The following is a 115,343-nucleotide window of genomic DNA, read 5'->3' on the forward strand; positions in this document are numbered from 1 at the left end:
GCTAAAAAAGCATTAACTAAACGAGGGCGAACATTATCAATCGCTATATTATCGCTGAACTGACGCATTTGGGTCATTTCCATCCCTGCGTAACCGCATGGATTGATTCGATGGAAAGGCGAAAGATCCATATCGATATTCAGGGCCAGCCCGTGAAATGAACAGCCTTTGCGGATGCGTAAACCCAGTGAGCAAATTTTCATCTCGCCCACGTAGACGCCCGGCGCATCGGCACGTGGATGGGCTTCAATATCGAATTCCGCCAGCGTATTGACCACCGTCTCCTCAAGCAGTGTGACCAGCTCCCGCACGCCCAGCTTTCTGCGCTTCAGGTTGAGTAACACATACATCACCTGCTGGCCCGGGCCGTGGTAGGTGACCTGACCGCCGCGGTCGCTCTGGATCACTGGAATGTCACCCGGCATCAGCAGATGCTCGGCTTTACCTGCCTGGCCCTGAGTGAAGACGGGCGGATGTTCAACCAACCAGATTTCATCCGGGGTGTTTTCATCGCGGGTATCAGTGAATTCGTGCATAGCAATGGAGACTGGTTCATAGGGCTGTAGCCCCAGATGGCGGACAAGAATTTTATCCTGATGCAAAACAACATCTCCGAAAACGAGAGGAAAAGTGTAGCGGGGAGTATATCACAGGGGGAAAACGGGTTACCCGGCAAACCGGGTAACCGAGAGGATTAGAGCACCATACGTACGATTTCGATGTTACCGAGCTCTTCGTACAGGGTTTCCACTTGCTCAATGTGCGTCGCGGTGATGGTGATTGAAACCGAGTGGTAGTTACCTTTGCTGCTCGGTTTGACCGACGGAGAATAGTCACCCGGCGCATGGCGCTGTACCACTTCCACCACCTGATCAACCAACTCAGGTTTCGCCAGACCCATTACTTTGTAAGTAAAAGGGGTAGGGAATTCAAGCAGTTCGTTAAGTTTGGTTTTCATGTCAGCTCCGGTATTGCATCAAAAAAAGAATAACTCCCACGCGGGTGGGAGTTATCAGGTTACATAGTATATGGGGACGGAAATCACACTTTCAAGTGTTCAGATTTCAACCAAACCAGTGGTGGAACATCAATTTAATGTAATCAATGATTTTGCCAAAGAAATTGCCTTCCGGAATTTCTTCCAGCACCACCAGCGGACGCTGATCGATGGTTTTGCCATCAAGCTGGAAATTGATGGTGCCGACAACCTGATTTTTCTGCAACGGTGCATGCAGCTCGCTGGAAGTCAGCACATAGCTGGCTTTCAGGTCTTTCATACGGCCACGGGGAATGGTGAGATAAAGATCTTTATCCACACCTAAAGAGGCGCGATCGTTGCTGCCAAACCAGACGGGCTCGGAAGCAAACTCTTTACCGGCTTTCAGTGGGTTCACGGTTTCGAAGAAACGGAAGCCCCAGGTCAGCAGTTTTTTACTCTCGGTTTCGCGACCTTTATAAGTACGACCGCCCATTACGGCAGAGATCAGGCGCATCTGACCTTCGGTGGCGGAAGCAACCAGGTTATAGCCGGCTTTATCGGTATGGCCGGTTTTGATGCCGTCTACCTTCAGGCTGTTATCCCACAGCAGGCCGTTACGGTTCATCTGGCGGATGCCGTTAAAGGTGAACTCTTTCTCTTTGTAGATAGAGTATTCGTTCGGCACATCACGAATCAGCGCCTGACCAATCAGCGCCATATCCCGTGCGGAGCTGTACTGCCCCTCTGCATCCAGGCCGTGTACCGTCTGGAAATGGCTGTTCTTCAGGCCCAGCGCGTTCACATAGCTGTTCATCAGACCGACGAAGGCATCCTGGCTACCGGCAGCAAAATCGGCCATCGCCACGCAGGCGTCATTACCGGATTGCAGGTTAATGCCACGAATCAGCTGGGATACCGGAACCTGCATGCCTGGTTTCAGGAACATCAGAGACGAGCCTTTAAAGACCGGGTTGCCCGTCGCCCAGGCATCGTTACCGATGGTGACCAGATCCGTCTCTTTAAATTTACCCGCTTTCATCGCCTGGCCGATGACATAGCTGGTCATCATTTTGGTCAGGCTGGCCGGATCACGGCGCGCGTCAGCGTTCTGTTCCGCCAGCACTTTGCCGGAGTTGTAGTCGATCAGGATATAAGATTCCGCGTCAATCTGCGGAACGCCAGGGATCATGGTCTTGATGTTAAGGTCATCGGCGTAAGCGGCAGACAGTGTGGCTGCGCAAAGTGCCGTGGTGAGCGCCATGCGCTGCACAAAACGAGCGGAGAAAGTGGTCTTCATGGTCAGAACAACGACGTCCGTGATGAAATTAAAAAAAGTGCCTTACTATAGCAAAAGCTATACAGGCAGGCATCCGACTTTCAGCGTGAGAGTGTTAACCACTCTGACAAAAACTGACAATTCGGACACCGCCGATTAATCATTTTGCAACAGCGATAAAGGACTGCAGTTGCGCTTCATTTTGTAAACGTTGTTGCAGCGCTGCGGCTTCACTTTTGCTGGCAAACGGACCTAACTGGATACGCCAGACGGCGCCATTTTGTTCCAGACGACCCGGTACACCAAACTTCTGGCTGAGCCCCTGCTGATACTGCTGGGCGCGAGCCTGATCGCTGACTGCACCAACCTGTACGACAAAGTTACCCGCAGCAGCAGGGGAGGCGGCAACGGCACCCTGGGTAGCGCCTGGCGCCGTGACCGGTGCTGTGTTTTGCGGCGCTGCAACCGGCTGCGGTGCTGGCGGCTCGCTACCTTCCAGCACGCCAGAAGCCAGCGTGGTTGGCGCACCGAGGAAGCCACTGCTGCTGACTGGCGCGCCCATGCTGTCTTCACTTTTCAGCGTATCGTTGCTGATAGCACGTACATCACCCTGGGGAACCGCAGGCTCAGCCGGGGAGGAGACGCTACCCATTCCGCCGCTTAAATCGGGGCGAGCAGGCAGAGCGTAGGTCTGTTTAGCGACCGTAGTGCAGGCCATACCCGGACCTGAAAGCGAACCGTCCTGCGCCACGATGATAGGATCGATGCGCACTTTGGTATTGTTTGAGGTGTTCAGTCGGTCTGCCGCCGCGCGGGAGAGCGAAATAACGCGATCATTACCGTACGGGCCGCGATCGTTAATGCGCACCACAATCATCCGGCCATTGGCCAGGTTAGTGATACGGGCATAGCTCGGGATCGGCAGCGTTGGATGGGCGGCAGTAAGCTGCATAGGGTCGAACGCTTCGCCAGAAGCCGTCAGGTTACTGCCGGGCTCGGCATCATAAATCGCAGCCAGGCCAGCCTGACTGAAGCGCGAAGCATCCTGCACAATTTTATAGCTTTTGCCGTCACGCTCGTAATCCTGATTGGCGGTAGCGCTCAGTGGTTCAAAGCGTGGATCGGCACCACTAATCTCAACAATCGGACCATTACAGACCGCTGGCTGCGCGGGTGCGACGGTCGCTTGCTGCTGACCATCGTCACTTGTACAGGCTGCCAGTAAACTTACTGCGATGCAGATCCCAGGCCACTGCTTGCGCATTGCGCTCCCCTTATACGCTCTTCGACAACATTTTTCTGTGGGTATGGATCGACATGACGATACCAAACCCGGCCATCAGCACGATCAGTGCCGACCCTCCGTAACTTACCAGCGGCAGCGGTACGCCAACCACCGGCAGAATACCGCTCACCATACCAATATTTACGAAAACATAAACGAATAAAATCAACATCAAGCCACCGGCCATTACACGACCAAAGGTGGTTTGCGCCCGCGCCGCAATCCACAGCCCACGCATGATAAGCAGCAGATAAAGCGCCAGCAGGATTAAGATGCCAACCAGCCCCAGCTCTTCTGCCAGTACCGCAAAGATAAAGTCGGTATGACGTTCAGGTAAGAACTCCAGCTGCGACTGGGTACCATGGAGCCAACCCTTTCCGCGCAGGCCACCGGAACCAATAGCAATCTTCGACTGTATAATATGATAGCCCGCCCCCAGTGGATCGCTCTCTGGATCCAGCAGCATCATGACGCGTTGACGTTGATAGTCGTGCATCAGGAAGAACCACAGGATGGGAATAAAGGCTGCCACCAGCACCACCGCGATGCCAATCAGACGCCAGCTCAGGCCGGAAAGGAACAGGACAAACAGACCGGAAAGGGCGATAAGAATCGAGGTTCCCAGGTCAGGCTGTGCCGCCACCAGCAGGGTAGGCAGGAAGATCAGCACCAGTGCGATAGCCGTATTCTTCAGTGAGGGGGGGCAGACGTCGCGGTTGATAAAGCGCGCCACCATCAGCGGCACCGCAATTTTTGCAATCTCTGAGGGCTGAAAACGCACTATCCCCAGATCAAGCCAACGCTGTGCACCCTTGGAAATGGCGCCAAACGCATCGACAGCGACCAGCAGAATGATACAAAAAATATAGAGATAGGGGGCCCAGCCTTCATAGACACGAGGCGGGATCTGCGCCATCACCACCATCACCACCAGGCCCATGGTAATCTGGCCGATCTTGCGCTCCGTCATACCCAGGTCCTGGCCGCTGGCGCTCCAGATAACCAGCGCGCTATAAACCAGCAGCGCCAGCAAAATCAGCAGCATGGCCGGATCGATATGGATTTTGTCCCACAGCGATTTTTTATTCGGATTATCCGTCACGATTATTGGTCCTCCGCGGCGGCGGTAGCCGGGTTTTCATTTGGCAATTCGGTGTTGTTATCACCCAGCATGATGTGATCGAGGATCTGGCGCATGATGGTACCAACCGCCGGGCCGGCGCCGCCGTTTTCCAGAATAATCGAGACGGCAACCTGCGGGTTGTCATAAGGGGCGAAGCCGATCATCAGTTTGTGGTCACGCAGACGTTCGGCAATTTTATGCGCGTTATAGGTTTCGTTAGCCTTCAGGCCGAAGACCTGCGCAGTACCGGATTTCGCCGCAATTTTATAAGGTGCGCCCGCAAAGTATTTATGCGCCGTACCGTTCGCACGGTTCGCAACGCCAAACATCCCGTCTTTGGCAATTTCCCAATAACCGGAATGAATATCGCCCACCGGCGGCTCGTGCGGCTGAATCCAGGGGACTTTCTTGCCATTTTCAACGGTGCTCATCAGCAGGTGCGGCACTTTTACCACCCCGTCGTTAATCAGCGTCATCAGCGCTTTGTTCATCTGGATCGGCGTAGCGGTCCAGTACCCCTGACCGATGCCTACCGGGATGGTATCGCCCTGATACCAGGGTTTTTTGAAGCGTTTTAGCTTCCATTCGCGGGTTGGCATGTTACCGGAGCGTTCTTCCGAAAGATCGATACCGGTGTAGTGGCCATAGCCAAATTTCCCCATCCACTCGGACAGCCGATCGATACCCATGTCGTAAGCGACCTGATAGAAGAAGGTATCGGCAGACTCTTCAAGCGATTTGGTGACATTCAGATGACCGTGACCCCATTTTTTCCAGTCACGGTACCGCTTTTCAGAACCTGGCAGCTGCCACCAGCCGGGGTCAAAGAGGCTGGTGTTGCGGGTGATCACCCCAGAACTGAGGGCAGAAACGGCCACATATGGCTTCACGGTGGACGCCGGCGGGTAGACGCCCTGGGTGGCGCGGTTAATTAGCGGGGTGTTCGGGTCGTTCAGCAGGCCGGAGTAATCCTTGCTGGAGATCCCATCCACAAAGAGGTTCGGATCATAGCTTGGCGTTGAGACCAGCGACAGAATGCTGCCGGTACGCGGGTCGGTAACAATCACCGCCGCACGGCTGCCAGCCAGCAGGGTTTCGATATATTGCTGCAGCTTCAGATCGAGGGTGAGGTAGATATCATGCCCTGCCTGCGGCGGCACCTCTTTTAACTGGCGGATGACGCGGCCACGGTTGTTAACTTCAACCTCTTCATAGCCCGTCTGGCCATGCAACACGTCTTCATAGTAACGCTCAATCCCCAGCTTGCCGATATCATGGGTCGCCGCGTAGTTAGCGAGTTTGCCATCTTTATCCAGGCGTTCGACGTCTTTATCGTTGATTTTAGAGACGTAGCCAATAACGTGGGTCAGGGCCGAGCCATAAGGGTAGAAGCGGCGTTTATAGCCTTTCACCTCAACGCCCGGGAAGCGGTACTGGTTAACAGCAAAGCGGGCGACCTGGACTTCGGTCAGGTTCGTTTTCACCGGAATGGAGGTAAAGCGGTGCGAGCGTGAGCGCTCTTTTTTAAAGGTCGCGATATCCTCGTCATTCAGGTCCACCACGCTGCGCAGGGCTTCCAGCGTCTGCTGAACATTATCGACCTTCTCAGGCATCATTTCGATTTGGTAGATCGTGCGGTTCAGCGCCAGCGGCGTGCCGTTACGATCGTAGATAATGCCGCGACTCGGCGCGATGGGAACCAGTTTGATACGGTTTTCGTTAGAACGCGTCTGGTAGTCGGTAAAACGGACGACCTGCAGATTATAGAGGTTGGCAATTAGCACGCCAGTAAGCAGCAAAATCCCCAAAAAGGCGACCAACGCCCGACGCACAAACAGCGCGGACTCAGCCGAATAGTCGCGAAAAGAATTCTGTAGTTTCATCCGCTGCTTAATTTATCCAGAACGTAATCATTACTCACGGTGATAAGGATGGTTGGTTGTGATACTCCACGCGCGGTAGAGGCTCTCGGCAACCAGCACCCGCACCAGAGGGTGGGGAAGTGTCAGCGCGGAGAGAGACCAACTCTGTTCTGCTGCCGCTTTGCAGGCAGGGGATAACCCCTCCGGGCCGCCAATCAACAGGCTGACGTCGCGACCATCCTGCTTCCAGCGTTCGAGCTCGTGCGCCAGTTGGGGCGTATCCCAGGGTTTCCCCGGAATATCGAGAGTGACGATGCGGTTTTTACCTGCTGCAGCCAGCATCATCTCACCCTCTTTATCCAGAATGCGTTTGATATCCGCGTTTTTGCCACGCTTACCCGCCGGAATTTCGACCAGTTCAAACGGCATATCCTTAGGAAAACGGCGCAGATATTCAGTGAAACCGGTTTGTACCCAGTCGGGCATTTTGGTGCCAACGGCGACCAGCTGCAGCTTCACGCATTAACCCCAGAGCTTTTCCAGCTCATACAGGCGACGACTCTCTTCCTGCATGACGTGGACAATAACATCGCCTAAGTCAACAACGACCCAGTCAGCGGTCGCTTCGCCTTCCACGCCCAGCGGTAACATACCTGCCGCGCGAGACGCCTGAACCACATGGTCAGCAATAGACGCGACATGGCGCGTGGAGGTACCGGTGCAGATGATCATGCAGTCGGTGATGCTTGATTTGCCCTGAACGTCAATGGCAATGATGTCCTGACCTTTCAGGTCATCAATTTTGTCGATAACAAAATCCTGGAGTGCTTTACCCTGCAAGTGTTCCCCCTGGGGTGAGTGAGATTGAGCAACATTAAATTCGTAGCCAGACAGTATACCTGAACTGACGGCGGCGTCGGGACAATTGTCACCGGACGGGCGTTTGGAGGCGGGTATCATCCCACCCCCGGTCAGAGATTGCATCGCCATTTTTGTAAAACAGTTTTTGTAAAAGCATGCCTGGCATCGCCTGGCTGCGGAGGATATCAGCCTGGATGGGGCTGTCAATGGCGAGAGCGTGAATGGACGGCTTTTTCAGCCTTTCAGCGCGTCGTTGTCGGTTTTCTGGTACAGACCCTGCTGCTGAATGTAACGAAGTACCGCTTCGGGTAACATTTCTGCGCAGGATTGACCGTTCTGCAGGCGCTGACGAATCTGGGTGGCAGAGATATCAAACCACGGCGTTTCAGCCAGATAGATTTTACCGGCAGGCAAGGTATGCAGGTCGTCAACGTGGGGCGTAAGGTGCGCTTCCAGCCACTGCTGGTGCACCTCTTCTTTCATCGTTAAAGGATAGCCCGGGCGACGGCAGACAATAAGATGGCTGTTATTGAGGATGGTGTCGTACTGATACCAGGAGGGAAAGCTGAGTAACGAATCCTGCCCAATAATAAAGGCCAGCGGTGCGTCCGGGCCTTGCTCTTCTCGCCATGCCTGCAAGGTTTGCGCAGTCCAGGAGGGGGTATCCCGACGGAGCTCGCGCTCATCGAGGCGAAAAAGGGGTTTATCAGCAATCGCCAGCTCAAGCATAGTTTTACGCTGTTCGCTGGTCGCCTCCGGCTGAGGGCGATGAGGGGGCACATTATTGGGCATGATGATAACCCGCTGCAGCCCAATCAGGTTTGCCAGTACCTCTACCGGCTTCAGGTGCCCATAGTGAACTGGGTCGAAAGTGCCGCCATACAGCGCCTGTAGCGTTTTCATATCAGCCTTCGATAAAAACATCAGCCAGTGCTTTATGGCACAGCAATAACGACAAGCTCTCCAGCTCTGACCATATCGACTGGCCGTAATCCTGTTTCAGCGTGAGTTCAGCGCGGGTCAACAGTTGCACGGCCTGGCGCAATTGCTCCGGGCTGAGGCGGTTCAGCGCCTCGGTGGTCATCCCCCGGCGGTTTTGCCAGACGCGGTGCTTATCGAACAGCGCGCGCAGCGGCGTGTGGGCTGACTGACGTTTCAGATTAACCAGCAGCAAGAGTTCGCGCTGCAGGGTTCTGAGTAGGATCACCGGCTCGCTGCCCTCAAGACGCAGCTGCTGCAAAATGTGCAGGGCACGTTTGCTTTTGGCGGCCAGCAGGGCATCTACCCAGTGAAACGGGGTAAAGTGAGCGGCATCGTTCACCGCCTGCTCCACGCGGGGCAGGGTCAGTTTGCCATCCGGCCAGAGCAGAGAAAGACGCTCCAGCGCCTGGGCGAGGGCCAGCAAATTCCCTTCGTAACAGTAACAGAGCAGCTGGTTGGCGGCATCGTCGAGCTGAAGGTTGTTCTGCCGGGCGCGGGCGGCCACCCATTTGGGTAGCTGCGCCTGTTCCGGTGTCTGGCAGGTGACCAGCACGGACTGGTTTGCTAACGCGGCGATCCAGGCGGCATTTTCTTGTGCTTTAGTGAGCTTATTGCCTCGCACTATCAGCAGCAGATCGCTGTGCAGCAGGCTTACCAACGTAGCGAGTTGCTCGTTGATGGCGGCGTTAGGGCCGTTTTCGGGTAGCTGGATCGACAACGTCTGTCGCGTGGCGAACAGGCTCATCGCCTGGCAAAGCGAAAAAATCTCCTGCCAGTCGGTGCTGTTATCCAGCGTAAAGCTGTGGTGTTCGTCAAAACCCTGGGTCGCGGCTATCTGACGCACCGCGTCATGGCTCTCTTGTAACAGCAGCGGATCGTTTCCGAGTAACAGATACGCCGCGCGCAGCCCCTCTTTGAGCTGCGCGCGGAGTTGCTCAGGGTACAACCTGATCATCAGTTACCCAGCGTCGTGGAGACGCGAGGCGTGGTCGTAACGGGCGTCGCTTCTGCCGTCTCTTTTTTATCCGCAGCCTGGATACTCGGCAGCTTACGGATCAACTGTTCAGCCGCTTTGTCGTACATTTCGTTGACGATAATGGTGCGTTCAGCATCTTTTGCCAGCGCTGCCTGCGGGTTATCGAAGAACGAACGGTACACTTTAGTACTGATCGGATAGATATCATGGCCCGGAATCAGTACTGCTGCGCTCACCTGCATGACCATCTGGTATTCCGCGGTACGACCATCCTGGAAGATGGAAGCGGTATCCTGGCTCAGGGATGAGCGCAAGACACGGAACGATGGCACATCCTGACGCAGAGAACCTTTTTCGATCAGTTCAACGCCGTTAAGGCGCAATTGGTTACGGATGGCACGGCTAAGCGGGCCATTCGGATCCCCGGAATCGAAGATCATGGTTTTCATCTGATCCGGCACCGCGGTGGTATTACGCAGGTGCCAGCCACAGCCAGCGGTGACAAGCACCGCCAGAGATAACAGTAATGTTGCCAGTTGTCGCACGCTTCCTCCTGCGCTTAGCCAACGACCAGATTCAGCAGTTTACCGGGTACGTAGATCACTTTACGTACGGTAACGCCGTCAAGGTACTTCGCCACCAGAGGCTCCTGAGCTGCACGTTCACGTACCTGCTCTTCAGAAGCATCCACTGCCACGGTAATTTTGCCACGCACTTTGCCGTTAACCTGCACCACCACCAGCGTGGTGTTTTCAACCATGGCTGCCTCGTCGGCAACTGGCCACGGCGCGTTGTCGATATCGCCTTCGCCGTTGAGCTCTTTCCACAGGGTAAAGCTGGCGTGCGGGGTGAACGGGTTCAGCATACGAACAACAGCCAGCAGCGCTTCGCGCATGACGGCACGATCCTGCTCGCCCTCCTGCGGGGCTTTCGCCAGTTTGTTCATCAGTTCCATAATAGCCGCAATTGCGGTATTGAAGGTCTGACGGCGACCAATATCGTCCGTAACTTTGGCAATCGTTTTATGCACATCACGGCGCAGTGCCTGCTGATCTTCAGTCAGAGCGTCAACCTTAAGATCCGCGACATCGCCCTGTGCAAGGTGTTCATAAACCAGTTTCCAGACGCGTTTCAGGAAGCGGTTAGCCCCTTCAACGCCTGATTCCTGCCACTCCAGCGTCATATCTGCCGGTGAAGCAAACATCATAAACAGACGCACGGTATCCGCGCCGTAACGCTCAACCATCACCTGCGGGTCGATGCCGTTGTTTTTCGACTTGGACATCTTGCTCATGCCGGTATAAACCAGTTCATGACCTGCGGCGTCTTTCGCCTTAACAATACGGCCTTTCTCGTCGCGCTCAACAATCGCATCTACCGGGGAAACCCAGTTACGCTCGCCGTTCGCGCCCACGTAGTAGAAGGCATCTGCCAGCACCATACCCTGACACAGCAGCTGTTTGGCTGGCTCGTCAGAGTTAACCAGGCCTGCGTCACGCATTAATTTGTGGAAGAAGCGGAAATAGAGCAGGTGCATGATGGCGTGTTCGATACCACCAATGTAGATATCGACCGGCAGCCAGTAGTTTGCTGCTTCGGAATCCAGCATGCCTTCCTGATACTGCGGGCAGGTATAGCGTGCGTAGTACCAGGAGGACTCCATAAAGGTGTCGAAGGTGTCAGTTTCACGCAGCGCAGGCTGACCGTTCACGGTGGTTTTTGCCCACTCCGGATCGGCTTTGATTGGGCTGGTGATACCGTCCATGACGACGTCTTCCGGCAGGATCACCGGCAACTGGTCTTCTGGCGTTGGCATTACGGTGCCATCTTCCAGCGTCACCATAGGGATTGGCGCACCCCAGTAACGCTGACGGGAAACGCCCCAGTCGCGCAGACGGTAGTTCACTTTACGCTCGCCAACGCCCATGGCAGCCAGCTTGTCGGCGATAGCGTTAAAGCCCTCTTCGAAGCTCAGACCGCTGAATTCGCCGGAGTTGAACAGGGTGCCTTTTTCGGTCAGCGCCTGTTCGGACAGGTCAGGCTCAGCGCCATCTGCCGCCAGGATAACCGGCTTGATGGTCAGGCCGTATTTCTTAGCAAACTCGTAATCGCGCTGATCGTGGCCAGGAACCGCCATCACGGCGCCGGTGCCGTACTCCATCAGTACGAAGTTAGCTGCCCAGACCGGCACGGCTTCGCCCGTCAGCGGGTGGATAGCGTTGAAACCGGTCGCAACACCTTTTTTCTCCATGGTCGCCATGTCGGCTTCGGCCACTTTGGTGTTACGGCATTCATCAATGAAGGCAGCCAGCTCTGGATTGTTTTCGGCGGCTTTCTGCGCCAGCGGGTGCCCTGCGGCTACGGCCAGGTAGGTCGCACCCATAAAGGTGTCCGGACGCGTGGTGTAAACGGTCAGGGTCTGATCGTAGTTTTCTACGTTAAAGGTGATTTCCACCCCTTCAGAACGACCGATCCAGTTACGCTGCATGGTCTTCACGGTATCTGGCCAATGATCCAGATTATCCAGATCGTTCAGCAGCTCGTCAGCGTAAGCGGTAATTTTAATAAACCACTGCGGGATCTCTTTACGCTCAACTTTAGTGTCGCAGCGCCAGCAGCAGCCATCGATAACCTGTTCGTTCGCCAGTACGGTCTGGTCGTTCGGGCACCAGTTAACGGCAGAGGTCTTTTTATAGACCAGCCCTTTTTTGTAGAGCTCGGTGAAGAACTTCTGCTCCCAACGGTAATATTCCGGGGTACAGGTGGCCAGCTCGCGGCTCCAGTCATAGCCAAAGCCCAGCATTTTAAGCTGGTTTTTCATGTAAGCGATGTTGTCATAGGTCCACGGCGCAGGGGCCGTGTTGTTTTTCACCGCCGCCCCTTCAGCCGGCAGACCGAACGCATCCCAACCAATTGGCTGCAGCACGTTTTTGCCCAACATGCGTTGGTAGCGGGCGATCACATCACCGATGGTGTAGTTACGCACGTGGCCCATGTGTAGTCGACCAGAAGGATAGGGAAGCATCGACAGGCAGTAATACTTCTCTTTGCTCTCGTCTTCGGTGACTTCAAAGGTGCGCTTCTCGTCCCAGTGTTGCTGGACGTGGGATTCTATCTCTTCCGGGCGGTATTGCTCTTGCATGGCAGCCAGTGGTCCTGTGTTCAATACAGCTACAAATGTAGCCAATGTAAGTGGTATTCCAGATCCGCATAGCATAGCCCAAACGCCCGCGTCAAAACAGCCTTTAGCATAAAAGCGGCGGACATGAATTTACGCTATCTGTGGCAGAACTGACAAAGCGCTGAATAAATAAGGTCTATTATTAGAGACAGTTACTCACCCAGGAGGCAAAAAGATGAACAAGGTTGCTCAATTTTACCGTGAACTGGTCGCCACGTTGACTGAACGTCTGCGTAACGGCGAGCGCGATATCGATGCGTTGGTAGAGCAGGCGCGTCTGAGGGTAATCCAGACGGGGGAGTTAACGCGGACAGAGGTTGAAGAGCTGACCCGGGCTGTGCGCCGCGATTTAGAAGAGTTTGCCCGTAGCTATGAAGAGAGCCAGGGCGAGGTGGCAGACAGCGTATTTATGCGGGTAATTAAAGAGAGTCTCTGGCAAGAGCTGGCGGATATCACCGATAAAACGCAGCTCGAATGGCGCGAGGTGTTTCAGGATCTCAACCATCATGGGGTCTATCACAGCGGCGAAGTGGTAGGGCTGGGGAATCTGGTTTGCGAAAACTGCCACTACCATCTGGCGGTTTATACCCCGGATGTGTTGCCGGTCTGCCCGAAATGCGGTCACGATCAGTTCCAGCGCCGCCCCTTCGAGCCGTAACCGTTTTGTGAACGAGTGAGAGGGGACGTGACGTTCCCTCAGCCCTGAGTCGGCGCGCTGAATCTGCGGAATGAGAGCGATGTCTCGGGGGTGTCCCACACCAGAATGAGCTGCAGCACAGGAGAATCTGAAGGCTGCGGTGGAATATCGATCAACGACGTAATATATCCCCTGGCAATAAGCGCATTCTGTAGCGTGCGTGAAAAGAGCCGTACCCCTTCAACCCCAAGACATTTATTGACGGCCTGCTGAATAATCCCGCCCAAGAGCGTATACGCCAGCTGTGGGTTATCCGTATCAAATGTTACGTGAGTAATTTTTCTGCACGTGGTCTCGTGGGGAAAAAGGATCCGGTTCGGGCGTCGCTGAGGAGGCGCTGGGGCATATTTAGGCCTGTCCCAGCTGAAAGTCTGCTTTCGGTTATGACTTTGTCCGTGGAGATCCGGGATGCTGTTGGCAACGCTGGCGTGAGCAAATTGACAACCAAATAAGAGAAACAGCAGGCCGGTGAACAGGCCATTGAAAATCATTGTCATGAAGCGACATCCATTTTGATTCATTCACTGAGGTATAACGACGATCGTCACATCGCAAGATCCCTTCTCGCGAGGTTATAGCTTTGTCGTAATGGTGAAACAAAGCAAATAATGTCTGATTTAAGAAGCGCTAATTATGTCGGGGACGAATCAGGGCCGGATTGACTAACCCGGCCGCGCAGGGTTATTGCTGATAAAAAGCCAGTCGTTCTGCCAGCAGATCGACAAACGCCTGACGATCAATATCCAGCATCACTTCAGTATTCGGCGCGTTGCCACTGAGGAAGTAGTAATCGACCACGGTCATGCCTTGCGTATATTTGCCCTGCGTCTCAACGCCGACCCAACGTGTTACGGTAGTGAAGATCTCCGGCTTCAACAGCCAGGCGATGGTACAAGGGTCGTGCAACGGCGCTCCGTTAAAGCCCCATTTCTCGGTTTTATGATATTCCATAAAGAAGTCGAGAAGCGCGGCGACCGTGGTGGCGACGGGGTTGCCAATGCTGCGAAAACGTTCGATATCAGCGGCCATAATTTGCGCCCGATGAGTAACATCAAGGCCGGCCATCACCACCGGAATTCCGGACTGGAAGACAATTTCGGCCGCTTCAGGATCGACGAAAATGTTGAATTCCGCGCTGGGCGTCCAGTTGCCGAGCGTCATCGCGCCGCCCATGATCACGATTTTCGCGATCCTGTCATGCAATTCAGGGTGGCTGTTAAGCAGCAGCGCCACGTTAGTCTGCGGGCCTGTGGCAACCAGGGGGACGGGCTCGCTGCTTTCACGTAGCACCTTCGCCATCAGCTCAACCGCGGTGCAACTTTGTGGCGCAAAGCTGGGTTCCGGCAGCGCCGGGCCATCCAGTCCACTTTCGCCATGGACGTTGTCGGCAATAATCAACTCACGCATCAGCGGTTTTTGCGCGCCGCCGGCAACCGGAATATCGGTGCGCTGTAGCAGGGTGAGCATCCGCAAGACATTGCGCAGCGTTTTATCCGGGGTCTGGTTTCCGGCGGAAGAGGTCACCGCTTTGACATCCAGTTCGGGGGAGGCGAGGGCAAGAACAAGCGCTATCGCGTCATCATGACCCGGATCGCAGTCGAGGATTATTGGCTGTGCCATAGGACTCTCCATTTCTCAGTGTAGTTTTGTGACAAGGCTAACGCTTACGCCATGAGCAGACGAGAACAAGAGAGTAAAAGCGTGAGGAGGTGCGCAATCCTGCGATTGCGCACCCTGGGTTTAGTGCAGAATTTTGGCGAGGAAGTCTTTCGCGCGGTCAGACTGTGGATTAGCAAAGAACTCTTCTTTGGCGGAGTCTTCGACGATCTTCCCTTCATCCATAAAGATGACGCGGTTAGCCACCTTGCGGGCAAAGCCCATTTCGTGGGTAACCACCATCATGGTCATGCCTTCGTTGGCCAGCTCAACCATTACGTCCAGCACCTCGTTGATCATCTCAGGGTCGAGCGCGGAGGTCGGTTCATCAAACAGCATAGCGACCGGATCCATGCACAGGGCGCGAGCAATGGCGACGCGCTGCTGCTGGCCGCCGGAAAGCTGCGCCGGGAATTTATCAGCATGCGCCGAAAGCCCAACGCGCTCCAGCAGCTTCAACCCTTTGTCACGAGCTGCCGCTTTATCGCGCTTGAGAACTTTCACCTGCGCCAGGGTCAGGTTCTCAATGATCGACAGGTGAGGGAACAGCTCAAAGTGCTGGAACACCATGCCCACCTTCGAACGCAGCTTCGCCAGATCGGTTTTCTTGCTATTTACCACGGTACCATTGACCGTGATCTCACCCTGCTGCACGGGTTCAAGGCCGTTCACCGTTTTGATAAGGGTGGATTTACCGGAACCCGATGGACCACAAACCACCACCACTTCGCCTTTCTTCACTTCCGTAGAGCAGTCGGTCAGCACCTGAAAGTGCCCATACCATTTAGAAACATTTTTCAGGGAAATCATTACACTGTCCTTTTCTTCAGCCAGCTGACCAACAGCGACGCGCTTAAACTAATGACAAAATAGACCGCACCTGCAAACAGGATCATCTCGACCTGCGTACCGTCACGCTCACCAATCGTGGAGGCGGTACGGAAGAAGTCCGCCAGACTGAGTACATACACCAGCGAGGTATCCTGGAAGAGAACGATACCCTGTGTGAGCAGCAACGGAACCATGGCGCGAAATGCCTGCGGCAGAATGATCAGCTTCATCGACTGCCAGTGGGTCATCCCTAACGCCAATGCCGCACTGGACTGCCCGCGTGAAATACTCTGGATCCCGGCGCGGATAATCTCGGAGTAGTAGGCCGCTTCAAACATCGAGAAGGCCACCATCGCCGAGATCAGGCGAATATCGGACTTCGGCGACAGCCCCAGAACATCCTGCAAGAATCCAGGAACGATCAGATAAAACCACAGCAGCACCATCACCAGCGGAATGGAGCGGAACACGTTTACGTATGCGGTCGCGAACCAGGCGACTGGCTTAAAGCTCGACAGACGCATGACTGCCAGCAGGGTGCCCCAGATAATCCCGACGATCACCGCCGTGATGGTAATCTTCAGGGTAATGACCAGACCGTCCAGCAGGTAGGGCATGGAGGGAACAATAGAACTCCAGTCAAACTCGTACATTATTTGCCCCCCAGGTTGCCCGGCAGGCGTACTTTACGTTCGACCAGGTTCATCACCAGCATGATGATGGCGTTAATCAGCACATAGGCCAGCGTAATCGCGGTGAAGGATTCCCAGGCGTGCGCGGAGTAATCCAGCAGTTTCCCGGCCTGTGCCGCCATATCCACCAGACCAATGGTTGAGGCGATGGCCGAGTTTTTCACCAGGTTCATCATCTCCGAGGTCATCGGTGGAACAATCACCCGATAGGCATTCGGCAGCAGTACGTAGCGGTACGCTTGCGGCAACGTTAGCCCCATCGCCAGCGCGGCGTTTTTCTGCCCACGGGGCAGCGACTGAATGGCGGCGCGTACCTGCTCGCACACGCGCGCAGCGGTAAACAGCCCCAGACAGAGCATCGAGGAGACAAAGAACTGAATGTTAGGATCCAGTTCCGCCTTGAACCACATGCCGATATCTTCCGGCAGCAGTTCTGGCACCACCAGGTACCAGGTAAAGAACTGAACGATTAATGGGACATTTCGGAACAGCTCCACGTAGAGCGTGCCGATTGATGAGAGAAAGCGATTCGGTACGGTGCGTAAAATACCGAACAGGGAGCCAACGAAGAAAGCGATGATCCAGGCCGTAATCGACAACGCGACGGTAACCTGAAAGCCGCTCCACAGCCAGCCAAGATAGGTGGTGTTGCCGAACGGGGCTTGTTGCAGAAAAATGCCCCAGTTCCAGTCTATTGACATAATAAACTCCAGAAAAAAAAGGGTAGCAGCGCTACCCTCGAAGATTGGTGAGAAGCTCATTTTTCGCGCTGAGTGGGGAACGACCACTCAACGTATAGTCTGTCCATGCTTCCCGACAATCGAGAGGGCAGGAGATCCCGCCCCTGTTGTTCTAATTAGTTAAGAGCCTTGTCGTTTGGTGATTTGAACAGTGCTTTCATGTCGTCAGACAGTTCAAAGTTCATATTCAGATTTTTTGGTGGGATAGGGTTCTTGAACCACTTATCGAACCATTTTTCCGCTTCGCCGGACGTCTGCACCTGAGCGATGGTGTCATCGATCAGTTTCTTAAAGTCCGCGTCATCTTTGCGCAGCATACAGCCGTAGGCCTCTTTCGACTGCGCCGTGCCGACGATTTCCCAGTTGTCTGGTTTCTTCGCCTTCGCACGTTCGCCCGCCAGCAGGGCATCATCCATCATGAACGCCACCGCGCGGCCGCTCTCCAGCGTACGGAAAGAGTCGCCATGGTCTTTGGCGCTGATGATACGCATATCCATTTTTTTCTCGTCGTTCAGCTTGTGCAGCAGAACTTCGGACGTGGTACCGGACGTCACGACAACCGCTTTCCCTTTCAGGTCAGCGAAGTCTTTGATCTCACCGCCTTTTTTGGTCAGCAGGCGTGTACCTACGACAAAAATAGTGTCAGAGAAGGCGGCTTGTTTCTGGCGCTCCAGGTTGTTGGTGGTGGACCCACACTCAAAGTCGAAAGTCCCGTTCTGCAGCAGCGGAATACGGTTCTGGGAGGTGATTGGAATCAGCTTCACCGCCAGGTCAGGCTTGTTCAGCTTCTTCTTCACCGCTTCAACGATGGCGTTGGAATAGTCCTGTGAGTAACCCACGACTTTTTGCGTGTTGTCGTAGTATGAGAACGGGACAGAGGATTCACGGTGGCCGACCACGATGACGCCGTTTTTGGCAATCTTGTCGAGCGTGCTGCCCGCTGCCGGCGCAGCGTCTTCAGCGTGCACCACGCCTGCGGACATTCCCATCACCAGCATTGCTGTGGCCAGTTTACGTAATTGCATACCCAACTCCTTTCTTATCAGCGCCAGAGACGCATTGATACCCATTGTGATGTTGTTATATCTCGCGCTATGCGAGTGCAGTGTTATGCAAGCTTGTTAACATTTAGTCTGGCTTAATGTAAAGATTTTGCTGCGTTATTGTTTATTTTTGCGAAGCGCGCCGCACCATTCAGAGGCAAAAATCCCTCCTTGCACCGTTTCGGTGCTACCGCTGAACTACGGTGGTGCGACCAGGTTGTACATCAAGCCAGATTGCGTTTGCTTGAATAAACAAAGCAATAGCCGTGCCAGAATTGGCAGGTTTACGGTCAGAGAGATAAATAGCGAAGACTAGGGGAGAAAGGGGGGCGGAAACAGCCTCTCTCCCCGGTGAGGAGAGAGGCCTTCAGGCTTACTTACGACGCTGACGCAAGCTCATCAGCACCGCACCAAAGCCAAACAGAGCGGTGATAATCCATACTGGCCAGTTGCCGGTACGCGCATATGGCGTCAAGCCCGTCGTTGGCGTAACGCTGGCGGTCAGCACCTGGCGGGTAAACTGCGGGATCATCGCCTGAATCTCGCCCTGCGGGCCAATAACAGCGGTGATGCCATTGTTGGTGCTACGCAGAAGCGGGCGGGCCAGTTCCAGCGAGCGCATGCGCGCCATCTGGAAGTGCTGCCACGGGCCGATAGACTTACCGAACCACGCATCGTTTGAGATAGTCAGCAGATAATCCGTATTTGCACGGAAATTATCCCGCACCTGTTCACCCAGGATGATTTCGTAGCAGATGGCAGGCGTCAGCAACATGCCGTGCGCATTCAGCTGAGGCTGCACGTACGGGCCACGGCTGAATGATGACATCGGCAGATCGAAGAACGGTGCCAGCGGCCGCAAAATTGACTCCAGCGGCACGAACTCACCAAACGGCACCAGATGGTTCTTGTTGTAGCGGTTGGCCGATTCGTAGTTGTAGGCGTTATCTTTGCCCAGCGTGATGATGGTGTTATAGGTGTCGTAGCGGTTCTGTTTATTCAGTCGCGCATCGACGATACCGGTGATAAGGGTGCTGTTATGCTCGCGCATCAGGTCATCGACCCGGCGCAGGAACTGCTGCTGATTAATCTCCAGATCGGGGATGGCAGATTCCGGCCAGATGATCAGCTGCGATTTGCCCATCTCTGGCTCAGAGGCCTCGAGATAGATTTTGAGGGTATTAAGCAGCTGGTTTTCATCCCATTTCAGTGCCTGGGGAATATCACCCTGCACCATAGAGACCTGCATGGTGCGCTCGGGTTCCGGGGTGAACCACTGAATAAAACGTAGCGGGAAGGGGAGCGCGAATAGCACCACGGCGGCAACCAGCGGGCGCCAGTTGCGCTGCACCATCGCCAGCACCAGCAGGCCGCTTACTACCATCAGCAGGAAGTTGATGGCCTCAACGCCCATCACCGGTGCCAGCCCCTTTAACGGGCCGTCAATCTGGCTATAGCCAAACTGCAGCCATGGGAAGCCCGTCAGCACCCAGCCGCGTAAGAACTCGGTCAGTTGCCAGACGACCGGTGCCGCAATCGCCACGCGCCAAACGTTGGTCTTTGGCCACAGGCGCGCCAGCACCCCGGCAAACAGCCCGGTATAGAGCGACAAATACGCGGCCAGCAGCACAACCAGGAAAACGTTGACCGGGCCAGGCATGCCGCCAAAGGTGGCGATACTGACATATACCCAGTTTATACCGGTGCCAAATAGCCCCATGCCCCAGGCGTAGCCAATGGCTGCGGCCTGTACCGGACGTCGGTTCAGGGTAAGCCCCTGTAGCCCCATCAAAGAGAGCAGGGCCGCGGGCCAGATGTCATAAGGAGAAAAAGCCAGCGTTCCGCTGGCTCCGAGAATTAGCGCCAGCAGCAGACGTACGCGCTGGCGTTCAAGCAATGGGGCAAATGCCATTTAAATCATTCTTCCATTGTGGGTTGCGGAGCATCGTCCGGCATTCTGACATGAACCTGAATAATACGACGACTGTCGGCCATGGCGACCTTAAACTGGTAACCGTCTATTTCAACCGTCTCACCGCGAGCCGGGAGATGGCCAAACGCCTGCATCACCAGACCGCCGATGGTATCCACCTCTTCATCACTGAAACGCGTGCCGAAGGTATCGTTAAAGTCTTCGATTGGCGCCAGCGCGCGGACGGTCCAGGTGTGGCGGCTCAGCTGACGGAAATCGATATCCTCTTCTTCGTCATATTCGTCTTCGATTTCGCCGACGATAAGCTCCAGAATATCTTCAATGGTCACCAGGCCAGACACGCCGCCAAATTCATCGATAACAATCGCCATGTGGTAACGCTGAGAGCGGAACTCTTTCAGCATGCGGTCAACCCGCTTACTCTCCGGAACAACCACCGCCTGACGTAACACTTTATCCATGCTAAAGGCTTCGGCATCGCTGCGCATAAATGGCAGCAGATCTTTCGCCATCAAAATCCCTTCGATGTGATCTTTGTCCTCGCTGATGACCGGGAAGCGCGAGTGTGCCGATTCGATGATCACATCGAGGCACTCGTCCAGAGGCTGGTTGCGTTTCAGGGTAATCATCTGCGAGCGGGGGATCATAATATCGCGAACGCGCTGGTCGGCGATGTCCATTACCCCTTCGAGCATTTCGCGCGTATCTTCGTCGATAAGGTCGTTCTGCCCGGAATCACGGATCAGCTCCAGAAGTTCATCACGGTTTTTGGGTTCGCCGTGGAACAGCTGGCTCAGAATAAGGGAGAAAAATCCCTTTTTGCTGTTTGTCGTGTCGCTACTGTGTGAATTGTCGTCGCTCATGGCGTTTGTTAAGGGTTCTCTTGTTAGTTAAATAATAACCGCCGCGCTATCTCCTTACGCGGCGGCATGATAGTCAGCCTGAGACCGACTACTCTTTCTCGGCAATGTACGGATCCTCATAGCCCAGAGCAAGCATTATCTCTGTCTCGAGGGACTCCATCTCTTCCGCTTCCTCATCTTCAATATGATCGTACCCCAGCAGATGCAGGCTGCCGTGCACTACCATATGTGCCCAGTGGGCCTCGAGCGGCTTCTGCTGCTCTTGTGCTTCCTGCTCAACCACCTGACGGCAGATGATCAGATCGCCCAGCAGCGGCATTTCAATACCCGGAGGGGCTTCGAAGGGGAAAGAGAGCACGTTAGTCGGCTTATCTTTCCCGCGGTAGGTCAGGTTAAGCTCATGGCTTTCTGCTTCATCCACCAGGCGAATCGTCACTTCTGATTCTTCCTGAAACTGAGGGACAACGGCATCCAGCCATTTCTGAAATTGTGCCTCTTCTGGCATGCCGGAATTATCTTCACAGGCCAGCTGTAAATCGAGGATCACCTGACTCATTTATGTTCTTGCTCCTGCGCTTCGCGCTTACGTTCTGCGGCCAGTTCGGCCTTGCGCTTCTGATCGGCCTCTTCCCAGGCCTCATAAGCGTTAACGATGCGGGCAACCACCGGGTGGCGCACCACATCTTCACTGTGGAAGAAGTTAAAACTGATTTCATCGACTTCTGCCAGCACTTCGATGGCGTGGCGCAGGCCAGATTTAGTGCTGCGCGGCAGGTCAATCTGCGTGATGTCCCCTGTGATGACGGCTTTCGAGTTAAAGCCGATACGCGTCAGGAACATCTTCATCTGTTCGATGGTGGTGTTCTGGCTTTCATCAAGAATGATAAACGCATCGTTCAGCGTGCGGCCGCGCATATAGGCCAGCGGGGCAACTTCAATCACGTTACGTTCAATCAGCTTCTCGACCTTTTCAAAGCCGAGCATCTCGAACAGAGCATCGTAAAGAGGACGCAGATAGGGGTCGACCTTCTGGCTTAAATCGCCCGGCAGGAAGCCCAGTTTTTCACCGGCTTCCACAGCAGGACGGGTAAGCAGAATACGGCGGATCTCCTGACGTTCCAGGGCATCTACCGCAGCAGCCACCGCCAGATAGGTTTTACCCGTACCTGCCGGGCCGACGCCGAAGGTGATGTCATGATCAAGGATGTTCGCGATGTACTGTGCCTGGTTAGGCGTACGCGGCTTAATCACACCCCGCTTGGTCTTGATATGGATAGCTTTGCCATAGTCCGGCACGCTTTCGGCGCTCTGTTCCAGCACGCGGGCTTCTTTAATGGCCAGATGAATCTGTTCGGGTTCGATATCCTGCGTTTGACCGCGCATCGGCGCGGTGTCGACATAAAGCGTGTGCAGAATATCCGCAGCGGCATTAACGCAAAGTGTGCGGCCGGTGAGTTTGAAGTGATTATCGCGACGATTGATCTCGATACCCAGACGTCGCTCCAGTTGTTTGATGTTGTCATCAAACGGCCCACAGAGGCTCAGCAGGCGAGCGTTGTCTGCAGGCTCAAGGGTAATTTCACGCGTATCTATATTCAAACCGTTCCTCTTGATGTCTCGCATCCCCGAAAAAGGGGGCTTTGATGGAATTATTTACGCCACAGAATAAAGGCGCAAGCATTGCGAAGGATATTGGGGGCGGAAGCAGGAAATACAAGGCCTGCCAGAATTGGCAGGCCTGTTGAGGTCAGGGCTGATAAACACCTACGCCCAGGTCGTTCTCTTTACGGGTACGTGCCATTACGGACTCAGGCGTTTGCGCTACGCGCAGACCCATCTCATCTTCAGTCCGTACCACTTTGCCGCGCAGGGAGTTCGTCAGCACTTCCTGAATTTCGATATCCACGAACTTGCCGATCATATCTGGCGTACCTTCGAAGTTCACCACGCGGTTGTTCTCGGTACGACCGGACAGCTGCATGATGCTCTTACGTGAAGTACCTTCAACCAGTACGCGCTGAACGGTGCCGATCATACGACGGCTCCAGGCGTTGGCCTGCTGGTTAATACGCTCTTGCAGAATATAAAGACGCTGCTTCTTCACCTCTTCTGGCACGTCGTCCACCATGTCGGCGGCTGGCGTACCCGGACGGGCAGAGAAGATGAAGCTATAACTCACGTCGAAATTCACATCGCCGATCACCTTCATCGTCCGTTCAAAGTCTTCATTGGTTTCGCCAGGGAAACCGACGATAAAGTCAGAACTGATTTGAATGTCCGGGCGCGCTTCACGCAGTTTGCGGATAATCGCTTTATACTCCAGCGCGGTGTGGGTACGGCCCATCAGATTCAGTACGCGGTCAGAACCACATTGAATCGGCAGGTGCAGGAAGCTCACCAGCTCAGGCGTATCGCGATAGACATCAATGATGTCATCGGTGAATTCAATCGGATGGCTGGTGGTAAAGCGGATACGGTCGATACCGTCAATGGCCGCCACCAGACGCAGCAGTTCAGCAAAGCTGCCGGTGCTGCCGTCAAAATTCTCGCCGCGCCAGGCGTTCACGTTCTGGCCGAGCAGGTTCACTTCACGTACGCCCTGGGCCGCCAGTTGGGCGATCTCATACAGGATGTCATCGCACGGACGGCTCACTTCTTCGCCGCGGGTATAAGGCACCACGCAGTAGGTACAATATTTATTGCAGCCTTCCATAATGGAGACAAAGGCTGTCGGGCCATCTGCGCGCGGTTCCGGCAGACGGTCAAATTTTTCGATTTCCGGGAAGCTGACATCGACGACCGGGCTACGATCGCCGCGAACCTTATTGATCATCTCCGGCAGGCGGTGCAGGGTCTGAGGGCCAAAGACGATATCCACGTAGGGGGCTCGCTGGCGAATCAATTTCCCTTCCTGCGACGCAACGCAGCCGCCCACGCCGATAATCAGCTCCGGATTTTTTCGTTTCAGAAGCTTCCAGCGACCTAAGAGGTGAAAGACTTTTTCCTGCGCTTTTTCACGAATTGAACAGGTATTCAGCAGCAGCACATCGGCTTCTTTCGCATTTTCAGTCAGCTGGTATCCGTGGGTAGCATCCAGCAGATCGGCCATCTTTGATGAATCGTACTCGTTCATCTGACAGCCCCAGGTTTTTATATGGAGTTTTTTAGTCATCGACATGCTCATGCTCAGGATTGCAGGGCGCGTATTGTAATGCTTTGGTCCGGTTGTGACCAGTATGAAGGTTGTCGGCCTCATGGGGAAAAAAATCCGGTAAACTTAAGGGATTCTCCAATAAGGACAAATGACCATGACTATCCAACAAGCCGGAGTCGCCGTCGTCGGCGGCGGTATGGTCGGCGGGGCGCTGGCGCTGGGGCTGGCGCAACAAGGGTTCGACGTTACCGTAATTGAACAGGCTGCGCCGCCTGCATATGACCCCGCCGGGAAGCCGGACGTGCGTATCTCTGCGATTAGCGCCGCCTCGGTGGATCTGCTGCGCGGGCTGGGTGTATGGGAGGCGGTGCTGGCCATGCGCGCTCATCCCTGGCATCGCCTTGAAACATGGGAGTGGGAAACTGCCCGCGTCCAGTTTGATGCTGCAGAGCTTAAGCTGCCCCTGCTGGGCTATATGGTTGAAAATACGGTTCTACAGCAGGCGCTCTGGCAGGCGCTGGAAGCGCATCCCGGCGTGAGCCTGCGGGTGCCGGCGTCGATTAAGGCTCTCCATCGCCATAACGATCATCATGTGCTGGCGTTGAGCGAAGGTGATGAGCTGGCGGTAAAACTGGTGATTGGCGCGGACGGGGCGAATTCCAGGGTCCGGGAGATGGCCGGAATTGGCATTCATGCGTGGGCGTATCCGCAATCCTGCATGCTGATTACAGTGCAATGCGAGAGCGAACCGGGTGATTGCACCTGGCAACACTTTACGCCGACGGGGCCCCATGCTTTCCTGCCGTTGTTCGACAACTGGGCCTCGCTGGTGTGGTACGACACGCCCGCACGCATTCGCCAGCTGCAAGGGATGACGATGGAACAGCTGGGGCGTGAAATTGCGCACCATTTCCCGCAGCGCCTCGGCAAGGTCACACCAGTGGCAGCGGGTGCCTTCCCGCTGGCCCGGCGTCATGCGCTGGACTATGCGCGCGAAGGATTGGCGTTGGTGGGCGATGCGGCGCATACCATCCATCCGCTGGCGGGGCAGGGCGTGAACCTGGGATATCGTGACGTTGAAGCCTTACTGGACGTAGTGGGTAATGCGCGCGCTCACGGCGAAGCCTGGGCGAGCGAGCAGGTATTGAAGCGTTACCAGATGCGACGGATGGCAGATAACTTCATCATGCAGTCAGGGATGGATCTCTTTTATGCCGGGTTCAGTAACGACCTGGGGCCGGTGCGGATCCTGCGCAATATTGGTTTGATGGCGGCGGAACGCGCCGGTGGCCTGAAACGTCAGGCCCTGAAATATGCGTTAGGTCTGTAAGCATTACACTGACGATTCCCTCACCCCTGTGGGTGGGGGCTCAGACCGCGCTGAAGACAAAAACAAAAAAGCCCGCAGAGCGGGCTTATTTGTTTTTAAATGGCTGGGGTGCAGGGATTCGAACCCCGGAATGCTGGTATCAGAAACCAGTGCCTTACCGCTTGGCGACACCCCAATTGCGTTAAACAAACTGCTTAACGACTTTTTAAAATGGCTGGGGTACGAGGATTCGAACCTCGGAATGCTGGTATCAGAAACCAGAGCCTTACCGCTTGGCGATACCCCAACAATTTTTTCTAGTCTACCGAATAAATCGACAGATGACTAATTTGGTGGCTACGACGGGATTCGAACCTGTGACCCCATCATTATGAGTGATGTGCTCTAACCAACTGAGCTACGTAGCCAGTACTGCAATCTTCGATGGCTGGGGTACCTGGATTCGAACCAGGGAATGCCGGTATCAAAAACCGGTGCCTTACCGCTTGGCGATACCCCAATACCGCGGAGAACCGCAAATCGAAGAAATATGGCTGGGGTACCTGGATTCGAACCAGGGAATGCCGGTATCAAAAACCGGTGCCTTACCGCTTGGCGATACCCCATCCGTGCAACGCTTACCTGGGAATGGTGCGGGAGGCGAGACTTGAACTCGCACACCTTGCGGCGCCAGAACCTAAATCTGGTGCGTCTACCAATTTCGCCACTCCCGCAAAAAAGATGGTGGCTACGACGGGATTCGAACCTGTGACCCCATCATTATGAGTGATGTGCTCTAACCAACTGAGCTACGTAGCCATCTTTTTTTCGCGTTACCTTATCGGCGTTGCGGGGCGCATTATGCGTATAGACCCTTGCAGCGTCAACACCTTTTTCAACGAAAATGGCCGGAATGTGACTGTTTGGTTAGGTTGCGAACAGCGTGGCCGAATATTCGGCAATTATTGGTTATTAATCGATTTTACAGCCTTTAATTCAGAATAAAAAAAAGGCCCCAGAGGGCCTTTTTCGATCGTGCAGATCGGTCGCTCAGATTATTGATAAGCAGACTGGTGAACGCCTACCGCACGCCCTGACGGATCGTTCATGGATTTGAACGATTCATCCCATTCAATGGCTTTCGCAGAGGAACACGCCACGGATGGACCACCCGGTACACACTCTGCGGCGCTTGGCACAGGGAAGAGCTCTTCAAAGATTTCACGATACAGATACGCCTCTTTCGAGCCTGGCGTGTTGTACGGGAAACGGAAGCTGGCGGTCTCCAGTTGTTGATCGGAAATCTGTTTTGCCGCCACCTCTTTCAGGGTGTCGATCCAGCTGTAACCTACGCCATCAGAGAACTGCTCTTTCTGACGCCATGCCACGCTCGCCGGCAGATAGGATTCAAAACATTCACGCAGGATATGTTTTTCCATTTTGCCGTTGCCGCACATCTTGTCCTGCGGGTTGATGCGCATTGCCACATCGAGGAACTTTTTATCAAGGAACGGCACGCGCGCTTCCACGCCCCAGGCCGACATCGCTTTGTTGGCTCGCGCGCAGTCAAACATGTGCAGCGCCTGAAGTTTACGCACGGTCTCTTCGTGCAACTCTTTGGCGTTTGGCGCTTTATGGAAGTAAAGGTAACCACCAAAGACTTCGTCAGAACCCTCGCCAGAGAGCACCATTTTGATGCCCATCGCTTTGATCTTACGTGACATCAAGTACATCGGCGTGGAGGCGCGGATGGTGGTCACATCGTAGGTTTCAATGTGGTAGATCACATCGCGGATCGCATCCAGACCTTCCTGCACGGTGAAATGAATTTCATGGTGTACGGTGCCAAGATGGTTTGCCACTTCCTGGGCGGCTTTCAGATCCGGCGCCCCTTCCAGACCCACGGCGAAGGAGTGCAGCTGCGGCCACCAGGCCTCTGAACGTTCCTGATCTTCTACACGACGCGCGGCAAATTTCTTGGTGATTGCAGAGATCACCGAGGAGTCCAGCCCGCCGGAGAGCAGTACGCCATAGGGCACGTCTGACATCAGATGGCTTTTTACGGACTCTTCCAGCGCCTGACGCAGCTCGGCTTTGTCGGTAACGTTGTCTTTAACGGCGTCGTAATCAAACCAGTCGCGTTGGTAGTACGGGCGGATCTCACCGTCCTGGCTCCACAGGTAGCTGCCCGCCGGGAACTCTTTAATGGTGCGGCAAACTGGTACCAGGGCTTTCATTTCAGAGGCGACATAGAAGTTGCCGTGCTCATCGTGCCCCATGTACAGCGGGATAATACCGAGGTGGTCACGGCCAATCAGGTACGCATCTTTTTCGCTGTCGTACAGGGCAAAGGCAAACATCCCCTGCAGGTCGTCGAGGAATTCAGGTCCTTTCTCCTGATACAGCGCCAGAATGACTTCGCAGTCAGAGCCGGTCTGGAAGGTGTAACGGTCGCTGTACTCAGCACGCAGCGCCTGATGGTTGTAGATTTCACCGTTAACGGCCAGCGCGTGGGTTTTTTTCTCGTTATACAGCGGCTGGGCGCCCGCGTTGACGTCGACAATCGACAGACGTTCATGGGCCAGGATGGCCTTGTCGCTGGCATAGACACCGGACCAGTCCGGGCCGCGATGGCGCATCAGACGAGAGAGTTCCAGTGCTTTTTTACGCAGCTCGCCCGCGTCAGTTTTGATATCCAGTACGCCAAAAATTGAACACATAACCTTCTCCGTTAACCTGTTGCAGTGTGATGTTGCTTGCTTATGAAAATGCCGCAAAAGGTGAGAGGCGGCAAGGGTTTTGCCGGTTAAAACGAAAATAACGCAATGGGCATTGCTGAATGTTGAAAAATGCGTATGTCTTAACCTTATTCTTTGATGAATTGTTAGTGAAGAGGGGTTTTTATTAGATGTGATAACTTTTTGCTGGCAATAAAATGAAAAAACCACGTCGCAGGACGTGGTTTCAGCTTACAGAACATCGATTTCGGCGACCGAGGGGTAAATCCAGCTCGGGCGGAACGGCATGGAGTCAATATCGTCGAGGGTCGAAACGCCTGAGAGAACAAGGATGGTCTCCAGCCCCGCCTGGAAGCCGGCGAGAATATCGGTACGCAGGTTATCGCCCACAATCACCGTATCTTCAGAATGGGCCTGCATCTTGTTGAGCGCCGCACGAATAATCCAGGGGCTGGGTTTGCCCACATAGAATGGCGTGCGGCCCGAAATTTTCTCAATGCCCGCGCAGAGTGCGCCGCAAGCCGGGTAGAAACCGCGACCGTGGGTATCGGGATTGGTGGCGATGAAGCGAGCGCCGTTTGCCACGAAATAAGCGGCCTTGTGCATCATCTCCCAGTTATAGGAGCGGGTTTCACCCACGATGACAAAATCCGGATTCACATCAGTAATAGTGAAGCCGGCTTTATAGAGTTCATGAATTAGCGCACCTTCGCCCACCACATAGGCTTTCTTACCCTCCTGACGCTTCAGGAAATCGGCGGTGGCCATGGCAGAAGTATAAAACACGCTCTCTGGCACATCTACGCCGGCGGTGGCAAAACGGTTCGCCAGATCTTGCCCGGTCTGCGAAGGAAAATTGGTCAGCAGTACCAGCGGCATCCCTTTTTCCATGATGGCGTTAAGAAATTCCGCTGCGCCCGGCACGGCAACGTTGTCGTGCATCAGCACGCCGTCGATATCACAAATTACATTCTTAATGGTCATGGACTGTCCGACATCTGAAAAAGAAGGCGTCACTATAAAACCCCGTTAGCTTTCCAGCAAACGTTGCAGCAGGATCCCGTTAAGCATGGCGCGTTTCACCAGCGCAAAGGCACCAATGGCAGAGCGGTGATCCAGCGTCGAGCGCACTACCGGCAGGTTCTGGCGAAATGCTTTTAACGCCTGGGTATTAATGCAGCCTTCAACGGCCGGTAACAGCACCTTTTCGGCTTCAGTGATCTCACCGGCAATCACTACTTTCTGCGGGTTGAACAAGTTAATAGCAATGGCGATGGTCTTACCCAGGTGGCGTCCAACCTGCTCAATCACTTCACAGGCCAGCGCATCGCCTTTGTTGGCGGCTTTGCAGATCGCGCCAATTTTACACTCTTCCAGGGTCAGGCGGCTCTGGTAGCCCTGCTCGAGTAGGTGGCGCACCCGCTGTTCAATAGCGGCATTGGCGGCGATGGTTTCCAGGCAGCCAAAGTTGCCGCAGTGACAGCGCTCGCCCAGCGGCTCTACCTGAATATGGCCAATTTCGCCCACGTTGCCATTACGGCCGATAAAAATGCGGCCATTCGAGATGATCCCGGCGCCCGTTCCACGGTGAACACGCACCAGTATTGAGTCTTCACAATCCTGACTCGCACCAAAGTAGTGCTCAGCCAGCGCCAGGCTGCGAATATCGTGGCCGACAAAGCAGGTGACGTTAAAACGTTTTTCCAGCGCCTTAACCAGTCCCCAGTTTTCAACCTGAATATGAGGCATGTAGCGAATCACGCCGCTTTCCGGGTCGACAAGGCCGGGCAGAATCACGGAGATGGCAATCAGTTCGCGAATTTTACGCTGGTGGGTCTCAATAAAGAGGGCGATGGTATTCAGCAGGGCGTGTTCCAGCGTCTCCTGAGTCCGTTCTGGTAGGGGGTAGTGCTCTTCGGCAACGGCTTTACTGCTCATGTCATACAGGGTCAGCGTAGTGTCGTGGCGACCCAGACGCACCCCGATGGCATGGAAATGACGGGTTTCGGTAATGATCGAGATGGCGCGACGGCCTCCGGTGGAGGCCTGCTGATCCACTTCTTTGATCAGGCCGCGCTCAATCAACTGGCGGGTAATTTTCGTGACGCTGGCGGGGGCAAGCTGGCTCTGTTCCGCGATCTGAATTCGGGAGATGGGCCCATGCTGGTCAATCAGGCGGTAAACCGCCGCACTGTTCAGCTGTTTTACGAGATCAACATTACCAATTTGAGCTTGTCCGCCTGATGTCATACTTTTACTTACTCAGTGACGACCTCGTTACCGTTAACGATGGTCTTGATGATTTTAAAATCGTGCGTGAATGCGGTCAGGTTTGCCACCATGCCTGGCGCAATGCTGCCCAGCCTGGTCGCGACACCCATCGCGCGCGCCGGGTAGAGCGTTGCCATACGCAGGACTTCATCCAGCGCAATACCACAGTGTTCAACCAGATTGCGGACACCTTCGATCATCGTCAGCGCAGAGCCGCTGAGGGTGCCGTTCTCATCCACGCACAGTCCATTCCGGTAGTATATTGTTTTACCAGCAAAAATGAACTGCTCAATATTTGCACCTGCGGGCGCGGTCGCATCTGTAACCAGACAGAGCTTGTCGCCTTTGATGCGTTTGGCATTGCGGATATTGGCATAATCTACGTGCAGACCATCCGCGATGATGCCGCAATAAACGTCTGGCTCATCGAAAATCGCACCAACCAGCCCTGGTTCACGCCCGGTAATATAGGGCATTGCGTTATAGAGATGCGTCGCAAAAGTAATGCCCGCGCGGAAACCGATTTTGGCTTCTTTGAGGGTAGCGTTGGAGTGGCCCGCAGAGACCACGATACCCGCGGCAGACAATTTGCTGATGACCTCAGGCCCGGCCATTTCAGGTGCCAGGGTCACTTTAGTAATCACGTCGGCGTTAGCGCACAGGTAATCCACCAGTTCGCTATCCGGTTTACGTACGTAGTCCGGGTTATGGGTGCCTTTTTTAACGATATTGAGCCACGGCCCTTCAAGATGCAGACCCAGAGCCTGATTTGGGTGTTGGCTCAGGTAGTCGCGCATGACCGCAATACCCTGTTTCATCAGCTCATCGCTGGTGGTAATCAGCGTCGGTAAATAGCTGGTGCAGCCGGATTTCTCATTCGCTTTCTGCATGATCTCCAGCGTTTCCACCGTGACCGCTTCAGCCGTGTCGTTAAACTGCACGCCGCCGCAGCCGTTAAGCTGCACGTCGATAAAACCGGGGGAGATGATGGCACCATTCAGCGCGCGTTGCTCGATGTCCGCCGGCAGTTCGCTCAGCGGGCAGATACGTTCAATCAGGCCATTTGCGACAACAATCGCATGGTCATCCAGAATTTCATGGCCGGTATAAATCCGACCGTGGGTTAAAGCGTACATAACGACCCCCGGTATTAAAAAAACTGCCCGCCCCAAATGAAAGAGGCGGGGCTATATTACAGACCTTTGATGTTTTCTGCTTCTAACTCGTTGAAGTATTTCAGCGTTTTGACTTTCAGTTCCATCGTAGATGGCTCATCACACACCACAACGGCCTTCGGATGCAGCTGCAGACAGCTGATGGTCCACATATGGTTAACGTTGCCTTCAACGGCCGCCTGCAGCGCCTGCGCTTTCACGTTGCCCAGCACCAGAATCATTACCTCTTCTGCGTCCAGCAGCGTACCCACGCCAACGGTCAGGGCGTATTTTGGTACCTGATTTACGTCGCCGTCAAAGAAACGGGAGTTTGCCACGCGGGTGTCATGGGTCAGGGTTTTAATACGGGTGCGTGAGGCCAGGGAAGAGGCGGGCTCGTTAAACGCGATATGGCCATCGTTGCCCACGCCACCCATAAACAGGTGAATTTTACCGTAAGCACGGATTTTTTCTTCGTATTGGCGGCACTCTGCGTCAATATCAGGCGCGTTACCATCCAGCAGGTTGATGTTTTCAGCCGGGATATCAACGTGGTCAAAGAAATTACGGTGCATAAAGCTATGGTAGCTTTCCGGATGCTCCTTCGGCAGGCCAACGTATTCATCCATGTTGAAGGTCACCACATGCTTGAAGCTGACCTGGCCCGCTTTGTGCATCTCAACCAGAGCTTTATACGCAGTAAGAGGCGTGCCTCCGGTCGGCAGACCGAGTACGAAAGGACGATCGGCGGTAGGTTTGAACGCGTTGATACGGTTTACGATGTGGCGTGCAGCCCATTTACCGACCTGTTCTGCTGTAGCCAGGGGGATCAGTCTCATTATTCACCTCTGAGTTTGAAAATAAAAAGTTGGCGGATTGAGCGCCTGGGCACGATCTAAGCCTAACCTGGTTCTTGCCGTGAGGGGTCAATTCGTCTTGATTTTTTGAATCATAAAATAAGTTTTCGCTGTTTGCCAGTGCAGGGAGGAGTAATTAACGATATTTGGTGACAAAAATCACAAAAAGTACGCGTTTAATTTGCGATACGAATTAATTTTTCACACACTCAATCAGCCAGTGAATCATCAACTGTATTTATAAGTTAGTGACACAATAAAAACACAGCTGAGAACGCGCCTTAACGGGGTCTCATAGGGGGAAGAAAGTGAGTATTCTAGGTTATTTACAAAAGGTTGGCCGTGCCTTAATGGTACCGGTCGCCACGCTGCCGGCCGCAGCGATATTAATGGGTGTCGGTTACTGGATTGACCCGGTGGGTTGGGGTGGAGACAGCGCGGTAGCGGCGTTCTTCATTAAATCCGGTTCTGCCATTATCGATAATATGTCCGTTCTGTTCGCCATCGGCGTGGCGTACGGCATGTCCAAAGATAAAGACGGTGCTGCGGCACTAACCGGTTTTGTGGGCTTCCTGGTGCTGACCACGCTCTGCTCGCCTGCTGCGGTTGCAATGATTCAGAAAATCCCGGCGGAACAGGTTCCGGCGGCGTTCGGTAAGATCAGCAACCAGTTCGTGGGTATTCTGGTGGGTATCATCTCTGCTGAGCTGTACAACCGCTTCAGCGGTGTTGAGCTGCCGAAAGCGCTCTCCTTCTTCAGCGGCCGTCGTCTGGTACCGATCCTGACCTCCTTCGTGATGATCGTGGTTGCCTTCATCATGATGTACATCTGGCCGGTGATCTTCGATGGCCTGGTGAACTTTGGTGAACATATCCAGAAGCTGGGTTCCGTCGGTGCGGGCGTCTATGCGTTCTTCAACCGTCTGCTGATCCCGGTGGGGCTGCATCACGCTCTGAACTCCGTGTTCTGGTTTGACGTGGCAGGCATTAACGATATTCCTAACTTCCTCGGCGGGGCACAGTCCATCGAAGCCGGTAAAGCGGTAGTGGGTATCACCGGTCGTTATCAGGCGGGCTTCTTCCCGATTATGATGTTCGGTCTGCCGGGTGCGGCGCTGGCTATCTACCATTGCGCGCGTCCAGAGAACAAAGCAAAAGTGCTGGGTATTATGATGGCGGGGGCGTTCGCGGCCTTCTTCACCGGTATCACCGAGCCGCTGGAATTCTCCTTCATGTTCGTAGCACCGGTACTGTATGTGATCCACGCGGTGCTGACCGGTATCTCTGTCTTTATCGCTGCCAGCATGCAGTGGATTGCAGGCTTCGGTTTCAGTGCCGGTCTGGTGGATATGGTGCTCTCCTCCCGTAACCCGCTGGCGGTTCACTGGTACATGCTGATCCTGCAGGGTCTGGTGTTCTTCGCTATCTACTACGTGGTGTTCCGTTTCACTATCACCAAATTCAATCTGATGACGCCGGGCCGTGAGCTGGCTGTTGCCGGTAGCGAAGCTGATGGTGAAGATGTGAATGTTAGCGCAGATAAAGACCAGGACGTTGCAGGTCTGGCGCGTCAGTACATCGCCGCAGTCGGCGGTTCTGACAACCTGACCGGTATCGATGCCTGCATCACCCGTCTGCGCCTGAACGTGAAAGACTCCTCGCTGGTGAATGAAGCGCTGGCAAAACGTCTGGGTGCCTCTGGCGTTATTCGCCTGAACAAAACCAGCGTGCAGATTATCGTTGGCTTTGTGGCTGAGAAAATTGCTAACGCGATGAAAACCACTGGCCCGGTAGCAGCGGCAGAAACCGCGCCGGCGCCAACAGCCGCACCGGTTGCAAAACCGCAGGCTGTACCTAACGCCGTCACCATCGCGGCGCTGGTCTCTCCGGTTACCGGCGAAGTGGTAGCGCTGGAGCAGGTGCCTGACGAAGCCTTTGCCAGCAAAGCGGTAGGCGACGGCGTTGCCGTGAAACCCACTGAAAAAACCGTGGTTTCTCCAGCAGCCGGTACCGTGGTGAAAATCTTTAATACCAACCACGCGTTCTGCCTCGAAACCGACAAAGGCGCGGAAATCGTTGTCCACATGGGTATTGATACCGTTGCGCTGGGCGGCCAGGGCTTCACTCGCCTGGTAGAAGAAGGGGCTGAAGTGGTTGCAGGCCAGCCGATTCTGGAAATGGATCTGGATTTCCTGAACGCCAACGCACGCTCTATGATCAGCCCGGTGGTTTGTAGCAACATCGACGACTTCAGCGGTCTGGTTATTCAGGCGCAGGGTCAGGTGGTTGCCGGTCAAACTCCACTGTATGAAATTAAAGGCAAGTAAGTGCTCCTGAGTTAGCGTTGATGCCTGAGCGGCGGGGATATCCCCGCCGCTTTTTTTTGCAGCACTTGCCCCCATTATTTACATCCAGGGCGTTTTTAGAGGTTGTCACTGCGACCAGCTTATAAGATCATACGCCGTTATATGTCGTTTACGCTTTGAGGAATCCACGATGAGTGAGGCTGAAGCCCGCCCGAGTAACTTTATTCGTCAGATCATTGATGAAGATCTGGCTACTGGTAAGCACACCACTGTTCACACCCGTTTCCCGCCGGAGCCGAACGGCTACCTGCATATTGGTCATGCGAAATCTATCTGCCTGAACTTTGGCATCGCGCAGGACTACCAGGGTCAATGCAATCTGCGTTTCGATGACACCAACCCGGCGAAAGAAGATATCGAGTACGTAGAATCCATTAAGAACGACGTACAATGGTTGGGCTTCAACTGGTCTGGCGACATCTGCTACTCCTCTAACTATTTTGATCAGCTTTATGCCTACGCGGTTGAGCTGATCAATAAAGGCCTCGCCTACGTTGACGAACTCTCTGCTGACGAAATCCGCGAATACCGTGGCTCCCTGACCGCTCCGGGTAAAAACAGCCCGTTCCGCGATCGTAGCGTGGAAGAGAACCTGGCCCTGTTTGAAAAAATGCGCGCCGGTGGCTTCGAAGAGGGTAAAGCCTGTCTGCGTGCCAAAATCGATATGGCCTCGCCGTTTATCGTCATGCGTGACCCGGTGCTGTACCGCATTAAGTTCGCGGAACACCACCAGACCGGGAACAAGTGGTGCATCTACCCGATGTATGACTTCACCCACTGCATCAGCGATGCGCTGGAAGGCATTACGCATTCCCTGTGTACGCTGGAGTTCCAGGACAACCGTCGTCTGTATGACTGGGTGCTGGATAACATCACCATCCCTGTGCATCCGCGTCAGTACGAGTTTTCTCGTCTGAATCTGGAATACACCGTGATGTCCAAGCGTAAACTGAACCTGCTGGTTACCGACAAGCATGTTGAAGGCTGGGATGACCCACGTATGCCGACCATTTCCGGTCTGCGTCGTCGTGGTTATACCGCGGCTTCTATTCGCGAATTCTGTAAACGCATTGGGGTAACTAAGCAGGACAACACCATTGAGATGGCCTCTCTGGAGTCCTGTATTCGTGAAGATCTTAACGACAACGCACCGCGCGCAATGGCCGTTATCGATCCCGTGAAGCTGGTGATCGAAAACTACCCTCAGGGTGAGAGCGAGCAGGTCACCATGCCTAACCATCCAAACAAACCTGAGATGGGCAGCCGTGATGTGCCGTTCAGCGGTGAGATCTGGATCGATCGTGCAGATTTCCGTGAAGAAGCGAACAAGCAATACAAACGCCTGGTGCTGGGTAAAGAAGTGCGCCTGCGTAACGCCTACGTAATCAAAGCAGAACGCGTTGAGAAAGACGAACAGGGTACCATTACCACCATTTACTGCAGCTACGATGCAGAGACCCTGAGCAAGGATCCTGCCGATGGCCGTAAAGTGAAGGGTGTTATCCACTGGGTGAGCGCTGCCCATGCGCTACCGGTAGAAATTCGCCTTTATGACCGTCTGTTCAGCGTACCTAACCCAGGCGCTGCGGATGACTTCCTGGCAACCATCAACCCGGAATCGCTGGTCATCAGACAGGGTTATGCGGAGCCTTCTCTGGCGCATGCTGAAGCTGGCAAAGCCTACCAGTTTGAGCGTGAAGGTTACTTCTGCCTCGACAGCCGCTACGCAACGGCAGACCATTTGGTCTTTAACCGTACCGTGGGACTGCGTGATACCTGGGCCAAAATCGGCGAGTAATCAGGTCAACCACAAACAAACGCCGCTTCTGCGGCGTTTTTTTTTGCTTATCGATCAGGATTTTATTTATTAGCCGCTTTAACCCCTCGCGAAATTAGTGGTCAAGGAGCTGCTACTTTTTTTATAAAATAAACTTACTCATTCCCTAAAAAATGTACTGTTAGAAAGATTAAAGATGATAATTATTCTTAAATATAGATTTTTACTTGAATTTATTATGAAAATATCTGGCTTCTGTTGAATGTTTCAAAACACTACTGATTATGTGCACTTCGTCATAATCCTGCATTTTCCTCTCTGAAAAGCATTGATAATTCGCGTCGCGAAAAATAGTCTAAAGGCGGTGGCAATTTCGGGGATATTTCCAGCCACCGTGACCGCAGGTCTTTTTTATTTTACGCCGCTTAAGGCGTTTTTAAATCGTCAATGAGGAATACATTATGCGTACGTTTAATGGCAAACGTAGTGCGCTGTCGCTGGCTATCGCCGGTATCACAGCCATGTCAGGTTTTGTGGTCGCCCCTCAGGTGCAGGCCGCCGGTTTTATCGATGACTCTACTCTGACGGGCGGCATCTATTACTGGCAGCGCGAGCGCGACCGTAAAGATGTTACCGATGCGGATAAATATAAAACCAACCTTTCTCATTCGACCTGGAACGCCAATCTCGATTTCCAGTCGGGTTATGCGGCCGATATGTTTGGTCTGGATATTGCAGCGTTCACCGCTATTGAAATGGCAGAGAATGGCGACAGCGCCCATCCAAACGAAATTGCCTTCTCAAAAAGTAATAAAGCCTATTCTGAAGACTGGTCCGGCGATAAGAGCGGGATCAGCCTCTATAAAGCCGCGGCGAAATTTAAATATGGCCCGGTCTGGGCGCGTGGCGGTTATATTCAGCCAACCGGTCAGACACTATTAGCCCCGCACTGGAGCTTTATGCCCGGTACCTATCAGGGTGCCGAGGCCGGAGCCAACTTTGATTACGGTGATGCCGGTGCGTTGAGCTTCTCTTACATGTGGACGAACGAATATAAATCGCCGTGGCACATCGAAATGGATAAGTTTTATCAAAATGATAAAACCACCAAAGTGGATTATCTCCACTCCTTCGGCGCGAAATATGACTTCAAAAATAACCTGGTGCTGGAAGCGGCATTTGGCCAGGCGGAAGGCTATATCGATCAGTACTTCGCCAAAGCCAGCTACAAACTGGATATTATCGGCGGCCCACTGACCACCACTTATCAGTTCTACGGTACGCGCGATAAAGTCAGCGACGGCAGCGTTAACGATATTTATGATGGCACCGCATGGCTGCAGGCGCTCACCTTCGGCTACAAAGTAGGGCAGGTGGATTTACGCCTCGAAGGAACCTATGTGAAGGCCGACGGGCAGCAGGGTTACTTCCTGCAGCGTATGACGCCAACCTACGCCTCCTCTAATGGTCGACTGGACGTATGGTGGGATAACCGCTCTGACTTCAACGCCGATGGCGAAAAAGCAATCTTCTTTGGCGCTATGTATGATCTGAAAAACTGGAACCTGCCAGGCTGGGCGGTGGGGGCATCTTATGCTTACGCCTGGGATGCAAAACCGGGCGATATGGCGACCCCAGACGCCTATTACGATCCTAACTACCGTCTGAAAGAGTCTGCTTACAGTCTGGATGCGATTTATACCCTGCAGGATGGGCGTGCGAAAGGCACCATGTTTAAACTGCACTTCACCCAGTACGACAACCACTCCGACATTCCGAGCTACGCTGGCGGCTATGGCAACATCTTCCAGGATGAGCGTGACGTGAAGTTTATGGTTATCGCACCGTTCACCATTTTCTGATGCGCATCCCGCAGACAGGAGCATAGAGTATGTTGAGAAAAATGGTTCTTGTGGCCGTGCTGGCCTCGGGGCTAGCGGCTTGCGCCCACTCTCCGGCACAGAAAGAGGATTCACGCCTGAAAGAGGCTTACAGCGCCTGTATTAACACGGCGCAAGGCTCCCCGGAAAAACTGGAGGCCTGCCAGAGCGTGCTGAACGTGCTAAAGAAAGAGAAAGCACATGAACAGTTTGCCACGCAGGAGAACGTTCGCGTAATGGATTATCAGGCCTGTATTCAGGCGCGTAAAACAGGTAACGATCAGGAAGTGGCAAAACGCTGCGATAAAATCTGGCAGGAAATACGTAACAACAACGCACAGTAAGTGGTTGTTATCATGTCCGGTGGCGCATTCATCTGCGGCACCGGTTTTTTTTGCCTTCTGATGGGCAAAAAAAAGCCAACCGTCAGGTTGGCTCAGAGTATGAGAAGTGATTAACGGGCGTCGTGCGCGTGATCGTCTTCGCGGCAATCGCCTTCAGCACAGTGACCATACAAGTAGAGGCTGTGGTTGGTCAGACGAATGCCATGACGAGCGGCGATTTCGCGCTGACGTAATTCGATGGAATCATCACTGAATTCGATCACTTTGCCGCAATCCAGGCAAATCAGGTGATCGTGATGGTGCTGCTGAGTCAGTTCGAAAACAGACTTGCCGCCTTCGAAATTGTGACGGGTTACAATGCCGGCGTCATCAAACTGGTTCAGAACACGATAAACGGTAGCCAGACCAATCTCTTCGCCCATGTCGATAAGACGTTTATATAAGTCTTCCGCACTGACATGATGGTTTACCGGTTCCTGAAGTACTTCCAAAATTTTAAGACGAGGAAGCGTGACTTTCAGCCCGGCCTTCTTTAATGCGGTATTGTTGTCAGTCATGCGGAATCTGTCCTGTTGCTAAACGATTCACTTCAAACAAAGAAGTGACAGAAAATGCAGTTGAGATAATGCGTCTCATTATAGAACTGCCATGCTTAAATGAAAACTGCAAGCCTCAAGCAAAGTATGCTTATAAAAACGTGGTGCTGCCAACAAAGTTGTTATCAAGCTACCCCGTTTGACCTGGATCATTGTACAGGTATGAAAGCAAAAGTTAAAAATTTGTAGCAATTATTTTGATTGATATTATCTATCAATACAGCGCAGCGTCATCGCTGCGCTGTATTGCAATCAGGCATTGATAATGGCGTCGAGCTGCAGCTCTTCACGAATCTGCTTAACCCACTTATCAACGCGCTCTGCGGTCAGCTCTGGCTGACGATCTTCATCGATGGCCAGGCCCACAAAGTTATTATCATCCGCCAGACCTTTAGAGGCTTCGAAGTGATAGCCCGCCGTTGGCCAGTGGCCCACGATCACGGCGCCGCGTGGTTCGATGATGTCGCGAATCGTACCCAGGGCATCACAGAAGTACTCTGCGTAGTCTTCCTGGTCGCCACAGCCGAAGAGGGCAACCAGCTTACCGGTGAAATCTACCTCTTCGAGGGACGGGAAGAAGTCATCCCAGTCGCACTGCGCTTCGCCGTAGTACCAGGTTGGGATGCCCAGCAGCAGAATATCGTAGCCTTCCAGATCTTCTTTGCTGCTTTTAGCTATGTCATGAACATCGGCAACGTCTTTACCCAACTGTTTTTGAATGTTTTTTGCGATGTTTTCCGTGTTACCGGTGTCGCTGCCGAAAAAAATGCCGATGATAGCCATGAGTAAAATAACCTCTTGAAACTTAATAGTATGGTGGCGCAAATTGTCCACGGATAAGGGCAATCATAGCAGAACAGAGAAGCCTGCGGAAACTGCTATCGCGCAGGACTGCACTCTGTGCTACATGAAAACAAGAAGAAGGGGATTTTTCTGACTTAGGCTTTGCCGTGCAGCTGTTCCAGCTGCAGCATCAGCATCTCTTCGATAAGTTCGCTACGGCTCATCTCCCGGGCCGCGGCCAGTTCGTTCAGGGCGTCTACGGCGTCAGCGTTCAATTTTAACTCGACGCGTTTAAGCCCACGACTTTTATCGCGTTTAAGTTGGTTGCGCTTATTGATGCGCAGCTGTTCATCGCGCGAAAGCGGATTGGTTTTCGGTCGTCCCGGGCGACGCTCATTCGCGAACAGATCTAGTGTCGTGCGGTCCGTTTGTTCTTTGGCCATGATTTTGAGACTTCGGGGGAAACAAAGACGCCCTGCTAAAGCCCGGGCGATAAGCGCGCCATCATACATCACCGAAAACAGCACGCCAACGACTGGTCGCCCCCAGACGACCAGTCGCTTTCTTTTTAATCAATTTTTTAATCAATTCTCGCCTTCAGCGAGGTAACGACGGATGGCACGTAGCACGGCATCAGGTTTTTCAGCATGAACCCAGTGTCCTGCCCCCGCAATGATATGCGCCCGGGCCTGAGGGAATTGCGCCAGAAGTGCTTCACGGTAAGCCTCGGTAACGTAAGGTGAGTTGCCACCGCAAATAAAGAGCGTCGGATGCGGCCAGACCGGAACGGTCTGCCAGCCCACAATATTGGCATATTGATCCCACAACACAGGAACATCGAAGCGCCAGGCGCCATCAATAAAGGATTTCAGCAAGAACTGCACCACCCCCTCTTCATCGAGATGCTGGCGCATAATCGCAGCGGCCTGCTGGCGTGTCGTCACCGCTGCGTCCGTGACCGCATTGATAGCAGCAAAGATCTCATCATGACGCCGGACTTGATAATCAACCGGCGCCACATCAATGACTACCAGCCCTGCAATGCGTTCCGGGGCCAGCGCCGTCAGCGCCATCACCGCTTTGCCGCCCATCGAGTGGCCAATCAATACGGCTTTCTCAATGTTGTGCGCATCCAGCGTATCCAGCAGATCCTGAGCCATAGCGGCGTAGGTCATTTCAGAGGAACGAGGCGACTGACCGTGGTTACGCATATCCACCTGCAGGATATCGTGATCGGTGACTAAATCCCGCGCCAGCACGCCCAGGTTATCCAGGCTACCAAACAGACCGTGAACCAGAACAACGGGAGAATTATTGTGCGGCGATTGTGCAGATTGCGCTCGGGTATTTAATTTCATGGCAAAGTTCTTTTTTTACGGATGTCAGGTTAGGGTATTATGTTGACCATTCTGCCGCCCGGCTGCAAGGAAACAGTTTAATCTGACTTTTGCCGCCACTCAGGTTTGACGCTATCCGCTGTTGGGTTTAGACCTTATACTCCCAACGACTTGTATTCAGATAAGATATCGCACTGGATTAAGATGAAAACAATCGAAGTTGATGACGAGCTCTATCACTATATTGCCAGCCAGACCCGGCATATCGGCGAGAGCGCGTCCGACATTTTACGGCGCATGCTGAAAGTTTCTAATGCCACCCTGTCTGCCGCTCCGGCCACCAAAGAAGTGCGCCTGCCTTCTGCGCCTGCGCAAGAAAAGCCGAATACCCCGGCAAAAGACAGAGTGCGCGCGATGCGCGAGCTCCTGCTCTCGGACGAATACGCGGAACAAAAGAAAGCCGTCAACCGCTTTATGCTGGTGCTGTCTACACTGTATTCACTGGATAACAAGGCATTCGCTGACGCAACAGAATCTCTGCATGGCCGCACCCGCGTCTACTTCGCGGGCGACGAGCAGACCCTGTTGCAGAATGGCAATCAAACTAAGCCCAAACATGTTCCTGGTACGCCGTACTGGGTCATCACCAATACCAACACGGGACGCAAGCGCAGCATGATCGAACATATCATGCAGTCCATGCAGTTCCCGGCGGAATTGACTGATAAGGTTTGCGGTACAATCTAACCCTTGCATTGGAAGGATCAGGCAATGGCAAATCACACTCGTGCGGGTCAGCCTGCACAACAAAGCGATTTGATTAACGTCGCTCAACTGACATCTCAGTACTATGTGCTGAAGCCTCAGGCGGGCAACGCAGAACACGCAGTGAAGTTTGGTACGTCTGGTCACCGCGGCAGCGCGGCTCGCCACAGTTTTAACGAACCACACATTCTGGCCATTGCCCAGGCCATCGCGGAAGAGCGCGCCAAAAATGGCGTAACCGGTCCATGCTACGTGGGTAAAGACACCCATGCGCTCTCTGAGCCCGCATTTATCTCCGTGCTGGAGGTGCTGGCTGCCAACGGCGTAGACGTGATCGTGCAGGAAAATAACGGCTATACGCCGACCCCTGCCGTCTCCAACGCCATTCTGGTGCATAACAAAAAGGGCGGGGCGCAGGCCGATGGTATCGTCATCACCCCGTCGCATAACCCGCCGGAAGATGGCGGTATCAAATATAACCCACCTAATGGTGGCCCGGCTGACACCAACGTCACCAAAGTGGTGGAAGATCGTGCTAACGCGCTGCTGGCCGATGGTCTGAAAGGCGTGAAGCGTATCTCTCTGGACGCGGCGATGGCCTCTGGCCACGTGAAAGAGCAGGATCTGGTGCAACCCTTCGTTGAAGGGCTGGCGGATATCGTCGATATGGCGGCTATCCAGAAAGCGGGCCTGAAGCTGGGCGTCGATCCGCTCGGTGGCTCCGGTATTGAATACTGGAAACGTATCGCCGAGTTTTACAAGCTGGATCTGACCCTGGTAAACGATCAGGTCGATCAAACCTTCCGCTTTATGCACCTGGATAAAGACGGCGCAATTCGTATGGACTGCTCATCCGAGTGTGCGATGGCGGGGCTGCTGGCGCTGCGCGACAAGTTCGCTCTGGCCTTCGCTAACGACCCGGATTATGACCGCCACGGCATCGTCACCCCGGCTGGGCTGATGAATCCGAACCACTACCTGGCGGTGGCGATTAACTACCTGTTCCAGCACCGTCCACAGTGGGGCAAAGAGGTCGCCGTTGGTAAGACGCTGGTCTCCTCCGCCATGATCGACCGGGTGGTGAACGACCTCGGCCGCAACCTGGTCGAAGTTCCGGTAGGTTTCAAATGGTTCGTGGATGGTCTGCATGACGGCAGCTTCGGCTTCGGTGGTGAAGAGAGCGCAGGGGCCTCGTTCCTGCGTTTCGATGGCACCCCGTGGTCTACCGATAAAGACGGCATCATCATGTGCCTGCTGGCTGCGGAAATTACCGCGGTTACCGGTAAAAACCCGCAGGAGCACTATAACGAACTGGCGGCACGCTTTGGCGCACCGAGCTATAACCGCATCCAGGCGAGCGCAACCTCTGCCCAGAAAGCGGCGCTCTCTAAACTCTCTCCGGAGCAGGTGAGCGCAGATACCCTGGCGGGTGATCCGATCACCGCCCGTCTGACCGCGGCGCCGGGCAACGGCGCCTCTATTGGCGGCCTGAAGGTGATGACGGAAAACGGCTGGTTCGCGGCGCGTCCGTCCGGCACGGAAGATGCGTATAAAATTTACTGCGAAAGCTTCCTCGGCGACGAACACCGTAAGCTGATTGAGAAAGAAGCGGTAGAGATCGTGAGCGAAGTGCTGAAAAACGCCTGATAGCGGAAGGCGGAAAACATACCCGGTAGGCGGTCGCGCCACCGGGTTTTTTTATAGCCTGCGATCAGAGCAAAAAGCGATACCCGACCCCGGTTTCAGTTAACAGATGGCGCGGGCGCGCGGGATCGGCTTCCAGCTTCTGGCGCAGGTGGCCCATATAAATGCGCAGGTAGTGGCTGTGCTCTACCGCGTTAGGCCCCCAGACCTGATTCAGCAGCTGGCGCTGGGTCAGCACCTTGCCATGATTGTTAAGCAGTATCGCCAGCAGGCGAAATTCAATGGGGGTGAGGTGGATCTCCTCTTCGCCACGCACAATACGGCGCGCCGCCAGATCAACGGTGATATCCGAGAAGCGATAAACGGGATCTGGAGAGGCCGTACTCCCATGACGACGCAGCGCCACACGCAGGCGCGCCTGCAGTTCGCCAATGCCGAACGGCTTGCTGAGATAATCGTCTGCACCGGCATCCAGCGCGGCAATCTTGTCATCCTCTTCTACCCGCGCCGACAAGACGATAATCGGCATCTGGCTCCACTGGCGCACGTCGCGAATAAAATCCAGACCGTCGCCATCCGGCAGGCCGAGATCGAGGATCACCAGATCGGGTTTGCGCGTCGCCGCTTCCAGCAGACCGCGCTGCAGTGTTCCCGCTTCGTAGACGCGCAGACCGTCGGCTTCCAGAGCGGTGCGCAGAAAGCGGCTGATAGCCAGTTCGTCTTCGATTATCAGGACGTTAATCACATATCCTCGGGTAAGTCATTGAGTTCAGGGGGCGGTTCGAGCGGGAGTGTAACACAAAAACGGGCCCCTCCCTCGGGGCGGTTTTGCGCCGTAATTGTCCCGCCATGCACCTCGACTATCGCCTGGCAGATAGCCAGCCCCAGCCCGACGCCAGGAATGGCCGACTCTTTGTTCCCCCGAGCAAACTTATCAAAGATAGCGCGCTCTTGCCCGTCAGGAATGCCCGGTCCGTTATCCCACACCGTTAGCGTAAACCGGTTTTCGGCTGTCCGGGCCTGAATACCGATATCGGCTTTCGGGCCGGCATATTTCACCGCATTTTCCAGCAGATTGATGAGGACCCGTTCAAACAGCGGGCCATCGACGTGGATCAGCGCCAGGGGCTCAGGCAGATCCAGCGCGATATGCCGCCCACCCGAGCCCGGCTCCAGCGTTTTCAGGGCGCTGCCGACTACCTCTTCCAGCGTCAGCCACTCTTTTTTCAGGTTAAAGCCGCCAGACTGGATGCGCGCCATATCCAGCAGATTGTTGACCAGTCGGGTGGTATTCAGGACATGCTGGCGGATCTCACTGGCCTGCGTAGCATGCGGCGACCCCTCAGCCGCCAGGTCGAGGGTCAGAATTTCTGACTGGCCAAACAGCACCGTCAGCGGCGTGCGGAGATCATGCGACAGGGCGGCGAGCAGTGAATTACGAATACTCTCCCGCTCGCTGGCAAGCCTTGCCTGCTCTTCGCTGGTGGTGAGTGCCAGCCGTTCCAGCGCACTGGCGACCAGCAGGGTAAAGGTTTCCAGTAGCCGTTGCTGCTCGGGGATCATCAGCTGGCGCAGATTTGTCGGCTCAACAATGGCCAGCCCCTGAATATTGGCTGCGCTGCGTAACGGTAAAATTTGATACGGCACGCCGGGCAGGGTATCCGTACCGGCACCCGCCGGTAAGCCTTTATCAAAGCTCCAGCGCGCTATCGCCTCGTCCCAGGGCGTCATGCCGGTGGCGGGGGTGAGCGGGCCGAGCTTGCCTTCGGCGTCCGGCAGCAGAATCAGGCTGTGGGCATGAAAGGTAGAGTGAATAAATTGCTGGCTGGTCTGGACGATCTCCAGCGGGGTGCGGCCCACTGCCAGCGCTTTCGACATCTCATACAGGTGGCGGGTGCGCTGTTCACGATAGCGGGCAATCCGCGCCTGGTAGCGTACTCCGGCGGTGAGGTTACCGATGAGCAATCCCACGGCGAGCATTACCGCGAAGGTGAGCACATATTGCACGTCTGAAACCGCCAGCGTGCCGCGTGGCGCAATAAAGAACAGGTCAAAGCTGATGACATTAATCACCGTCGCCAGGACCGACGGCCAGCGCCCATAAAACAGCGCTACCACCACCACTCCCAGTAGATAGATCATGACCAGGTTGGCCGCATCAAAACCGGGCAGCCATTGACTGGTGATAAAGGTAATGAGGGCGCAAAGCAGCACAGCCACCAGACAACCGCGCAGCTGGATGCGCCACTTCTCGTTAAAAGTGCGATTATCGGGCGTTTTGACCAGTAGCGGGGCAGGGGTATCATCCAGCGCCACCACCACCAGATCCAGCTCCGGTGCGCGCTGGGCCAGCTTATCGGCGAAGCTGCTGCGATCGAACCAGCGACGGCGATTGCGACGTCCGAGCACGATTTTGCCGAGGTTATGTTCCCGGGCATAGCGCACAATGGCTTTATCTTCCGCCGGGTCGGTGAGCGTGGCGGTCTCGGCCCCGAGCTCCTGGGCCAGGTGCAAGGCACTAAGAATGGCGCGCCGTTGCTGCTCCGGCAGGCGATGTAGCTGCGGGGTTTCGACGTAGACCGCGTGCCAGACGCTGCCAAGCTTCGCCGCCAGTCGCGCGGCGGTACGTACCAGCTTCTCATTACCCCGGCTATGCCCAATGCACAGCAGGATGGCGTCGCGGGTGTGCCAGACCTTCTCTTCTCCCTGGCGGTCGCGCCAGGCTCGCATCTGATCGTCCACCCTGTCGGCGGTGCGACGCAGCGCCAGTTCGCGCAGGGCGATAAGATTACCTTTACGGAAGAAATGTTCGATGGCGCGCTCGGCCTGACCGGCAATATAGACTTTGCCCTCATGCAGTCGCTGACGCAGATCGTCCGGCGGCAGATCCACCAGCACCACCTCGTCGGCGGCGTCGAAGAAGGGGTCGGGGACCGTCTCACGCACCTGAATGCCGGTGACGCCGCTCACCACGTCATTGAGGCTTTCGAGATGTTGCACGTTGACGGTGGTAAACACATCGATGCCCGCTTCCAGCAGCTCTTCCACATCCTGCCAGCGCTTGGGATGGCGGGATCCGGGCACATTGCTGTGGGCCAGTTCGTCCATCAGGATCAGCGCCGGGCGGCGGGCGAGGGCGGCATCAAGGTCAAACTCCGTGACCGTACGGCCACGGTGCGTGAAATGCCGGGGTGGTTGTGTCGCCAGCCCGGTAAGCAGTGCGGCGGTCTCCTGACGGCCATGGGTTTCAACCACGCCGATCAGGATATCGAGCCCCTGGGCGCGTAAACGCTGCGCTTCCGCCAGCATGGCGAAGGTTTTTCCTACCCCTGCGCAGGCGCCAAAGAAGATTTTTAGCTTACCGCGGTGGGGCGCAGCGGTCTGTTCCAGCAAACGATCCGGATCCGGGCGCAGGGGCTCGTCGGTCATATTAAGGGTTCCTTAGTGCGTCCAGCGCCAGGTTTACTTCAACGATATTCACTATCGGCATGCCCAGGAAGCCGACCAGCGGTTTATGGGTATGCTTTGCCACCAGTTCACTGACCTGGGCAGGGGTTAGCCCGCGGGCCTGCGCGACACGGGGGATCTGCCAGGCGACTGCGCCGGGGGTGAGGCTGTAATCCAGTCCGCTGGCCGAGGCGGTAATCAACTCAACCGGTACCGCCGCCGTCGCTTGTGGATTGGCGGCCCGCAGGGCCGTCACCCGCTCTGTTACTGCGCTGTCCAGCGCCGGGTTACTGCCGGCCAGATTACTGCCCCCGGAGGCCATAGGATTATACGGGCTTTCTGCCGTGGCGGAAGGCCGCCCCTGGAAGTAACCCGCGCCGGTAAAGTTCTGCCCAATCAGCCGCGAACCGCGAACCTCACTCCCCTGGATAATCAAAGAGCCGTTGGCCCGATCATGAAACAGCCACTGCCCCAGCGCGGTGGTCACCAGCGGGTAGAGCCCGCCGGTAATGGCGGCCAGCAAGATAAACAAAAGTATAGCGGGACGTAACATAGCCATTTGAATTACCTCTTAAACCAGTCCGAACACGGTCAGCAGCAGGTCGATCGCTTTAATGCCGATAAAGGGCACCAGTAGTCCACCCAGACCGTAGATCCATAAATTACGACGTAGCATGGCGGCGGCGGTGAGCGGCTTGTAACTCACCCCTTTCAGCGCAAGCGGGATCAGGAAGACGATGATCAGCGCGTTAAAAATCACCGCGCTGAGGATCGCCGATGCGGGGGAGTGCAACTGCATCACATTCAGGGCGTTGAGCTGCGGATAGGTCACCGCAAAGGCCGCCGGGATAATGGCAAAATATTTCGCCACGTCGTTGGCAATACTGAAGGTAGTAAGCGAGCCCCGGGTCATCAGCATCTGTTTACCGATGTGTACCACTTCAATCAGCTTGGTCGGGTTTGAGTCCAGATCGACCATGTTGCCTGCCTCTTTCGCCGCCTGGGTACCTGAGTTCATGGCGACCGCCACGTCCGCCTGGGCCAGCGCTGGCGCATCGTTGGTGCCATCGCCGGTCATTGCCACCAGCCGACCTTCGGCCTGATACTGGCGGATCAACGCCAGCTTCGCCTCGGGGGTGGCTTCAGAGAGAAAATCATCCACCCCGGCTTCAGCCGCGATGGCCGCTGCGGTCAGACGGTTATCACCCGTGATCATCACCGTTTTGATGCCCATCTTACGCAACTGAGCAAAGCGCTCTTTGATGCCGCCTTTAACGATGTCCTTCAGGGCGATGACCCCCAGCACGCTGGCGCCTTCGGCCACCACCAGCGGGGTAGCACCCTCCCTGGCGACGCGCTCTACCAGCGCATCGACTTCAGCAGGAAAGTGGCCGTTATTGGCCGCGATATGGCGGCGAATGGCATCCACTGACCCTTTACGGATCAGGCGATCCTGAATATTGATGCCGCTCATCCGGGTCTGCGCGGTGAAAGGCACGAAGGTAGCCTGCAGGCTCTGTACATCGCGCTGACGCAGATTAAAGCGCTGTTTCGCCAGTACCACGATGCTGCGGCCTTCTGGCGTCTCATCCGCCAGCGAGGCGAGCTGCGCTGCGTCGGCCAGGGTCTTCTCCTCAACGCCGGGCGCGGGCAGAAAGTCAGACGCCTGGCGATTACCCAGCGTAATAGTGCCGGTTTTATCCAGCAGTAATACGTCCACGTCGCCCGCCGCTTCGACCGCGCGGCCGCTGGTGGCGATAACGTTGGCCCCCAGCATCCGGCTCATCCCCGCTACGCCGATGGCGGAGAGCAGCCCGCCGATGGTGGTGGGGATCAGGCAGACCAGCAACGCCACCAGCACCGTCACGCTCACAGGCGTGCCGCCGTAAGCCGAGAACGGCCACAGGGTGGCTGTCGCCAGCAGGAAGACCAACGTCAGGGCCACCAGCAGAATGGTCAGGGCAATTTCGTTAGGCGTCTTGCGGCGCTGGGCCCCTTCGACCATGGCGATCATCCGATCAAGAAAGGTTTCACCAGGGTTAACGCTGCACTGAATCACCAGCCAGTCCGAGAGAATACGCGTGCCGCCCGTTACGGAGGCAAAATCCCCGCCGGATTCACGGATCACCGGGGCCGATTCACCGGTGATGGCGCTCTCGTCCACCGAGGCGCCGCCTTCGATCACCTCCCCATCGCACGGAATGATATCGCCGGCTTCCACCAGGACAATATCCCCTTTGCGCAGGGTCTCTGCCGGAACTTTATCGCTGGCGGCGCCGTACTTCGGCTCACGCAGTTTGCGGGCAAAGGAGGTTTTCTTTACCCCCTTCAGGCTATTGGCCTGGGCTTTACTCCGCCCTTCGGCCAGCGCTTCGGCAAAGTTGGCAAACAGGACGGTAAACCATAGCCACAGGCTGATGGCTGCGGTGAACAGCGCATTGCCCGGCAGTTTTCCCCCCGCCATCGCGATGGCAAGCAGGGTAGTGAGCAGGCTGCCAATCCAGACGATAAACATCACCGGGTTGTGCCACTGCACGCGCGGACTCAGTTTTTTTACCGCATCCAGCAGCGCCTGGCGAACCAGCGAGGGTTCGAGCAGGGCCAGTTGCTTACGACTCATGACTAATACTCCGCAAAATCAGCGTAAAGAGAGATGTTCCGCGACCGGGCCTAATGCGAGGGCGGGAATAAAGGTCAGCGCACCCACCAGCAGTACCGTGCCGATCAGCAGGCCGATAAACAGCGGGCCGCTGGTGGGCAGCGTACCGGTAGAGGCAGGCTGGATTTTTTTATTGACCAGAGCACCGGCAATCGCCATCACCGGAATAATCACCCCAAAGCGTCCCAGCAACATGCAGGCCGCCAGCAGGCAGTTCCAGAATGGCGTGTTCGCACTTAAACCGGCAAAGGCGCTACCGTTGTTATTGGCTGCGGAAGAGACCGCGTAGAGCACCTCGCTAAAACCGTGGATGCCGGGATTAAAGATGCCGCTGCGTCCTGCGTCGGTCATCAGCGCCAGGGCGGTACCGAGCAGCACCAGCGCGGGGGTGACCAGAATAGCCAGCGCGGTCAGCTTCATTTCGCGCACGTCAATTTTCTTACCCAGATATTCCGGTGTGCGGCCAATCATCAGCCCGGCGATAAACACCGCCAGCAGGACGAACAGCAGCATGCCGTACAGGCCAGAACCCACCCCGCCGAAGACCACTTCCCCAATCTGCATCAGCCACAGCGGGATCATCCCGCCCAGCGCGGTAAAGGAGTCGTGCATGGCATTCACCGCCCCGCAGGAGGCCGCCGTGGTTACCACCGCGTACAGGCTGCTGGCCAGAATGCCGAAGCGGCTCTCTTTGCCCTCCATGTTGATTGCGCTATCCGCGCCAAGAGCCAGGAAGTGGCTGTTGCCCTGCCACTCGGCCCACATGACCAGCCCGGCGCACACCACGAAGATCGCCGACATCGCCCACAGGATCGCCTGACCCTGACGGCGATCGCGAACGGCCTCACCAAAGGCAAAGCACAGCGCAGTCGGAATTAAAAAGATCGCCAGCATCTGGATGAAATTGGTCAGCGCAGTAGGGTTTTCGAAAGGGTGAGAGGAGTTCGCGTTAAAGAAACCGCCGCCGTTGGTGCCCAGCATTTTTATCGCCTCCTGAGAAGCAACCGGTCCCATTGGCAGCAGCTGTTTTGCCCCTTCCAGCGAGGTGTAAGGCTGGTAAGCGTGCAGGTTTTGCAGCGTCCCTTGCTGGATCAAGAACAGCGCCAACAACAGCGAGATCGGCAACAGCACCCACAGCGTAATCCGGGTGAGATCCACCCAGGCGTTGCCCAGCGTCGACACGCTTTGACGGGCAAAGGCGCGGGTCAGGGCGAAAATGACCGCAATGCCGCTGGCGGCAGAGAGGAAGTTTTGCACCGTCAGACCAGCCATCTGGCTGAAGTAGCTCAGCGTTGACTCCCCGGCATACGACTGCCAGTTGGTGTTACTGACGAAGCTCACCGCCGTATTTAGCGCGAGATGCCAGGAGAGGCCGGGCAACTGCTGAGGGTTAAACGGCAGGGCGCCCTGTAGCATCAGCATGGCAAACAACACGACCAATCCCACCAGGTTCAGCAGCAGAATTGCCGCCAGATAGCGCCGCCAGCTCATCTCCTCACAGGCAATACCTAAGCCGCGCAGCAGGGCGCTATCCAGCCGCGCGATAGCTGGCAGCGGGGTGCCGGTAATCATGCGGGCAAGTAGCGAACCCAGCGGCTTTGCCAGCACGAACAGGACCAGCAGAAAGCTGGCAATCAGCAGAAATCCTTGCGCGGCCATCAGAATGCCTCCGCATTAATCAGGGCATAAACCAGGTAAGCCAGTAACAGGAACACCAGCACGATGCCGGTAATCACACCTGCAGTCACAATTCACCTCCGGGTGACGTTGATATTGATGAAAAAGGTAAGATTTCCGGCGCAAAGATTTCGTAAAAAAGCGGGGGGCAGGGTGTAAAAAAAGTATAAAAATAGCCAAAACCACAATTTAACTAATGATTAGTATTAATTTAACTTTTTTGTAACTCGCTTACGAAAGAAGTGTAAATATTCACTAAATGAATAAAAAAGAGTGGTCGGATGAGTAGTAAACTTTCAGTCAACGCGGTACTATTTTACCCAGATAACCTGTTTAACTTTTCCGGAGCATGTTTCCGGCCAACTTAGGGGAGAGAATAATGGATCACTACAAAGAGTTTCCGGCACATATCGTATTATTACGCCGCGCTTTCGCCGTGGTGGCTGGCATCCTGGCGCTGCCGGTGATGTTGTTCTGGAAAGATCGTGCCCGTTTTTACAGCTATCTGCACCGCGTCTGGGCTAAAACCAGCGATAAACCGGTCTGGATGGCGCAGGCGGAAAAAGCCACCTGCGATTTTTACTAATAAGAAAGACGATACACAGCAATAAACCCGCCGCCACAGTAATGTGGCGGTTTTTTTATGTCCGCAGGATGGGCAATCAGAGAAGATCGCTTCATTTCAGAATGGCTACAATTGTTAATGCGAAGTATTCTGAATCGCTCAACTCTGTTACGGACGAACACTCTGGAGTTTTATGCCCATCCATCTGGTCTGGTTTCGCGCCGATCTGCGCATCCATGACAACCTGGCGCTTGCCGCCGCCTGTCGGAACAAAAATGCACGCGTACTGGCGCTCTTCCTGGCGACACCCGGTCAATGGCAGCGTCACCTTATGGCGCCGCGCCAGGCGGCTTACCTTCATGCGCATTTAAATAATCTGCGTCAACAACTGGCCGAAAAAGGCATTCCGCTTCTTTATGATGAGGTTGATGACTTTGCCGCCCAGGCTGAAAAAGTGGCGCAAATCTGTGCCGAACATGAGGTAACGGATCTCTTTTACAATTATCAGTACGAAGTGAACGAGCAGCAGCGCGATCGGGCGCTTGAGCGATCGCTGCAGCAGGTAACGTGTCAGGGTTTTGATGACAGCGTGATCCTGCCACCCGGCAGCGTGATGACGGGCAATCATGAGATGTACAAGGTCTTTACGCCGTTCAAAAACGCCTGGCTACGTCGCCTGAAGGAGGGCATGCCGGAGTGCGCATCGGCGCCCACCCCGCGGGGAGAGGAAGCGATGCCTGCGCACGCCTCGCCGCTCGATTTCGATTATCCTCAACAGCCCTTTGATGCCGGGCTCTTCCCCCCCACGGAAAAAGAGGCCATTGCCCATCTGCGCCATTTTTGCAAGGAGGGGGCAGGGGAGTATGAAGCTCAGCGCGATTTCCCGGCCATCGAAGGAACCAGCCGTCTTTCCGCTTGCCTGGCCCTCGGGGTGTTATCGCCGCGCCAGTGTCTGCATCGCCTGGTGGCCGAACAGCCCAGGGCGCTGGAGGGGGGGCCGGGTGCGGTCTGGCTCAATGAACTTATCTGGCGTGAATTTTATCGTCATCTGATGACGTATCACCCTGATTTATGTAAACATCGGCCATTCATCCGCTGGACAGAACAGGTCGCCTGGCAGCACGATGAAAAGCAGCTTCATGCCTGGCAACAGGGGCAAACCGGCTATCCCATCGTCGATGCGGCCATGCGTCAGCTCAATGAAACGGGCTGGATGCACAACCGTCTGCGCATGATTACCGCCAGTTTTCTGGTAAAGGATCTGCTTATCGACTGGCGTATTGGGGAGCGTTATTTTATGTCTCAGTTGATTGATGGCGATCTGGCCGCCAATAACGGCGGCTGGCAGTGGGCCGCCTCAACCGGCACCGATGCGGCTCCCTATTTTCGCATTTTTAACCCGACAACCCAGGGGCAGAAGTTTGATGCCGACGGCGCGTTTATCCGCCGTTGGCTGCCGGAGCTGGCAAGTTTGCCAGACAAGGCGATTCACGACCCGTGGATCTGGGCGGATAAACAAGGGGTGACCCTCGACTATCCGCGTCCGGTTGTCGACCATAAACAGGCGCGCGCCGCCACCCTGGCAGCCTATGAAGCTGCCCGTAAAGCGTAAGAGAGTGATGATGAAGAACAGCGAACTGGAAAGCCTGATTAACGACAAACTCAACAGCGCCAAATTTAGCGACTACGGCCCTAATGGTCTGCAGGTCGAAGGGCGCGAACAGGTACAGAAAATTATTACCGGCGTGACCGCCAGCCAGGCGCTGCTGGATGAGGCCGTGCGCCAGAATGCGGATGCGGTGATCGTGCATCATGGTTATTTCTGGAAAAACGAAGCGCCGATTATCCGCGGCATGAAGCGTAACCGTTTAAAAACGCTGCTGGCCAACGATATCAACCTGTACGGCTGGCACCTGCCGCTCGATGCCCACCCGGAGCTGGGCAACAACGTCCAGCTGGCACAGCTACTGGGCATTACGGTGATGGGCGAAATTGAAGAGCTGCTGCCCTGGGGCGAGCTGGCGATGCCGGTACCGGGTCTGGAGCTGGCCTCCTGGATTGAAGCGCGTCTGGGACGTCGCCCGCTCTGGAGTGGTGATACCGGGCCGGATCTGGTGAAACGCGTCGCCTGGTGCACCGGCGGCGGACAGGGCTTTATCGACAACGCGGCCCGTTTCGGGGTGGATGCGTTTATCACCGGTGAAGTTTCGGAGCAGACTATCCACTCTGCCCGCGAGCAGGGGCTGCATTTTTATGCCGCAGGACACCACGCCACCGAACGCGGCGGTATCCGTGCGCTCAGCGAGTGGCTGACTGAAAATACTGACCTGGATGTCACTTTTATTGATATCCCTAACCCAGCCTGATGAGAGGTGCTTAAGTGCAGCGAGCGCGTTGTTATCTGTTAGGCGAGACCGCCGTGGTGCTGGAGCTGGAACCTTCCGTCACCCTGGCGACGCAAAAAAGGATCTGGCGTTTAACCCAGCGGCTCGGGGAAATTCCGGAGGTGGTGGAAGCGATCCCCGGTATGAATAACATCACCGTGGTATTACGCAACCCACACTCGGTGGCGCTGGACGCCATTGAACGGCTGCAACGCTGGTGGGAAGAGAGCGAGGCGCTGGAGCCTGAGTCGCGCGCTATCGAGATCCCGGTGGTCTACGGCAAAAGCGCCGGGCCCGATCTCGGTGAAGTGGCCCGTCATGCGGGGTTGTCGGAGAAACAGGTTGTCGAGCTTCACGCATCAGTCGATTACGTGGTCTGGTTCCTGGGCTTCCAGCCGGGATTCCCCTATCTGGGAGGTTTGCCAGAAAAGCTGACCACGCCACGTCGCGACGAACCCCGTCTGCAGGTGCCTGCCGGTTCCGTGGGCATTGGCGGCGCGCAGACCGGAATTTATCCGCTCGCGTCCCCCGGCGGCTGGCAACTGATTGGGCATACCTCGCTGCCGCTGTTTGATCCGCGTCTGGATGAGCCGGTCCTGCTGCGTCCTGGCGATACCGTGCGCTTTGTCCCGCAAAAGGAGGGGGTATGTTAAAGGTTATTCGTGCCGGGCTATACACCTCCGTGCAGGATGGCGGGCGGATTGGCTTACGCCAGTCGGGCATCAGTTATTGTGGCGCGCTGGACAAACCGGCATTGCAGATTGCCAACCTGCTGGTGGGCAACGCACCCGACGCCGCCGCGCTGGAGATCACGCTCGGCCAGTGCTGTTTTGAATTTGAACAGGACGGCTGGTTTGCCCTGACGGGGGCAGGCTGTGATGCGAAGCTCGACGACGCGGCGGTCTGGACGGGATGGCGTCTGCCGGTGAAAGCCGGGCAGCGGTTGACCCTGAAGCGCCCTGTACACGGTATGCGCAGCTATCTGGCCATTGCCGGGGGCATTGACGTTCCGCAGGTGATGGACTCCTACAGTACCGATCTCAAAATCGGTATGGGCGGTTTTGAAGGCCGGCTGCTAAAAGATGGCGATTGCCTGCCGATTTGCCCGGGCGGCCACCCATTTATGGAGGCGCAGGGGGTAAAACAACTGCTCTGGAATAACCGTGTGCGCGCGTTGCCGGGCCCGGAATATCATGAGTTCGATCAGGCCTCGCAGGATGCGCTCTGGCGCTTGCCTTGGCAGCTCAGTCCGCAAAGTAACCGTATGGGCTACCGCCTGCAGGGGCAGAAACTGCAGCGCACCACCGACCGTGAAATGGTGTCGCATGGCCTGCTGCCGGGGGTGATCCAGGTGCCGCATAACGGTCAGCCGATCATACTAATGAACGATGCCCAGACCACCGGCGGTTATCCACGCATCGCCTGCATTATTGAAGCTGATATGTATCATCTGGCGCAGATCCCGCTGGGACAGCCGATTCACTTTGTGCCCTGTACCCTGGAAGAGGCGCTGGAAGCGCGACGTGTACAGAAGCAGTATCTCGAACAGCTGGCATGGAGGTTACATGAGCGTGATTGATTTAAACGCCGATTTAGGCGAGGGGTGCGGCAGCGATGCCGCCCTGCTGCAGCTCGTTTCGTCCGCCAATATCGCCTGCGGTTTTCACGCCGGGGATGCCGAAACCATGCTCACCTGCGTGCGTGAAGCGCTGAAAAATGGCGTAGCCATCGGGGCGCATCCCAGCTTCCCGGATCGGGAAAATTTTGGCCGCACGGCAATGACCCTGCCGCCGGAGACCGTCTACGCCCAGGTGTTGTATCAGATTGGTGCCCTGGCGGGGATGGTACGCGCAGAAGGGGGGCAGCTACGCCACGTCAAACCCCACGGTATGCTCTATAACCAGGCGGCTAAAGAGCCGATGCTGGCTGACGCTATCGCCCGTGCGGTGCACGCCGCCGATCCCGCGCTGATCCTTGTCGGTCTGGCCGGGAGCGAGCTGATCCGTGCCGGGGAGCGTTACGGGCTGGTGACGCGGGAAGAGGTCTTTGCCGACAGGGGCTATCAGGCGGACGGTAGCCTGGTGCCGCGAGGCCTGCCAGGCGCGCTGATCGTCGACGAGCAGCAGTCGCTGGCGCAGACCCTGGAGATGGTGCAACACGGTCGGGTGAAAAGTATTACCGGCGAGTGGGCGACGGTGAAGGCGCAAAGCGTGTGCATTCACGGTGACGGTGACCATGCCCTGGAATTTGCCCGACGCCTGCGCAGTGAATTTGCCGCACAACAGATAAAAATTAGCGCGTAGCGCACTTAAAACACAACACAACCAACAGGAACGTCATCATGGCAGAGACGCTAAACCTCTGGCCACTCATCGGTATCGCGGTGATTGTGGTCGGATTTCTTTTACGCTTTAACCCGGTGCTGGTGGTCATTGTCGCCGGGATCGTGACGGGGCTGGCGGCGCAGATGCCGATTGCAACCATCCTCGAAAAATTGGGCGAAGGGTTCCTCAACACCCGTAACCTGCCTTATATCCTGCTGATCCCGCTGGCGGTGATCGGCCTGCTTGAGCGTCACGGGCTGAAAGAGCGCGCCCAGGCGTGGATCGCGAAGATCCGCAGCGCCACCTCGGGCCGCCTGCTGATCGTCTACCTCTTTGTGCGCGAAGCCTCTGCCGCGATGGGATTGACCAGCCTTGGCGGTCATCCACAAATGGTGCGACCGCTGCTGGCGCCGATGGCGGAAGGGGCGGCTGAGCAGAAGTACGGCGAGCTGCCGGGTGCCGTGCGTTATCGTCTGCGCGCCATGTCGGCCGCGACTGACAACGTCGGGCTGTTCTTCGGAGAAGACATTTTTGTCGCCTTCGGGGCCATCATCTTTATGCACAACTTTATGCTGGAGTCCGGAGGGATTCAGACCGAGCCGCTGCACATTGCTTTGTGGGGGATCCCGACCGCGATCTGCGCCTTTGTGATCCATGCCACCCGTCTGTGGCGCCTGGATAAACACCTTGAGCGCGAGCTGGCAAAAACCCTCCGCACGCCGGGAGGTGCCGAATGAATTTCCAGCAAAGCTATCTTTACTGGCTTGCCGGCCTGGTGCTGATTATCGTCGCCTTGATGTCATTTCGCGATAAAGCCAACCCACGCCGTATCACTACCGGGCTGTTCTGGGGCATCTATGGCCTGATGTTCCTGCTCGGTGACTGGACCTATCAACTGGTGGGCGACAAACGCACGGTGCACATCGCCGTGGGGGCAGCGGTGGTGGCGCTGGCGCTGATTGCCGGCTTCGGCGGCGTGCGTCTGGGAAGCTATCATCAGCGTAAACCAGAAGAGCGTGAAGCCAGCGCCAAACGACTCGGCAACCGGCTCTTCTATCCGGCACTGGCGATCCCGGTGGTGACGGTGGTAGGCGTGCTGATGTTTAACCATATTCCGGGCCTTCAGGAAGCGCTGTTCGGGCCTGGCAACCACTCCACGCTGGTAACGCTCTTCTCGATGACCGTCGGTTCGCTGATTGGCCTGGGCATGGCGGTTAAAATGACCCATGAGAAGGTGCATCAGCCGATTCAGGAGGCACGCCGCCTACTGGACTCCATCGGCTGGGCCTTTATTCTGCCGCAAATCCTCGCCACGCTGGGGCTGCTGTTCACCGCGGCGGGCGTCGGGGAGGGGATCTCCTGGCTCACCCAGACCTATCTGGCTGTCGATAGCCGCTTTATCGCCGTGGCGGTCTACGCCATCGGGATGGCGCTGCTGACCATGGTCATGGGCAACGCTTTTGCCGCCTTCCCGATCGTGACGGCAGGGATTGGTATTCCGATCCTGGTACTGCAGCACGGCGGTAACCCGGCGGTAATGGCGGCGATCGGGATGTTCTCTGGCTACTGCGGCACTCTGATGACGCCGATGGCGGCAAACTTCAATATCGTGCCGGCGGCGCTGCTGGAGTTGCCAGATAAAAATGCGGTAATTAAGGCGCAGGTGCCGACAGGCGTGCTGTTGCTGATTGCCAACGTTTTCTTACTCTACTTCCTGATGTTCTTGTAAGGAGAGACGATGCAAACCGTATTAGTGACCGGTTTCGAACCCTTTGGCGGCGAGACCGTAAACCCTTCCTGGGAAGTGGTAAAACAGCTTGAAGGGATGACCATTGAGCACTGTCGCGTGGTGACGCGGCAGTTGCCGTGCGTGTTTGGCGAGTCGCTGGCGGTGCTGAATGCGGCCATTGATGAACTGCAACCGTCGGTGATTCTGGCGATAGGGCAGGCGGGCGGCCGCGTGGACATTACCGTAGAACGGGTGGCGATTAACGTCGATGACGCGCGCATTCCGGATAATAAAGGTCAGCAGCCCGTTGACGTGGCGATTGTGCCAGACGGCCCGGCGGCATGGTTTAGTTCTCTGCCAATCAAAGCGATGGTGGCTGCCCTGCGTGAGGCAGGCGTTCCTGCTTCGGTTTCCCAGACGGCGGGCACTTTCGTCTGTAATCATGTGATGTACGGCCTGCTGAATACTATCGCTAAGCGGCCCGGCGTGAAGGGCGGGTTTATCCACATCCCTTATCTGCCGGAACAGGCCGCCGCCCATATAGGGGCTCCGAGCATGGCGGCACACACGGTACAGCGAGGCCTTGAGGTTGCCATTGCGGTGGCTATTCGCCAGCAGGTTGACAGTAAAATTACCGGCGGTGCGACACATTAACTAAGGACGATATTATGCCAGAAGGCCCGGAGATCCGCCGTGCGGCGGATAACCTGGAGGCGGCGATCAAAGGCAAACCCCTCACCGGAGCGTGGTTTGCCTTCCCGCAATTGAAGCCCTATGAGTCCCGGCTGCTGGGGCAGACGATCACCCATATCGAAACGCGCGGGAAAGCGTTGCTGACCCATTTCTCTAATCAGCTGACGCTCTACAGCCATAATCAACTGTACGGCGTATGGCGGGTGGTGAAAACCGGCGAAACAGTGCAGACCAATCGCGTGCTGCGGGTCAAACTCCAGAGCGACGAGAACACCATTTTGCTCTACAGCGCCTCGGATATCGAGATGCTCACCCCCGAACAACTCACCACCCATCCGTTTTTACAGCGCGTAGGGCCCGATGTGCTGGATCCGCGGTTGACGGTGGAGGTGGTGAAAGCCAGGCTGCTCTCTCCTGCGTTTCGCAATCGGCAGTTTTCCGGGCTGTTGCTCGATCAGGCGTTTCTTGCCGGGCTGGGAAATTACCTGCGGGTGGAGATCCTCTGGGAAGTGGGGCTGGCGGCGCAGCGCAAAGCGTCGCAGCTCAGTGAACCCCAGCTTGATGCGTTATCCCGGGCGCTGCTGGCGATACCGCGGCTCTCTTACCAGACGCGCGGCGTGGTGAATGAGAACAAGCATCATGGGGCGTTGTTCCGCTTTAAGGTCTTTCATCGGGATGGGAAACGGTGCGAGCGCTGCGGCGGGGTGATTGAGAAGACGACGGTCTCATCGCGGCCTTTTTACTGGTGTCCACACTGCCAGAAATAAAAAACGCGCCCGGAGGCGCGTTTTTAACATCCTTCGCAGATTACTGCTCAGTGATGTCAGATTTAAAATCACGCTGCTCGTAGCCGGTATACAACTGACGAGGACGGGCGATTTTCATGCCTTCGCTGTGCATTTCGTTCCAGTGTGCAATCCAGCCCACGGTACGTGCCATGGCGAAGATCACGGTGAACATGGAAGACGGAATACCCATCGCTTTCAGGATGATGCCGGAGTAGAAGTCGACGTTCGGGTAGAGTTTCTTCTCGATGAAGTACGGGTCGTTCAGCGCGATGTGTTCCAGCTCCATCGCCACTTCCAGCAGGTCATCTTTGGTACCCAGCTCTTTCAGCACTTCGTGGCAGGTTTCACGCATTACGGTGGCGCGCGGGTCATAGTTTTTGTAAACACGGTGACCGAAGCCCATCAGGCGGAAGGAGTCATTCTTATCCTTCGCACGGCGTACGAATTCCGGAATGTGCTCAACGGAGCTGATCTCTTCCAGCATTTTGAGCGCCGCTTCGTTCGCGCCGCCGTGCGCCGGTCCCCACAGGGAAGCGATGCCCGCAGCGATACAGGCGAACGGGTTTGCGCCCGAAGAGCCCGCGGTACGTACGGTAGAGGTCGATGCGTTCTGTTCGTGGTCAGCGTGCAGGATCAGAATACGATCCATGGCGCGTTCCAGGACCGGGTTCACTTCGTACTCTTCACACGGCGTGGAGAACATCATGCGCAGGAAGTTACCCGCGTAGGAGAGGTCGTTACGCGGATAAACGAACGGCTGACCGATCGAGTACTTGTAGCACATCGCGGCCATGGTTGGCATTTTGGACAGCAGACGGAATGCCGCGATATCACGGTGACGTGGGTTATTCACGTCCAGTGAGTCGTGGTAGAACGCTGCCAGCGCACCGGTAATCCCGCACATCACCGCCATTGGGTGAGAGTCACGACGGAACGCATGGAACAGACGGGTAATCTGCTCATGGATCATGGTATGACGGGTTACGGTGGTTTTGAATTCATCGTATTGCGCCTGCGTCGGTTTTTCGCCGTTCAGCAGGATGTAGCACACTTCCAGATAATTGGAGTCGGTAGCTAACTGATCGATGGGGAAACCGCGGTGTAACAGGATACCTTCATCACCGTCGATAAAGGTGATTTTGGACTCGCAAGATGCGGTAGAGGTGAATCCAGGGTCAAAGGTGAATACCCCTTTAGAACCCAGCGTACGGATATCAATAACATCCGGACCGAGTGTGCCTTTTAGCACATCCAGTTCAATAGCATTATCACCACCCAGGGTGAGCTTTGCCTTTGTATCAGCCATTTACGGTCTCCTTAGCGCCTTATTGCTTAAGACCACGGTTTACCGGATTTGCATTCTGCTGATTTAACACCGTTACCAGTTTGTTATTTGGCTTACCGCTCAGCTCACGAGGAGAAACCAGGGTACAGAGCTATGGCGCCTTGCAGGTAATGAGTTGAAAAATCAGTGAAACAACAGCAAATCAGTGTCTTCGCGGTCCGAATTATTCAAACCTGTATATCACTAATAACTGTCCTGATAACTTCGGTCAATACCACCACACTGTTACATAACTTATTCTCAGGTGAAAGCAAGACCTCATAACTTTTGCGCATTATATGCCTTTTCTGGTGATGTTTGTAACAATAATGTTTAACATTTGTCAAATCAGATGATTAAAATTTAAAAAGATGTTGTTATCGTGACCCTGATCACTGTTCGGCATAAAACCCGACAAACTATATGTAGGTTAATTGTAATGATTTTGTGAACGCCCTATACTGCGGCCAGGTCTCCGGAAAACCCTGCAATCCCGAGCCACCCAGCGTTGTAATGTGTCATTTGAACATCTGGAAGCAATGTTTTACATGACGCACAGTTATAGAAAAGGCACGCTGTCTGACCCGCAAGCAGTCCGGAGGAAGGAAACAATAAGAACAGCATGTGGGCGTTATTCATGATAAGAAATGTGAAAAAACAAAGACCTGTCAATCTGGATCTTAAAACGATCCGATTCCCCGTAACGGCAATAGCGTCCATTCTCCACCGTGTATCCGGTGTGATTACGTTTGTGGCGGTAGGCATTCTGCTGTGGTTGCTGGGTACCAGCCTCTCTTCCCCGGAAGGATTCCTCCAGGCGTCTGCCATCATGGGCAGCTTCTTCGTGAAATTTATCATGTGGGGCATTCTCACCGCACTGGCGTATCACGTTGTCGGTGGTGTTCGCCATATGCTGATGGATTTCGGCTATCTGGAAGAGACCTTCGAAGCGGGTAAACGTACTGCCAATATTTCATTTGTGATTACTGTCGTGCTTTCACTTCTTGCAGGAGTTCTCGTATGGTAAGCAACGCCTCCGCATTAGGACGCAACGGCGTACATGATTTCATTCTGGTTCGCGCTACCGCCATCGTCCTCACCCTCTACATCATCTATCTGATCGGTTTCTTCGCCACCAGCGGCGACCTGACGTGGGAAATCTGGAGCGGATTCTTCGGCTCGGCTTTCACCAAAGTCTTCACCCTGCTGGCCCTGTTCTCCATTCTGATCCACGCCTGGATTGGTATGTGGCAGGTACTGACCGATTACGTTAAACCTCTGGCAATTCGTCTGCCGCTGCAGCTGGCTATCGTTGTGGCGTTAGTGGTTTACGTTATTTATGGATTCGTTGTGGTGTGGGGTGTGTGATGAAACTGCCAGTCAGAGAATTTGATGCTGTCGTAATTGGTGCGGGTGGCGCAGGTATGCGTGCCGCACTGCAAATTTCCCAGAGCGGCCAGACCTGTGCGCTGCTCTCTAAAGTGTTCCCGACCCGTTCCCATACCGTTTCAGCCCAGGGTGGCATCACCGTGGCGCTGGGTAATACCCATGAAGATAACTGGGAATGGCACATGTACGACACGGTGAAAGGTTCCGATTATATCGGTGACCAGGATGCCATCGAATATATGTGTAAAACCGGCCCGGAAGCGATTCTGGAGCTGGACCATATGGGTCTGCCGTTCTCCCGTCTGGAAAATGGCACTATCTATCAGCGTCCGTTTGGCGGCCAGTCGAAAGATTTCGGTGGCGAGCAAGCGGCACGTACCGCGGCGGCGGCTGACCGTACCGGTCACGCCCTGCTGCATACCCTGTACCAGCAGAACCTGAAAAATCACACCACCATCTTCTCCGAGTGGTATGCGCTGGATCTGGTGAAAAACGCCGATGGCGCAGTGGTAGGTTGTACCGCACTGTGCATCGAGACCGGTGAAGTGGTCTACTTCAAAGCCCGTGCTACCGTGCTGGCGACCGGCGGTGCAGGCCGTATTTATCAGTCCACCACTAACGCCCACATCAACACCGGTGACGGCGTTGGTATGGCTATACGCGCGGGCGTGCCGGTGCAGGATATGGAGATGTGGCAGTTCCACCCAACCGGCATCGCCGGCGCGGGCGTTCTGGTGACAGAAGGCTGCCGTGGTGAAGGTGGCTACCTGCTGAACAAACACGGCGAGCGCTTCATGGAGCGTTATGCCCCGAATGCGAAAGACCTGGCGGGTCGTGACGTGGTGGCGCGTTCCATCATGATCGAAATCCGCGAAGGCCGCGGCTGCGATGGCCCATGGGGTCCACACGCGAAGCTGAAGCTCGACCACCTGGGTAAAGAGGTACTGGAATCCCGCCTGCCGGGCATTCTGGAGCTGTCCCGTACCTTTGCCCACGTTGACCCGGTTAAAGAACCTATCCCGGTTATCCCAACCTGCCACTACATGATGGGCGGTATTCCGACCAAAGTGACCGGTCAGGCATTGACCGTGAACGCGCAGGGCGAAGATGTGGTCATCCCAGGCCTGTTCGCCGTCGGCGAAATCGCCTGCGTCTCCGTGCACGGTGCAAACCGTCTGGGCGGCAACTCCCTGCTGGACCTGGTAGTATTTGGCCGTGCGGTGGGTCTGCATCTGCAGGAATCCATTGCCGAGCAGGGTGACCTGCTTGACGCCACCGACGCTGAAATCGATGCCTCCCTCGAGCGCCTCAACCGCTGGAACGGCAACCGTAACGGCGAAGATCCGGTGGAAATCCGTAAAGCGCTGCAAGAGTGCATGCAGCATAACTTCTCGGTCTTCCGCGAAGGTGACGCGATGGCGAAAGGGCTTGAGCAGCTGAAAGCGATCCGTGAGCGTCTGAAAAACGCCCGTCTGGACGATACCTCCAGCGAGTTCAACACCCAGCGCGTTGAGTGTCTGGAGCTGGATAACCTGATGGAAACCGCATTCGCGACTGCGATGTCGGCAAACTTCCGTACCGAGAGCCGTGGCGCGCATAGCCGCTTCGACTTCCCGGATCGTGACGACGAAAACTGGCTGTGCCATTCCCTGTATCTGCCAGAGTCGGAAACCATGACGCGTCGTAGCGTGAACATGGAACCGAAACTGCGTCCGGCGTTCCCGCCGAAGATTCGTACTTACTAATGCGGAGACAGGACAATGAAACTCGAATTCTCAGTTTATCGTTATAACCCGGATGTAGATGATGCTCCGCATATGCAGGATTACACCCTGGAAGCGGAAGAAGGCCGTGACATGATGCTGCTGGATGCCTTAATGCAGCTGAAAGAAAAAGATCCGACACTGTCATTCCGTCGCTCTTGCCGTGAAGGGGTGTGTGGCTCCGACGGCCTGAACATGAATGGCAAAAACGGTCTGGCCTGTATTACCCCAATCTCTGCGCTCAATCGTCCGGGCCAGAAGATTGTGATCCGCCCGCTGCCAGGCCTGCCGGTCGTGCGCGATTTGGTGGTGGACATGGGGCAATTCTATGCACAATATGAGAAGATTAAGCCTTACTTGTTGAATAATGGGCAAAATCCACCCGCTCGCGAGCATTTACAGTCGCCAGAGCAGCGTGAAAAACTCGATGGTCTGTATGAGTGTATTCTCTGTGCATGTTGTTCGACCTCGTGCCCGTCGTTCTGGTGGAACCCGGACAAGTTTATCGGCCCGGCCGGCCTGCTGGCCGCGTATCGCTTCCTGATCGACAGCCGCGATACTGAAACCGATAACCGTCTGGAAGGGTTGAGTGATGCTTTCAGCGTATTCCGCTGCCATAGCATCATGAACTGCGTCAGTGTATGTCCTAAGGGGCTGAACCCGACGCGCGCCATCGGCCATATTAAGTCGATGCTGTTGCAACGCAGTGCGTAAGTAATGAGAGAGGGGAGTGCTGTTCCCCTCACTCTGACCCTCTCCCAATGGGAGAGGGAATAGATTTCAGGAAATCTTTAAAAACTGCCGACGACATTCCCCCTCTCCTGTGGGAGAAGGTCGGGGTGAGGGGAAACCCTTAAGACAGTTTCTAAAGGTTCCTTCGCGAGCCAACAAGAGCTCGCAGGTGAACCCCGGCACGTACACGAAGTGTGCGTGGTAGTTTCTACGGCGAAAGTAAGCATAAAAATGCTTAAGGGATCACGATGCAGAACGGCGCTTTGAAAGCCTGGCTGGACTCTTCTTACCTTTCTGGTGCGAACCAGACCTGGATAGAACAGCTCTATGAAGACTTCTTAACCGATCCTGACTCAGTGGACGCAAACTGGCGTTCTATGTTCCAGCAATTACCAGGAACAGGGGTCAAACCGGATCAATTCCACTCCAAAACACGTGATTATTTCCGTCGTCTGGCGAAGGATGCCTCACGTTACTCTTCTGCTATTTCCGACCCTGACACCAATGCGAAGCAGGTTAAAGTCCTGCAGCTTATCAACGCTTATCGCTTCCGTGGTCACCAGCATGCGAATCTCGATCCGCTGGGACTGTGGCAGCAAGATCGCGTAGCGGATCTCGATCCGGCTTACCACGATCTGACCGAGGCCGATTTCCAGGAGAGCTTTAACGTAGGTTCATTTGCCATCGGCAAAGACACGATGAAGCTGGGCGATCTGATTGATGCCCTCAAGCAGACCTACTGCGGCTCCATCGGCGCGGAATACATGCACATCACCTCGACAGAAGAGAAACGCTGGATCCAACAGCGTATTGAGTCCGTGGCGGGCCACGCGACCTTCTCCCCTGAAGAGAAAAAACGCTTCCTGGGCGAACTGACCGCAGCAGAGGGCCTTGAGCGCTATCTGGGCGCGAAATTCCCGGGTGCGAAGCGCTTCTCGCTGGAAGGCGGCGACGCATTAGTCCCAATGCTCAAAGAGCTGATTCGTCATGCTGGTAAAAGCGGTACCCGTGAAGTGGTACTGGGTATGGCGCACCGTGGCCGTCTGAACGTGCTGGTCAACGTCCTGGGTAAAAAACCGCAGGATCTGTTCGACGAATTCGCGGGTAAACATAAAGAACACCTCGGCACCGGCGACGTGAAGTACCACATGGGCTTCTCATCGGATATCGAAACCGAAGGCGGGCTGGTGCATATGGCGCTGGCGTTTAACCCGTCTCACCTGGAAATTGTTAGCCCGGTGGTTATCGGTTCCGTGCGTGCGCGTCTGGATCGTCTGGACGAGCCAAGCAGCAACAAAGTGCTGCCAATCACCATCCACGGTGATGCGGCCATTACCGGTCAGGGCGTGGTTCAGGAGACCCTGAACATGTCCAAAGCGCGGGGTTACGAAGTGGGCGGTACCGTTCGCATCGTGATCAACAACCAGGTGGGCTTCACTACCTCTAACCCGCTGGACGCGCGTTCTACGCCGTACTGTACCGATATCGGTAAGATGGTGCAGGCGCCAATCTTCCACGTTAACGCGGACGATCCGGAAGCAGTGGCCTTCGTTACCCGTCTGGCGCTGGACTACCGTAATACCTTCAAACGTGACGTGCTGATTGACCTGTTCTGCTACCGCCGTCACGGCCACAACGAAGCTGATGAGCCAAGTGCAACCCAGCCGTTGATGTATCAGAAAATCAAAAAACACCCGACGCCGCGCAAGATCTATGCCGACAGGCTGGAAGGCGAAAACGTGGCGACGCTGGAAGATGCGACCGAGCTGGTCAATCTTTACCGCGACGCGCTGGACGCGGGTGAATGCGTTGTGAAAGAGCTGCGTCCGATGAATATGCACTCCTTTACCTGGTCGCCGTACCTCAACCACGAGTGGGATGAGAGCTACCCGAACAAGGTCGAGATGAAGCGCCTGCAGGAGCTGGCAAAACGCATCAGCACCGTGCCTGACGCTATCGAGATGCAGTCTCGCGTGGCAAAAATTTACGCTGACCGTCAGTCCATGGCGGCAGGCGACAAGCTGTTCGACTGGGGTGGCGCTGAGACGCTGGCCTACGCCACGCTGGTAGACGAAGGCATTCCGGTTCGTCTGTCCGGTGAAGATGCGGGCCGTGGTACTTTCTTCCACCGTCATGCGGTTGTGCACAACCAGTCAAACGGTTCAACTTACACTCCGCTGCAGCACGTACATAACGGCCAGGGCCAGTTTAAGGTCTGGGACTCCGTTCTGTCTGAAGAAGCGGTACTGGCATTTGAGTACGGCTATGCCACCGCGGAACCGCGCACCCTGACCATCTGGGAAGCGCAGTTCGGTGACTTTGCTAACGGCGCTCAGGTGGTGATTGACCAGTTCATCTCTTCTGGCGAACAGAAGTGGGGCCGTATGTGTGGTCTGGTGATGCTGCTGCCGCACGGTTACGAAGGCCAGGGTCCGGAGCACTCCTCCGCGCGTCTGGAACGTTATCTGCAACTCTGTGCTGAGCAGAACATGCAGGTCTGCGTGCCGTCTACCCCGGCTCAGGTGTATCACATGCTGCGTCGTCAGGCGCTGCGCGGTATGCGTCGTCCGCTGGTGGTCATGTCACCGAAATCCCTGCTGCGCCATCCGCTGGCGGTCTCCAGCCTCGATGAACTGGCTAACGGCACCTTCCTGCCAGCCATCGGTGAGATTGACGAGCTGGATCCGAAAGGCGTTAAGCGTGTCGTAATGTGTTCTGGTAAGGTTTATTACGACCTGCTGGAACAGCGCCGTAAGAACGATCAGAAAGATGTCGCCATCGTGCGTATCGAACAGCTGTATCCATTCCCGCATCAGGCGATGCAGGAAGTGCTGAAACAATATGCTCACGTCCATGATTTTGTCTGGTGCCAGGAAGAGCCGCTCAACCAGGGCGCATGGTACTGCAGTCAGCATCATTTCCGTGAAGTGATTCCATTTGGGTCTGCTCTGCGTTATGCAGGTCGCCCGGCCTCCGCCTCTCCGGCGGTAGGGTATATGTCCGTTCACCAGAAGCAGCAACAAGATCTGGTTAATGACGCGCTGAACGTCGATTAATTAAAGGATAAATAATGAGTAGCGTAGATATTCTTGTTCCCGACCTGCCTGAATCCGTAGCAGATGCGACCGTCGCGACCTGGCACAAAAAACCGGGCGATAGCGTTAAGCGCGATGAAGTGCTGGTAGAAATCGAAACTGACAAAGTGGTACTGGAAGTACCGGCATCGGCGGATGGCATCCTGGACGCAGTGCTGGAAGATGAAGGGACCACCGTGACCTCTCGCCAGATCCTGGGTCGCCTGCGTGAAGGCAACAGTGCGGGCAAAGAGTCCAGCGCTAAATCTGAAGAGAAAGCCTCTACGCCGGCCCAGCGCCAGCAGGCTTCTCTGGAAGAGCAGTCTAACGACGCGCTCAGCCCGGCGATCCGTCGCCTGCTGGCTGAACACAGCCTCGATCCGGCGGCCATCAAAGGCACCGGCGTGGGCGGCCGTCTGACCCGCGAAGATATCGATAAGCATCTGGCAAAAGCGCCTTCTGAAGCGAAAGCTGAGGCCAAAGCCCCTGCGGCAGCGCCAGCAGCGCAGCCTGCACTGGGCGCACGCAGCGAAAAACGCGTGCCGATGACCCGCCTGCGTAAGCGTGTGGCTGAGCGTCTGCTGGAAGCGAAAAACTCCACCGCGATGCTGACCACCTTTAACGAAGTAAACATGAAGCCAATCATGGACCTGCGTAAGCAGTACGGTGACGCGTTTGAAAAACGTCACGGTATCCGTCTGGGCTTTATGTCCTTCTACGTGAAGGCGGTGGTTGAAGCGCTGAAACGCTACCCGGAAGTGAACGCTTCCATCGACGGCGATGATGTGGTTTATCACAACTACTTCGACGTGAGCATGGCCGTTTCTACGCCGCGCGGTCTGGTAACCCCGGTTCTGCGTGACGTAGACACCCTGGGCATGGCTGACATCGAAAAACGCATTAAAGAGCTGGCGCTGAAAGGCCGTGACGGCAAGCTGACCGTAGAAGATCTCACCGGTGGTAACTTCACCATTACCAACGGCGGCGTCTTCGGTTCGCTGATGTCCACCCCAATCATCAACCCGCCACAGAGCGCGATCCTGGGCATGCACGCCATCAAAGATCGTCCAATGGCGGTTGACGGTAAAGTCGAAATTCTGCCGATGATGTATCTGGCACTCTCCTACGATCACCGTCTGATTGATGGCCGTGAGTCCGTGGGCTTCCTGGTCGCCATTAAAGAGCTGCTGGAAGATCCGACTCGTCTGCTGCTGGACGTGTAGTTTCGCACCATTGCCTGGCGGTCTCTCCCGCCGGGCCTACAAAAGCATGATCTAACGATTACCTGAAGGATGGATAGAACACATGAACTTACATGAATATCAGGCCAAACAGCTGTTTGCCCGGTATGGCTTACCGGCTCCGGTGGGTTATGCCTGTACTACCCCGCGTGAAGCAGAAGAAGCCGCATCAAAAATCGGTGCTGGCCCGTGGGTAGTTAAATGTCAGGTTCACGCTGGTGGCCGCGGTAAAGCGGGCGGTGTGAAGGTAGTCAACTCTAAAGAAGAGATCCGCGCCTTTGCGGAACATTGGCTGGGCAAACGCCTGGTGACCTACCAGACAGACGCGAACGGCCAGCCGGTTAACCAGATTCTGGTTGAAGCGGCGACCGATATCGCAAAAGAGCTGTACCTGGGCGCGGTTGTTGACCGTAGCTCCCGTCGCGTGGTGTTCATGGCCTCTACCGAAGGCGGCGTGGAAATCGAAAAAGTGGCGGAAGAGACCCCGCACCTGATCCACAAAGTGGCTATCGATCCGCTGGCCGGCCCTATGCCGTACCAGGGTCGCGAACTGGCGTTCAAACTGGGTCTGGAAGGTAAACTGGTTCAGCAGTTCACCAAGATCTTCATGGGCCTGGCGACCATCTTCCTGGAGCGCGACCTGGCGCTGATCGAAATCAACCCGCTGGTGATCACTAAGCAGGGCGACCTGATCTGCCTCGACGGCAAACTGGGTGCCGACGGCAATGCCCTGTTCCGCCAGTCCGATCTGCGTGAAATGCGCGACCAGTCTCAGGAAGATCCGCGTGAAGCGCAGGCTGCACAGTGGGAACTGAACTACGTGGCGCTGGATGGCAACATCGGCTGTATGGTTAACGGTGCGGGCCTGGCAATGGGCACCATGGACATTGTTAAACTGCACGGCGGCGAACCGGCCAACTTCCTCGACGTGGGCGGCGGCGCAACCAAAGAGCGCGTGACCGAAGCGTTTAAAATCATCCTCTCTGACGACAACGTGAAAGCCGTTCTGGTGAACATCTTTGGCGGTATCGTACGTTGCGACCTGATCGCAGACGGCATTATCGGTGCGGTAGAAGAAGTGGGTGTTAACGTTCCAGTGGTAGTGCGTCTGGAAGGTAACAACGCTGAACTCGGCGCGAAAAAACTGGCTGACAGCGGCCTGAATATTATTGCAGCGAAAAGTCTGACGGATGCAGCTCAGCAGGTTGTTGCCGCAGTGGAGGGGAAATAATGTCCGTTTTAATTAATAAAGATACCAAGGTTATCTGCCAGGGCTTCACCGGTAGCCAGGGGACTTTCCACTCCGAACAGGCGCTGGCCTACGGTACGCAAATGGTTGGCGGCGTGACGCCGGGTAAAGGCGGCACTACGCACCTGGGTCTGCCGGTGTTCAACACCGTGCGCGAAGCGGTCGAAGCGACCGGCGCAACCGCGACCGTGATCTACGTTCCTGCGCCGTTCTGCAAAGATTCCATTCTGGAAGCCATCGATGCAGGCATCAAACTGATCATCACTATCACTGAAGGCATCCCGACGCTGGACATGCTGACCGTGAAAGTGAAGCTGGATGAAGCCGGCGTGCGCATGATCGGCCCGAACTGCCCGGGTGTTATCACCCCAGGTGAGTGCAAAATCGGCATTATGCCAGGCCATATCCATAAGCCAGGTAAAGTGGGCATTGTTTCCCGCTCTGGTACCCTGACCTATGAAGCGGTTAAACAGACCACTGACTACGGTTTCGGCCAGTCTACCTGCGTGGGCATCGGCGGTGACCCGATTCCAGGCTCTAACTTCATCGACATCCTGAAGCTGTTCCAGGAAGACCCGCAGACCGAGGCGATCGTAATGATCGGTGAAATCGGCGGTAGCGCAGAAGAAGAAGCGGCCGCTTACATCAAAGATCACGTGACCAAGCCGGTAGTAGGCTACATCGCGGGTGTTACCGCGCCGAAAGGCAAGCGTATGGGCCACGCTGGCGCCATCATCGCAGGCGGTAAAGGTACTGCTGATGAGAAATTTGCTGCGCTGGAAGCAGCGGGTGTGAAAACCGTTCGCAGCCTGGCTGATATCGGCGAAGCACTGAAATCCATCATTAAGTAAATCCTCTCTGCTCCCCGTGCGGGGAGCTTTGACATAATAAATGTCCGTTTCGACATGGTTGGCCATCGTAAGATGGCCTTTTTTTTTATGCGAGGGGAGGGGAGACGATGCGCCAAAAACAGGCGCCAGTCAGTGAGGGAAAGGGGATAATCCAGCGGTCTGTTATTTCGTTTTCACTTTATAGTAACAATGCGGTGTTAATTTACGGATTGTGAAAAGTAAAATATTTGTAATAGGTTTCTTTTCTGTGAGTAAGATAAAAAATTAACGACCCCAGGATATTGGGACTAATTTGCCTTAATAAAAAGATTCCCTTCAAGTATGGTTAATTTAAATGACTATTATTCATAGTATGTCGTTTAATTGATAACTAATGCCCGCCAATTTATACATATCATTAACATGGTTTTTACTATGTTTACCGCGAAGATACACAGTTAACAACTGGGCTTAATATTGATTTAAATCAATATTTAATACCTGGAAAAGAGCGTGAAAAACCGTTAAATTGTTCGCGATCAAACTGGTCCAAAAGTGGTAAATTCGCCATATATTGATCGCTGTCGTAAAACGTAAAACTGATTCAATAAAAACCTGTTTATTGTAAGGGTTTTACGGCGTAATATATTGCAGGATCAATTTGGTGTTTTAATTAACGTATCTGCAACCTTTCATCATGGCTTTTTTCTCCAGCGAAGAATAAGTAAGGAAGAAAGGATGCTGAAAACTTTTTTATTGGGGCATGCGGGTGAGTCCTTTCTAACGGGACTTACTCTCGAGGTCTTCATGCGATGAGCAAGGAGTCATGATGTTAGATATAGTCGAACTGTCGCGCTTACAGTTTGCCTTGACCGCGATGTACCACTTCCTGTTTGTGCCACTGACGCTCGGTATGGCGTTCTTGTTGGCCATCATGGAAACGGTGTACGTCCTCTCCGGCAAACAGATTTATAAAGATATGACCAAGTTCTGGGGCAAGTTGTTTGGTATCAACTTTGCGCTGGGCGTGGCTACCGGTCTGACCATGGAGTTCCAGTTCGGGACTAACTGGTCTTATTACTCCCACTACGTTGGGGATATTTTCGGTGCGCCGCTGGCCATTGAAGGTCTGATGGCCTTCTTCCTCGAATCCACCTTTGTAGGTCTGTTCTTCTTCGGCTGGGATCGTCTGAGTAAAGTTCAGCACATGGCGGTAACCTGGCTGGTCGCCCTCGGCTCCAACCTCTCTGCACTGTGGATCCTGGTGGCAAACGGCTGGATGCAGAACCCTATCGCATCTGATTTCAACTTTGAAACCATGCGCATGGAGATGGTGAGCTTCTCTGAGCTGGTGCTGAACCCGGTCGCGCAGGTGAAATTCGTGCACACCGTGGCTTCGGGTTATGTCTGCGGCGCGATGTTCGTGCTGGGTATTAGCGCCTACTATATGCTGCGTGGCCGCGACTTTGCTTTCGCAAAACGCTCCTTCGCCATTGCGGCGAGCTTCGGTATGGCAGCCATCCTCTCTGTTATCGTGCTGGGTGATGAATCCGGTTACGAGATGGGTGACGTGCAGAAAACCAAGCTGGCGGCAATTGAAGCAGAATGGGAAACGCAACCGGCTCCGGCGGCCTTTACCCTGTTCGGTATTCCGGATCAGGATGCGCAGGAAAACCGCTTCGCCATTCAAATTCCTTACGCGCTGGGCATTATTGCTACCCGCTCCGTGGACACGCCGGTCATTGGCCTTAAAGACCTGCTGGTTCAGCATGAAGAGCGTATCCGTAACGGGATGAAAGCCTATTCCCTGTTAGAGCAGCTGCGTGCGGGCTCTACCGATCAGGCCGTTCGCGACCAGTTCAACGACGTGAAGAAAGACCTGGGTTATGGTCTGCTGCTGAAACGCTATACCCCGAACGTCTCTGACGCGACGGAAGCGCAAATTCAGATGGCGACCAAAGACTCCATTCCACGCGTTGCGCCGTTGTATTTCGCGTTCCGTATCATGGTCGGGAGCGGCATCATTATGCTGCTGATCATTGCTGCCTCCTTCTGGTCGGTTATTCGTAACCGTATCGGCGAGAAAAAATGGCTGCTGCGTACGGCGCTGTACGGTATTCCGCTGCCATGGATTGCCATCGAATCCGGTTGGTTCGTTGCGGAGTATGGCCGTCAGCCGTGGGCTATCGGTGAGGTGTTACCAACGGCTGTGGCGAACTCGTCGCTGACCGCGGGCGACCTTATCTTCTCCATGTTGCTGATTTGCGGTCTGTACACCCTGTTCCTGGTGGCTGAGCTGTTCCTGATGTTCAAGTTCGCTCGCCTCGGCCCAAGCAGCCTGAAAACCGGTCGCTATCACTACGAGCAGTCCTCCGTGGCTTCTCAGCCGGCACGCTAAGACAGGAGTCGTCAAATGATCGATTATGAAGTATTGCGTTTTATCTGGTGGCTGCTGGTTGGCATTCTGCTGATTGGCTTTGCTGTCACCGACGGGTTCGACATGGGGGTGGGCATGCTCACCCGTTTCCTCGGTCGTAACGACACCGAGCGTCGTATCATGATTAACTCCATCGCTCCTCACTGGGACGGTAACCAGGTGTGGTTGATCACCGCAGGCGGCGCGCTGTTTGCTGCCTGGCCGATGGTCTACGCCGCGGCGTTCTCCGGCTTCTATGTGGCGATGATTCTGGTGCTGGCCTCTTTATTCTTCCGTCCGGTAGGCTTTGACTACCGTTCCAAGATTGAAGATACCCGCTGGCGTAACATGTGGGACTGGGGCATCTTCATCGGTAGCTTTGTGCCACCGCTGGTGATTGGCGTGGCCTTTGGTAATCTGCTGCAGGGCGTACCGTTCCACATCGACGAGTACATGCGTCTTTACTACACCGGTAACTTCTTCCAGCTGCTGAACCCGTTTGGTCTGCTGGCAGGTGTGGTGAGCGTGGCGATGATCATTACTCAGGGCGCGACCTATCTGCAGATGCGTACTGTGGGTGAACTGCACCTGCGCTCTCGCGCAACGGCACAGGTTGCTGCGCTGGTGACGCTGGTCTGCTTTGCCCTGGGCGGTGTCTGGGTAATGTATGGTATTGATGGCTACGTTGTGACCTCTGCGATCAACCACGCTGCGCCGTCTAATCCATTGACGAAAGAAGTGGCGCGTCAGGCAGGTGCATGGCTGGTGAACTTCAACAATATGCCTGCGCTTTGGGCTATCCCCGCGCTGGGCGTGCTGTTGCCGCTGCTGACCGTGCTGACCTCTCGTCTGGAAAAAGGCGCGCTGGCGTTCGTCTTCTCGTCACTGACCCTGGCGTGCATTATCCTGACTGCCGGAATCGCGATGTTCCCGTTCGTGATGCCATCAAGCACCATGATGAATGCAAGCCTGACCATGTGGGATGCGACCTCCAGTCAGCTGACGCTTAATCTGATGACCTATGTTGCGGGTGTGTTCGTACCCATTATTCTGCTGTACACCTCCTGGTGTTACTGGAAAATGTTTGGTCGTCTCACCAAAGAACATATCGAAAGTAATACCCACTCTATGTACTAAGTAAGGAGCTGAATATGTGGTATTTCGCATGGATTTTAGGGACGCTTCTTGCCTGTGCATTTGGGGTGATTACCGCCCTGGCGCTGGAGCACGTTGAAGCGTCCAAAGCCGGTGAAGAAAAACACTGATGGAAATTATCGCGACCCTCTATCGCGTAATGGACAAGCGCCCGTTAAGGGCGCTTTCCCTTGTGATGGCATTAGTGTTGGCAGGATGCGTATTTTGGGATCCGGCGCGCTTTGCTGCCAGAACCAGTACGCTCGAGATCTGGCACGGGTTTCTTATTATGTGGGCCGTCTGTGCGGGGGTGATCCACGGCGTCGGTTTTCGTCCGAAAGCCCCTCTCTGGCAGGGCATTTTTTGTCCGCTGGTGGCCGACCTGGTGCTGTTCGCTGGCCTGATTTTCTTTTTCAATTGAATAAGAACCCTCCGTTAATATTATGGGCTTACCAGGGCCCATAAAAATTTACTCTCCGTTTACTTTCCCCCATTCCAAACCATCATTCCCGCGCGTATAGTAGCGAAGTTTAAAAGCGCTAACTTTTGTTGCATTACCGGGATGTAAAGTGAATACAACGCTGTTTCGATGGCCGGTTCGTGTCTACTACGAAGACACCGACGCCGGGGGTGTGGTTTACCACGCCAGCTACGTTGCCTTTTATGAACGAGCACGCACTGAGATGCTGCGCCATCATCACTTTAGCCAGCAAGTGCTGTTGGCTGAGCGAGTTGCCTTTGTGGTACGCAAGATGACGCTGGAGTATTTTGCGCCCGCCAGACTCGACGATATGCTCGAAGTCCAAACGGAAATTACATCAATGCGCGGAACCTCGCTGGTTTTCACGCAGCGTATCGTCAACGCAGAGAACACGGTACTGAACTCAGCAGAAGTACTGATTGTCTGTGTTGATCCAACCATAATGAAGCCTCGTGCGCTTCCTAAGTCTATTGTCGCGGAGTTTAAGCAGTGACTGACATGAATATCCTTGATTTGTTCCTGAAGGCTAGCCTTCTGGTTAAACTTATCATGTTGATTTTGATTGGTTTTTCTATCGCATCCTGGGCCATTATCATCCAGAGAACGCGTATCCTTAACGCCGCAGGCCGCGAAGCCGAAGCCTTTGAAGACAAGTTCTGGTCCGGTATCGAACTGTCTCGCCTGTATCAGGAGAGCCAGGGCCGTCGTGATAACCTTTCGGGTTCTGAGCAGATTTTCTACAGCGGGTTTAAGGAATTTGCGCGCTTACATCGAGCGAATAGCCACGCGCCGGAAGCGGTTGTTGAAGGGGCATCCCGTGCGATGCGTATCTCAATGAACCGCGAACTTGAGACGCTGGAAACGCATATTCCGTTCCTCGGCACCGTCGGCTCCATCAGCCCGTATATCGGCCTGTTTGGTACCGTGTGGGGGATTATGCACGCCTTTATCGCGCTGGGCGCGGTAAAACAGGCCACGCTGCAGATGGTTGCTCCGGGGATCGCAGAAGCGCTGATCGCGACGGCAATCGGTCTTTTCGCCGCTATTCCTGCGGTAATGGCTTATAACCGTCTGAACCAGCGCGTGAATAAACTGGAACTGAATTACGACAACTTTATGGAAGAGTTCACCGCAATTCTGCACCGTCAGGCGTTTACCAGCACCGAGAGCAACAAGGGGTAAACCATGGCCAGACAGCGTGGACGAGGTCGTCGCGAACTCAAGTCCGAAATCAACATTGTACCGCTGTTGGACGTACTGCTGGTGCTGTTGCTGATCTTTATGGCAACAGCTCCCATCATTACGCAGAGCGTAGAGGTTGATCTGCCGGATGCGACAGAGTCGCAGGCTGTGAGCACCAATGATGACCCGCCGGTCATCATTGAGGTGTCAGGGGTCGGGCAATACAGCGTGGTGGTGGAAAAAGATCGTCTGGATCAACTTCCGCCGGAGCAGGTTATTGCTGAAGCACAACGCCGCCTGCAGTCAAATCCGAAAACGGTCTTCTTAATCGGTGGTGCGAAAGATGTGCCTTACGATGAAATCATTAAAGCGCTGAACCTGCTGCATAGCGCGGGTGTTAAGTCGGTCGGCTTGATGACGCAGCCAATTTGATTATCTGCGTACACAAAAAAGTTTTTGGGAACCAATAGTGTCAAAGGCAACCGAACAAAACGATAAGCTTAAACGGGCGATTATTATCTCGGCGGTGCTGCATGTCATTCTGTTTGCAGTCCTGATCTGGAGTTCGTTCGACGAGCATATAGATGCATCAGCAGGTGGCGGTGGGGGATCCTCCATCGACGCCGTTATGGTGGATCCCGGCGCCGTCGTTCAGAACTATAATCGTCAGCAGCAACAGCAGGCGAGTGCAAAACGTGCTGAAGAGCAGCGAGAAAAACAGGCGCAACAGCAAGCTGAGGAACTGCGTGAAAAGCAGGCCGCAGAGCAAGAGCGTCTGAAGCAGCTTGAAAAAGAGCGTTTGCAGGCGCAGGAAGCGGCGAAAGAGCAGGCACAGCAGCAGAAACAGGCGGAAGACGCGGCGAAAAAAGCCCAGGAGCAGCAGAAGCAGGCTGAAGAGGCTGCAGCCAAAGCGGCCGCAGACGCGAAAGCAAAAGCGGATGCTCAGGCTAAAGAAGCCGCAGAAGCCGCGAAGAAAGCTGCTGCAGACGCGCAGAAACAAGCTGAAGCCGAGGCGGCGAAAGCGGCCGCAGATGCGAAGAAGAAAGTAGAAGCGGAAGCGGCAAAGAAAGCCGCCGCAGAAGCACAGAAGAAAGCTGAAGCAGAAGCTGCGAAGAAAGCTGCACAGGAAGCCGAGAAAAAAGCGGCGGCTGACGCGGCGAAGAAAGCGGCTGCTGCCGAGAAGGCCGCGGCTGAAAAAGCGGCTGCCGCTGAAAAAGCTGCAGCTGATAAAAAAGCGGCTGCCGAGAAAGCTGCCGCAGATAAAAAAGCGGCAGCCGAAAAAGCCGCTGCCGATAAAAAAGCTGCCGCTGAAAAAGCGGCTGCCAAAAAGGCCGCTGCTGAAAAAGCCGCTGCAGCTTCGGGCGTTGACGATCTCCTGGGCGATCTAAGCTCTGGTAAGAATGCGCCGAAAACGGGCGGAGGGGCGAAAGGAAATAATGCTGCCCCGGCCGGAAGCGGTAACACTAAGAGTAACGGTGCCTCAGGCGCTGAGATCAACGGTTATGCCCAGCAGATTAAAGCTGCTATTGAAAGTCGATTTTATGATGCGTCTTCCTATACAGGTAAAACCTGTACGCTGCGTATAAAACTGGCTCCAGACGGCATGCTGCTTGATATTCAGTCCGAAGGTGGCGATCCAGCCTTATGTAATGCTGCTCTGGCAGCTGCGCGTCAGGCCAGAATGCCTAAGCCGCCGTCTCAGGCTGTGTATGAAGTCTTTAAAAATGCGCCGCTGGATTTCAAACCTTAAGGAAAATTTTCCTCGTGAAAACGGGGAAAATAGACCAGGTTTAGTCACAGGGTTCTGGTAGTGTTGTCTATTTGGGTTTGTTAATATTCTGCTAAATTATCGCGGGTAATGTTACCCAGGTAAGGGAGATATGATGAAGCAGGCATTACGTGTAGCATTTAGTTTCTTAATGCTGTGGGCAGCCGTGCTGCACGCAGAAGTACGTATCGAGATCACCCAGGGGGTGGACTCGGCACGTCCGATTGGCGTTGTTCCATTCCAGTGGGCTGGCCCTGGAGCCGCGCCTGAGGATATCGGCGGCATTGTTGCGGCTGACCTGCGTAACAGCGGTAAATTCAACCCCCTGGATCGCTCTCGCCTGCCACAGCAGCCGGGTACAGCACAGGAAGTACAGCCTGCTGCCTGGTCTGCGCTGGGTATTGACGCGGTCGTCGTCGGTCAGGTAACGCCTGCGCCGGACGGTGGCTATAACGTCGCTTACCAGCTGGTGGATACCGGCGGTGCGCCAGGTACCGTACTGGCTCAGAATACTTACAAAGTGAACAAGCAGTGGCTGCGTTATGCGGGCCACACCGCAAGTGACGAAGTGTTCGAGAAGCTGACCGGTATCAAGGGTGCCTTCCGCACGCGTATCGCCTATGTCGTACAGACTAACGGCGGCCAGTTCCCGTATGAGCTGCGTGTGTCTGATTACGATGGCTACAACCAGTTCACCGTTCACCGCTCACCGCAGCCGCTGATGTCTCCGGCCTGGTCACCGGACGGTTCTAAACTGGCTTACGTAACCTTCGAAAGCGGCCGTTCTGCGCTGGTTATCCAGACGCTGTCTAACGGTGCTGTGCGTCAGGTGGCTTCGTTCCCACGTCACAACGGTGCTCCAGCCTTCTCGCCGGACGGTTCTAAACTGGCCTTTGCCCTGTCTAAAACAGGCAGCCTGAACCTGTACGTGATGGATATTGGCTCGGGTCAGATCCGCCAGGTGACCGACGGTCGTAGCAACAACACCGAACCGACCTGGTTCCCGGATAGCCAGAATCTGGCCTTTACCTCTGATCAGGCCGGACGTCCGCAGGTTTATAAAGTCAACGTTAACGGCGGTGCACCGCAGCGTATTACCTGGGAAGGTTCACAGAACCAGGATGCTGACGTCAGCACAGACGGTAAATTTATGGTGATGGTGAGCTCGGCCGGTGGTCAGCAACACATTGCTAAACAGGATCTGGTAACGGGTGGCGTACAAGTTCTGTCGTCAACGTTCCTGGATGAAACGCCAAGTCTGGCACCTAACGGCACTATGGTAATCTACAGCTCTTCTCAGGGGATGGGATCTGTGCTGAATCTGGTTTCTACAGATGGGCGTTTCAAAGCGCGTATTCCGGCAACTGATGGACAGGTAAAATCACCTGCCTGGTCGCCGTATCTGTAAATAATAATTAATTGATTACTAAAGGAATCATAGAAATGCAACTGAACAAAGTGCTGAAGGGGCTGATGATCGCTCTGCCTGTAATGGCAATCGCGGCATGTTCTTCTAACAAGAACGCCAGCAATGACCAGAGCGGCGAAGGCATGATGGGTGCCGGCACCGGTATGGACGCGAACGGCAATGGCAACATGTCTTCTGAAGAGCAAGCGCGTCTTCAGATGCAGCAGCTGCAGCAGAACAACATCGTTTACTTCGATCTGGATAAATACGACATCCGTTCTGACTTCGCTGCGATGCTGGATGCTCACGCTAACTTCCTGCGTAGCAACCCATCTTACAAAGTCACCGTAGAAGGTCACGCGGACGAACGTGGTACCCCGGAGTACAACATCTCCCTGGGCGAGCGTCGTGCTAACGCTGTTAAAATGTACCTGCAGGGTAAAGGCGTTTCTGCTGACCAGATCTCCATCGTTTCTTACGGTAAAGAAAAACCTGCAGTACTGGGCCACGACGAAGCGGCTTACTCCAAAAACCGTCGTGCCGTACTGGTTTACTAAGAGAATTGCATGAGCAGTAACTTCAGACATCATTTGATGAGTCTGTCGTTACTGGTTGGAATAGCGGCCCCCTGGGCCGCTTTTGCTCAGGCACCAATCAGTAGTGTCGGCTCAGGCTCGGTAGAAGACCGGGTCACCCAACTCGAGCGTATCTCTAATGCTCACAGCCAGCTTTTAACGCAACTCCAGCAGCAACTTTCTGACAACCAAAACGATATTGATTCTCTCCGTGGTCAGATCCAGGAAAGTCAGTATCAGCTAAACCAGGTTGTGGAACGTCAGAAGCAGATTTTGCTGCAGATGGATAGCCTGAATAACGGCGGTGCGGCAGCACAGCCAGCAGCAGGCGATCAGAGTAGCGCGACGCCGGCAGCACCAGCCCCTTCCGCAGATGCGTCCACCTCGGGTGGCGCGCCTGTACAGAGCGGTGATGCCAATACAGACTACAATGCGGCAATTGCCCTGGTGCATGACAATGCGCGTCAGGATGATGCCATTGCGGCTTTTCAGAACTTCGTGAAGAAGTACCCTGATTCAACCTATCAGCCTAATGCTAACTACTGGCTGGGACAGTTGAATTATAACAAGGGGAAAAAAGACGATGCGGCGTTCTATTTTGCCTCCGTGGTGAAGAATTACCCGAAATCACCAAAAGCGCCGGATGCTATGTTTAAGGTCGGCGTGATCATGCAGGACAAAGGCGACACCGCGAAAGCGAAGGCCGTTTACCAGCAGGTAGTTGCGAAGTACCCCGGTACCGATGGTGCCAAACAAGCGCAAAAACGTCTTGGGTCGATGGGATGATTACCGCATGACCAGAAAACGCGTTATTTCTGGTCGTGCAGCATGAATCGTAAGCAGTTAAGTGATCTCTATCGAAATTTTTGTTGCGCAGAATTCTTAAATCAGTAATATATGCCGCCGTTGCCACGGGATATCACACTCCGTGAAAACAGCGTGAAAGTGGGTCGTTAGCTCAGTTGGTAGAGCAGTTGACTTTTAATCAATTGGTCGCAGGTTCGAATCCTGCACGACCCACCAATAATTAGGTGGACGCAGTAGTAAACCGTGAAGGATAGCGTTGCTTTAGCAACGACCCGTAGGGCGAGGCAAAGCCGAGTCATCCTGCACGACACACCACTTAAAGCAGTTCCGGCAGTACAGAGTGGGTGATTAGCTCAGTTGGTAGAGCATCTCCTTTACACGGAGGGGGTCGGCGGTTCGAGCCCGTCATCACCCACCACTCGGGTCGTTAGCTCAGTTGGTAGAGCAGTTGACTTTTAATCAATTGGTCGCAGGTTCGAATCCTGCACGACCCACCAATTTTAATGTCTTACTCAGATGTTAAACGTGAAGGATAACGTTGCGTCAGCAATGGCCCGAAGGGCGAGGCGAAGCCGAGTCATCCTGCACGACCCACCAATTTTTGATTGGTACCGAGTAAAATCTTCGAAGTCAGCACCCGAATGGGTCGTTAGCTCAGTTGGTAGAGCAGTTGACTTTTAATCAATTGGTCGCAGGTTCGAATCCTGCACGACCCACCACTTCGAAGAGAAAGCAGTAAATCCCGCAAGGGGTCGTTAGCTCAGTTGGTAGAGCAGTTGACTTTTAATCAATTGGTCGCAGGTTCGAATCCTGCACGACCCACCAATTTTAATGTCTTACTCAGATGTTAAACGTGAAGGATAACGTTGCGTGAGCAACGGCCCGAAGGGCGAGGCGAAGCCGAGTCATCCTGCACGACCCACCCATGTAAAAAGGCGCCCTAAAGGCGCCTTTTTGCTATCTGCTATTCCATAACGCCTTCTTCTTTAAAATGCCCCTGGCAGGGTTTCCCATTTATCAATAACGCGCACCGTTGACGGTGACTTTTATTCCCAATTTCGCTATCTTGTTTAGTATACAAAACGCAATTGCCTCTTCTTCGCTTTCACGCGCATATCAGAGGCAAAATTGTTAAGCCAGTAAAACGAGAAGCCATAATGAGCGTGATGTTTGATCCAGAAGCCGCAATCTATCCTTTTCCGCCTAAGCCTGCCCCGCTGACGCTGGACGAAAAACAGTTTTACCGTGAGAAAATCAAGCGTCTGCTGAAAGAGCGTGATGCGGTGATGGTCGCACACTATTATACCGACCCTGAAATCCAACAACTGGCGGAAGAGACCGGCGGCTGTATTTCAGACTCACTTGAGATGGCGCGTTTTGGAGCCAAACATTCCGCTTCCACGCTACTGGTAGCGGGCGTGCGCTTTATGGGTGAAACTGCAAAAATATTAAGCCCCGAAAAAACCATTCTCATGCCGACCCTACAGGCGGAATGTTCGCTCGATTTAGGCTGCCCAATCGATGAATTTACGGCCTTTTGCGATGCCCATCCGGACAGGACAGTGGTGGTCTATGCCAATACCTCTGCTGCGGTTAAGGCGCGAGCTGACTGGGTCGTCACCTCAAGCATTGCCGTTGAACTGATTGAACACCTCGACAGCCTGGGCGATAAAATCATCTGGGCACCGGACCGGCATCTGGGCAATTATGTACAGAAACAGACCGGGGCCGATGTGCTCTGCTGGCAGGGGGCCTGCATTGTGCATGACGAGTTCAAAACGCAGGCTCTGGGACGTATGAAGGCCCTCTATCCCCAGGCGGCTATCCTGGTACACCCGGAATCACCCCAGGCCATCGTAGATATGGCTGATGCGGTAGGCTCTACCAGCCAACTGATTGCTGCAGCAAAAACATTGCCACAGCAACAACTTATTGTGGCAACCGATCGTGGGATCTTTTATAAGATGCAGCAGGCGGTACCGGAAAAAGTGCTGTTCGAAGCGCCTACCGCCGGAGAAGGGGCGACGTGTCGCAGTTGCGCTCACTGTCCATGGATGGCCATGAACGGGCTGAAAGCCATTGCAGAGGGGCTGGAATCAGGTGGCGCGGCACATGAGATTCATGTTGATGCTGCGCTGCGTGAAGGCGCGCTGAAGCCGCTTAACCGCATGCTGGATTTTGCGGCTACACTTCGTCCTTAAGCATTAAATTCATAACGATACGCTCAGGGGAAAAGATGGACTTTTTTAGCACGCAAAACATTCTGGTACATATACCGATTGGGGCTGGCGGCTACGATTTGTCATGGATTGAGGCGGTAGGCACCATTGCTGGTCTGCTTTGCATCTGGCTGGCCAGTCTGGAGAAGATTGTTAACTACGCGTTTGGGCTGGTTAACGTCACACTCTTTGCCATCATCTTCTTTCAAATTCAGCTCTATGCCAGCCTGCTACTGCAGCTCTTTTTCTTTGCTGCCAATATCTATGGCTGGTATGCCTGGTCCCGGCAAAACAGCCAGCAGCAGGCGGAACTGCAGATCCGCTGGTTGCCCTTGCCAAAAGCCCTTGCCTGGCTTGCGGCCTGCGTGGTGGCGATTGGTCTGATGACGGTCTGGATCGATCCGGTGTTTGGTTTCCTCACCCGCGTAGCCGTATCGGTAATGAGCAGCATCGGCCTGAATGTCTCTATGCCTGAGCTTCAGCCGGATGCTTTCCCGTTCTGGGACTCCTGCATGATGGTGTTGTCGATCGTGGCCATGATCCTGATGACCCGCAAATATGTCGAAAACTGGCTCTTGTGGGTCATCATTAACATTATCAGCGTAGTGATTTTCGCTCTGCAGGGGGTCTACGCCATGTCGCTGGAATACCTGATCCTCACCTTCATTGCCCTGAATGGCAGCCGTATGTGGATGAACAGCGCACGTAAACGGGGTTCTCGCGCGCTTTCTCATTAATGGTGGTGATGATGCTCATGACCGGTCTGCGCCTCATTGAGGCGGCATTCCGGTCCGCTACAGGGGCGGTACTCCATCTGGATGGTGGCGTGTGATATCTGGTAATGCTCTTCAAGGAAGTGCTGAATGCGTTCCAGCAACGCATCATGATCGTGCGGGGGAATAACTTGCACGTGCAGGGTCATAATCGGTTTCTCACCCACCATCCACACATGCACATGGTGCACATTTCTCACCTCCGGGATGGAGCGGCACAGGTTGCGCTTCAGTGCAGCGATATCCAGCGAGGCTGGCGCGCCTTCCAGCAGTTCATTTACGCTCTCTTTTAACAGTTGCCAGGCGCTACGCAACACCAGGCAGGAGACCAGCACCGAGAGGATAGGGTCTATTGGCGTCCAGCCCGTCCACAGAATCACCAGCGCCGCCAGAATCGCCCCAACCGAACCCAGCAGATCGCCCAGTACGTGCAACGCCGCCGCGCGAACGTTAAGATTTTTTTCTGCGCTACCGCGATGCAGGATCCAGAACGCCAGAATATTGGCCACCAAACCGGCCACAGCCACTCCCATCATCGTCGCGCCGGCGACCGGTTGCGGGTGATAAAAGCGCTGGATTGCCTCCCAGACGATAAGTGCGGTAATGCCCACCAGCGCCAGCGCATTGACGAACGCAGCGAGCGTCGTCAGGCGCAACCAGCCGAAAGTCCGTCCTTTGCCAGCAGGCTTATGGGAAAACTGGACTGCCAGCAGTGCAAACAGCAACGCGGCGGCATCGGTGAGCATATGGCCTGCATCCGCCAGCAGCGCCAGCGAGCCAGAAACCAACCCACCAATCACTTCAATAACCATAAAGGTGGCAGTGACTCCGAACGCCAGCATGAGTCGTTTAGCGTTATCGTCCTTTGGAGCGTGAGAGTGGGCGTGCGCCATGAAATATGTCCTGTTACTTTAATCCGGGAAGTGTAATGTTTTTAACATGATGCCCAAAAAAGTGGCACAAAAAAGGAGAGCTTTCGCTCTCCTTTTTTAGCCGCCGGCTATCTATTACTGCGAAGTACCGTCGGTTTTACGTTCCTCAGTACTCATGTTCGGTTCAACTTTCGTGTTGGTGTCCGGACATTTGCCATCTTTACACATTGAGTTTTTGTGCACTTCATCTTTACTCATATGCTCGCCAGTCGCGGAAGTACTATTGCTGTTGGAGTGAGACATAGTGCCGCTAGCGCCGGTGTTAGTATTGCCCGTATTAATGTTGCTGTTATCAACATTATTTGGCGCAATATTCTGATGAGCATCAGGGGCAACCTGGCCTGCTTCAGCGGCGGCGTTTGCCTGGCCATTACCGCCATCGGAAGCGCTATCCGCTGCAAGCGCTGCACCGCTTGCCATTGTCAGGGTTGCTGTCAGGAATAAGGTTGCCAGTTTAGTCATTTTCATAGTGCTGCTCCTGTTCTGGTCGTTATTTGCTGGATAACTTCTTCCAACAGTGCATTCGCGAAATAAAGATTCGAATTAATGGTGAAAGATTCCAACTTCACTATTTAGGTCAGTATGGAATTTTGCAAAATCTCTTCAAGAGAGTGTTTACAATTAAAAAGTCTAGGGCAGATCTCATTTTTCGCTAGATTGTGGCTTTTTTTTAGTAAATTCCAGGATTTATCTGTGCGTAGTGTAAATGCGTGTTTACACTTCTCCACAGCCGGGATAGATTGAAGGGATTGCATTCAATACCAAAAATATGTCTAGCGGAAAGAAAATGAATTATCAGAATGACGATTTACGTATTAAAGAGATCAATGAGTTACTGCCCCCTGTAGCGCTTCTGGAGAAGTTTCCCGCCACTGAAAATGCTGCCAATACCGTTTCGCACGCGCGTAAAGCGATCCATAAAATCCTGAAAGGTAATGACGATCGCCTGCTGGTGGTTATCGGACCCTGTTCCATTCACGATCCGGTGGCAGCGAAAGAGTATGCAGCTCGCCTGCTGACGCTGCGGGAGGAGTTAAAGGATGAACTGGAAATCGTCATGCGCGTCTACTTCGAAAAACCGCGTACCACCGTGGGCTGGAAGGGGCTGATTAACGATCCGCATATGGATAACAGCTTCCAGATTAACGACGGCCTGCGTATAGCCCGTAAGTTATTGCTGGATATCAATGACAGCGGATTGCCTGCGGCGGGTGAGTTCCTGGACATGATCACCCCTCAGTACATGGCCGATCTTATGAGCTGGGGTGCCATTGGCGCCCGCACCACCGAGTCTCAGGTGCACCGTGAATTGGCCTCCGGTCTCTCTTGCCCGGTTGGCTTCAAAAACGGTACCGACGGCACCATTAAAGTGGCGATCGACGCCATCAACGCCGCCGGGGCACCGCACTGTTTCCTGTCTGTGACCAAATGGGGCCACTCGGCCATCGTCAACACCAGCGGTAATGGCGATTGCCATATCATTCTGCGTGGCGGTAAAGAGCCGAACTACAGCGCCAAACACGTGGCGGAGGTGAAAGCCGGTCTGGAAAAAGCAGGCCTGCCTGCACAGGTAATGATTGATTTCAGCCATGCCAACTCCAGCAAGCAGTTTAAGAAGCAGATGGAAGTGGGGGCAGATGTGTGCCAGCAGATCGCCGGCGGCGAAAACGCGGTCATTGGCGTGATGATTGAAAGCCACCTGGTGGAGGGGAATCAGAACCTCGAAAGCAGCGAACCGCTGGTCTACGGTAAAAGCGTTACCGACGCCTGCATCGGCTGGGAAGACACCGACACCATCCTGCGTCAACTGGCGAATGCAGTGAAAGCGCGCCGCGGCTAAGCCGTCAGCGCCAATAAAAAAGCGCGGAATGCTCCGCGCTTTTTTTACGTCTGGCGAAAATTATTTCGCTTTACCCTGGTTCGCTACTGCCGCTGCTTTTGCCGCGATTTCGTCAGCGTTGCCCAGATAGTAATGTTTGATAGGTTTGAAGTTTTCGTCGAACTCATACACCAGCGGTACGCCCGTTGGGATGTTCAGTTCGAGGATCTCATCTTCGCCCATGTTATCCAGATATTTCACCAGCGCACGCAGAGAGTTACCGTGAGCGGCAATAATGACGCGCTCACCGCTCTTCAGGCGTGGCAGAATGGTTTCGTTCCAGTAAGGCACAACACGATCGATGGTCAGCGCCAGGCTTTCGGTGGTTGGCAGCTCTGCATCGGTCAGTTTCGCATAGCGCGGGTCATGGCCTGGGAAACGCTCATCGTCTTTGGTCAGCTCTGGCGGGGTCACAGCAAAGCCGCGGCGCCACTGTTTAACCTGCTCGTCACCGTATTTCTCAGCGGTTTCTGCTTTGTTCAGACCCTGCAGCGCACCGTAGTGACGCTCGTTCAGCTTCCAGGATTTCTCAACCGGCAGCCATGCCTGATCCAGTTCATCCAGAACGTTCCACAGGGTATGAATGGCACGTTTCAGCACAGAGGTATAAGCAAAATCGAAGCTAAAGCCTTCGTCTTTCAGCAGTTTACCGGCCGCTTTTGCTTCGCCAACGCCTTTCTCAGACAGGTCCACATCATACCAACCGGTGAAGCGGTTTTCGTTGTTCCACTGGCTTTCGCCGTGACGCACCAGAACCAGCTTAGTTACAGCCATATTTCACTCCTCACGAGCATTAATTGAATGATAACAATTCTCATTATATTGCCGTGTTCATGTCAGCGGCAATCCTTAACCCTAACCATAGCGAAAATAGTCTCTCAGTGTAAGCTGCTTGTGAATTGAGGGTTATGATTTTGTCGGCAAGTGGCGCTATTTTCAGCAAAATGGGCAAAAAAAGCCCTCCGTCAGGAGGGCCAGAATCAGTGGGCGATAAACTGATATTCCGTCAGGCTACGCCAGGTTTCGCCAGGGCGTAATACGCAGTCTGGCTGCGGCCATTCGGGGTGGTTCGGACTGTCGGGTAACAGTTCGCTCTCCAGCGCCAGGCCCTGCCAGTCGCTGTATTCGCCGTGTTCGCGCGCCGGCGTACCCGCCAGGTAATTACCGGAGTAGAACTGCAGGGCAGGGGCGGAGGTATAAACCGTCATCTGCAGCTTTTTATCTTGCGACCAGAGGTGAGCGGCAGGTTGCGTGACGTCGCCCTGCGCCTGCAACAGGAAAGCGTGATCGTAGCCTTTAACCTTACGCTGATGGTCATCGCTGAGGAAATCCTGAGCGATAACCTTTGCATCACGGAAATCGAAGCTGGTGCCCGCGACGGATTTTAATCCTTCTTGCGGAATGCCCATCTCATCTACCGGCAGATAGGTATCAGCCAGCAGCTGGAGCGTGTGATGACGCACATCGCTCTGATCGCCATCGAGGTTGAAGTAAGCGTGGTTAGTCAGATTCACCGGGCAGGGTTTATCGACCGAGGCGCTGTACTCAATGGCAATGCGGTTATCTTCTGTCAGGCGGAAATGGGCGCTGGCAGAGAGATTTCCTGGGAAGCCCTGATCGCCGTCGATGGAATCCACGGCAAAGATGGCTTCCGCGTCGTTTTGCTGCACAATGCGCCAGCGTCGTTTGTCGAAGCCCTCCGGGCCGCCATGGAGTTGGTTCTCTCCCTGGCTTGGGAGCAACGCATAGCGCACGCCGTCCAGCTCGAAGCTGCTTTTAGCAATACGGTTCGCGTAACGGCCTACCGAGGCGCCAAGATAGGCGTTCTGGGTAATATATTGCTCTGGTGACGCGCATCCCAGCAGGGTTTCACGTACGCAACCGTCAGACATACGAACGCGCGCTGACAGTAAGGTGGCGCCCCAGTCCATCAGCGTTACCACCATACCTGCGTTGTTACGCAGGGTGATCAGGCGGTACGGCAGTCCATCCGGGGCGAGGGTGGGGGTTTCATTTAGCACTGGCCCGCTCCTTGTGAGGCATTACAGACGTAAAAGGTCTCTTTGATACCGGTTTTGGCTTCGTACTGCTCTTCAACCGCTTTTTGCACCGCAGGCACTAAGGCTTCAGGTACCAGCGCTACGATACAGCCGCCGAAGCCGCCGCCGGTCATACGTACACCGCCCTGTTCGCCGATAGCAGATTTAACGATCTCCACCAGGGTGTCAATTTGTGGAACAGTGATCTCAAAGTCGTCACGCATTGAGGCATGCGATTCCGCCATTAGCTCACCCATACGTTTCAGGTCACCCTCGGCCAATGCGGAGGCCGCTTCAACGGTGCGGGCGTTCTCGGTAAGCACGTGACGTACACGTTTCGCGACCACCGGATCCAGCTCGTTCGCCACTTTGTTGAACTCTTCCAGGGAGACATCACGCAGCGCGGACTGCTGGAAGAAGCGAGCGCCGGTTTCACACTGCTCGCGTCGCGTGTTGTATTCGCTGCCCACCAGAGTGCGTTTGAAATTACTGTTGATAATCACCACCGCCGCGCCTTTTGGCAGAGGAACGGCTTTGGTTCCCAGCGAGCGGCAATCGATCAGCAGGGCATGATCCTTTTTACCTAGCGCAGAGATCAATTGATCCATAATGCCGCAGTTGCAGCCTACGAACTGATTCTCTGCTTCCTGGCCGTTCAGGGCAATTTGCGCCCCGTCCAGCGGCAGATGGTAAAGCTGCTGGAAAACAGTACCTACTGCGACCTCCAGAGAGGCCGAGGAGCTAAGACCGGCACCCTGAGGCACATTACCGCTGATCACCAGGTCGGCACCGGCGAAGTTCTTGTTACGTTTTTGCAGGTGTTTCACTACGCCACGAACATAGTTAGACCACTGCTGGTCCGGATGCGCCACAATCGGCGCATCGAGGGAAAATTCATCGCTCTGATTATCGTAATCGGCCGCAATAACACGCACTTTCTGGTCATCACGTTTTGCACAGCTGATTACCGTCTGGTAATCGATGGCGCAGGGCAAGACAAAACCGTCGTTGTAGTCGGTATGCTCACCGATCAGGTTTACGCGGCCCGGAGCCTGGATGACGTGAGTGGCCGGATAGCCAAATTTTTCAGCAAACAGGGCTTGGGTGTTCTCTTTCAGACTCATTGTTATTCTCCAGATTCGCGAAAATGGACATCACTCACTGCACGCAGGCGTTCTGCGGCCTGTTCTGCGGTCAGGTCACGCTGGGTTTCCGCCAGCATCTCATAACCGACCATAAATTTGCGCACGGTTGCCGAGCGCAGCAGTGGTGGATAGAAATGAGCGTGCAGTTGCCAGTGCGCGTTCTCTTCGCCGTTGAAAGGTGCGCCGTGCCAGCCCATGGAGTACGGGAAAGAGCACTGGAACAGGTTATCGTAACGGCTGGTCAGTTTTTTCAGCGCCAGCGCTAAATCGCTGCGTTGTTCCTCACTGAGTTCGGTAATGCGCAGGACGTGCGTCTTAGGCAGCAGCAGGGTTTCGAATGGCCATGCTGCCCAGTAAGGCACCACTGCCAGCCAGTGTTCGGTTTCCACAACGGTACGGCTGCCGTCGGCCAGCTCGCGCTGAACATAGTCCAGCAGCATTGGGCTGTTCTGCTCTGAATAATAGGTTTTCTGCAGGCGATCTTCGCGCTCAACCTCGTTAGGCAGGAAGCTATTCGCCCACACCTGACCGTGCGGATGCGGATTGGAGCAACCCATCGCCGCACCTTTGTTTTCAAAGACCTGTACCCAGGGATACGTTTGACCCAGCTCGGCGGTCTGCGCCTGCCAGGTTTTGACCACCTCAGACAGGGCCTCTACGCTGAGTTCGGGCAGCGTTTTGCTGTGATCGGGGGAAAAACAGATCACCCGGCTGGTACCGCGTGCACTTTCACAGCGCAGCAGCGGGTCGTCACTCTGCGGCGCGTCAGGGGTATCGGTCATCAGGGCGGCAAAGTCGTTCGTGAAAACGTAAGTGCCGGTGTAATCGGGGTTTTTATCACCCGTCACGCGAGTATTGCCCGGACACAAGAAACAGTCCGGGTCATGCTGTGGCAGCGTCTGTTTGGCAGGGGTTTCTTGCGCCCCCTGCCAGGGACGCTTGGCGCGATGCGGGGAAACCAGAATCCATTGCCCGGTTAACGGGTTATAGCGACGATGCGGATGATCGACGGGATTAAATTGGGTCATGACAGATCCTTAGTCTGGATACCCCTGGGGGTGGCGAGACTGCCAGCGCCAGGTATCCTGTGCCATTTCATCAAGCGTGCGAGAAACACGCCAGTTAAGCTCTTTATCTGCTTTGGTCGCGTCTGCCCAGTAGGCTGGCAGATCGCCTTCGCGCCGCGGGGCGAAGTGGTAGTTCACCGGTTTGCCGCAGGCATTGCTGAAGGCATTAACCACGTCCAGCACGCTGCTGCCCACACCCGCACCGAGGTTGTAGATATGTACGCCCGGTTTTCCGGCAAGCTGCTGCATGGCAGCGACGTGACCATCGGCCAGATCCATGACGTGGATGTAATCACGCACGCCGGTTCCGTCCGGGGTAGGGTAGTCATTACCAAACACCGCCAGCGAATCGCGACGACCTACCGCAACCTGCGCGATATACGGCATCAGGTTATTCGGAATACCCTGCGGATCTTCACCCATATCTCCAGACGGATGGGCGCCGACCGGGTTGAAATAGCGCAATAGGGCGATACTCCACTCCGGCTGTGCTTTCTGCAGGTCAGTGAGGATCTGCTCCACCATCAGCTTGCTTTTTCCATACGGGCTTTGCGGTGTACCCGTAGGGAAGCTTTCAACGTAAGGAATTTTTGGCTGATCGCCGTAAACGGTAGCGGAGGAGCTAAAGATAAAGTTCTTCACGCCGGCAGCGCGCATGGCTGAAACCAGGCGAAGAGTGCCGTTGACGTTGTTATCGTAATACTCCAGCGGCTTTGACACGGATTCACCCACCGCTTTCAGGCCGGCAAAATGGATCACCGTATCGATGGCGTGATCGTGAAGAATTTCGGTCATCAGCGCTTCGTTGCGGATATCACCTTCCACGAAGGAGGGCTGTTTGCCACCCAGACGCTCAATCACGGGCAGCACGCTGCGCTTACTGTTGCACAGATTATCGAGGATGATGACATCGTGGCCGTTTTGCAGCAGTTGCACACAGGTATGACTTCCTATGTAACCGCTACCACCTGTTACCAGAACTCGCATATATCGCTCCATTAGGCTTATGGTATGTAATAAACATAGCATAACAGAGACGCAAAAAGTGTGACATGGGATAAAATAGTGGAATCGTTTACACTGCTGCGTTTTCACCGTTCTGCTGTCGTTCAGACGATTGTAAATCAATAAGATAGGTTTGTATTGATGCAGGTTATCTGAAAAAGCAGGGGGCAGTGCCCCCTGGAAGAGGGGGTCAGACTGGACCAATGGCGTAGCGATAGCTCTCGCCATCCGGCACAAACTCCAGCCGGTGGGTAATACAGGAGGGTGCATCTTCCGCATGATGAGAAACAAACAGCAACTGCGTTTCCCCTTCGCTGATAAGGATATCGACAAAGCGGCGAATTAACTGGCGGTTCAGCGGATCCAGCCCCTGTAAGGGTTCATCCAGAATCAGCAAGGTAGGGTGTTTAACCAGCGCGCGGACAATCAACGCCAGCCGCTGCTGCCCCCAGGAGAGGCTGCTGAACGGGGCATCCGCCACCCGGTTATCCATACCAAGAATATCGAGCCATGACTGTGCCAGCTTGTGCTGCCTGTCAGATACCGCCTGATAAATGCCAATGGAGTCAAAATAACCCGACAGAATCACGTTGCGCACCGTGGTGCTGACGCGGTAATCCAGATGCAGGCTGCTGCTGACATAGCCGATATGCTTTTTGATATCCCAGATGGTCTCACCGCTACCGCGGCGGCGGCCAAACAGGGTGAGATCGTTGCTGTAGCCCTGCGGATGATCGCCGGTAATCAGGCTGAGCAGGGTTGATTTACCGGCACCGTTTGGCCCGGTTATCTGCCAGTGTTCACCGGGGTTTACCGTCCAGCTGAGGTCGTTGAGGATAGGGCGGTCGTTATAAGAGACGACGCCGTGATTGAGCACAATGCGTGGTCGATCGTGCGCCAGCTCCTGACGGGCAGCAGGGGCGTCCGGCTCGGGCAGTGTCAGATTGTTAAGATTCTCACTGTGTGCCAACTGGGCAATAAGGGCCTGTTGCAGGAGCTCTGCTTTCGCGCCGACGTCGGTCAGGGTGCAATCGGCCAGCACGCCCGCAAATTGCACAAACGCCGGGATTTCATCAAAGCGATTGAGCACCAGCACGATGGTGTAGCCCTGCTGATTCAGCGAGGCCAGCAGAAGGGCAAGCTGTTCGCGTGATTTCACGTCCAGGCCGTCAAAGGGTTCATCCAGAATCAACAGTTCCGGCTCGGCCATCAGGGCCTGACAGAGAAGGGTCTTGCGGGTTTCGCCCGTGGAGAGGTATTTGAAGCGGCGTTCCAGAAGCGCCGTTATCCCAAATTGCTCGGCCAGCAGGCGGCAGCGCGCCTCGTCTTTAACCTCATTCTGAATAATCTCGGCAGTGGTGCGGCCGGTATCCTCTTCGCCGGGGCTGAGGAGATCGGTATTGTTACGCTGCCACTCGTCACTGACCAGCTTTTGCAACTGTTCGAAGGAGAGACGTGTCAGACGGGTAAAGGTAGAACGTCTCTCGCCTTGCAGCTGCGTCAGCTCGCCTGCCAGCGCGCGTGCCAGAGCAGATTTACCGCTGCCGTTACTGCCAACAAAAGCCCAGCTTTCGCCAGCGTTAAGCGTGAAATCGGCAAGAGTAAGTTTACGTGTATCGCTAAGACGAAACGTGCCTTGCGAAATTTGCAATGATGACATGATGTGTCCCGTTTTGTGCAGCAATTACTCTCAGGGATACTCATTGGGAAGACGAATGTCAATGCGCTTAGCACAACGTGGCGATAATCACCCGGTCAGCATTAAAATATGCGGTCACCTCAGTACCTTCCTCTAGATTTACTGCCTGGGCGTGAGGCAGCGTGGCGCAAAGGGTCTGACCATCGGGCAGCGCCATCAGCACTTCGCACTGTTCATCACCCCGGTCAATATGGGTGACGACGCCCTGAAGCTGATTATCGGCCTGAAGCGCGTCTGTCGGATCCCGGGTGATATTGACCCAGGGTGCTTTTAGCAACACCAGCACCTCCTTTCCTTCCTCCAGAGCCAGGCGTTTGCCACTCTGGGCCGTAATAGCCACCTTCAGCCGCGTGGTGCCATCCGCGAGTAAAATCGCCACATGCTGCTGGACAGGATCATGATCGCGAGCGGTAACGGTGCCAAACCATTGATTGCGGGCGCTGGTCTGCAGTGAGAAGCGTGAAATGGCGGCAAGAAGGCTATCGAGAGGCAGGGCATCGTCATGGCTCAGCACGTCAAAGGCTTTTTGCTGGATCTGCCCCAGTAGTTCATAAAGCTCAATTAAGCGTTGACCATAGCGCGTAAGATGGGCCCCGCCGCCGCCTTTACCGCCGGTGGCGCGTTCAACCAGCATCTGCTCGCTCAGGGCGTTCATCTCATTAATGGCATCCCAGGCACTTTTATAACTGATCCCCGCATTCTTCGCGCCCTGGCTAATAGAGCCGGTTTGCGCTATCTGTTTAAGCAGAGCAATACGGCGTGGATCGGCAAAAAGTTTTTGCTGAAGACGTAGGGTGAGAAGAATTTCGGCCTGCATAACAGTGTCCTGGCAAAAAGCGTATTGTGACGCAATTCAGGGGAGTCGCAAACTGTACCGCACAAAAGGGGATGTATTTCTCGCTTTAACGGTTAGAATATGGCAATTCACATTGTCTGGAGAAACCCATGTTAGAGTTGTTGAAAAGTCTGGTGTTCGCCGTGATCATGGTACCAGTGGTGATGGCTATCATCCTCGGTGCAATCTACGGCCTGGGTGAAGTGTTCAACGTGTTTTCCAACATCGGACACAGAAAGCAGCCTAAAAAACAGCATTAATTCCCGTTAAAACGCCCGGCTTGTCCGGGCGTTTTGCTCTCAAGTTTGCCTCTTCCACGCCGATATTATCTTTAGCATCACACTCATTTACTCATTAAGCGGTACGATTTAAGGCTGGGAAAACCCTGTGGCAATCGTTATATTCTTAAGTATATAACGACATGCAAAAGGAGTTACAGATGGCACGTACAGGCTTAGGCTTTTTCGCAGGGGCAGCGCTGGTATTAACCGTAAGCGGACATGCACTGGCAGACGAAGGTAAAATTACCGTTTTCGCTGCCGCTTCGCTAACGAATGCCATGCAGGATATTGCTGCTGAGTATAAAAAAGAGAAAAACGTCGAGGTGGTTTCATCCTTTGCCTCTTCCTCAACGCTGGCCCGCCAGATTGAGGCGGGCGCGCCAGCGGATCTTTTTATCTCTGCGGATCAGAAATGGATGGACTATGCGGTGCAGAAGAAATCAATCGACACCGCCAGTCGGACAACGTTACTGGGGAACAGCCTGGTCGTCGTGGCGCCTAAAACAAGCCCACAGGGCGAAATGACAATCAATAAAGAGACGCCCTGGACCAGCCTGCTGAAAGACGGACGTCTGGCGGTTGGCGATCCGGAACATGTTCCTGCGGGTATCTACGCGAAAGAGGCGCTGCAGAAACTGGGCGCATGGGATACGCTTTCGCCAAAGCTGGCGCCGGCGGAAGATGTTCGTGGCGCACTGGCGCTGGTGGAGCGTAACGAAGCGCCCCTGGGCATTGTTTATGGCTCCGATGCCGTTGCCGGTAAAGGGGTAAAAGTCGTCGGGACCTTCCCGGAAGACTCGCACAAAAAAGTGGAATATCCTGTTGCCATCGTTGATGGACATAAAAACGCGACGGTCAGCGCCTTTTACGATTATCTGAAAGGGCCGCAGGCGTCGGCAATCTTTAAACGCTATGGATTTACGACTCACGAATGATTTTGACCGATCCCGAATGGCAGGCCGTGCTGCTGAGCCTGAAAGTCTCCTCCCTCGCGGTTGTGTTTAGTCTGCCCTTTGGGATCTTCTTTGCCTGGCTACTGGTTCGCTGCACCTTTCCCGGTAAGGCGCTTCTCGATAGCCTGATCCATCTGCCGCTGGTGCTACCGCCCGTGGTTGTGGGCTATTTACTGCTCATTGCGATGGGCCGACGCGGCATCATTGGTGAATGGCTATATGATTGGTTTGGGCTGACCTTCGCCTTCAGCTGGCGCGGTGCGGTGCTGGCGGCGGCGGTGATGTCCTTCCCGTTGATGGTCCGCGCCATCCGTCTGGCGCTGGAGGGGGTGGATCGTAAACTGGAGCAGGCCGCCTGTACTCTGGGGGCCGGACGCTGGCGAGTTTTATTCACCATCACGCTCCCCCTGACCCTGCCCGGAATTATCGTCGGCACGGTACTGGCCTTTGCGCGTTCGCTGGGCGAGTTTGGTGCCACCATCACTTTCGTTTCCAATATTCCTGGTGAAACCCGCACGCTGCCGTCTGCAATGTATACCTTAATCCAGACGCCAGGTGGCGAAGGCGCCGCCGCGCGACTCTGTATTATCTCCATTGTGCTGGCTATCGTCTCGCTGCTGGTGTCGGAATGGCTGGCACGTTTGAGCCGTGAACGGATGGGGAACTGAAATGCTGGAACTTAATTTTAGCCAGACGCTGGGCGAACACTGTCTGACCATCAACGAAACCCTGCCAGCACGGGGTATTACGGCGATTTTTGGTGTGTCGGGGGCGGGCAAAACCTCGCTGATTAACGCCATCAGCGGCCTGACACGACCTCAGAGCGGGCGCATTGTGCTGAATGATCGTGTGCTCAACGACGCAGAACAGCGTATCTGGTTGTCACCGGATAAGCGCCGTATTGGGTACGTTTTCCAGGATGCCCGGCTCTTTCCGCACTATAAGGTTCGGGGTAATCTGCGCTACGGCATGGCGAAAAGCATGGCCGGACAGTTCGATAAACTGGTTGCGCTGCTGGGAATTGAGCACCTGCTCGACCGTCTACCCTCCTCTTTGTCGGGGGGCGAAAAACAGCGTGTGGCCATTGGTCGCGCACTGCTCACCGCGCCGGAACTGCTCCTGCTGGACGAGCCGCTGGCCTCTCTCGATATTCCGCGTAAGCGCGAACTGCTACCCTATCTGCAGCGACTGGCGCGTGAAATCAATATCCCGATGCTCTACGTCAGCCACTCGCTGGAGGAGATCCTCCACTTGGCCGATAACGTGCTGGTGCTGGAAAACGGTAACGTGAAGGCGTTTGGTCCTCTGGAGGAGGTGTGGGGCAGTAGCGTCATGCATCCGTGGTTGCCGGCAGAGCAGCAGAGCAGCATTCTGAGGGTCAGCGTTCTTGAACATCACCCGCACTATGCCATGACCGCGCTGGCGCTGGGCGATCAACACCTCTGGGTGAATAAGCTAGATAAACCGCTACAGGCCAATTTACGCATCCGCATTCAGGCTTCAGACGTCTCGCTGGTACTGCAACCGCCGGTACAGAGCAGTATTCGTAATATCTTGCGAGCAAAAGTCGCCCAATGCTATGACGATAACGGGCAGGTAGAAGTGCAGCTGGAGATTGCCGGTAAGACGCTCTGGGCGCGTATCAGCCCCTGGGCCAGGGATGAACTTAGCATTAAGCCTGGCCTGTGGCTGTACGCGCAGATTAAGAGCGTGTCGATTACAACCTGATCAAATCAGGTTGCTGTAAATAAACTGGGCGATGCTGTCGCGCGTGTTATCGCCGATAACGACGTTGGCGCGCGCCTTCACCGCCTCGTCAGCATTGCCCATCGCCACACCGGTGCCTGCAGCTTCTAACATGCTGATGTCGTTATAATTATCGCCAAAGGCAATAACATCCTGCATCGACCAGCCCTGGGACTCGACATACTGCGTCAGGCGCTTACCTTTGCTGTTGCCTTTGCGGGCAATATCCACCTGATCGTGCCAGGACCACTCACACTCCAGCCCCAGCGTGTTTTCAACGAGTTTAGCAAAATCATTCAGCTTGCTGGTGTCTTCATCGGTCAGGGCAAATTTCCAGATGGCAGAGACCTCCCGGGCCGCCTGCGCCAGCGAAGCTACCTGCGTAAACACCGGGCGTTGCGCCTCTGGCAGAGATTGCGCCCAGGCACGGGTGCGAATCACGTGGCCGGTAGGGCGCTCATACAGCATGGCTTCGTCAACGTACATCAGACCGTGAACGTTATGTTCATCAAGCAGTGTAATCAGCTGTTGTGCCTGCGCAACCGGGAGCGGATCCGATTCGAGAACCTTTTTTGCATGATAATCATACAAATAAGTGCCATTACAACAAATTGCAGGTGTATCTAAAGCCAGTGCCTGATAAAAAGGATGAATAGCAACGTGATGACGACCCGTCACAATAATGAGTTGATAACCCGCTTCGCGCGCGCGTTGTAGCGCTTCGAGCGAAGAGGGGAGCAGGGTTTTTTGCGGGGTAAGTAACGTACCGTCTAAATCCAGTGCAATCACGCGAGAGGTCATTTGTTATTCCGGTTAATGATGAAAAACAGATTGCTGAGATGGTACACCGCGAGACGATCGCTGCAAAATTCCTGGCTAAAATTCAGCATCTACCGTTAAACGATCATCCTTGTACATTACTTTCACGCGCAGTGAGGAAGGAGCATTCATGAAACAAACCGTTTATACCGCCAGTCCTGAAAGCCAACAGATCCATGTCTGGCGTCTGAACCCTGAAGGGTCACTCACCCTTGTTCAGGTTGTCGATGTGCCGGGGCAGGTTCAGCCGATGGTAATCAGTCCGGATAAACGTTTCCTGTACGTGGGTGTGCGTCCGGAATTCCGCGTGCTGGCCTACCGTATTGCACCTGAAGATGGTGCTCTTACCTATACCGCCGAAGCGGCACTGCCGGGCAGCCCGACGCATATCTCCACTGACCTGGAAGGGCGCTTCATCTTTAGCGGCTCCTATAACGCCGGTTGCGTCAGCGTGACGCGCCTGAACGACGGTATCCCGGGCGAAAGCGTAGACATGGTTGATGGGCTGGAAGGTTGCCACTCTGCCAATATCTCACCAGATAATAAAACGCTGTGGGTGCCGGCGCTGAAGCAGGATCGAATCTGTCTTTTCACCCTGGGTGACGACGGTAAACTGGCGGCACAAAATCCGGCGGAAGTGACCACTGTGGAAGGTGCAGGCCCGCGTCATATGGTCTTCCACCCGAATCAGAAGTTCGCTTATGTGGTGAACGAGCTGAACGGCTCGGTAGACGTCTGGGCGCTGAGTGATGCCCACGGCAATATCGAATGTATCCAGACGCTGGATATGATGCCTGCAGATTTTACCGATACCCGCTGGGCGGCCGATATCCACATCACACCGGATGGACGTCACCTCTATGCCTGTGACCGTACGTCCAGCCTGATCACCATCTTCAGCGTGTCTGAAGATGGCAGCGTGCTGGCCGTGGAAGGTTTCCAGCCAACGGAAACTCAGCCGCGTGGCTTCAATATCGATCACACGGGCAAGTACCTGATCGCGGCGGGGCAGAAATCGCATCACATTGCGCTGTATGAAATTCAGGGTGGGCAGGGGCTGCTGGAAGAGAAAGGACGCTATGCCGTCGGCCAGGGCCCAATGTGGGTAGTGGTTAACGCGCAGTAACGCGTTAGGACGTCGCAATAAAAAAACCTCGCCAGTGCGAGGTTTTTTTATACCCGGTGGTGGCCGGACGTGCACATTGAAATACACCAACCCGACAATGATATCTTTCCTCAAAAATAAGTAAATTGAATTGCGTCATACCTAAAAAGATTTCAATGAATAACTAATTGAAAATTATATGTTTATAGACCGGGCATTGATGTTTTCTTAATTTAATTTTAACTGTTTTTATATACAGCCTAATAACGATACAATCGCTGCGTTGGTGCAATGTGTCGCAGGTCCGCAACTCAGGAATATTACCAAGTCCTGGCTGGCGGGTGGTGCCGTCAGTGCCTTAGCTGCGGAGCACATTGAAATACACCAACACCCACTGGCGACAGGCAGCGGAAAGGTAAGTCAGTGGCAGTGCTCCTGACCAAAGGAGTGGCGTATGAGCTTTACAGGATGGTGTATTCTGATCCTGCAACTCATGGTTGCGATACTGCAACTGCTGGACGCGTATCTACAGACGGTTGCCTGACGCTTCCAGGCGCAGCATAAAGGGGGAGTTGCTCCCCCTTTTTGCTAATACCGCCGTTACTGCTTCGGTTCGGTGACGATCTTGCTACCTACACCGCGGTTGTTGTATTCCCACATGCGATTGAAGTTAGCGTCGTTCAGGTTGCGCTGTACATTGCCTTTATCATCAACGGTACCCGTGTTGCCAGCATAAGGGCGCTGAGAGATCGCCGCATTAGCCCAGGGTTTCGCCATGTTGAAGCCTTCATTGATGACGCTATCGCGGATGACGACCTGGCCATTCGAGTTGGCATCGGCATCCAGAGCGCGGCCGAGCTGCGCGACGCCGTCCCCGGCAGCCGTAAAGCGACTATTTACCGCCAGGAAGCCATAGAACATGTTCGACAGGGTGGCTGGGGCAAAGACGTAACCCTCTTTTTGGGTACGGGAATTCACCACCCGGAAGTCGGTGTTATCAAACACGACGGCGCCACGGCCTGCAACGATATCTACGTCACCTTCAATATAGCTATTGGTCACCAGCGTACGGGTCAGGCGGGTGTTCTGCAGCGTATTTTGCACACCGCTATTGGTCACAAAGAAGGTGTTCTGGCGACCCAGAATGTTCACCTTATCGATCTGCACCTGGTCGCCATCGCTACGCAGCGCCACGGCCTGGTGATTACCTGCATCTACGCTGTCGCCCAGATTATTTTCGATGGTCAGGTTTTGCAGCTGCAGGCCATTGTTCTGTGACCAGAATACCGCAGAGCACATCACGCCAACGGTGGCGCTTTGCTTGCTCTGGCAGCGATCAAACATATACCACGCCGGTTTACCTGGCATGTATTTACCGCCCGGATTCACCAGATGGCGCCAGGTGGCGGTGTCGATTTCAGAATCGATCGGCAGGCCAATTTTCACATCAGCAGGTTTTTCACCCATACCGTACAGCGTCACGCTGCCCGGCGCAGCCGGAACATAGACGGTCCCTTCGTACTCGCCAGGCATGATGGCGATGTACTGACGAGAGCTGCTGTGTTTGGCAATGGCAGCATCAACGGCGGCCTGAACAGAGGTATGAGTCACCCCCTGAGTTCCCGCCGGGCCTACCACGAAATTCGGTTGTGCTGGCAGACGAATGGCATACGGCTTCCACGGCGCGGCATCAGGATTCATGGCGGTGAAATAGCGCGCCTGCTGGAAGTTCTTCGCTTCTTCAGCAGAGAGAACAGGACGGGAAGCAATGCCAGGGGCCGCCTGTTCAGACGGAAGCTGGTCTGGTGGCGTTGAGCTACATGCGGACAAGGTCACGCCAAAAGCCAGTGCCAGCGCCAGACGGTAGTGGCTGGAAATATTCAAGGGAAAGCTCCTTGCTGTGCGAATCAAATGGGGATAACGGAAATAGCCTGCTTTTTTATACTAAGTTGGGCGAAACGGGAAGATGAAACGGCAAAAATTGACTTTTTATTCCCAGGCTTAGCGGGAAAAACGTCACAAACTGATAACAATATCGGTAAAGGCGATTGACAGTAGGGCGGGAATGAAAATAAATGTCTATACAACCCATGACAAGTGGAAGCCTGATGTTGCAACTTCATCCTGACGACGTCATCTTGCGTAACGCGCGCCTCGCTACCCTGGATCCCGATCAGCCAGCCCCTTATGGCCTGATGGAAAAGCAGGCGTTAATCCTCCGCGGCGAAACGATTCTGGCGCTGATCCCCGACGCTGACCTGCCGGCTCATCTGCCTGGTCAGCATGACATGCAGGGGCGGCTGGTCACGCCGGGCTTAATCGACTGTCATACCCATCTAATCTTTGGCGGCAATCGCGCGGCGGAGTGGGAGCAACGCCTGAACGGCGTCTCTTACCAAACCATCAGCGCACAGGGCGGCGGGATTAATGCCACCGTGACCGCGACCCGCGACAGCACCCCGGAAGTGCTCTTCCAGCTTGCGCAGGCGCGACTTGTGCGCATGATGCGCGAAGGCGTAACGACGCTTGAGATCAAATCGGGGTACGGTCTGAACGATGAAGCCGAAGAGAAGCTCCTGCGCGTGGCGCAACGGCTCGCTCAACATCATCCCATTGAAATCAGCCCAACGCTGCTGGCGGCCCACGCGGTTCCGCAGGAATATCGCCAGAATCCCGACGGTTGGATTGACCATATCTGTCAGCACACGCTCCCCACGCTATGGCGAAAACAGCTTTTCGAGGCGGTTGATGTTTTCTGTGAAACGGTCGGTTTCACCCCTGCGCAAACTGAGCGGCTGTTCCAGGCGGCACAGCGGCTTGGGATCCCGGTAAAAGGCCATGTCGAGCAGTTGTCGAATCTGGGTGGTACGGCGCTGGTGAGCCGCTATCACGGCTGGTCAGCGGATCATATCGAGTATCTGGACGAAGCCGGCGTGGCGGCGATGGCGCAAAGCGGCACCGTCGCCGTGTTGCTTCCGGGAGCATTCTATTTTCTGCAGGAGCGTCAGCGTCCCCCTGTCGAGCGGCTGCGCCAGCACGGCGTTCCCATGGCCGTCGCCACGGATTACAACCCGGGTACCAGCCCTTTCGCCAGCCTGCATCTGGCCATGAACATGGCCTGCGTCCAGTTTGGCCTGACCCCGGAAGAAGCCTGGGCAGGCGTGACGCGAAATGCCGCCCAGGCGTTAGGGCGTGGTTCTACACAGGGTCAGCTGAAAGCTGGATATAAAGCCGATCTGGCTATCTGGGACGCTGAAAGCCCCGTTGAAATGATCTACGAACCTGGCCGTAACCCGCTCTGGCAGAGGATATTCAGAGGACAAATACAATGAAGCTCTGGCAGCCTGTTTCCCCGGATATCTGGCAAGGGCGCGACGATCGTGCCGAGGCCAGCAACGCGCTGCGCCTGTTTCAAACCGTGCAGCAGAGCCCGACTTTCCAGCCAGGCCGGGAGGGGATTGCGCTGTTGGGCTTTTGCTGTGATGCCGGGGTTAAACGAAATCAGGGCAGGCCGGGCGCAGCAGAGGGACCAGACGTCCTGCGTGCCGCACTGGCCAATATGGCGAGCTATGGCGGTCACGAGCGTCTGACCGATCTGGGGAATATCACCGTAGAAGCCGATGCACTGGAAGCGGCACAGCAGGCGCTCAGTGAGGCAGTGACCACCTGTCAGCAGGCGGGAATGCGCACTCTGGTGCTGGGGGGAGGACACGAAACCGCCTGGGGCCACGGAAAAGGGGTGCTGGACGCCTTCCCCAATGAGCGAGTGGTGATTGTGAATCTCGACGCCCATCTCGATTTACGCCAGGCAAGCCGCGCGACCTCGGGTACGCCGTTTCGCCAGCTGGCCCGTTACTGCGAGGCGCAGCAGCGCGATTTTGTCTATGCCTGCCTGGGTGCCAGTCGGGCAGCGAACACCCAGGCACTGTGGGACGAAGCGGCTCGTCTGAAGGTAACAGTGGTAGAAGATCTTGATTTTCAGCACGCGGCGTCAGACGCCGTGTCAAACCTGATTCAGCAGGCAGATCGTCTCTATCTGACGCTCGATCTCGATGTGCTGTCCGCCGGCGAGATGCCTGCGGTATCGGCGCAGGCAGCGCTGGGCGTGCCCGCGCGGGATCTGCTGCGAGTAATCGAACCGATTTGCCGCAGTGGCAAGCTGCAGGCGGTGGATCTGGTGGAGTTTAGCCCGCGTTTTGATCGCGAGGGGCAGGGGGCAAAGCTCGCCGCGCGGCTGGCGTGGCAAATTGCTCACTGGTGGGCGTAATACGCGGATATACTCGACTTTTTACGGCTTAAGGAATGGTTATGTTCACACGCGCTTCGCAGCGGCAAACTAACGCCCCGGCACCTTTTTACGAAAAGGTGAAACAGGCGATCAGCCATCAAATCGCCACGGGCGTCTGGCGGGCGCACGATCGTATTCCATCCGAGGCGGAGCTGGTGGCGCAGTTCGGATTTAGCCGTATGACCATCAACCGCGCATTGCGGGAGCTTACCGACGAAGGGTTACTGGTCCGTCTGCAGGGGGTTGGCACCTTTGTGGCCGAACCTAAAGGGCAGTCGGCACTGTTTGAGATCCGCAGCATTGCCGACGAAATTGCCGCCCGTCAGCATCAGCACCGCTGTGAGGTGCTGCTGCTGGAGGAGACGCAAGCCTCTGCCCGGCAGGCCATGGCCCTGGATGTGAAAGAGGGCACGGCAATTTTTCACTCTCTGATGCTGCACTTCGAAAACGACGTCCCGGTGCAGATTGAGGATCGCTGCGTCAATGCGCTCAGGGTGCCGGCCTATTTAGAGCAAGATTATACCGCGACCACGCCGCATGCTTATCTGTCGCTGATTGCCCCGCTCACCGAAGGGGAACACATTGTCGAGGCTGTCCGTGCGACCCGGCAGGAGTGCGAACTGCTGCGCATCAAAGAACACGATCCCTGTCTGATGATCCGTCGACGGACCTGGTCGGCATCGAACATTGTCTCTCATGCGCGCCTGCTCTTCCCGGGCGACCGCTACCGGCTGCAAGGCCACTTTATGTCATAAGTTTTAAAAGCGTGATTGCTGACGCAATATAATAAAAATGTATATTTTTTGTTAAATTCTGCCTTGTGCGCACTTGTCTATACAAGTATATCTAATTGTATATTCTCTCCCCAATGAGGAGCACATCATGTCGTCAGGCAAGTATCGCCAGCAGACGGTGCGCGCACCCCGCGGCACCACCTTAACCGCCAAAAGCTGGCTCACCGAAGCCCCGCTGCGTATGTTAATGAATAACCTCGACCCCGATGTGGCCGAAAATCCGAACGAGCTGGTGGTTTACGGCGGTATCGGCCGCGCAGCGCGCAACTGGGACTGCTACGACGCTATTGTTGAGGCACTCACGCAACTCGACGCAGACGAAACCCTGCTGGTGCAATCCGGCAAGCCGGTAGGGGTATTCAAAACCCATTCCAACGCGCCACGTGTGCTGATTGCCAACTCCAACCTGGTACCCCACTGGGCGACCTGGGAACACTTTAACGAGCTGGATGCAAAAGGGCTGGCCATGTACGGCCAGATGACGGCGGGCAGTTGGATCTATATCGGCAGCCAGGGGATCATCCAGGGCACCTGGGAAACCTTCGTTGAAGCCGGACGCCAGCACTATAACGGCTCCCTGAAAGGGCGCTGGATTCTTACCGCCGGTCTGGGGGGAATGGGCGGGGCGCAGCCGCTGGCCGCCACCCTGGCAGGGGCCTGCTCACTCAATATTGAGTGTCAGCAGAGCCGCATTGATTTCCGTCTGCGTACCCGCTATGTGGATGAGCAGGCCGACACGCTTGACGACGCCCTGGCGCGCATCAAAAAATATACCGAAGAGGGCAAAGCCGTTTCGATCGCACTGTGCGCCAACGCAGCGGAGATCCTGCCTGAACTGGTGGCGCGCGGCGTGCGCCCGGACATGGTCACCGACCAGACCAGCGCCCATGACCCGCTGCACGGCTACCTGCCGAAAGGCTGGCGCTGGGATGAGTATCAGCAAAAAGCGCAGCAGGATCCCCAGGGCACCGTGCGGGCCGCGAAGCTCTCCATGGCAGAGCACGTCAACGCAATGCTGGCCTTCAGCCAGCAGGGTATCCCCACATTTGATTACGGCAATAACATCCGCCAGATGGCGAAGGAGATGGGTGTACAAAACGCCTTCGATTTCCCGGGCTTTGTCCCTGCCTATATTCGTCCACTTTTCTGCCGGGGTATCGGCCCGTTCCGCTGGGTGGCGCTCTCCGGCGATCCGCAGGATATCTATAAAACCGACGCCAAAGTGAAAGAGATTATCGCTGACGATGTCCACCTGCATCATTGGCTGGATATGGCCCGGGAACGTATTAACTTCCAGGGGCTTCCGGCGCGTATCTGCTGGGTCGGGCTGGAGTGGCGCCAGAAACTCGGCCTCGCGTTTAACGAAATGGTACGGAGCGGTGAAGTCTCCGCCCCTATCGTTATTGGCCGCGATCATCTCGACTCTGGCTCGGTTGCCAGCCCGAACCGCGAAACCGAAGCCATGCGTGACGGCTCTGACGCGGTCTCCGACTGGCCGCTGCTTAACGCATTACTGAACACGGCCAGCGGAGCGACCTGGGTCTCGCTGCACCACGGCGGTGGGGTGGGGATGGGCTTCTCCCAGCATGCCGGGATGGTCATCGTCTGTGACGGCAGCGATGACGCGGCCGCCCGTATCGCCCGCGTCCTGCATAACGATCCGGCCACGGGCGTGATGCGTCATGCAGACGCCGGATACGACATTGCGATTGATTGCGCCAGAGAGCAGGGACTCAACCTGCCGATGATCACCGCTCAACGAGGAGAGCACCGATGAATGCCTTTACGCTTAACCCCGGTACGCTAACTCTGGCCCAGCTTCGTCAGCTCTGGGGAAGCCCGATGCAGCTCACGCTCAGCGAGGCGGCATTTGGCGCCATTAATGAGAGCGTCGCCTGCGTTGAGGCGATTGTGGCAGAAGGGCGCACCGCCTATGGCATCAACACCGGTTTTGGCCTGTTGGCCCAGACGCGCATTGCCACGCATGATCTGGAAAACCTTCAGCGTTCGCTGGTGCTATCTCACGCCGCCGGCGTGGGGGAGCCGCTCGACGATGCGATCGTGCGCCTGATGATGGTGCTAAAAATTAACAGCCTTGCCCGGGGATTTTCCGGTATCCGTCTCAGCGTGATTCAGGCGTTGATTGGGCTGGTCAATGCCGGCGTGTACCCGTGGATCCCGGCGAAGGGATCGGTGGGGGCCTCCGGCGATCTGGCCCCGCTGGCGCATATGTCGCTCACGCTACTGGGCGAGGGGAAAGCGCGTTACCGGGGAGAGTGGCTGCCCGCCCGCGATGCACTGCAACAAGCCGGCCTGACGCCGGTGACGCTGGCGGCGAAAGAGGGGCTGGCGCTGCTTAACGGCACTCAGGCCTCCACCGCGTTTGCGCTGCGCGGCCTGTTTGAAGCAGAAGATCTCTTTGCCTCAGCGGTCGTCTGTGGCGCGCTCACCACCGAAGCGGTGCTCGGCTCGCGGCGTCCGTTTGATGCCCGTATTCACGACGTGCGTGGCCAGCGCGGGCAAATTGACGCCGCAGCGCTATACCGTCACGTCCTGACGGACACCAGCGCCATCGCTGAGTCGCACCATAACTGCGACAAAGTGCAGGATCCGTACTCCCTTCGCTGTCAGCCGCAGGTGATGGGCGCCTGCCTTACCCAGCTGCGTCAGGCGGCGGAGGTACTGCTGGTCGAGGCAAATGCGGTGTCCGATAACCCGCTGGTCTTTGCGCAGGAGAACGAGGTGATCTCCGGAGGCAATTTCCACGCCGAGCCGGTGGCGATGGCGGCAGATAACATTGCTCTGGCGATTGCCGAAATCGGTGCGCTGGCTGAGCGGCGGATCGCGCTAATGATGGATAAACACATGTCGCAGTTGCCGCCCTTCCTGGTGCGCAACGGCGGGGTGAATTCCGGATTTATGATTGCCCAGGTAACCGCGGCGGCGCTGGCCAGTGAAAACAAAGCCTTGTCACACCCGCACAGCGTGGACAGTCTGCCCACCTCAGCGAATCAGGAAGATCACGTTTCAATGGCGCCTGCCGCAGGGCGGCGTTTATGGGAGATGGCCGGTAATACCCGTGGCGTGCTGGCAGTAGAGTGGCTGGCGGCCTGCCAGGGGATGGATCTGCGCGAGGGCTTAACGTCCAGCCCGCTGCTGGAGCAGGCACGACATACCCTGCGCGAGCAGGTGGCGCACTATGATGACGATCGGTTTTTTGCGCCAGACATTGATGCGGCGATTGCGCTGCTGAGCCAGCGCAGCCTGGTGGGGCTGCTTCCGGCCATATTATAACGATAAGCCCGGCGCAGAGCCGGGCAGGTTTTCAAACATACATCGCCGTGATCGACGCGCTGCCCAGCGTGTGGAAATGCACGTTAAAGCCTACCATCGCGCCGCTTGCGCCTTCATCGACCTCGATTCGCTCTACGTCCAGCGCATGTACCGTGAAAATATAGCGATGGGTTTCGCCCTTCGGCGGCGCCGCGCCGCCATAGCCCGCTTTACCAAAATCGGTACGGGTTTCAACCGCGCCTTCCGGCAGGGCCACCAGCGATGAGCCCGACCCCTGCGGCAACACGCGTGTATCGGCAGGCAGATTCGCCACGATCCAGTGCCACCAGCCTGAACCGGTAGGCGCATCCGGGTCATAGCAGGTGACTACAAAACTCTTCGTGCCCGCCGGCACCTCATCCCAGGCCAGGTGGGGGGAGATGTTATCGCCCTGATAACCCATGCCGTTAAAGACATGACGCTCCGGGAGTTTTTCGCCGTCGCGCAGATCCTGACTGATTAACTTCATACCGTTTCTCCGTAGTGAACTCTGCAAAAAGTGTAATGCAAAACGAGAGTACAAAACGTAACGCTATGGATTAAATCGCAAAATGTGCGGGATTGTGTACAGCATCCACCACCGCCGTGGTGAGCTTTTGCAACTGTTCAGGGCTGATCAGGTACGGCGGCATCAGATAGATGAGCTTACCAAACGGCCGGACCCACACGCCCCGTGCCACAAAGAAGCGTTGCAGCGCCGCCATATTGACCGGATGGTGCGTTTCAACCACGCCGATGGCACCCAGCACCCGCACGTCAGCCACGTATTCGGACTCACGCGCCGCCGCCAGCGCTTGCGAAAGCTGCGTCTCGATGGCCGCAACCTGTGCTTGCCACTCGCCGCTCTCCAGCAGGGCCAGACTTTCACTCGCCACCGCACAAGCCAGTGGATTACCCATAAACGTCGGGCCGTGCATAAAGCAGCCCGCCTCACCCTCGCTGATGGTGTCGGCCACCTGACGGGTCGTAAGGGTGGCAGAAAGCGTCATGGTACCGCCGGTTATCGCCTTGCCCAGACAGAGAATATCCGGCGCGATCCCGGCATGTTCGCAGGCAAAGAGCTTACCGGTGCGGCCAAAGCCGGTGGCGATCTCATCGGCAATCAGCAAGATCCCCTCCCGGTCACACATTTTGCGAATACGTTTAAGCCACTCGGGATGATACATCCGCATACCGCCTGCGCCCTGCACGATGGGTTCGAGGATCACGGCGGCAATCTCATGACGATGCGCCGCCATCAGGCGAGCAAAGCCGACCATGTCTGCCTCATCCCATTTGCCATCGAAGCGGCTTTGCGGGGCGGGTGCAAAGAGGTTTTCCGGCAGATAGCCCTTCCACAGGCTGTGCATGGAGTTATCAGGATCGCAGACCGACATCGCGCCGAAGGTATCGCCGTGATAGCCGTTGCGGAAGGTGAGGAAACGCTGACGGGTTTCGCCTTTGGCATGCCAGTATTGCAGCGCCATTTTCATCGCTACCTCTACCGCCACCGAGCCCGAGTCGGCAAGAAACACGCACTCCAGCGCCTGCGGAGTCATGGCCACCAGCCGACGACAGAGATCCACGGCGGGCTGGTGGGTAATACCGCCGAACATGACATGAGACATCTGATCGATCTGCGCCTTCATCGCCGCGTTCAGACGCGGGTGATTGTAGCCATGAATGGCCGCCCACCAGGAAGACATTCCGTCCACCAGCAGCTCGCCGCTGGCGAGTTTCAGTTCGCAACCCTGCGCCGAGGCGACCGGGTAAACCGGTAACGGCTGGGTCATAGAGGTGTAAGGGTGCCAGATGTGGCGCTGATCGAAAGCGAGATCGTCCGTTGTCATAATCGACTTGTAAACCATTTTGAAAACATTTAGGTTTACAAGTATAAACCGAACCCAACCTGATCTAAACCCCTTTTGGAGATGCCCCATGGCTCACCAGACACGCTGGACGATGTCGCAAGTTACTGCATTATTTGAAAAACCCCTCCTTGAACTGCTGTTTGAAGCCCAGCAAATTCATCGTCAGCACTTCGATCCGCAGCAGGTGCAGGTCAGCACCTTGCTGTCGATTAAAACCGGTGCCTGCCCGGAAGATTGCAAATACTGCCCGCAAAGTGCGCGCTACAAAACTGGCCTGGAATCTGAACGTCTGATGGAGGTTGAACAGGTGCTGGAGTCAGCCCGTCAGGCGAAAAACGCAGGCTCCACCCGCTTCTGCATGGGGGCCGCCTGGAAGAACCCTCACGATCGCGATATGCCTTATCTGGAGCAGATGGTACAAGGCGTGAAGGCGATGGGGATGGAGGCCTGTATGACGCTGGGTACGCTGAACGAAACTCAGGCTCAGCGCCTGAGCGCGGCGGGGCTGGATTACTACAACCACAACCTCGACACCTCCCCGGAGTTTTACGGCAATATCATCACCACTCGCACCTATCAGGAGCGTCTCGACACCCTCGACAAGGTGCGCGATGCGGGCATCAAAGTCTGCTCGGGCGGGATCGTCGGTTTAGGCGAAACGGTGAAAGATCGTGCAGGTCTGCTGCTGCAGCTGGCCAACTTACCGACGCCGCCAGAGAGCGTGCCTATCAACATGCTGGTGAAGGTAAAGGGCACCCCGCTGGCCGATAACGATGACGTCGATGCGTTCGACTTTATCCGCACTATTGCCGTGGCGCGCGTGATGATGCCGACCTCCTGGGTACGTCTTTCCGCGGGTCGCGAGCAGATGAACGAACAGACCCAGGCGATGTGTTTTATGGCCGGGGCGAACTCCATCTTCTACGGCTGCAAGCTGCTGACCACCCCGAACCCGGAAGAGGACAAAGACGTTCAGCTGTTCCGTAAGCTGGGGCTCAATCCGCAGCAGACCGCGGTAGCCACGGGTGATATTGAGCAACAGCATCAGCTGGAGCAGCAACTCTTCAACGCCGACACTGAACAGTTCTACAACGCGGCAACGGTATGACCTGGCAGCAACGGATCACCGCCGCCCTGGAAGCACGCCGGGCGGCAGACGCGCTGCGCGTGCGCACGGTGGTTGAGAACGGCGCGGGCCGTTTTCTCACCCGCGACCAGCAGCGCTACTGCAACTTCTCCAGCAATGACTACCTCGGGCTGAGCCAACATCCTGAGGTTATTCGTGCCTGGCAGCAGGGGGCTGAGCAGTACGGTGTCGGCAGCGGCGGCTCGGGCCATGTCAGCGGCTATACCCGTGCGCATCAGGCACTGGAAGAACATCTGGCCGGCTGGTTAGGCTATCCACGTGCGCTGCTGTTTATCTCGGGCTTTGCGGCGAATCAGGCTCTCATTGCGGCTCTGCCGGGCAAAGCGGATCGGATCCTGGCCGACCGCCTGAGCCATGCTTCGCTGCTGGAGGCGGCCAGCCTCAGCCCGGCGCAGTTACGCCGCTTTGCGCACAACGATCCTGCGCAGCTGGCCGAATTGCTGGATAAACCCTGCGCCGGCCAACAGCTGGTTGTGACCGAGGGGATTTTCAGCATGGATGGCGACAGCGCGCCCTTAGCGGCGCTGGCCTCAGCTACCTGGCAGAGACAGGGCTGGCTGCTGGTGGACGATGCCCATGGGATCGGCATCACCGGCCCGGAAGGGCGGGGCAGCGCGGCTTGTCAGCAGGTCAAACCGGACCTGCTGGTCGTCACCTTCGGTAAAGGGGTGGGCGTCAGCGGCGCGGCGGTGCTGTGCAGCGAAGAAGTTGCCGATTATCTGCTGCAGTTTGCACGTCATCTCATCTACAGCACCAGCATGCCGCCTGCCCAGGCGGTCGCGCTGCTGACGGCGTTTAACCTCATTCGGGGTGAAGAGGGCGATGCCCGGCGACAAAAACTGGAACAGCATATTCAACAGTTCCGCCGTGGTGTGAAGGGTTTGCCGCTGCAGGTGACCCACTCGCACAGTGCCATTCAACCGCTGATTGTCGGCGAGAATGGCCGGGCGCTGAATCTGGCGCAGCATCTCAGAAGCCAGGGCATTTGGGTAACGGCGATCCGACCGCCTACGGTGCCTGCGGGCTCGGCGCGTTTGCGCCTGACCCTCACCGCCGCCCATAAAGCGGCAGATATCACGACGCTTCTGGAGGCGCTCCATGCCGCAAGTGAATAAACAGGCGATTGCCGCTGCCTTTGGCCGCGCTGCCCAGAGCTATGCTAACCATGACGCGCTGCAGCGACACAGCGCGCAGGGGCTGCTGGCCCTGTTGGGGGACATCGCCCCCAGCCGGGTGCTGGATGCAGGCTGCGGTCCGGGCGGGAATAGCCGCGTTTGGCGCAGTCGGGGCTGCCACGTGACGGCGATGGATCTCAGCGCACCGATGCTTGAACAGGCCCGCAGCAACGAGGCCGCAGACGCCTACCTGCTGGGGGATATCGAGGCTATCCCGCTGGCGGATGCCGGTTTCGATCTGGTCTGGAGCCACCTGGCGGTACAGTGGTGCGCCAGCCTGCCGCAGGCGCTCGCCGAGCTCTACCGGGTGACGCGTCCTGGGGGGCAGGTGGCATTTACCACGCTTCTGAACGACTCCCTGCCGGAGCTGAATCAGGCCTGGCGAGCGATAGATGACCGCGCCCACGCTAACCGCTTTTTAACGGCGCAGCAGCTCACAGAAGCCCTCTCTGGCTGGCGTTGCCGGGTAAAGCGTCAGACGGTCACTTTGCCGTTTGATGATGCCCTGCAGGCGATGCGATCCCTGAAGGGAATTGGAGCCACCCATTTGCACGAAGGGCGTGCCGGTAAACTGCTGACCCGTAGAGCGTTACAGCAGTTAGCGCTGGCATGGCCGCAGCAGAACGGAAAATTTCCGCTAACTTATCAACTCTTTCATGGAATTATCGAACGTGATTAACCGCTTTTTCGTCACCGGCACCGACACTGAGGTAGGCAAAACCGTTGCCAGCACCGCGCTGTTACAGGCAGCTTCCGCCCTGGGGTATCGTACGGCAGGTTACAAACCGGTTGCGTCGGGCAGCGAGATGACCGCAGAGGGGCTTCGTAACAGCGATGCGCTGGCATTACAGCACAACAGCAGCGTGGCGCTGCCCTACGATCGGGTGAACCCTTACACCTTTGCGGAGCCGACTTCCCCGCACATCGTCAGCGCTGACGAAGGGCGCCCCATCGATTTTTCGATCCTCTCTGCCGGCTTGCGTACCCTTGAACAGCAGGCCAACTGGGTGCTGGTAGAGGGGGCCGGTGGGTGGTTCACGCCACTCTCAGAGACACAGACTTTTGCCGACTGGGTAGTGACTGAGCAGTTGCCGGTGATCCTGGTGGTAGGGGTGAAACTGGGCTGTATTAACCACGCTATGCTGACCGCGAAGGCGGTAGAGCAGGCCGGACTCCGGCTGGCGGGCTGGGTGGCCAACGATGTCGTACCGCCGGGTAAACGCCACGCGGAGTATATGGCGTCGTTGACCCGGCTCATCCCCGCACCGCTGCTGGGCGAGATCCCCTGGCTGGGTGAGCACGGCGATACGGCAGAGGTGGGGCGCTATCTCTCCCTTAGCGCGCTGACGCCATCCAGTGGGCCAGCAGGGGATCGTCCAGCTCGCTAACGCGTCCCTGCGCAACGTTGCGCCCGCGATAGAGTAAACAAAAGCGATCCGCAACCCGGCGGATCAGCGACAGCTGCTGTTCTGCCAGTAAAACCGATAACCCTAACTCCCGGTTAAGCCGCACCAGCAGCTGCGCCAGCTTCACGGCGAACGACTGCCCCGGCCCGCGGCTGGGTTCATCCAGGATCAGCAGCCGGGGACGGGTCACCAGCGTATTCGCCAGCGCCAGCTGGTACTGCTCTGCCTCACCGATACCCGACGCGCGTAATCGGCGCAAAGGGTAGAGTTCCGGGAAGAGGTCGTAGATCTCGCCATTCATGGTGCCGCCCATGTCTCCCTTTGCCATCCGCGCAACCTGTAAGTTCTCCTCTACCGTCAGCTGTGAAAAGATGCGCCGCTCTTGCGGCACATAGCCAATGCCTAGCTGATGGCGCGTCTGCGCCGCCACGCCTAACAGATTGTAGGGAGGGGCGCCCGCCTCATGCCACACCATGCTGCCGCTGGCGACGGGCAGCAAACCCGCAATACAGTGGATCAGCGTGGTTTTCCCCATGCCGGGCAGGCCGACGATACCGGTACACACGCCGGGGGGCAGGTCGAGATCGACATTCCATAGCGTATGCTGATTCCCGTAGTACTGGTTAACGGCTCGGAGGCTCAACATCGTGTTTTCTCCTTAGGCTGGCGACGATGACCTGACATGTACTGCAAAACCCTTGCCACAGAGTCAGAAGAGGGCAAAAAACACCGTTTTTTCGGAACCCGCCGCAAAGTTTCTCCCTCAATCGCAGAAGATTGCACTGCCGCAGTGCCAGCCATGAAGAGTAATGGTGCAGCGCCTTTCTGCCGGGAGTGTGAGCAAGATCCCACCAATTTGCTCTGCCTTTTTTCGCTGAGGATCACCAAAATTTAGCGATAAAAAAAATTTCTTGCCGCGTTGGGTTAAAAAACCGGGAATTAGCAGAGCGGCGGCGGCTACGGGCTGGAATGAGTTATCCACTATTCCTGTGGATAACCTTGTGCATTAGAGTTAGAAAACGTGAGGTAAGCGAGAGAATACGCGGCCTGCGCCTGAATTGCTGCGAAACCCGTCTTTTCTTAATATTTTTTTATTATCAATAAGTTATATAAAAGCAATGTCTGTCAAGAAAGTGTCATGGTTAATGACAAAAGTACGTGGGCTCGTCTTGACAAATGTTAAAAAAGGAAAAGTTTTGGGGATAACCGAAAAAGTTCCGCATTCTGGCGGGTTGCAGGCGAAATTTTGCGCAGTAAACC

Annotated in this window: 109 protein-coding genes and 12 tRNA genes (1 of these 121 cut by a window edge); 60 read left to right on the top strand and 61 right to left on the bottom strand. The window is 55.4% G+C overall.

What is annotated here, in order from left to right; all coding sequences use genetic code 11:
• The 12 genes from lipB to leuS form a co-directional block, all read right to left on the bottom strand.
• Positions 1-602, bottom strand: partial view of a lipoyl(octanoyl) transferase LipB gene (gene lipB / locus WFN75_RS01930; protein ID WP_325946521.1) — the 5' portion only. The gene continues 40 nt to the left of window position 1, outside the view; only the first 602 of its 642 coding nucleotides appear in the window; the start codon lies at positions 600-602; its stop codon lies beyond the left edge, outside the window.
• A 92-nt stretch (positions 603-694) separates the two neighbouring features.
• Positions 695-958, bottom strand: a complete 264-nt coding sequence (gene ybeD, locus WFN75_RS01935) for a DUF493 family protein YbeD (protein ID WP_003858718.1) — start codon at positions 956-958, stop codon at positions 695-697.
• A gap of 106 nt (positions 959-1,064) precedes the next feature.
• A complete protein-coding gene (dacA, locus tag WFN75_RS01940) occupies positions 1,065-2,276 on the bottom strand; it encodes a D-alanyl-D-alanine carboxypeptidase DacA (protein ID WP_336995547.1) in 1,212 nt (403 codons plus the stop codon).
• A 139-nt stretch (positions 2,277-2,415) separates the two neighbouring features.
• The gene (rlpA, locus tag WFN75_RS01945; RefSeq protein ID WP_336995548.1) at positions 2,416-3,519 is read right to left on the bottom strand and encodes an endolytic peptidoglycan transglycosylase RlpA; all 1,104 of its coding nucleotides are present in this window, start codon (positions 3,517-3,519) and stop codon (positions 2,416-2,418) included.
• 10 nt (positions 3,520-3,529) lie between these two features.
• Positions 3,530-4,642, bottom strand: a complete 1,113-nt coding sequence (gene mrdB / locus WFN75_RS01950; RefSeq protein WP_032617027.1) for a peptidoglycan glycosyltransferase MrdB — start codon at positions 4,640-4,642, stop codon at positions 3,530-3,532.
• Positions 4,643-4,644: 2 nt separating this feature from the next.
• A complete protein-coding gene (mrdA, locus tag WFN75_RS01955) occupies positions 4,645-6,546 on the bottom strand; it encodes a peptidoglycan DD-transpeptidase MrdA (RefSeq protein ID WP_046884296.1) in 1,902 nt (633 codons plus the stop codon).
• A gap of 30 nt (positions 6,547-6,576) precedes the next feature.
• Positions 6,577-7,044, bottom strand: a complete 468-nt coding sequence (gene rlmH / locus WFN75_RS01960) for a 23S rRNA (pseudouridine(1915)-N(3))-methyltransferase RlmH (RefSeq protein ID WP_040076580.1) — start codon at positions 7,042-7,044, stop codon at positions 6,577-6,579.
• A gap of 3 nt (positions 7,045-7,047) precedes the next feature.
• Complete coding sequence (gene rsfS, locus WFN75_RS01965) at positions 7,048-7,365, bottom strand: ribosome silencing factor (RefSeq protein WP_040076579.1); 318 nt, start codon at positions 7,363-7,365, stop codon at positions 7,048-7,050.
• A gap of 255 nt (positions 7,366-7,620) precedes the next feature.
• Positions 7,621-8,289: a nicotinate-nucleotide adenylyltransferase gene (gene nadD, locus WFN75_RS01970; protein WP_046884295.1), complete on the bottom strand. Its 669-nt coding sequence runs from the start codon at positions 8,287-8,289 to the stop codon at positions 7,621-7,623.
• 1 nt (position 8,290) lies between these two features.
• Entirely contained in the window at positions 8,291-9,322 is a 1,032-nt protein-coding gene (holA, locus tag WFN75_RS01975; protein WP_046884294.1) for a DNA polymerase III subunit delta, read from the bottom strand.
• Positions 9,322-9,888, bottom strand: a complete 567-nt coding sequence (gene lptE, locus WFN75_RS01980; protein WP_046884293.1) for an LPS assembly lipoprotein LptE — start codon at positions 9,886-9,888, stop codon at positions 9,322-9,324. The genes holA and lptE overlap by 1 nt, the downstream gene beginning before the upstream one ends.
• Positions 9,889-9,902: 14 nt before the next feature.
• Positions 9,903-12,485 carry a leucine--tRNA ligase gene (gene leuS / locus WFN75_RS01985; RefSeq protein WP_052452769.1) on the bottom strand — a complete coding sequence of 861 codons (2,583 nt, stop codon included), beginning with the start codon at positions 12,483-12,485 and terminating at the stop codon, positions 9,903-9,905.
• Positions 12,486-12,699: 214 nt separating this feature from the next.
• Here leuS and WFN75_RS01990 point away from each other — a divergent pair, with 214 nt between their 5' ends.
• A complete protein-coding gene (locus tag WFN75_RS01990) occupies positions 12,700-13,182 on the top strand; it encodes a zinc ribbon-containing protein (protein WP_040076574.1) in 483 nt (160 codons plus the stop codon).
• Between the two features lie 38 nt (positions 13,183-13,220).
• Here WFN75_RS01990 and WFN75_RS01995 read toward each other — a convergent pair whose 3' ends face one another.
• From WFN75_RS01995 to miaB, 11 genes are all read right to left on the bottom strand, one after another.
• Positions 13,221-13,718, bottom strand: a complete 498-nt coding sequence (locus WFN75_RS01995) for a POTRA domain-containing protein (RefSeq protein WP_263617303.1) — start codon at positions 13,716-13,718, stop codon at positions 13,221-13,223.
• A 184-nt stretch (positions 13,719-13,902) separates the two neighbouring features.
• Positions 13,903-14,841, bottom strand: a complete 939-nt coding sequence (gene rihA, locus WFN75_RS02000) for a pyrimidine-specific ribonucleoside hydrolase RihA (protein WP_336995549.1) — start codon at positions 14,839-14,841, stop codon at positions 13,903-13,905.
• Between the two features lie 120 nt (positions 14,842-14,961).
• The gene (locus WFN75_RS02005) at positions 14,962-15,687 is read right to left on the bottom strand and encodes an amino acid ABC transporter ATP-binding protein (protein WP_040076571.1); all 726 of its coding nucleotides are present in this window, start codon (positions 15,685-15,687) and stop codon (positions 14,962-14,964) included.
• The gene (gltK, locus tag WFN75_RS02010; RefSeq protein ID WP_046884289.1) at positions 15,687-16,361 is read right to left on the bottom strand and encodes a glutamate/aspartate ABC transporter permease GltK; all 675 of its coding nucleotides are present in this window, start codon (positions 16,359-16,361) and stop codon (positions 15,687-15,689) included. The genes WFN75_RS02005 and gltK overlap by 1 nt, the downstream gene beginning before the upstream one ends.
• Complete coding sequence (gene gltJ, locus WFN75_RS02015; protein ID WP_040076569.1) at positions 16,361-17,101, bottom strand: glutamate/aspartate ABC transporter permease GltJ; 741 nt, start codon at positions 17,099-17,101, stop codon at positions 16,361-16,363. Before gltJ ends, gltK begins: the two co-directional genes overlap by 1 nt.
• A gap of 155 nt (positions 17,102-17,256) precedes the next feature.
• Positions 17,257-18,165: an amino acid ABC transporter substrate-binding protein gene (locus tag WFN75_RS02020; RefSeq protein ID WP_207293225.1), complete on the bottom strand. Its 909-nt coding sequence runs from the start codon at positions 18,163-18,165 to the stop codon at positions 17,257-17,259.
• A 391-nt stretch (positions 18,166-18,556) separates the two neighbouring features.
• A complete protein-coding gene (gene lnt, locus WFN75_RS02025) occupies positions 18,557-20,095 on the bottom strand; it encodes an apolipoprotein N-acyltransferase (protein WP_336995550.1) in 1,539 nt (512 codons plus the stop codon).
• 5 nt (positions 20,096-20,100) lie between these two features.
• Positions 20,101-20,979 (bottom strand): CNNM family magnesium/cobalt transport protein CorC, encoded by an 879-nt coding sequence (gene corC, locus WFN75_RS02030; protein WP_040076566.1) that lies wholly within the window; start codon positions 20,977-20,979, stop codon positions 20,101-20,103.
• A gap of 88 nt (positions 20,980-21,067) precedes the next feature.
• Positions 21,068-21,535 (bottom strand): rRNA maturation RNase YbeY, encoded by a 468-nt coding sequence (gene ybeY / locus WFN75_RS02035; RefSeq protein WP_040076565.1) that lies wholly within the window; start codon positions 21,533-21,535, stop codon positions 21,068-21,070.
• Positions 21,532-22,578 (bottom strand): PhoH family protein, encoded by a 1,047-nt coding sequence (locus WFN75_RS02040; protein ID WP_040076564.1) that lies wholly within the window; start codon positions 22,576-22,578, stop codon positions 21,532-21,534. Before WFN75_RS02040 ends, ybeY begins: the two co-directional genes overlap by 4 nt.
• Before the next feature lie 148 nt (positions 22,579-22,726).
• Positions 22,727-24,151, bottom strand: coding sequence for a tRNA (N6-isopentenyl adenosine(37)-C2)-methylthiotransferase MiaB (gene miaB / locus WFN75_RS02045; protein ID WP_040076563.1), 1,425 nt, complete (start codon positions 24,149-24,151; stop codon positions 22,727-22,729).
• A 136-nt stretch (positions 24,152-24,287) separates the two neighbouring features.
• Between miaB and ubiF the strand changes: the two genes are divergently transcribed.
• A complete protein-coding gene (ubiF, locus tag WFN75_RS02050) occupies positions 24,288-25,463 on the top strand; it encodes a 3-demethoxyubiquinol 3-hydroxylase (protein ID WP_336995551.1) in 1,176 nt (391 codons plus the stop codon).
• A gap of 100 nt (positions 25,464-25,563) precedes the next feature.
• On the opposite strand, the gene WFN75_RS02055 is transcribed toward ubiF, so the two are convergent.
• The 12 genes from WFN75_RS02055 to nagB all read right to left on the bottom strand — a co-directional run bounded on the left by WFN75_RS02055 (position 25,564) and on the right by nagB (position 32,444).
• Positions 25,564-25,638, bottom strand: a tRNA-Gln gene (locus tag WFN75_RS02055).
• Between the two features lie 36 nt (positions 25,639-25,674).
• A tRNA-Gln gene (locus WFN75_RS02060) sits at positions 25,675-25,749 on the bottom strand.
• Between the two features lie 44 nt (positions 25,750-25,793).
• A tRNA-Met gene (locus WFN75_RS02065) sits at positions 25,794-25,870 on the bottom strand.
• Between the two features lie 17 nt (positions 25,871-25,887).
• Positions 25,888-25,962 (bottom strand) — tRNA-Gln (locus WFN75_RS02070).
• A gap of 31 nt (positions 25,963-25,993) precedes the next feature.
• A tRNA-Gln gene (locus tag WFN75_RS02075) sits at positions 25,994-26,068 on the bottom strand.
• Positions 26,069-26,091: 23 nt separating this feature from the next.
• Positions 26,092-26,176, bottom strand: a tRNA-Leu gene (locus WFN75_RS02080).
• Positions 26,177-26,184: 8 nt separating this feature from the next.
• Positions 26,185-26,261: transfer RNA gene (locus WFN75_RS02085), tRNA-Met, on the bottom strand.
• A gap of 236 nt (positions 26,262-26,497) precedes the next feature.
• Positions 26,498-28,162, bottom strand: coding sequence for an asparagine synthase B (asnB, locus tag WFN75_RS02090; protein ID WP_207293229.1), 1,665 nt, complete (start codon positions 28,160-28,162; stop codon positions 26,498-26,500).
• A 249-nt stretch (positions 28,163-28,411) separates the two neighbouring features.
• Positions 28,412-29,164 carry a ribonucleotide monophosphatase NagD gene (nagD, locus tag WFN75_RS02095; RefSeq protein WP_040076560.1) on the bottom strand — a complete coding sequence of 251 codons (753 nt, stop codon included), beginning with the start codon at positions 29,162-29,164 and terminating at the stop codon, positions 28,412-28,414.
• Positions 29,165-29,209: 45 nt separating this feature from the next.
• The gene (gene nagC / locus WFN75_RS02100) at positions 29,210-30,430 is read right to left on the bottom strand and encodes a DNA-binding transcriptional regulator NagC (protein WP_040076559.1); all 1,221 of its coding nucleotides are present in this window, start codon (positions 30,428-30,430) and stop codon (positions 29,210-29,212) included.
• 8 nt (positions 30,431-30,438) lie between these two features.
• Entirely contained in the window at positions 30,439-31,587 is a 1,149-nt protein-coding gene (nagA, locus tag WFN75_RS02105) for an N-acetylglucosamine-6-phosphate deacetylase (protein ID WP_046884282.1), read from the bottom strand.
• A 56-nt stretch (positions 31,588-31,643) separates the two neighbouring features.
• Positions 31,644-32,444, bottom strand: a complete 801-nt coding sequence (gene nagB, locus WFN75_RS02110) for a glucosamine-6-phosphate deaminase (RefSeq protein ID WP_046884281.1) — start codon at positions 32,442-32,444, stop codon at positions 31,644-31,646.
• A gap of 326 nt (positions 32,445-32,770) precedes the next feature.
• Here nagB and nagE point away from each other — a divergent pair, with 326 nt between their 5' ends.
• From nagE to chiQ, 4 genes are all read left to right on the top strand, one after another.
• Positions 32,771-34,789 (top strand): N-acetylglucosamine-specific PTS transporter subunit IIBC, encoded by a 2,019-nt coding sequence (gene nagE, locus WFN75_RS02115; RefSeq protein ID WP_072056315.1) that lies wholly within the window; start codon positions 32,771-32,773, stop codon positions 34,787-34,789.
• A 169-nt stretch (positions 34,790-34,958) separates the two neighbouring features.
• Entirely contained in the window at positions 34,959-36,626 is a 1,668-nt protein-coding gene (glnS, locus tag WFN75_RS02120; protein WP_325946497.1) for a glutamine--tRNA ligase, read from the top strand.
• Positions 36,627-37,066: 440 nt separating this feature from the next.
• A complete protein-coding gene (gene chiP, locus WFN75_RS02125) occupies positions 37,067-38,467 on the top strand; it encodes a chitoporin ChiP (protein ID WP_336995552.1) in 1,401 nt (466 codons plus the stop codon).
• 32 nt (positions 38,468-38,499) lie between these two features.
• The gene (gene chiQ, locus WFN75_RS02130) at positions 38,500-38,829 is read left to right on the top strand and encodes a ChiQ/YbfN family lipoprotein (RefSeq protein WP_046886590.1); all 330 of its coding nucleotides are present in this window, start codon (positions 38,500-38,502) and stop codon (positions 38,827-38,829) included.
• Positions 38,830-38,939: 110 nt separating this feature from the next.
• On the opposite strand, the gene fur is transcribed toward chiQ, so the two are convergent.
• The 4 genes from fur to ybfF form a co-directional block, all read right to left on the bottom strand.
• A complete protein-coding gene (fur, locus tag WFN75_RS02135) occupies positions 38,940-39,386 on the bottom strand; it encodes a ferric iron uptake transcriptional regulator (protein ID WP_040076553.1) in 447 nt (148 codons plus the stop codon).
• Between the two features lie 291 nt (positions 39,387-39,677).
• On the bottom strand, positions 39,678-40,208 hold the full coding sequence (fldA, locus tag WFN75_RS02140) for a flavodoxin FldA (protein WP_046886587.1): 531 nt from the start codon (positions 40,206-40,208) through the stop codon (positions 39,678-39,680).
• Positions 40,209-40,363: 155 nt separating this feature from the next.
• On the bottom strand, positions 40,364-40,651 hold the full coding sequence (gene ybfE, locus WFN75_RS02145) for a LexA regulated protein (protein WP_046886586.1): 288 nt from the start codon (positions 40,649-40,651) through the stop codon (positions 40,364-40,366).
• A 141-nt stretch (positions 40,652-40,792) separates the two neighbouring features.
• Complete coding sequence (gene ybfF / locus WFN75_RS02150) at positions 40,793-41,566, bottom strand: esterase (protein ID WP_263617271.1); 774 nt, start codon at positions 41,564-41,566, stop codon at positions 40,793-40,795.
• A gap of 183 nt (positions 41,567-41,749) precedes the next feature.
• On the opposite strand from ybfF, the gene seqA reads away from it, so the two are divergent.
• Entirely contained in the window at positions 41,750-42,292 is a 543-nt protein-coding gene (seqA, locus tag WFN75_RS02155; protein ID WP_040076549.1) for a replication initiation negative regulator SeqA, read from the top strand.
• Positions 42,293-42,316: 24 nt separating this feature from the next.
• Positions 42,317-43,957: a phosphoglucomutase (alpha-D-glucose-1,6-bisphosphate-dependent) gene (gene pgm / locus WFN75_RS02160; RefSeq protein WP_040076548.1), complete on the top strand. Its 1,641-nt coding sequence runs from the start codon at positions 42,317-42,319 to the stop codon at positions 43,955-43,957.
• A 64-nt stretch (positions 43,958-44,021) separates the two neighbouring features.
• Here pgm and kdpE read toward each other — a convergent pair whose 3' ends face one another.
• The 6 genes from kdpE to kdpF are packed head-to-tail and all read right to left on the bottom strand — an operon-like array spanning position 44,022 to position 51,808.
• Positions 44,022-44,699, bottom strand: a complete 678-nt coding sequence (kdpE, locus tag WFN75_RS02165; RefSeq protein ID WP_046886584.1) for a two-component system response regulator KdpE — start codon at positions 44,697-44,699, stop codon at positions 44,022-44,024.
• Entirely contained in the window at positions 44,696-47,383 is a 2,688-nt protein-coding gene (gene kdpD, locus WFN75_RS02170; protein ID WP_325946487.1) for a two-component system sensor histidine kinase KdpD, read from the bottom strand. The genes kdpE and kdpD overlap by 4 nt, the downstream gene beginning before the upstream one ends.
• Before the next feature lies 1 nt (position 47,384).
• Positions 47,385-47,960 (bottom strand): potassium-transporting ATPase subunit KdpC, encoded by a 576-nt coding sequence (gene kdpC, locus WFN75_RS02175; RefSeq protein WP_336995553.1) that lies wholly within the window; start codon positions 47,958-47,960, stop codon positions 47,385-47,387.
• A gap of 12 nt (positions 47,961-47,972) precedes the next feature.
• Complete coding sequence (gene kdpB, locus WFN75_RS02180) at positions 47,973-50,021, bottom strand: potassium-transporting ATPase subunit KdpB (protein WP_212476849.1); 2,049 nt, start codon at positions 50,019-50,021, stop codon at positions 47,973-47,975.
• 18 nt (positions 50,022-50,039) lie between these two features.
• Positions 50,040-51,719 carry a potassium-transporting ATPase subunit KdpA gene (gene kdpA / locus WFN75_RS02185; protein ID WP_336995554.1) on the bottom strand — a complete coding sequence of 560 codons (1,680 nt, stop codon included), beginning with the start codon at positions 51,717-51,719 and terminating at the stop codon, positions 50,040-50,042.
• Positions 51,719-51,808 carry a K(+)-transporting ATPase subunit F gene (gene kdpF / locus WFN75_RS02190; protein ID WP_080346643.1) on the bottom strand — a complete coding sequence of 30 codons (90 nt, stop codon included), beginning with the start codon at positions 51,806-51,808 and terminating at the stop codon, positions 51,719-51,721. Before kdpF ends, kdpA begins: the two co-directional genes overlap by 1 nt.
• Before the next feature lie 308 nt (positions 51,809-52,116).
• On the opposite strand from kdpF, the gene WFN75_RS02195 reads away from it, so the two are divergent.
• From WFN75_RS02195 to nei, 10 genes are all read left to right on the top strand, one after another.
• Positions 52,117-52,323 carry a YbfA family protein gene (locus tag WFN75_RS02195; RefSeq protein WP_046886579.1) on the top strand — a complete coding sequence of 69 codons (207 nt, stop codon included), beginning with the start codon at positions 52,117-52,119 and terminating at the stop codon, positions 52,321-52,323.
• Between the two features lie 172 nt (positions 52,324-52,495).
• Positions 52,496-53,914, top strand: coding sequence for a deoxyribodipyrimidine photo-lyase (gene phrB, locus WFN75_RS02200; protein ID WP_336995555.1), 1,419 nt, complete (start codon positions 52,496-52,498; stop codon positions 53,912-53,914).
• A gap of 10 nt (positions 53,915-53,924) precedes the next feature.
• The gene (locus tag WFN75_RS02205) at positions 53,925-54,668 is read left to right on the top strand and encodes a type 2 GTP cyclohydrolase I (RefSeq protein ID WP_046886577.1); all 744 of its coding nucleotides are present in this window, start codon (positions 53,925-53,927) and stop codon (positions 54,666-54,668) included.
• A gap of 14 nt (positions 54,669-54,682) precedes the next feature.
• Entirely contained in the window at positions 54,683-55,339 is a 657-nt protein-coding gene (gene pxpB, locus WFN75_RS02210; RefSeq protein ID WP_336995556.1) for a 5-oxoprolinase subunit PxpB, read from the top strand.
• Positions 55,333-56,265, top strand: coding sequence for a 5-oxoprolinase subunit PxpC (pxpC, locus tag WFN75_RS02215; RefSeq protein ID WP_040076538.1), 933 nt, complete (start codon positions 55,333-55,335; stop codon positions 56,263-56,265). Before pxpB ends, pxpC begins: the two co-directional genes overlap by 7 nt.
• The gene (gene pxpA / locus WFN75_RS02220) at positions 56,252-56,989 is read left to right on the top strand and encodes a 5-oxoprolinase subunit PxpA (RefSeq protein ID WP_336995557.1); all 738 of its coding nucleotides are present in this window, start codon (positions 56,252-56,254) and stop codon (positions 56,987-56,989) included. Before pxpC ends, pxpA begins: the two co-directional genes overlap by 14 nt.
• Before the next feature lie 38 nt (positions 56,990-57,027).
• A complete protein-coding gene (locus tag WFN75_RS02225) occupies positions 57,028-57,747 on the top strand; it encodes a DUF969 domain-containing protein (RefSeq protein ID WP_040076536.1) in 720 nt (239 codons plus the stop codon).
• Positions 57,744-58,739 (top strand): DUF979 domain-containing protein, encoded by a 996-nt coding sequence (locus tag WFN75_RS02230; RefSeq protein WP_046886575.1) that lies wholly within the window; start codon positions 57,744-57,746, stop codon positions 58,737-58,739. Before WFN75_RS02225 ends, WFN75_RS02230 begins: the two co-directional genes overlap by 4 nt.
• 9 nt (positions 58,740-58,748) lie before the next feature.
• Positions 58,749-59,393, top strand: coding sequence for a pyroglutamyl-peptidase I (pcp, locus tag WFN75_RS02235; RefSeq protein ID WP_207293244.1), 645 nt, complete (start codon positions 58,749-58,751; stop codon positions 59,391-59,393).
• Between the two features lie 14 nt (positions 59,394-59,407).
• Positions 59,408-60,199 carry an endonuclease VIII gene (nei, locus tag WFN75_RS02240; protein WP_336995558.1) on the top strand — a complete coding sequence of 264 codons (792 nt, stop codon included), beginning with the start codon at positions 59,408-59,410 and terminating at the stop codon, positions 60,197-60,199.
• 40 nt (positions 60,200-60,239) lie between these two features.
• Here nei and gltA read toward each other — a convergent pair whose 3' ends face one another.
• Together gltA and WFN75_RS22615 are read right to left on the bottom strand one after the other, a co-directional pair.
• A complete protein-coding gene (gltA, locus tag WFN75_RS02245) occupies positions 60,240-61,526 on the bottom strand; it encodes a citrate synthase (protein WP_207293245.1) in 1,287 nt (428 codons plus the stop codon).
• Between the two features lie 206 nt (positions 61,527-61,732).
• On the bottom strand, positions 61,733-61,840 hold the full coding sequence (locus WFN75_RS22615) for a hypothetical protein (protein ID WP_419395273.1): 108 nt from the start codon (positions 61,838-61,840) through the stop codon (positions 61,733-61,735).
• A 326-nt stretch (positions 61,841-62,166) separates the two neighbouring features.
• Between WFN75_RS22615 and sdhC the strand changes: the two genes are divergently transcribed.
• The 26 genes from sdhC to pnuC all read left to right on the top strand — a co-directional run bounded on the left by sdhC (position 62,167) and on the right by pnuC (position 84,549).
• Complete coding sequence (sdhC, locus tag WFN75_RS02250) at positions 62,167-62,571, top strand: succinate dehydrogenase cytochrome b556 subunit (RefSeq protein WP_040076531.1); 405 nt, start codon at positions 62,167-62,169, stop codon at positions 62,569-62,571.
• Positions 62,565-62,912 (top strand): succinate dehydrogenase membrane anchor subunit, encoded by a 348-nt coding sequence (gene sdhD, locus WFN75_RS02255; RefSeq protein ID WP_040076530.1) that lies wholly within the window; start codon positions 62,565-62,567, stop codon positions 62,910-62,912. Before sdhC ends, sdhD begins: the two co-directional genes overlap by 7 nt.
• Positions 62,912-64,678, top strand: a complete 1,767-nt coding sequence (sdhA, locus tag WFN75_RS02260) for a succinate dehydrogenase flavoprotein subunit (protein WP_040076529.1) — start codon at positions 62,912-62,914, stop codon at positions 64,676-64,678. The genes sdhD and sdhA overlap by 1 nt, the downstream gene beginning before the upstream one ends.
• Positions 64,679-64,693: 15 nt before the next feature.
• Complete coding sequence (gene sdhB / locus WFN75_RS02265) at positions 64,694-65,410, top strand: succinate dehydrogenase iron-sulfur subunit SdhB (protein WP_039029333.1); 717 nt, start codon at positions 64,694-64,696, stop codon at positions 65,408-65,410.
• A 266-nt stretch (positions 65,411-65,676) separates the two neighbouring features.
• Positions 65,677-68,484, top strand: a complete 2,808-nt coding sequence (gene sucA, locus WFN75_RS02270; RefSeq protein WP_040076528.1) for a 2-oxoglutarate dehydrogenase E1 component — start codon at positions 65,677-65,679, stop codon at positions 68,482-68,484.
• 14 nt (positions 68,485-68,498) lie between these two features.
• On the top strand, positions 68,499-69,725 hold the full coding sequence (gene odhB / locus WFN75_RS02275) for a 2-oxoglutarate dehydrogenase complex dihydrolipoyllysine-residue succinyltransferase (RefSeq protein WP_040076527.1): 1,227 nt from the start codon (positions 68,499-68,501) through the stop codon (positions 69,723-69,725).
• Between the two features lie 82 nt (positions 69,726-69,807).
• Positions 69,808-70,974 (top strand): ADP-forming succinate--CoA ligase subunit beta, encoded by a 1,167-nt coding sequence (gene sucC, locus WFN75_RS02280; RefSeq protein ID WP_040076526.1) that lies wholly within the window; start codon positions 69,808-69,810, stop codon positions 70,972-70,974.
• Complete coding sequence (gene sucD, locus WFN75_RS02285; RefSeq protein ID WP_040076525.1) at positions 70,974-71,843, top strand: succinate--CoA ligase subunit alpha; 870 nt, start codon at positions 70,974-70,976, stop codon at positions 71,841-71,843. The genes sucC and sucD overlap by 1 nt, the downstream gene beginning before the upstream one ends.
• A gap of 808 nt (positions 71,844-72,651) precedes the next feature.
• Positions 72,652-74,220 carry a cytochrome ubiquinol oxidase subunit I gene (gene cydA / locus WFN75_RS02290; protein WP_046886975.1) on the top strand — a complete coding sequence of 523 codons (1,569 nt, stop codon included), beginning with the start codon at positions 72,652-72,654 and terminating at the stop codon, positions 74,218-74,220.
• 15 nt (positions 74,221-74,235) lie between these two features.
• Entirely contained in the window at positions 74,236-75,375 is a 1,140-nt protein-coding gene (gene cydB, locus WFN75_RS02295) for a cytochrome d ubiquinol oxidase subunit II (RefSeq protein ID WP_046886974.1), read from the top strand.
• 14 nt (positions 75,376-75,389) lie between these two features.
• Positions 75,390-75,503 (top strand): cytochrome bd-I oxidase subunit CydX, encoded by a 114-nt coding sequence (cydX, locus tag WFN75_RS02300; protein ID WP_006177208.1) that lies wholly within the window; start codon positions 75,390-75,392, stop codon positions 75,501-75,503.
• On the top strand, positions 75,500-75,793 hold the full coding sequence (gene ybgE, locus WFN75_RS02305; protein ID WP_172657834.1) for a cyd operon protein YbgE: 294 nt from the start codon (positions 75,500-75,502) through the stop codon (positions 75,791-75,793). Before cydX ends, ybgE begins: the two co-directional genes overlap by 4 nt.
• Positions 75,794-75,941: 148 nt before the next feature.
• Entirely contained in the window at positions 75,942-76,346 is a 405-nt protein-coding gene (gene ybgC / locus WFN75_RS02310; protein ID WP_003858593.1) for a tol-pal system-associated acyl-CoA thioesterase, read from the top strand.
• Positions 76,343-77,035, top strand: a complete 693-nt coding sequence (gene tolQ, locus WFN75_RS02315) for a Tol-Pal system protein TolQ (protein ID WP_072056387.1) — start codon at positions 76,343-76,345, stop codon at positions 77,033-77,035. The genes ybgC and tolQ overlap by 4 nt, the downstream gene beginning before the upstream one ends.
• Before the next feature lie 3 nt (positions 77,036-77,038).
• The gene (gene tolR / locus WFN75_RS02320) at positions 77,039-77,467 is read left to right on the top strand and encodes a colicin uptake protein TolR (RefSeq protein WP_032617094.1); all 429 of its coding nucleotides are present in this window, start codon (positions 77,039-77,041) and stop codon (positions 77,465-77,467) included.
• Positions 77,468-77,504: 37 nt separating this feature from the next.
• Positions 77,505-78,785 (top strand): cell envelope integrity protein TolA, encoded by a 1,281-nt coding sequence (gene tolA / locus WFN75_RS02325; protein WP_046886972.1) that lies wholly within the window; start codon positions 77,505-77,507, stop codon positions 78,783-78,785.
• A 133-nt stretch (positions 78,786-78,918) separates the two neighbouring features.
• Entirely contained in the window at positions 78,919-80,211 is a 1,293-nt protein-coding gene (tolB, locus tag WFN75_RS02330; protein ID WP_040076519.1) for a Tol-Pal system beta propeller repeat protein TolB, read from the top strand.
• A 35-nt stretch (positions 80,212-80,246) separates the two neighbouring features.
• Entirely contained in the window at positions 80,247-80,768 is a 522-nt protein-coding gene (gene pal, locus WFN75_RS02335; RefSeq protein ID WP_003858578.1) for a peptidoglycan-associated lipoprotein Pal, read from the top strand.
• A 9-nt stretch (positions 80,769-80,777) separates the two neighbouring features.
• On the top strand, positions 80,778-81,572 hold the full coding sequence (gene cpoB, locus WFN75_RS02340; protein WP_286809684.1) for a cell division protein CpoB: 795 nt from the start codon (positions 80,778-80,780) through the stop codon (positions 81,570-81,572).
• A 161-nt stretch (positions 81,573-81,733) separates the two neighbouring features.
• Positions 81,734-81,809: transfer RNA gene (locus tag WFN75_RS02345), tRNA-Lys, on the top strand.
• Positions 81,810-81,935: 126 nt separating this feature from the next.
• A tRNA-Val gene (locus tag WFN75_RS02350) sits at positions 81,936-82,011 on the top strand.
• 3 nt (positions 82,012-82,014) lie between these two features.
• Positions 82,015-82,090, top strand: a tRNA-Lys gene (locus WFN75_RS02355).
• Positions 82,091-82,236: 146 nt separating this feature from the next.
• A tRNA-Lys gene (locus WFN75_RS02360) sits at positions 82,237-82,312 on the top strand.
• A 30-nt stretch (positions 82,313-82,342) separates the two neighbouring features.
• A tRNA-Lys gene (locus WFN75_RS02365) sits at positions 82,343-82,418 on the top strand.
• A 332-nt stretch (positions 82,419-82,750) separates the two neighbouring features.
• Positions 82,751-83,794, top strand: a complete 1,044-nt coding sequence (nadA, locus tag WFN75_RS02370) for a quinolinate synthase NadA (protein ID WP_336995559.1) — start codon at positions 82,751-82,753, stop codon at positions 83,792-83,794.
• Positions 83,795-83,829: 35 nt separating this feature from the next.
• Positions 83,830-84,549: a nicotinamide riboside transporter PnuC gene (gene pnuC, locus WFN75_RS02375; protein ID WP_046886968.1), complete on the top strand. Its 720-nt coding sequence runs from the start codon at positions 83,830-83,832 to the stop codon at positions 84,547-84,549.
• On the opposite strand, the gene zitB is transcribed toward pnuC, so the two are convergent.
• The gene (zitB, locus tag WFN75_RS02380) at positions 84,546-85,478 is read right to left on the bottom strand and encodes a CDF family zinc transporter ZitB (protein ID WP_046886967.1); all 933 of its coding nucleotides are present in this window, start codon (positions 85,476-85,478) and stop codon (positions 84,546-84,548) included. The two genes, pnuC and zitB, sit on opposite strands and share 4 nt — an antisense overlap.
• 114 nt (positions 85,479-85,592) lie before the next feature.
• Entirely contained in the window at positions 85,593-85,985 is a 393-nt protein-coding gene (locus WFN75_RS02385; RefSeq protein ID WP_046886966.1) for a YbgS-like family protein, read from the bottom strand.
• Positions 85,986-86,304: 319 nt separating this feature from the next.
• Between WFN75_RS02385 and aroG the strand changes: the two genes are divergently transcribed.
• On the top strand, positions 86,305-87,357 hold the full coding sequence (gene aroG, locus WFN75_RS02390) for a 3-deoxy-7-phosphoheptulonate synthase AroG (RefSeq protein WP_040076513.1): 1,053 nt from the start codon (positions 86,305-86,307) through the stop codon (positions 87,355-87,357).
• Positions 87,358-87,417: 60 nt separating this feature from the next.
• Here the strand turns inward: aroG and gpmA are convergent, their stop codons facing one another.
• The 7 genes from gpmA to modE form a co-directional block, all read right to left on the bottom strand.
• Complete coding sequence (gene gpmA, locus WFN75_RS02395; RefSeq protein WP_040076512.1) at positions 87,418-88,170, bottom strand: 2,3-diphosphoglycerate-dependent phosphoglycerate mutase; 753 nt, start codon at positions 88,168-88,170, stop codon at positions 87,418-87,420.
• Positions 88,171-88,376: 206 nt separating this feature from the next.
• Entirely contained in the window at positions 88,377-89,417 is a 1,041-nt protein-coding gene (gene galM / locus WFN75_RS02400; RefSeq protein ID WP_336995560.1) for a galactose-1-epimerase, read from the bottom strand.
• Positions 89,411-90,559 (bottom strand): galactokinase, encoded by a 1,149-nt coding sequence (gene galK, locus WFN75_RS02405; protein ID WP_336995561.1) that lies wholly within the window; start codon positions 90,557-90,559, stop codon positions 89,411-89,413. Before galK ends, galM begins: the two co-directional genes overlap by 7 nt.
• A 2-nt stretch (positions 90,560-90,561) precedes the next feature.
• Positions 90,562-91,608, bottom strand: coding sequence for a galactose-1-phosphate uridylyltransferase (galT, locus tag WFN75_RS02410; RefSeq protein WP_046886963.1), 1,047 nt, complete (start codon positions 91,606-91,608; stop codon positions 90,562-90,564).
• A 9-nt stretch (positions 91,609-91,617) separates the two neighbouring features.
• Positions 91,618-92,634, bottom strand: a complete 1,017-nt coding sequence (gene galE, locus WFN75_RS02415; RefSeq protein ID WP_046886962.1) for a UDP-glucose 4-epimerase GalE — start codon at positions 92,632-92,634, stop codon at positions 91,618-91,620.
• A gap of 208 nt (positions 92,635-92,842) precedes the next feature.
• Positions 92,843-94,312 (bottom strand): molybdate ABC transporter ATP-binding protein ModF, encoded by a 1,470-nt coding sequence (gene modF / locus WFN75_RS02420; protein WP_336995562.1) that lies wholly within the window; start codon positions 94,310-94,312, stop codon positions 92,843-92,845.
• A gap of 67 nt (positions 94,313-94,379) precedes the next feature.
• Positions 94,380-95,168, bottom strand: coding sequence for a molybdenum-dependent transcriptional regulator (gene modE, locus WFN75_RS02425; protein WP_040076506.1), 789 nt, complete (start codon positions 95,166-95,168; stop codon positions 94,380-94,382).
• A gap of 128 nt (positions 95,169-95,296) precedes the next feature.
• Between modE and WFN75_RS02430 the strand changes: the two genes are divergently transcribed.
• The 4 genes from WFN75_RS02430 (at position 95,297) to modC (ending at position 98,148) form a co-directional block, all read left to right on the top strand.
• Complete coding sequence (locus tag WFN75_RS02430; protein WP_040076505.1) at positions 95,297-95,446, top strand: AcrZ family multidrug efflux pump-associated protein; 150 nt, start codon at positions 95,297-95,299, stop codon at positions 95,444-95,446.
• Between the two features lie 179 nt (positions 95,447-95,625).
• Positions 95,626-96,402, top strand: coding sequence for a molybdate ABC transporter substrate-binding protein (gene modA, locus WFN75_RS02435; protein WP_207293255.1), 777 nt, complete (start codon positions 95,626-95,628; stop codon positions 96,400-96,402).
• Complete coding sequence (modB, locus tag WFN75_RS02440) at positions 96,399-97,088, top strand: molybdate ABC transporter permease subunit (RefSeq protein ID WP_046886958.1); 690 nt, start codon at positions 96,399-96,401, stop codon at positions 97,086-97,088. Before modA ends, modB begins: the two co-directional genes overlap by 4 nt.
• A 1-nt stretch (position 97,089) precedes the next feature.
• Entirely contained in the window at positions 97,090-98,148 is a 1,059-nt protein-coding gene (modC, locus tag WFN75_RS02445; RefSeq protein ID WP_046886957.1) for a molybdenum ABC transporter ATP-binding protein ModC, read from the top strand.
• Here the strand turns inward: modC and WFN75_RS02450 are convergent, their stop codons facing one another.
• The gene (locus tag WFN75_RS02450) at positions 98,149-98,967 is read right to left on the bottom strand and encodes a pyridoxal phosphatase (RefSeq protein ID WP_040076501.1); all 819 of its coding nucleotides are present in this window, start codon (positions 98,965-98,967) and stop codon (positions 98,149-98,151) included.
• Positions 98,968-99,115: 148 nt separating this feature from the next.
• Between WFN75_RS02450 and pgl the strand changes: the two genes are divergently transcribed.
• On the top strand, positions 99,116-100,111 hold the full coding sequence (pgl, locus tag WFN75_RS02455) for a 6-phosphogluconolactonase (RefSeq protein WP_336995563.1): 996 nt from the start codon (positions 99,116-99,118) through the stop codon (positions 100,109-100,111).
• A gap of 433 nt (positions 100,112-100,544) precedes the next feature.
• Entirely contained in the window at positions 100,545-100,634 is a 90-nt protein-coding gene (locus WFN75_RS02460; protein WP_154298954.1) for a hypothetical protein, read from the top strand.
• 56 nt (positions 100,635-100,690) lie between these two features.
• Here the strand turns inward: WFN75_RS02460 and WFN75_RS02465 are convergent, their stop codons facing one another.
• Complete coding sequence (locus WFN75_RS02465; RefSeq protein WP_336995564.1) at positions 100,691-101,974, bottom strand: putative acyl-CoA thioester hydrolase; 1,284 nt, start codon at positions 101,972-101,974, stop codon at positions 100,691-100,693.
• A 224-nt stretch (positions 101,975-102,198) separates the two neighbouring features.
• On the opposite strand from WFN75_RS02465, the gene hutI reads away from it, so the two are divergent.
• The 5 genes from hutI to hutH all read left to right on the top strand — a co-directional run bounded on the left by hutI (position 102,199) and on the right by hutH (position 108,466).
• On the top strand, positions 102,199-103,422 hold the full coding sequence (gene hutI / locus WFN75_RS02470; RefSeq protein ID WP_336996219.1) for an imidazolonepropionase: 1,224 nt from the start codon (positions 102,199-102,201) through the stop codon (positions 103,420-103,422).
• A complete protein-coding gene (gene hutG / locus WFN75_RS02475; protein WP_336995565.1) occupies positions 103,419-104,357 on the top strand; it encodes a formimidoylglutamase in 939 nt (312 codons plus the stop codon). The genes hutI and hutG overlap by 4 nt, the downstream gene beginning before the upstream one ends.
• A gap of 41 nt (positions 104,358-104,398) precedes the next feature.
• Positions 104,399-105,133: a histidine utilization repressor gene (locus WFN75_RS02480; protein ID WP_336995566.1), complete on the top strand. Its 735-nt coding sequence runs from the start codon at positions 104,399-104,401 to the stop codon at positions 105,131-105,133.
• Between the two features lie 127 nt (positions 105,134-105,260).
• Positions 105,261-106,949, top strand: coding sequence for a urocanate hydratase (gene hutU, locus WFN75_RS02485; protein ID WP_040076495.1), 1,689 nt, complete (start codon positions 105,261-105,263; stop codon positions 106,947-106,949).
• Positions 106,946-108,466 carry a histidine ammonia-lyase gene (gene hutH / locus WFN75_RS02490; RefSeq protein WP_336995567.1) on the top strand — a complete coding sequence of 507 codons (1,521 nt, stop codon included), beginning with the start codon at positions 106,946-106,948 and terminating at the stop codon, positions 108,464-108,466. Before hutU ends, hutH begins: the two co-directional genes overlap by 4 nt.
• A 31-nt stretch (positions 108,467-108,497) precedes the next feature.
• On the opposite strand, the gene WFN75_RS02495 is transcribed toward hutH, so the two are convergent.
• Together WFN75_RS02495 and bioA are read right to left on the bottom strand one after the other, a co-directional pair.
• Positions 108,498-108,974: a kinase inhibitor gene (locus WFN75_RS02495; RefSeq protein WP_046886949.1), complete on the bottom strand. Its 477-nt coding sequence runs from the start codon at positions 108,972-108,974 to the stop codon at positions 108,498-108,500.
• A gap of 70 nt (positions 108,975-109,044) precedes the next feature.
• Positions 109,045-110,334, bottom strand: coding sequence for an adenosylmethionine--8-amino-7-oxononanoate transaminase (gene bioA, locus WFN75_RS02500; RefSeq protein ID WP_442913305.1), 1,290 nt, complete (start codon positions 110,332-110,334; stop codon positions 109,045-109,047).
• An 88-nt stretch (positions 110,335-110,422) separates the two neighbouring features.
• On the opposite strand from bioA, the gene bioB reads away from it, so the two are divergent.
• From bioB to bioD, 4 genes are read left to right on the top strand one after another with little or no spacing between them, the layout of a single operon-like run.
• Positions 110,423-111,463, top strand: a complete 1,041-nt coding sequence (gene bioB / locus WFN75_RS02505; RefSeq protein ID WP_040076491.1) for a biotin synthase BioB — start codon at positions 110,423-110,425, stop codon at positions 111,461-111,463.
• Positions 111,460-112,617 (top strand): 8-amino-7-oxononanoate synthase, encoded by a 1,158-nt coding sequence (gene bioF, locus WFN75_RS02510; protein ID WP_336995569.1) that lies wholly within the window; start codon positions 111,460-111,462, stop codon positions 112,615-112,617. The genes bioB and bioF overlap by 4 nt, the downstream gene beginning before the upstream one ends.
• A complete protein-coding gene (bioC, locus tag WFN75_RS02515) occupies positions 112,601-113,356 on the top strand; it encodes a malonyl-ACP O-methyltransferase BioC (protein ID WP_288821344.1) in 756 nt (251 codons plus the stop codon). Before bioF ends, bioC begins: the two co-directional genes overlap by 17 nt.
• Positions 113,349-114,065: a dethiobiotin synthase gene (gene bioD / locus WFN75_RS02520; protein WP_212477374.1), complete on the top strand. Its 717-nt coding sequence runs from the start codon at positions 113,349-113,351 to the stop codon at positions 114,063-114,065. Before bioC ends, bioD begins: the two co-directional genes overlap by 8 nt.
• Here bioD and WFN75_RS02525 read toward each other — a convergent pair.
• On the bottom strand, positions 114,013-114,729 hold the full coding sequence (locus tag WFN75_RS02525) for an ABC transporter ATP-binding protein (protein ID WP_040076487.1): 717 nt from the start codon (positions 114,727-114,729) through the stop codon (positions 114,013-114,015). The genes bioD and WFN75_RS02525 overlap by 53 nt on opposite strands.
• Between the last annotated feature and the right edge of the window lie 614 nt (positions 114,730-115,343).

Origin of the sequence: Leclercia sp. UBA7405 (assembly GCF_037152215.1) — a bacterium.
Taxonomy (GTDB): domain Bacteria; phylum Pseudomonadota; class Gammaproteobacteria; order Enterobacterales; family Enterobacteriaceae; genus Enterobacter; species Enterobacter pneumoniae.

Excerpts from the sequence above, each read along its gene's own strand:
- ybeD (WP_003858718.1), bottom strand. The coding sequence starts at position 958 with ATGAAAACCAAACTTAACGAACTGCTTGAATTCCCTACCCCTTTTACT.
- dacA (WP_336995547.1), bottom strand. The coding sequence starts at position 2,276 with ATGAAGACCACTTTCTCCGCTCGTTTTGTGCAGCGCATGGCGCTCACC.
- rlpA (WP_336995548.1), bottom strand. The coding sequence starts at position 3,519 with ATGCGCAAGCAGTGGCCTGGGATCTGCATCGCAGTAAGTTTACTGGCA.
- mrdA (WP_046884296.1), bottom strand. The coding sequence starts at position 6,546 with ATGAAACTACAGAATTCTTTTCGCGACTATTCGGCTGAGTCCGCGCTG.
- nadD (WP_046884295.1), bottom strand. The coding sequence starts at position 8,289 with ATGAAAACGCTACAGGCGCTGTATGGCGGCACTTTCGACCCAGTTCAC.
- holA (WP_046884294.1), bottom strand. The coding sequence starts at position 9,322 with ATGATCAGGTTGTACCCTGAGCAACTCCGCGCGCAGCTCAAAGAGGGG.
- leuS (WP_052452769.1), bottom strand. The coding sequence starts at position 12,485 with ATGCAAGAGCAATACCGCCCGGAAGAGATAGAATCCCACGTCCAGCAA.
- WFN75_RS01990 (WP_040076574.1), top strand. The coding sequence starts at position 12,700 with ATGAACAAGGTTGCTCAATTTTACCGTGAACTGGTCGCCACGTTGACT.
- WFN75_RS01995 (WP_263617303.1), bottom strand. The coding sequence starts at position 13,718 with ATGACAATGATTTTCAATGGCCTGTTCACCGGCCTGCTGTTTCTCTTA.
- rihA (WP_336995549.1), bottom strand. The coding sequence starts at position 14,841 with ATGGCACAGCCAATAATCCTCGACTGCGATCCGGGTCATGATGACGCG.
- WFN75_RS02005 (WP_040076571.1), bottom strand. The coding sequence starts at position 15,687 with ATGATTTCCCTGAAAAATGTTTCTAAATGGTATGGGCACTTTCAGGTG.
- gltK (WP_046884289.1), bottom strand. The coding sequence starts at position 16,361 with ATGTACGAGTTTGACTGGAGTTCTATTGTTCCCTCCATGCCCTACCTG.
- gltJ (WP_040076569.1), bottom strand. The coding sequence starts at position 17,101 with ATGTCAATAGACTGGAACTGGGGCATTTTTCTGCAACAAGCCCCGTTC.
- WFN75_RS02020 (WP_207293225.1), bottom strand. The coding sequence starts at position 18,165 with ATGCAATTACGTAAACTGGCCACAGCAATGCTGGTGATGGGAATGTCC.
- lnt (WP_336995550.1), bottom strand. The coding sequence starts at position 20,095 with ATGGCATTTGCCCCATTGCTTGAACGCCAGCGCGTACGTCTGCTGCTG.
- corC (WP_040076566.1), bottom strand. The coding sequence starts at position 20,979 with ATGAGCGACGACAATTCACACAGTAGCGACACGACAAACAGCAAAAAG.
- ybeY (WP_040076565.1), bottom strand. The coding sequence starts at position 21,535 with ATGAGTCAGGTGATCCTCGATTTACAGCTGGCCTGTGAAGATAATTCC.
- miaB (WP_040076563.1), bottom strand. The coding sequence starts at position 24,151 with ATGACTAAAAAACTCCATATAAAAACCTGGGGCTGTCAGATGAACGAG.
- ubiF (WP_336995551.1), top strand. The coding sequence starts at position 24,288 with ATGACTATCCAACAAGCCGGAGTCGCCGTCGTCGGCGGCGGTATGGTC.
- asnB (WP_207293229.1), bottom strand. The coding sequence starts at position 28,162 with ATGTGTTCAATTTTTGGCGTACTGGATATCAAAACTGACGCGGGCGAG.
- nagD (WP_040076560.1), bottom strand. The coding sequence starts at position 29,164 with ATGACCATTAAGAATGTAATTTGTGATATCGACGGCGTGCTGATGCAC.
- nagC (WP_040076559.1), bottom strand. The coding sequence starts at position 30,430 with ATGACATCAGGCGGACAAGCTCAAATTGGTAATGTTGATCTCGTAAAA.
- nagA (WP_046884282.1), bottom strand. The coding sequence starts at position 31,587 with ATGTACGCTTTAACCCACGGTCGGATTTATACCGGCCATGAAATTCTG.
- nagB (WP_046884281.1), bottom strand. The coding sequence starts at position 32,444 with ATGAGACTGATCCCCCTGGCTACAGCAGAACAGGTCGGTAAATGGGCT.
- glnS (WP_325946497.1), top strand. The coding sequence starts at position 34,959 with ATGAGTGAGGCTGAAGCCCGCCCGAGTAACTTTATTCGTCAGATCATT.
- chiP (WP_336995552.1), top strand. The coding sequence starts at position 37,067 with ATGCGTACGTTTAATGGCAAACGTAGTGCGCTGTCGCTGGCTATCGCC.
- fur (WP_040076553.1), bottom strand. The coding sequence starts at position 39,386 with ATGACTGACAACAATACCGCATTAAAGAAGGCCGGGCTGAAAGTCACG.
- fldA (WP_046886587.1), bottom strand. The coding sequence starts at position 40,208 with ATGGCTATCATCGGCATTTTTTTCGGCAGCGACACCGGTAACACGGAA.
- ybfE (WP_046886586.1), bottom strand. The coding sequence starts at position 40,651 with ATGGCCAAAGAACAAACGGACCGCACGACACTAGATCTGTTCGCGAAT.
- ybfF (WP_263617271.1), bottom strand. The coding sequence starts at position 41,566 with ATGAAATTAAATACCCGAGCGCAATCTGCACAATCGCCGCACAATAAT.
- seqA (WP_040076549.1), top strand. The coding sequence starts at position 41,750 with ATGAAAACAATCGAAGTTGATGACGAGCTCTATCACTATATTGCCAGC.
- pgm (WP_040076548.1), top strand. The coding sequence starts at position 42,317 with ATGGCAAATCACACTCGTGCGGGTCAGCCTGCACAACAAAGCGATTTG.
- kdpD (WP_325946487.1), bottom strand. The coding sequence starts at position 47,383 with ATGACCGACGAGCCCCTGCGCCCGGATCCGGATCGTTTGCTGGAACAG.
- kdpC (WP_336995553.1), bottom strand. The coding sequence starts at position 47,960 with ATGGCTATGTTACGTCCCGCTATACTTTTGTTTATCTTGCTGGCCGCC.
- kdpB (WP_212476849.1), bottom strand. The coding sequence starts at position 50,021 with ATGAGTCGTAAGCAACTGGCCCTGCTCGAACCCTCGCTGGTTCGCCAG.
- kdpA (WP_336995554.1), bottom strand. The coding sequence starts at position 51,719 with ATGGCCGCGCAAGGATTTCTGCTGATTGCCAGCTTTCTGCTGGTCCTG.
- WFN75_RS02195 (WP_046886579.1), top strand. The coding sequence starts at position 52,117 with ATGGATCACTACAAAGAGTTTCCGGCACATATCGTATTATTACGCCGC.
- phrB (WP_336995555.1), top strand. The coding sequence starts at position 52,496 with ATGCCCATCCATCTGGTCTGGTTTCGCGCCGATCTGCGCATCCATGAC.
- WFN75_RS02205 (WP_046886577.1), top strand. The coding sequence starts at position 53,925 with ATGAAGAACAGCGAACTGGAAAGCCTGATTAACGACAAACTCAACAGC.
- pxpC (WP_040076538.1), top strand. The coding sequence starts at position 55,333 with ATGTTAAAGGTTATTCGTGCCGGGCTATACACCTCCGTGCAGGATGGC.
- pxpA (WP_336995557.1), top strand. The coding sequence starts at position 56,252 with ATGAGCGTGATTGATTTAAACGCCGATTTAGGCGAGGGGTGCGGCAGC.
- WFN75_RS02225 (WP_040076536.1), top strand. The coding sequence starts at position 57,028 with ATGGCAGAGACGCTAAACCTCTGGCCACTCATCGGTATCGCGGTGATT.
- WFN75_RS02230 (WP_046886575.1), top strand. The coding sequence starts at position 57,744 with ATGAATTTCCAGCAAAGCTATCTTTACTGGCTTGCCGGCCTGGTGCTG.
- pcp (WP_207293244.1), top strand. The coding sequence starts at position 58,749 with ATGCAAACCGTATTAGTGACCGGTTTCGAACCCTTTGGCGGCGAGACC.
- nei (WP_336995558.1), top strand. The coding sequence starts at position 59,408 with ATGCCAGAAGGCCCGGAGATCCGCCGTGCGGCGGATAACCTGGAGGCG.
- gltA (WP_207293245.1), bottom strand. The coding sequence starts at position 61,526 with ATGGCTGATACAAAGGCAAAGCTCACCCTGGGTGGTGATAATGCTATT.
- WFN75_RS22615 (WP_419395273.1), bottom strand. The coding sequence starts at position 61,840 with ATGCGCAAAAGTTATGAGGTCTTGCTTTCACCTGAGAATAAGTTATGT.
- sdhC (WP_040076531.1), top strand. The coding sequence starts at position 62,167 with ATGTGGGCGTTATTCATGATAAGAAATGTGAAAAAACAAAGACCTGTC.
- sdhD (WP_040076530.1), top strand. The coding sequence starts at position 62,565 with ATGGTAAGCAACGCCTCCGCATTAGGACGCAACGGCGTACATGATTTC.
- sdhA (WP_040076529.1), top strand. The coding sequence starts at position 62,912 with ATGAAACTGCCAGTCAGAGAATTTGATGCTGTCGTAATTGGTGCGGGT.
- sdhB (WP_039029333.1), top strand. The coding sequence starts at position 64,694 with ATGAAACTCGAATTCTCAGTTTATCGTTATAACCCGGATGTAGATGAT.
- sucA (WP_040076528.1), top strand. The coding sequence starts at position 65,677 with ATGCAGAACGGCGCTTTGAAAGCCTGGCTGGACTCTTCTTACCTTTCT.
- odhB (WP_040076527.1), top strand. The coding sequence starts at position 68,499 with ATGAGTAGCGTAGATATTCTTGTTCCCGACCTGCCTGAATCCGTAGCA.
- sucC (WP_040076526.1), top strand. The coding sequence starts at position 69,808 with ATGAACTTACATGAATATCAGGCCAAACAGCTGTTTGCCCGGTATGGC.
- sucD (WP_040076525.1), top strand. The coding sequence starts at position 70,974 with ATGTCCGTTTTAATTAATAAAGATACCAAGGTTATCTGCCAGGGCTTC.
- cydA (WP_046886975.1), top strand. The coding sequence starts at position 72,652 with ATGTTAGATATAGTCGAACTGTCGCGCTTACAGTTTGCCTTGACCGCG.
- cydB (WP_046886974.1), top strand. The coding sequence starts at position 74,236 with ATGATCGATTATGAAGTATTGCGTTTTATCTGGTGGCTGCTGGTTGGC.
- cydX (WP_006177208.1), top strand. The coding sequence starts at position 75,390 with ATGTGGTATTTCGCATGGATTTTAGGGACGCTTCTTGCCTGTGCATTT.
- tolR (WP_032617094.1), top strand. The coding sequence starts at position 77,039 with ATGGCCAGACAGCGTGGACGAGGTCGTCGCGAACTCAAGTCCGAAATC.
- tolB (WP_040076519.1), top strand. The coding sequence starts at position 78,919 with ATGAAGCAGGCATTACGTGTAGCATTTAGTTTCTTAATGCTGTGGGCA.
- pal (WP_003858578.1), top strand. The coding sequence starts at position 80,247 with ATGCAACTGAACAAAGTGCTGAAGGGGCTGATGATCGCTCTGCCTGTA.
- cpoB (WP_286809684.1), top strand. The coding sequence starts at position 80,778 with ATGAGCAGTAACTTCAGACATCATTTGATGAGTCTGTCGTTACTGGTT.
- nadA (WP_336995559.1), top strand. The coding sequence starts at position 82,751 with ATGAGCGTGATGTTTGATCCAGAAGCCGCAATCTATCCTTTTCCGCCT.
- pnuC (WP_046886968.1), top strand. The coding sequence starts at position 83,830 with ATGGACTTTTTTAGCACGCAAAACATTCTGGTACATATACCGATTGGG.
- zitB (WP_046886967.1), bottom strand. The coding sequence starts at position 85,478 with ATGGCGCACGCCCACTCTCACGCTCCAAAGGACGATAACGCTAAACGA.
- WFN75_RS02385 (WP_046886966.1), bottom strand. The coding sequence starts at position 85,985 with ATGAAAATGACTAAACTGGCAACCTTATTCCTGACAGCAACCCTGACA.
- aroG (WP_040076513.1), top strand. The coding sequence starts at position 86,305 with ATGAATTATCAGAATGACGATTTACGTATTAAAGAGATCAATGAGTTA.
- gpmA (WP_040076512.1), bottom strand. The coding sequence starts at position 88,170 with ATGGCTGTAACTAAGCTGGTTCTGGTGCGTCACGGCGAAAGCCAGTGG.
- galK (WP_336995561.1), bottom strand. The coding sequence starts at position 90,559 with ATGAGTCTGAAAGAGAACACCCAAGCCCTGTTTGCTGAAAAATTTGGC.
- galT (WP_046886963.1), bottom strand. The coding sequence starts at position 91,608 with ATGACCCAATTTAATCCCGTCGATCATCCGCATCGTCGCTATAACCCG.
- galE (WP_046886962.1), bottom strand. The coding sequence starts at position 92,634 with ATGCGAGTTCTGGTAACAGGTGGTAGCGGTTACATAGGAAGTCATACC.
- modF (WP_336995562.1), bottom strand. The coding sequence starts at position 94,312 with ATGTCATCATTGCAAATTTCGCAAGGCACGTTTCGTCTTAGCGATACA.
- modE (WP_040076506.1), bottom strand. The coding sequence starts at position 95,168 with ATGCAGGCCGAAATTCTTCTCACCCTACGTCTTCAGCAAAAACTTTTT.
- WFN75_RS02430 (WP_040076505.1), top strand. The coding sequence starts at position 95,297 with ATGTTAGAGTTGTTGAAAAGTCTGGTGTTCGCCGTGATCATGGTACCA.
- modA (WP_207293255.1), top strand. The coding sequence starts at position 95,626 with ATGGCACGTACAGGCTTAGGCTTTTTCGCAGGGGCAGCGCTGGTATTA.
- modB (WP_046886958.1), top strand. The coding sequence starts at position 96,399 with ATGATTTTGACCGATCCCGAATGGCAGGCCGTGCTGCTGAGCCTGAAA.
- modC (WP_046886957.1), top strand. The coding sequence starts at position 97,090 with ATGCTGGAACTTAATTTTAGCCAGACGCTGGGCGAACACTGTCTGACC.
- WFN75_RS02450 (WP_040076501.1), bottom strand. The coding sequence starts at position 98,967 with ATGACCTCTCGCGTGATTGCACTGGATTTAGACGGTACGTTACTTACC.
- pgl (WP_336995563.1), top strand. The coding sequence starts at position 99,116 with ATGAAACAAACCGTTTATACCGCCAGTCCTGAAAGCCAACAGATCCAT.
- WFN75_RS02460 (WP_154298954.1), top strand. The coding sequence starts at position 100,545 with ATGAGCTTTACAGGATGGTGTATTCTGATCCTGCAACTCATGGTTGCG.
- hutI (WP_336996219.1), top strand. The coding sequence starts at position 102,199 with ATGTTGCAACTTCATCCTGACGACGTCATCTTGCGTAACGCGCGCCTC.
- hutG (WP_336995565.1), top strand. The coding sequence starts at position 103,419 with ATGAAGCTCTGGCAGCCTGTTTCCCCGGATATCTGGCAAGGGCGCGAC.
- WFN75_RS02480 (WP_336995566.1), top strand. The coding sequence starts at position 104,399 with ATGTTCACACGCGCTTCGCAGCGGCAAACTAACGCCCCGGCACCTTTT.
- hutU (WP_040076495.1), top strand. The coding sequence starts at position 105,261 with ATGTCGTCAGGCAAGTATCGCCAGCAGACGGTGCGCGCACCCCGCGGC.
- hutH (WP_336995567.1), top strand. The coding sequence starts at position 106,946 with ATGAATGCCTTTACGCTTAACCCCGGTACGCTAACTCTGGCCCAGCTT.
- WFN75_RS02495 (WP_046886949.1), bottom strand. The coding sequence starts at position 108,974 with ATGAAGTTAATCAGTCAGGATCTGCGCGACGGCGAAAAACTCCCGGAG.
- bioA (WP_442913305.1), bottom strand. The coding sequence starts at position 110,334 with ATGACAACGGACGATCTCGCTTTCGATCAGCGCCACATCTGGCACCCT.
- bioB (WP_040076491.1), top strand. The coding sequence starts at position 110,423 with ATGGCTCACCAGACACGCTGGACGATGTCGCAAGTTACTGCATTATTT.
- bioF (WP_336995569.1), top strand. The coding sequence starts at position 111,460 with ATGACCTGGCAGCAACGGATCACCGCCGCCCTGGAAGCACGCCGGGCG.
- bioC (WP_288821344.1), top strand. The coding sequence starts at position 112,601 with ATGCCGCAAGTGAATAAACAGGCGATTGCCGCTGCCTTTGGCCGCGCT.
- WFN75_RS02525 (WP_040076487.1), bottom strand. The coding sequence starts at position 114,729 with ATGTTGAGCCTCCGAGCCGTTAACCAGTACTACGGGAATCAGCATACG.